The following is a 109381-nucleotide window of genomic DNA, read 5'->3' on the forward strand; positions in this document are numbered from 1 at the left end:
GGGCCGAGAAGCGCCCGCGCAACACGGCGCGCACCTTGTCCTTTCGGACGATCGTCGAACGATGGACGCGGAGGAACGCCTGCTCGTCCAGCGCCTTTTCCATCTCGCCGAGCATCGCGTTCACGAGGTGCGTATGGCCTTTCATATGCACCCGCACATAATCGCGCTCGGCCTCCAGCCACCTTATATCCGCCAGAGCGAGGCGGCGCTTTTCGCTGCCGATCTGCACCCAGAGCCCCGGATCCGATGCGGAGAGCGCGCGGCTTTCCAGTTCGGCGAGACGCGACTGGAGAAAGGCAAGCCGCTCCCCCGCCCGCCGCGCATCGAGGTCGCTTCGAGCCTGTTCAATCGCTCTGGCCAGCCGGTCGCCACTCACCGGCTTGACGACGAAGTCGGTCGCGCGCAGCTCGAACGCTTTCACCGCATGATCCTGGAAGGCGGTCACGAAGATGATCGCCGGCGCGGGGGTCGGCGGCAGCGCCTTGAGCACCTCGAACCCGTCCACGGCCGGCATTTCGATGTCGAGCAGCAGCACGTCCGGACGGAGCAGCTCGACGAGCTTCAGGGCCTCGCGGCCGCCCTCCGCCTCGCCGACAATCTCGACGTCCGGGAGCGCGGCCAACAGCTGCACCAGCCGCCGCCGCGCCAACGGCTCGTCATCCACAATCAACGCGCGCATGTCCGGCTTCCGGCTCCCAATATTTTGACGTTTATCGATCAGCGGCGGACGCCTGTCGAGTGGACTTGGCTATGCCGCCCCGGCGCGATCAGCTAGCAATCGGCTATCTTCGCACGGGGGAACGGACGCCTTGGACAACACGCCGCATCATGCCGGAGCCGCCGCTCATGCTCGCCTGAGAAGAGGGGCAGGGGTGCTGATCGCCGTCTTCTGGGCGACCCACTTCATCATCATGTGGCTGCGCGCCCATATCGACGACTTATCCGGTGGGCCGGACCTGGTCGAGGGCACGGTGCGGCGCGTCAGCTTCGCCTTGTTCGGCTTATTCGTCAGCTATGTGCTGTACCGCTGCCTGCGCTCGCTCCGGCGGCGAGAATTCGCCCGGCAGGCGATGATCGGCGCGGCACTGGCCCTTGCCGCGGCCTGCGTCCAGGCGGTGCTCAACGCCTTCATGTTCGGGGACGTGGAGCACACCCTTGTCGAAGATTTCGTTTACTTCGCCTTATACTGGTTCTGGTTCTATTTTTCCTGGACCACCGCTTATCTCGCGCTCTCCTACAGCATCACGGTGCAGGAGCAGGAGCGGCAGGCGGCCGAGCTGGTCGTGAAGGCGCAGGAGGCGCAGGTCCGAGCGCTGCGCTATCAGATCAACCCGCATTTCCTGTTCAACACATTGAACGCCATCGCCGCTCTGGTCCGCGACGCGCCCGCCAGGGCGGAGGAGATGGTGGTGCGGCTCTCCGACTTCTTCAGGCGTAGTCTCGCGGTCAACCCGATGGAGGATTTGACCCTGTCCCAGGAAGTGGAGCTCCAGCGCCTCTATCTGGAGATCGAGCGCACGCGCTTCCCCGACCGGCTGCGTTTCGACGTGGCGCTCGATGACGGAAGCGCCGAGGCGCGCGTGCCGGCGCTTCTGCTGCAGCCTCTGGTCGAGAATGCGGTGAAGCACGGCGTCGCCAAGTGCGAGGGGCCGACCTGCATCCGCATCCGCGCGCGTCTGGACGGGCCGGTGCTCGAGATCGTCGTCGAGAATGATGCCAAGGCTTCAGGCGTCGGCTCCAAGGGAGAGAAGGTGGGCCTGCGCAACGTTTACGATCGGCTGCGCTCGCGCTTCGGCGATGAGGCCGGCCTCACCACCGAAGAACTCGCGGAAGGCGGCTTCCGCAACATCCTGAGAATCCCGCTTCGCCGCTGACGCTCGTCGTTCGATACGGACGTTCGTCGATCTCCGCACCGCTCTCCCGGCCGCTTTCGCCATTTTCGCGGAAACGGAGGGACGGATGAAGAAGACATTGTTGGTAGGCACCAGCGTCGCGCTGTTGCTGGCAAATCCGGAAGCGGCCTTGGCCCAACGCACGGGCGAGAATGCCGTGGCCTCGGCCGACGACGCGTTCGGCACCAGCGTCGGCAACGAACGGGTCGGCCTCTATTCGCCGTTCGGCGCGCGCGGCTTCAGTCCCGTGCAGGCCGGCAACGTCCGCATCAACGGCATGTATTTCGACTATCAGGCGGACCTCAACCAACGCCTGATCTCCGGCAGCAACGTGCGCGTCGGCCTCACGGCGCAGGGCTATCCGTTTCCGGCGCCGACCGGCGTGGCCGACTTTTCGCTGCGCCTGCCGGGATCGGAGGCGGTCGCCAGTAATGTGCTCGGCATCGGCCCCTTCGGAGGTCCGCGCTTGGAGGTCGACGCGCAGCTTCCCGTCACCGCGACGCTGGGGGTGGCCGCCGGCGTGGGCGTGAATGGGGAGGAGCTCTATCATGGCGGCGAGCGCCGCGTGCTCAGCGCCGCGGCCATCGCGCGCTGGCGGCTGGCGGAGAATATCGAGATCATCCCCTTCTGGAGCATGCAGGACGAGAGCGGCGGGGAGGCGCAGCCGATCATCTTCACCGGCGGCGAATATCTCCCGCCCCGAATCGAGCGCCGGCGCTATTTCGGTCCGGAATGGGCGCGGAACCAGGGCCAGGACTTCAATTACGGGCTTCTCACCACCTTCGGCTTGGGCGATTGGACCCTGCGCGGCGGCGCGTTCCGCTCGATCGCGCACGACGCGCGCAACTTCACCCCCTTGTTCCTCAACACGACGCCCGAGGGCGAGGCCGACCGCGTGGTTGTCGCCGATCGGGCGCGTCGCTTCGCCTCCACTTCGGGTGAGCTGCGCCTCACCCGGCAATTCATCGAGGGCGAGCGCCTCCACCAGCTCCATCTGATGGCGCGCGGCCGCATGCAGGACCGTCGTTATGGCGGAGGACAGCGATACGATCTCGGCCGCGGCCGCCTCGACGAGCCGATCGTCGCGCCCGAGCCGAGCTTCACGCTGGGGCAGCAGACCACCGACGAGGTACGCCAGCTGACCGTCGGCCTCGGCTATGAAGGCCGCTGGCGCGACGTCGGCGAACTCAGTCTCGGCTTCCAGCGTCCTTTCTACAAAAAGGCGGTGGTTCGGCCCTCCGGTGCCTTGCCGATATCGGAATCGAGTCCCTGGCTGTTCAACGGCACGCTCTCTCTCATCGCCAGCAGCGACCTCGTCTTCTATGCCGGCTACAGCAAGGGGCTGGAGGAAAGCCCGGTCGCGCCCGACATCGCCGTCAATCGCGGCGAAGCGCCGCCCGCCATCATAACCGAGCAGATGGACGCGGGCTTCCGCTACGCCGTCACTTCGGCGCTGCGCCTGGTCGCGGGCGCGTTCGACGTGCGCAAACCCTATTTCGCGCTCGATCCCGGACGGGTGTTCCGCGAGCTCGGCGAAGTGCGCAATCGCGGGATCGAGGTGTCGCTGGCCGGGCAGATCACTCCGCGGGTCAGCGTCGTGCTGGGCGCCGTCTTCCTGGATGCGACGTTGGCCGGCGACGCGGTCGATCTGGAGCTGATCGGGCGGCGGCCGGTGGGTTCGATCGGGCGCACCGTGACCGGAGCGGTCAACTGGAACCTGCCCTGGATCGAAGGCCTCTCGCTCGATCTCGCTTATGAGAGCGCGTCCGACCGCATCGCCAATGCCGCGAACAGTTTCGTCATCCCGGCTCGGTACGTCGCCGCTTTGGGCGGCCGCTACCGCTTCGATTTGATCGACAAGCCGGCCACGTTCCGCGCGCAGCTCGCATCGGTGAACAACGTCTTCGGGTATAACAACCTGGGCGAGGGCTTCTATTACAACCCGCCCCGCCGATTCCAGATGAGCCTTACCGTCGACATGTGAGATGTCTCAATCCAGCGCATGCACCAACCAGAGGAGGGAAATAATGATCGACCGACGCAACGTGCTCCGCGGCCTCGCGGCACTCCCGCTCATCGGCGCCGCGGCCTGCGGCCGGGCCGCGGCCCCGGGCGCGGCCGGCGAAGGACCAGTGCCTGACCAGATTTCGAAACCGGTTGCCGGCCTAGGCGAACTGCACGCTCGCCTGATACCGGGCGCGAACGAGCAGGTCCCGGTGATCGGCATCGGAACAGCCCGGCGTTACGCCGACCCGGAAGGCGAAGAACAGCTCGCGACCTTGAGGCAGACCATCGCGCGGTTCGTCGAGCACGGCGGCAGGATGATCGACACCGCCCCCTCCTACGGCCGCGCCGAGGAGGTGATCGGCGGGCTTGTCGAGGAGCTTGGCGTGTGCGACCGCTTATTCCTGGCGACCAAGGTGGCGGGCGCCACCGCCGCCGAAGGCCAGGCGCAGATTGCGCAATCCTTCCGCAACCTCCGCACCGACGTGATCGACCTGATCGCGCTCCACAATCCGCAGGACGCCGCGAACAAGCTTGCCATCCTGCGCGAAATGCAGACGCAGGGCCGGGTGCGGTCGATCGGCGCATCCATCTCGTCCCAGGCGGGCTTCGGTCCGACGACAGCCGCCATCGCCTCTCAACCCGAACAATATGCCGGCTTTGAAGCTCTGCTGCGGCGTGAAAAGCTGGACGCGATTCAGGTCGATTATGCGCTGGACAATCGCGGCGCGGCCGAGCGAATCCTGCCGCTGGCGCAGGAGCTGGGGCTGGCGGTGATGGTGAATCTGCCGTTCGGCCGCGGACGGCTGTTCGAGGTGACCGAGGGCCGGTCGCTCCCGGACTGGGCGGGTGAGATCGGCGCGACGAGCTGGGCCCAAATCTTCCTGAAATATATTGTCAGCCACCCGGTGCGGCCGATTGCGATCCCGGGAATGGCTCGGCCCCAATATATCGACGACAATCTGGGGGCGGCGCGCGGGCCGCTGCCGGACGCGGCGATGCGGCGGCGGATGGAGGCCTACATTGACGCGCTCTGAAGCGGCGGTGCCGCGCTGCCTCTCCCGCCTCATCGTCGCCGAACCGCATGAAGTGCCGGCGGTGCTGGGGGGGCATGTGCTCTTCTTCCTGCTCTTCGCCAGCTATTTCATGCTGCGCCCGGTGCGCGAGACATTCGGGATCGCCGGCGGCGTCGAGAATTTGCAATGGCTCTATCTCGGCACCTTCCTCGCTTCCCTGGTGGTGGTGCCGATCTATGGAACGCTGGCAAAGAGGGTGCGGCGGCGGCGCCTGCTGCCGGCGACCTACGTTTTTTCGGCGCTGGTCATGGCTGGATTCAGCGCCAGCCTGTTCGCCGATCCGGACAATGTCTGGATCGCACGGGCTTTCTACGTCTGGCTTTCGGTCTTCAACCTGTTCGTCATCTCGATCGCATGGAGCTTGATGGCCGACGTGTTCAACGCCGACCAGGGGCACCGGCTGTTCGGCCAGATTGCCGCCGGCGCGAGCCTCGGCGGGCTCACCGGGCCGCTGCTCAGCGGGCTTCTCGTCGAGCCGCTCGGTCATGCCGGCTTGCTGCTGGTTTCGACCGTCCTGCTGCTCGCCACCTTGATCGCCGCCCGCTACCTGATCGGCTGGCGCGAGCGGCACGGGAAACCTGAGGATCCGCAAAATCCGCCCGAGGCCCGGATCGGTGGGTCGATCTGGGCGGGGATTACGCTGATCCTGCGCTCGCCCTATCTGCTCGGCATTTCGCTGTTCGTGATCCTGCTGACCTCGGTCTCGACCTTCCTCTATTTCGAGCAGGCGCGCGTGGTCGAGGCGACCTTTCCCGATCCCGCCGCGCAGACCCAGATATTCAGCGCCATCGACTTCACCGTCCAGTCGCTCACCATCTTCATCCAGATCTTCATCACCGGCCGCATCACCAAGCGGCTCGGCGTCACCGCTTTGCTCGCCGCGGTGCCGGTGACGATGATGTTCGGCTTCGGCCTGCTCGCCTTCGCCGCCACCTTCCCGGTGCTGGCCTTCGTGATGATCGTGAGGCGTGTCGGCGAATATGCTCTGGTCCGCCCCGGCCGCGAGATGCTGTTCACCGACGTCGACGCCGAGACCAAGTACAAGGCGAAGAACGCGATCGACACCGTCGTCTACCGTGGCGGGGACGCGATGGCGGCCTGGGCCAATGCCGCGATCGTGGCGCTCGGCACCGCCGCATCCGCTTCGATCCTGGGCGTCGGCATCGCCGCGATCTGGGGTGGCGTCGGCTATTATCTCGGGCGGCGCCACGACCGCCACGCCGCCGACGGGGAACCCGCGCGGGGGAGACGCCCGCGCCTGATGCGATCAGGTTGATCCGTCAATCGAGCGGCGCGAAGCAAGCCATTCTCGGTGCGAACGGCTTCAGCCGCCTTGCAGATCTTCCAGCAGGATCTTCTGCAGCTTGAATTTCTGAATTTTCGATGTCGACATCGGCCATTCAGTCACGGCGCGGACATGGCGGGGGATTTTGAATCCCGCGAGCTTGCCCTTGCAATGCTGGATGAGCTCGTCTTCCGTCGGGCTCTGGCCGTCGACCAGCTCGACGAACGCCGCCGGCACCTCGACATAACGGTCGTCGGGGATGCCGACGACCTGGGCGAGCTTCACGGCGGGATGGGTCTGCAGCATCGCCTCGATCTCGGCCGCCGCGACATTCTCGCCGCCGACCTTCAGCATGTCCTTGGTGCGGCCATGGAACATCACCTGGCCGTCGGCGTCGATCGAGCCGATATCCCCGGTATGGAACCAGCCGTCGCGGATCTGCTCGGCGGTCTTTTCCGGGGCGTTATAATAGCCTTTCAGCATATTGGGGCCACGGACGACGATCTCGCCGCGCTCGTCCACTCCGCAATCGCGGCCGGTCTCGATATCGACGATGCGCATTTCCCATTCGTCGAGCACCTCGCCGCAGCGGCCCGTGCGCTGCTCGAAGCTGTTGTCGAGGCGGCTGGTGGAAATCGTCCCAGCGCCTTCGGTGAGGCCGTAGGTGCCGACCTGGATGGTGTGCGGCATCGCCTTGGTCACCGCCTCCTTGATCCAGGCCGGCTGGACCGCGAAATTGGAGTTCATCACCCGCAGGCTGGAAAGGTCGGTGTCCTTGAAGGACGGATGGGTAATGAGGTCCTGCATGATCGTCACGAAGCTCGGATAAGCGAGCGTCGCTTTCTCGCGCCCCAGCATCTCCAGCGCCACGCCGGCCTCGAAATGCGCCACCGTCATATAGGCGCCGCCGAGATCGAGAATCATGGTCATCGGCAGGATGCCGGCGATGTGGAAGATGGGCAGCGGCGACCAGACCTTGTCGGCGGCCGTCATGCCGTAGCGTATGCCGAGGTTGCGGCTGTTGCCGACCTGGGCGCGGTGGCTGATCATCGCCCCCTTGGGCGTCGCGGTGGTGCCGGACGTGTAGAGGATCATCGCGACATCCTCGGGATCGACCGCGTCGATCCGGGCGTCGACTTCGGCATCGGGCACGTCGCGGCCGAGCGCCAGCGCGTCGGCGCCGCTGACCAGATAGGAAAGGCAAGGCGGATCGAGGCAGATGATGCTGCGCAGCAGCGGCGCTTCCTCAAGACCCAGCGCCGAGCGGTCTCCGGCCTGGGGGAGCGACGGCAAGGCGGCGACGAGCCGCTCGTTGAAATCGAGGCTGTCGGCGACGCGCCCGGTGGTCGCGAGCACCACCAGATCGGCGTCGCGGACCAGGAAGCTCAATTCCGAGGCCTGGTAGCGGGCATTGACCGGAACCGCGACCGCGCCGGCCATGACGATGCCGTAGAATATCTCGACGAAATCGGGCCGCGTCGTGAGCAGGATGCCGACATTCTGCTTTGGCTGGACACCCATGGCGATGAAGGTCTTAGCCCAGGCCCGCGCCGACGATTCGAGCTCGCGATAGGTCAGCTTGCGATGGGGAAAGATCAGCGCGTCCGATTCCGGATGCCGCGCCGCGGACGCCCGCAGCATCGCCCCCATCGTGTAAATCGGCTGCTCCACCGTCATCGCCTTCTCCCGGTCATCGCTCTCGAAACGCTGCTCTGCTCGACCGACGTCGGCGGGGCTATCATATTGGGAGCGATACCGCTCCGGTTCGACAAAGCTTAGCCGGTGGCGGAATAAAAACAATCTTTCATGTTTTTTTATTTGGCGCTTCGACTTTCGCGTTGCACTGTCGCCGCCACGGCCAAACCGCGCCGCGCATGGGAGACAGGCATGGGACAGCTCGAAAATAAGGTCGCGGTCGTGATCGGCGCGGCGGGGCGCGACAATATGGGGCAGGTGATCGCGCGGCGTCTTGCGGCCGAGGGCGCGCACCTCGTCGTGGCGGGCCGAGATGCCGGGGCGCTGGCGGCGCTCGCCGAAGAACTGGGGGGGGTGGGAGTCGCCTGCGACATCACGGACGAGGCGGATCTGGCCGCGCTCGCACATGCGGCAGTGGGCCGATTCGGGGGGCTCGACATCGCGCTCAACGCCACCGGCTGGGGGCTGCTCAAGCCGTTCCTGGAAACAAGCAAGGAGGAGATAGAGCGGATCACCGCGCTCCAGTTCACCGGCGCCATCCTGTTCTACCAGGCCATGCTGCGCGCGATGCGCGACGGCGGGTCGCTGATCCAGATTTCGTCCGCCACCGCCTCGATCATGCTGGAGGACCATGCCGCTTATATGGGGACCAAGGCCGGGACCGATCATGTCATTCGCTGCGTCGCCAATGAATTCGGGCACAGGGGCATCCGCGCCAATTCGATCGCGCCCGGTTTCACCGCGACTCCGATGACCGCGCGGGCCGCCGCCAACCAGGCCGTCATCGACACATTCGAGCGCGAATATCCACTCGGCCGGGTGGGCACGAGCGAGGATATCGCCGAGGCGGCGGTGTGGCTGGCGTCCGACACATGCTTCATGACCGGCCAGGTGCTTCAGGTGAACGGCGGGCTGACGCTCCGCCGCAATCCCACCAATGCCGAGATCGGGGCGGCAGTGAAGGCGGCCCGCGCGGCGCGGGCGGGCTGAGTCAGGCGGCCGGCAGGACGGATCGAACCGCTTCGATCGCGCGGCGGGCGCGCTCGAAGGCGTCGACTCCCGCCTTGCGGGCCGCGGCCTGTGGAATCTCCGCCTCGATCACTATGTCGCCGCCGAGCCGCGACAGGATCGCCGCCAGCGGGAATTCTCCGTCGCCGGGCAGACGGCGCTCGCGCACCGCCTCTCGCCACGCCTCCGCCGGGTCGATCGCGAGCGGGCCGTCGCAAAGCTGCGCATAGCCGACAAGATCGGCGTTTCGGCCGAGGGCGGCGAGATCGGCGCCGTTGCGCATCAGATGCAGCACGTCCAGCACCAAAGCGCCGCAGCCCGCGGCGCGCACGATGGCGGCGGCAGAGGCGATGTCCTTCACGGCAGAAAAGCCGTTGAATTCGAGCCCCGCGACGATGCCGTGGCCGGACGCGGCCGTGGAGAATGCGGCGAAACGCTCCGCCGCCGCCGCCAGATCCGCGACGTCGTGGATATGGACGGTGGCGCGAGGGGCGCCGAGCGCGGCACCGACGCGCAGTCCCTCCTCGAACCGGGCGAGGTCTCCGTCGCGGTCGAGCGGGAAAACCTCCAGGTTGCAGACCGTGACATCCGCCCCCGCGAGGGCGTCGCGGAGCGCCGGGACGTCATCGCCCGTAACGCAGGGGTAGAAGCCCCGCGCCTGGTCCGGCACATGGGTGAAGAGCGTGACATGATCGCAGCGCAGCCGGCCCGCGATCGACACCAGATCGGACGGTGAGGCATCGAGCGCAGTCAGATGATGCAGGGACAATCGCCTGTCGGTCAGCGTCCGGCCCTCGAATAAAAGTCAATCATGATTGTTTTTATGATGGCCCGTGGTACAAGATGTCAACAAGGGAGCCGGTGATGGAATTGAACGACCTCGCGGTTGCGCGCGTGAACGAGACGATGGAGTTCGAGCGGGGCCGCAAGACGCCGCCCGAGGGCTTCCCCCATCTGCCCGACATCCCGGGCTCGCGCTATGTCGACAAGGAATTCCTGGCGCTGGAGCGCGAGCGGATGTGGAAGCGCGCCTGGCTGTTCGCGGGCCACACCGATCAGCTGCCCAATCCCGGAAGCTGGTTCCTGACCCGCAACACCGGTTCGCCTATCCTCGTCGTGCGCGACCTGCAGGGCGAAGTGCGCGCCTTCTACAACACCTGCCAGCATCGCGGCGCGCCGCTGGTGAAAGAGGATGAAGGCGAATCCCGCGGCTTCGTGTGCGGCTATCATGGCTGGAGCTACACGCTCGATGGAAAGCTGACGGCGGTGCGGGACAAGCGCGATTTCGTCGATCTCGATTTCTCCTGCCGGTCCCTGGTGTCGGTCCGGTGCGAGCGGCTCGGCAGCCTCATCTTCATCAACGAGGATCCCGAGGCCGAAACGCTGATTGAGCATCTGGGGCCGATGGCGAAGGAACTCGATCAATATTCGCTCGACACGCTGCGCTGGGTCGATTCCCGCAGCTACGAGGTGCCGTGCAACGTCAAGATCCTGCTGGACGCGTTCCTGGAGGTCTATCACCTTAAGTCGATCCACCAGTCGACGGTCGACCGTTTCCTCGATCATCGCGGCATGTTCGTGACGCTCTGGCCCAACGGGCATAGCCGTATGCTCACCCCCAATCGCCGGCCCGACTGGACCGACCCCGGGACGATCGGCATGCCCAAGATCCCGACCGTCACCGAGGTGCCGGCGAAGAACAATGTGAGCTACCACATCTACCCCAATTTCGTGATGCCCGCTTCCGACAGCGGCATCCCCCTGCTCCAGTTCTGGCCGACGTCCGACACAAGCTGCCGCGTGGTGTCGAGCTGGATCGCGCCCGATCACGATCCGGAGAATCCCAGCCCGCTCTGGGAGACCCGGCTCAGCAACTGGGAGCGCATCCTCTACGAAGACCTCCAGTTCGCGCCGCAGATCCAGGAATCGCTCGAGAGCAAGGGGTTCCGCAGCATGCCGCTCAATTATCAGGAGCGCCGCATCTATCACTGGCACGAAGAGCTGGACCGCCGAATCGGCCTCAACCAAGTGCCGCCGGACTCGCGGGTCGAGCAGGTGCTGCACGAACAGGTAGTGCGCGCTTGAGCCGCCCGCGGTTCGAATCGGCTTGACGGTTCCGGAATGGCGGACAGCGAAAGGTTCACGACGAACGACGACCCCGCGATCGAGCGCCGTGCCCTCTTCGCGTTCGAGACCAAAGGTGTGGACCGGTTCAGGGCGCTCCCTTTCCCGAGCGGCCTGCTCCGCCTCTATGGCGGGCAGGCCGTGGCGCAGGCGCTGGCGGCCGTGCAGCGGACGGCCCCGCCGGGGCGACCGGTAGCGAGCTGCCATGCTTATTTCGTCCGGCCTGGCGATACCGATGCGCCGATCGACTTCACCGTCAGCCGCGACCGCGACGGGCGCAGCTTCTCGGCGCGGCGCGTGGCGGTGGAGCAGGGCGGAAAGCTGATCCTCAGCATGTCGGCGCTTCTCCACGAGGCCGAGGACGGGCCACGCCAGCAATTCCCGATGCCCGAAATTCCGCCTCCCGAAAAGCTGCGGCCGATGTCCGACTGTATCGCGGAGATCGGCGATGCGCTGCCGCAGCGGCATTGGCCGTTCTGGCGTCGAAAGTCGCTGTTCGACTGGCGGCCGGTCGAGCCGTTCCGGGTCATCAACTCGCCGGCCGAATCGTCGCGCAAGCATTTCTGGGTCCGCCTGAAAGCGCCGCTCGGCGACGATCCGGCGGAGCATCAGCGGTTCTTCGCTTACGCGTCGGACCTGCATATCCTGCACGCCGGCCTGGCGCCGATCGGGATCGGGTTCGCCGACGATCATCTCCAGACCGCCAGCCTCGACCATTCGATCTGGTTCCACGACCGCTTCCGCGTCGATGAATGGCTGCTCTATGCGCTGGACAGCCCGGCCACGATGGGAGCACGAGCCTTGGGGCGCGGCAACGTCTTCACCGCCGACGGACGGCTGGTCGCATCGGTGGCGCAGGAGGGTCTGGTCCGGATGCTCGCCACGCCGCGCGGCCACATGCTTTGAGGAAGGTAATGCCCGATCCAGCTTTCGCACCGGTCGTGCCGCATCGCACCTTCGAGGATCTGAGTGTCGGCGAATTCCGCAGGTCCAGCGAGAAGCTGGTGACGCAGGAGGAGATTCTCGCCTTCGCGCGCGCCTACGATCCGCAATGGTTCCACAGCGATCCCGAGCTGGCCAGGGAGTCGGTGTTCGGCGAAGTCGTCGCGAGCGGCATCCACGTGCTGGCGATGTGGCGCCAGCTCGATCATGAGATCAATTCCGATATCGATTACGTCTGCGGAGTCGGATGGGACGAATTGCGCCTCAAGCGCGCGATCCGGGCCGGCGATGTCATCCACGTCACCTCCGAGATCGTCGACCTGCGCCCCTCCGAAACCCGCAGCGACCGCGGCACGGCCCTGACGCGATACGCCGTGGTGGCACAGACGGGCGAGGAGGCGGTGACCTTCACCTCAATCAACCTCGTCTACACGCGCGAGGGGCGGGCGCGGCGCGGTGCAGGGTCGTCGGCACCGGCCTGAGTCCCGTCGCCTCACCCGTTCGGGCTGAGCCTGTCGAAGCCCCCTCCTTCACCTTCCGAAAGTAGAGAAGACCCTTCGACAGGCTCAGGGCGAACGCGGGTTCGGTCTCTCGGGCCGATCCTACCGCCGCTGGTCGAAGCGGCGGCCGAGCATGGCTCCGGCGATGTTGACCTTCTGGATGTCGATCGCGCCGCCGGCGATGCCCCAGCCCCAGCTGTCGCGCAGGCGCCGCTCCATCGGGAATTCCTTGGAATAGCCATAGGCGCCCATCAACTGCATCGCGTCGCCGGTAACCTCGCGCGCGATGGTGTTGGCGAAGCATTTGCCGGTCGAGCTGTTGAGGACGGAAGGCAGGCCGTCCTCGGCATTGGCCGCCGCCCGCCAGATGAGCAGCCGCGCCGCCTCGCACTTCATGTGCATTTCGGCGAGCTTCAACTGGACCGCCTGGAACTCGGCGATGGCTTTGCCGAACTGCTTTCGCTCCTGGACATATTGGGAAACGTCCTCCAGCGCGCCCGAGGCCTGGCCGAGCGCCATGGTGGCGTTGCCGCACCGCTCCAGATCGAAGGCCTCCATCAATTGCCTGAAGCCGCCGGCGGGGACGATGATATTGCCGGCCGGCACTTCGCAATCGTCGAAGTTGAGATCGGACGAAGGGATGCCGCGAAAGCCCATCAGCTGCTCGTTGGGGCCGAAGCTGAGGCCCGGCGCGTCCTTTTCCACCAGCACCGCGCCGATCGCCTTGGCGCCCGGATCGTCGGACAGGCGGCAATAGACGACATAGGCGTCGGCATGGCCGCCACCCGAGCACCAGCGCTTGGTGCCGTTGAGAATGACCTTGTCGCCCCGGATCACGCCACGCGTCTTCAGATCGGTCAGGGCGCTGCCCGCGTCCGGCTCCGACATGGAAACCGCGACGATCATATCGCCCGCGCAGACGGCCGGCACGATGCGTTTCCTCAGCGCGTCGGGCGCGAAATGCTCGATCGCCCGGACCGGGCCGACGGACGATTCGAAGATCGGGAAGGCCACCGCCGAGGAGATTTTGGCGAACTCCTCCAGCACCACCAAAGCCTCGATATTGCCGAGGCCGAGGCCGCCCAGGTCGGACGACACGTTGATGCCGAGAAATCCCATCTCCGCATAGCGGCGGATCAAATCGTGGCTCGGCGGCTTGTTGTCGCGCTCCAGCTCTGCCGCGATCGCGGGCAGCTCCGCCCGTGCGAATTCCCGCGCGGCGGAGCGCAGCTCCTCCTGGTCCGGGCTCAATGCGAAGTTCAAATGTTCCTCCCCTTCGGCGCCCTTGGCCCGTTCAAATTATGTTTCTACATTCGTCCGCTCATCCTAAGGAGCCGTTGAGCCCGGCGAAACGGCGTCTCGAAGGATTCGCAGAGGTCCTTCGAGACGGGCCTTCGCCGAGCTCAGTCCCTCCTCAGGATGAGCGGATCGGGATTGATGCGGAGCTTTGTCATGGTCCTACAGAAGCTCCGGATGCTCGATCAGGTTTGCCAGCGCCGCTAGGAACTGCCCGGCGTCGGCGCCGTCGATCGCGCGGTGATCGCACGAGAGTGAGAGATGGAAAACGGGTACGATGCGGATGGCGCCGTCCTCGTCGATCGGCTCCGGCCGCGCGGCGCCCACCGCCAGGATCGCGCCCTGCGGCGGATTGATGATCGCGTCGAACTGCTCGACGCCGAACCCGCCCAGGTTGGAAAGCGAGAAGCTGCCGCCATTGAATTCCTCGGGCTTGAGCTTGCCCGCCCTCGCCCGCTGCGCCAAAGCGCCCATCACCGCGGATATGTCGGCGACGCTGCGGTCGTCGGCATGGGTAATGATCGGCGTCACCAGCCCCTTCTCGGTCGCCACCGCCACCGCGATATCGGCCGAGCCGAAGCTGTGTATGTCGTGGCCGTGGACCTGGATGTTGAGCCTCGGCACCTCGACCAGCGCGAGGGCGCAGGCCTTGATGAGATAGTCGTTGACGCTCGGCCGCTTGCCCTGCGCCGCCGCCCGCAGCGCCAGCAGCCGATCCGCGCGCACCCGCCGCCGCACGTAGAAATGCGGGATGCTGCTCTTGGCCTCGGTTAGCCGGCGGGCGATCGTGCGGCGCATGGAGGTCATCGGCGTCACGGTCACTCCGCCGGCGGCGGCCTTCGCGGCAGGCGTGGGCTGATTCCGCTCGACCCGCGCCAGCACGTCGGCCTTGCGAATGCGGCCGCGCGGGCCGGAACCATGGATCCCGTCGAGCGGCACCTGGTGGATCGCTGACAGCCGCCGCGCCATCGGGGAGGCGAACGCGCCGGTGTCGGGCGCCAAGGCATAGGGGCCGGCCAAGGTGGGGGTCGTCTCCGGCCGTGCGGCTTGATCGACGTCCTGCGCGGTGATGCGCCCGCCGTCGCCCGAGCCGCTCAGGCCTGCGACGTCGATCCCGGCCTCGAGCGCGCGGGCGCGCGCGACCGGGCTGATCGCGACTCCATCGGGGATCGCCGCCTGAACCGGCGGTGGGGCAGCGGCAGGCGGAGGCGGCGGAACCGCCTCGTCGCCGTCGGGATCGAAGCTCGAATCGACCGGCTTGAAGCCGGCGATCACCGCCTCGATCTCCGCCGCGCTCGCTTCGGCGCCGTCGCTCAGCACCGCCAGCAGGGTACCGACCGGCAAGGTCTCGCCTGCCTTGGCTAATATCCGCACGAAGCGGCCCGGCGCCTCGGCCTCGACCTCGTTGGTGATCTTGTCCGTCTCGATGAGCGTGAGGACGGCGCCCTTCTCGAACGGCGCGTTCTCGGCGACCATCCATTCGGCGATCGTGCCCTCGCTCATCTCGATGCCCCATTTGGGCATGGTGAACGGCTTGAGCTTGGCCATGTCCCGGCTCCTCAGCGGAAGGCGAGGACTTGGCGAACCGCGTCCTCGATCTTCTGGGGTGAGGGGACCCACGCGCGCTCCAGCTCCCGCGCGAACGGGATCGGGGAATGCGGGCCGGTGACCATGGCGGGCGGGGCTTTGAGGCTGGTGAATGCCTTCGATGCGACGATGGCGGATATGTCGGCCGCCAAGCTGCACCGCGGCGGGCTCTCGTCGACCACGACCAGCCGGCCCGTCGCCTCGACCGAATCGAGGATCGCTTCCTCGTCGAGTGGGCTGGTGGTCCTGAGGTCGATAAGGTCGACGCCGATCCCGTCGGCGGCGAGCTTGTCGGCCGCCTTCTCGCCGAAGCCGACCATGCGTCCGCACGCGACGACCGTGACGTCGCCGCCTTCGCGCACCATCCGCGCCTCGCCAAAGGGCTGGCGATGGTCGCCGTCGGGAACCTCGCCCTTCACGCCGTAGAGCGCCTTGTGCTCGAAGAACATCACCGGATCGTCGCCGCGCAACGCCTCGGTCAGCAGGCCCTTGGCGTCGGCCGGCGTGGTCGGGAGGACGACCTTGAGGCCCGGCATCGCCGTCAGCATCGCATAGACCGACTGGCTGTGCTGGGCGGCGGTGTTCATGCCGGCGCCATAGATCAGCCTGACCACCGCCGGGCACTTGGTCTTGCCGCCGAACATGTATCGGAACTTGGCCATCTGGTTCCACAATTGGTCGAGCGAGACGCCGACGAAATCGGCGAACATCAGCTCCGCAACGGGCCGCTTTCCGGCCAAAGCCGCGCCCGCCGCGGCACCGATGATGGCGCTCTCCGAAATGGGCGTGTCGATCACGCGATCGGCGCCGAACTTCGCGAACAGGCCGGGAGTCGTGCCCCAAATGCCGCCGATCGCTTCCTGCCCGCCCGCCGTGCCGGCGCCGCCGACCACGTCCTCGCCGAGCACGATGATGCTGGGATCGCGCTCCATCTCGCTCATCAGCGTGCTGCTGATCGCTTCGCGGATGTTCATGACTGCCACTTTACCCGCTTCCTTCAGTAGGTGACGTAGACGTCTTCGGCGACATTGGCCGGATCGGGCGCGGGGGCGGCCCGTGCCTCGGCCACCGCTTCGTCGATCAGCTGTGCGACCTCGGCGTCAATTTCATCCAGCTGCGAGAGCTCAAGCAGCTTCGCCTCGCCGACCCGCGCGCGAAAGGATTTGAGGCAGTCGCGGGTCTCGCGGATACGGTCGAGCTCGCCGGGCCCGCGATAACGTTGCGGATCGCCTTCGAAATGGCCGTAGAAACGCTCGGTATCGAGCTCGATCGCGGCCGGGCCGTTGCCGGCCCGGACATAATCGAGGAGCTCGCGCATCGTCTCGTACGTGTCGAAATAGTCGCACCCATTGGCGCGCCACGCCTTCATGCCGAAGGCCTCGGCGCGGCTGGCGATATCCTTGCTGGTACCGACCGCATAATCGACGCCGGTATGTTCGGAATAATGGTTGTTCTCGAAGACGAATATCGCCGGAGCGTTGACAACGACGGCCATGTTCATGGCTTCGAACGTCGTCCCCTGGTTGCACGCACCGTCGCCCGAAAAGGCGATCGCCACCCGTCCCTTGCCGTCCAGCTTCGCGGCGATCGCGGCGCCGACCGCCTGCGGCGCGCCCGCGCCGACGATGCCGTTGGCGCCGAGCATGCCGACCGACAGATCGGCGATGTGCATGGAGCCGCCACGCCCCTTGCAGAGGCCGTCGCGGCGCCCGTAAATCTCCTTCATCATCCCCTTCACGTCGCAGCCCTTGGCGATGCAATGGCCGTGACCGCGATGGGTGGAGACGATCATGTCCTTGGTGGTGAGATGGTCGCACACGCCGACGGCGGCCGCCTCCTGCCCGCAATAGAGATGGGTGAAGCCGACGATCTCGCCGGTCTTGATCTCATCGTGAAGGCGCTCCTCGAACACCCGGATCGTCGCCATGCGGCGATAGGCGCCGAGTAGCTCGTCCCTGGAAAGCTGCATTAGACCTTGCCTCTCGATATGAATCGCCGCCGTCCGGGCTGCTCTCAGATGTCGTCCGGCCCCTTGCCGGCCGGCCCGTAAATGTAGTCGTCGATAACCTTGTGGAAGTGACGGATGCGAAGCTCCTGGTCCCCGATCCACAATCCCTTGAACGCGTCGGAATGCATGCCCTTCTGCACGGTCGGAAGGTTGAAAGCGTCCTGATCGAGCACCTGACCAATCGACTTGTCGCGATGCTTGAAGCGCTGGTGCTTCGGCCGCTCGGGCCATTCCTCCCCGTCCGGCACCAGCTCGAACATCCATATGTCGTAATACATCTTGTTCGGATCGGTCGCGTGCGGCCGCTGGCGGAACATCATGATGTCGTCGGAATGGACGTTCAAGGAGATGTTGGGGAAGATCATGTAATGATAATCGTCGGTGAGCTGATCGTCGTTCAGCGCCGAATAATCCTTGCCCTGCGCCGGCCCGTGCTTGCGCTTGAACAGCTGCACGTCGCGGCGGATGTCGCTGACGCGGCCCTCATATTCGGCCGGGTCCATGCCAGCCTTGACCATGATGTCGTAGATTGCAGGCGGAATCGCGGACGGCAATGCGACGCGGGGGCTGATCGCCGCGAACGGGATCAGGTAGCGATTATGGCGTTCGTAGCAGTCGATCTGGACATTGACGTCGTCGAGATACCATTGGAGCTGCGGGTGGATGCCCTGGACGTGGTAGGTCTCGTTGAACGCGTCGACGCTCGCCTTCCAGTTGCAGTCCCATTCGACGGTGATGTCGCGCGTCCACGCCATCCGCTCGGCATGGTAGGGGGCGATGTGGCGCTGCATCGGATCGAGGAAGTCCGCGAGCGGCCCGGCATCGGGATCGAGCGAGAACCAGACGAAGCTGCCCCACTCCTCACACGGGTAGTTCGGCAGGGCGGCCCCGGGAGGGCAGCCCTGCGGGAATGTGTCGAGGTCCGGGATGCGCGTGATCGCGCCGCCCAGATCGTAGGTCCAGTGATGGTACATGCACTGGAACTTCTCGACATTGCCGATCCCTTCCGGGCGCAGCTTGTTGCCGCGATGGAGGCAGACATTGGGGAAGGCGCGTACCGAGCCGTCTGCCTGGCGGACGATCAGCACCGATTCCCTGCCGATCTCGGTGCAGATATAGTCGCCGGGCTCCTTCAAATCGTCCGAACGGCCGCCGAGCAGCCAGACCTTGGTCCAGACCCGCTCCCATTCCAGCCTCATGAACGCTTCGCTGGTGTAGCGCTCGGCCGGAATGATGTCGTAGCCGAGCTCCGGATCCTCTTCCTTCTGGACAGGCGTACCGTTCGGCCAGTCCTGGGGATTCACCCGGATGATGTCGACCTTGCGCTTCACGTCCATTGGCGGTGTCCCGGCGTAGCTGCGGCTGCTCAGAAGTGGGTGCGATTGGTGAACCCGCCGTCGACGACGAGGTGCGATCCGTTGCACCAGCCGGCGGCTGGGCTGGCGAGGAACGCGATGCAGCGCGCGACCTCTTCGGGGGTGCCGAGACGCCCGGCCGGCTGCTGGCGCAGCTGAGCGTTGTAGAATTTCTCCATCGTCCCCTTGATCATGTCCCAATTGCCGCCCTCAAACTCGATCGGGCCGGGCGAGACGACGTTGACGCGGATGCCGTCCTTGCCGTGAAAGAGGGCGAGCTGCTTGCCCCAGGTGACGAGCGACGCCTTCATCGCATTATAGGCTTGCGGGCCTCCCATCGCCTCGCCGGCCGACGTGGTGGCGATGAGCACGATCGATCCCGATTGCTGTTCGGTCATGCGCGGAAGAACCGCGTCGACCGCGCGAACCGGCCCCATCACATCGACCTCGAAGGCGTTGGCCCAATATTTCTCGCTGCCCATGCCGCCGCCGGCCGAGGTGATCGGGATCAGGATGTCGCACCCGCCCAGCTCCTCGACCGCCCATTCGAGCCAGGCCTTGTAATCGTCGGCCTTCTTGACGTTGACCGGCCTTCCGATCACCCGCGTACCATAGCGGCCGAGGCTGGCGACGGCATCCTTGACCCCGTCCTCGGATCGGGCCGTGACGGCGAGGTCGCAGCCTTCGCGCGCCAGTATCTCGGCGACCGCCATGCCGATGCCGCGCGCGGCCCCGACGAGGATGGCTTTCTTTCCCTGAAGTCCAAGATCCACTGTCCGCTCCCTAGCTAGCCCTGATTTCATCGACGCGCGGCAGGCGGCAAAGATGCGCGCCGCCGCTCACCTGAACGATTTCGCCGGTGCTGTAGCAATCCGGCGCCGCGAGATAGGAGACCGCCGCCGCCACCTGGTGCGGCTGGGTGAGCTCGCCCATCGCCGATTCCCGGCGGTAGAGCGAGGCGAACCGTTCGTCGGCCAGGAAGCCGTCGGTCATCGGCGTGTGCGTGAAGCCCGGCGCGACCGCGTTGACGCGGATGCCGCGCGGCCCGAGCTCGAGCGCGGCGACGCGAACGACATGGTCGAGCGCGGCCTTGGCGGCCGAATAAGCGACGATGCCGTGGCCGGCGAGCTTCGCGACCACCGACGAGAAGAAGATGACGTTGCTCCCACGCGGCATGCGCGCGCCGAAATGCTTCAGCAGCAGGATGTTGCCGGTGACGTGCATCGCGAACTGCGCCTCGATCTCCGCGCGCGTGATTTTGAGGATCGACCGGCCCAGCGTCGTGCCGGCCGCGTTCACCAGCACGTCGATCGTGCCGGCCTCCCGCGCCAGCGCGGCGATCGAGTTTTCGTCGACGATGTCGCAGGCCAAAGCCCGCGTGCCCAACTCCTGCGCGAGCCCGTCCAGGCGCATCGGATCGCGGCCGGCGAGCAAAATGCGGAAGCCGTCGGCGGCAAGTCGGCGCGCCGTCGCCTCGCCGAGCCCGCCGGGGCTCGATGCGCCGATAATCAATGCCGTCCGTTCCGCCATGCCCGGTTCATGAACGACGGCGCTTTCCAGTTCAAGAAGAAACAAGCATGTATGTTTTTTTATTGCGCCGTTTGATCGCGGCCGAGTGCCTGCTAAAGAAGCATTCATGCGAGCAGCTTGACTTGTGATGGAAAAAACAGTCACGCTTGTTTTTTGAAAGGAAGAGTTGATGGCCCTTGCCTCCGCGCGCTCCGCTCCGATCCGCCGCGAGGCCAAGGCGCAGCCCGCCGGCGGGCCGACCCAGCAATCGCTGAAGAGCGCCCAGACGCGCGCCCGCCTGATCGACGCCACGATACGCTGCATCGTCAAGCTCGGCTATGCCAACACCACGACCCCGCAGGTCGCGGCCGAAGCCGGCCTGTCGCGGGGCGCCATGCTCCACCATTTCGAGAATGGCGCCGCCCTCATCAAGGCGGCCATCGTCGAGCTGCACGATAAGCGCCTGCGCGCATTCCGCCGCGCGGCGGAGGCCAACGAGCACGAGACCTCCACGATGGTCAACGCCTATTGGCGGCAGTTGCAGAAGCCCGCCTTCGTGGCCTTCCACGAGCTTGCTCTGGCGGCGCGCACCAACACGGACCTGGCGCGGATACTCCAGCCGCTGCAGGATGAGTTTCGCGAGAAGTTCAACGCCCAGGCGGTCCAGCTTTTCCCTGAATGGCAGAGCGATCCGGTGGGGTTCGACCTGGCGATGACGCTGTCGCAGACCTTGCTGGAGGGGATGGCGATCAACCTCCTCACCGGCGCGATGGAAGAGCGGATGGTCGAGCCGATGCTGCGGCTGGTGGAGCAGCAGATACGGACGATGAGGCCGGACATGAAGGGTCAGGCCCGGTGAGGCATGCCCCAGCTTATGCCCCGGCGCAGCAGTTCGTGGAAGACCGGGTAGTTCCACGCGCAGCGCTGGGGGTGGGGCCAGAAGTCCGCAAGCGGCTTCAGGTCGTAATGTCCCCGGCAATGACCGAGGGTCAGGTAGAGAACCGCCCCCTGCCCCACCGCGCGTTCGTAGAGGACCGGCACTTGCGGCTCGTCCCATTCGGCGTCGCGGAACTCGTCGCACCGGCCGGTGAAGCTGGTGTGGAGCAGGACGTCGAGGTCCGCCGTGCGATGGGTGAGATAGAGCTCGTCCTCGACCCGGAAATCGCGCAGCCCGCGAGTCATTTCATGGTCGTCGCGGGTGACGAAGACCTTGAACGGAGCGATCGGCGGATGCCCGGCGAACCGGGTTCCGAGCAGTTTCGTGAAATCGGGCGCCTCATCGGGCGTATCGACCACCCCGTCGGCGCCGAAGCGCAGGGTCGAATTGGTGCCGTGGAGCGCGAGCCATCGCCCGCCCTGCTCGAGCCAGCGGCTTAAGGCGGCGGTCTGGTCGGGCGTGGGCATCAGGTCGCACGTATAGGTAATCAGCAGATCGGCCGCGGCAATGCGGTCCAGATCGGCATAGTCGGACGAGACGGAGGTACGGATTTCAGGATGTTCGGCGAGCAGTCTCAGCAATTCCAGCCGCGCGAAATCGATGTCGTGATATTTGCCCGCGGCCACGAGATGCGCCTTCATTCCGGTCCCTTCCCAATGCTTATGCGCGCGAGGATAAGCGGGGGTGTTCGCATTGCAAGCCACGGGGGCGAGGCATGAGCGGACGCGGAAAGGGGCCGCTCGCAGGGGTCCGGATCCTCGATCTCACCAGCGTCCTGATGGGCCCCTACGCCACCCAGATATTCGCCGATCTCGGCGCCGACGTGATCAAGGTCGAGAGCCCGGACGGCGACACCACCCGCTATTTGCCGCCCGGCCACGATGCCGCGCGCGGCGGCATGTTCATGAACGTCAACCGCGGCAAGCGCAGCCTCGTGCTCGACCTGAAGCAGCCGGCCGGGCGCGCCGCGCTGCTGAAGCTCGCGGAAGGCGCTGACATTTTCATTCATTCGATGCGCGCGCAGGCGATCGCGCGGCTCGGCCTCGATTATGACGCGCTCCGGGCCGCGAATCCGCGCATCATCTACGCCAACCTCTACGGCTTCGGGCGCACGGGCCCCTATCGCGACTATCCCGCTTATGACGACATCGTCCAGGCCGCTTCGGGGATCGCCGACCTGCAGGCGCGGCTGTCGCAGGGCGAGCCGACCTATCTCGCGACCGTGGTGGCGGACAAGGTGGCCGGCCTCACCGGCGCCTATGCGGTGATGGCGGCGCTCTTCTCGCGCGAGCGGGATGGGCTGGGCCAGGAGATCGAGGTGCCGATGTTCGAGACGCTCGTCTCCTTCGCCACCGTCGAGCATCTGTGCGGATCGCTGTTCGTGCCGCCGCTCGGCCCGCCCGAATATCCCCGCGCAACATCGGAGGCGCGCCGGCCCTACAAGACAGGCGACGGCCACATCGCGGTGATGATCTACAACGACAAGCATTGGCGCGCCTTCTTCCACGCGATCGGAGACCCGGACTGGTCGAAGGATCCGATCTTCGCCTCGATGCGGAGCCGTACCGAGAATATCGGCGCGGTGCTGGCCAAGGTGGCGGAGGTGATGGAGCAGCGCACGACCGGCGAATGGATGGGGGTGCTGCGCGCCGCCCAGATACCGGCGATGCCGATCGCCAGCCTGACCGATCTGCTCGACGATCCCCATCTCGTCGAGACGGGTTTCTGGGAGGAATGCGAGAGCGATGCCGGCCCGTTGCGCTTTCCCGGCATCCCGACCCGCTTTTCGGGCACGCCCGGGGCGATCGGAGATCCGGGGCCGGCGCTGGGCGCGGACAGCCACGCCATTCTGGTGGAGGCGGGGCTGGCGCAAGCCGAGATCGACGCCCTGGTCGGCAGCGGCGCCGTCCGCCTCGCGGAGCGGGCGTGACCGATGCGGTCTCGACAGGCCCGGAGGCGCAATGGCGCGCCGCCCTGGCGGACGGCCGCTTTCTTCTGCAGCGGGCGGTTTCGAGCGGGACGGTCTTCTTCCCGCCCCGTCTGGCCGAGCCGGGCACAGGCGACGACGATATCGAATGGATCGAGGCGTCGGGGATGGGCTTTGTCTATTCGCTGACATTGGTGTCGCCGAAACCTCCCGCCGAGCCCTATAATGTCGTCCTGGTCGATCTGGACGAGGGCGCGCGGCTGATGAGCCGGGTCGACGGCGTCGCGCCCAACGCGCTTCGCATCGGCCAGCGCGTGCGCGCCAGGATCATCGAGGAGAACGGCGTTCCTTTGCTCGTCTTCGTGCCGGCGGGGCACTGACAATGGGCGGCGATTTCCCGCGCGGGCGCACCGCTGTCGCCGGCCTCGCGACCCATGGCATCGGCGAGTCTCCGGGCCACGGCGCGATCGAACTCGCGGCCAAAGCGGGCCTGCTCGCCGTCGCCGACGCGGGCCTCGACATCGGCGATGTCGACGGCCTGTTCATCTGCCTCCCCGATGACCTCCTCGCCGGTCTTTCCTTCGCCGAGTATCTCGGCCTCAGCCCGCGCTTCACCGACAATAACCGCACCGGCGGATCGGCCTTCATGAGCCACATGATCACCGCCGCTCTGATGCTCGATGCCGGCTATATCGACGTGGCGCTGATCGCCTACGGTTCCAACCAGCGCACGAATGGCGGCAAGCTCGCGACGCCGATCAGGAGCAATGGCTGGGAGGCGCCCTACAGGCCGCTCTTCCCGTTATCCTCCTATGCGCTCGCGGCCGCGCGGCACATGCACGAATATGGCACCACCCGCGAGCAGATGGCGGCGGTGGCGGTCGCGGCGCGCGCATGGGCCAACACCAATCCCGAAGCCTTCGCTAAAGGCCCGCTGACCATCGACGACTGCCTTGCCTCCCGGACGATCAGCACGCCGATATCCGCCCGCGACTGCTGCCTCGTCACCGACGGCGCGGCCGCGATCGTGATGACCCGCACCGACCGCGCGCGCGACCTCGCCCGGACGCCCGTTCCGCTGCTCGGCGCGGCGGCGGCGACCTGGTGGAACGCCATCTCCCAGGCGACAGACATCACCACCACCGCCGCCGCGGAATCGGGGCCGCGCGCTTACGCCGCCGCCGGAGTCGGTCCGGCCGATGTCCAGACGGTCCAGCTCTATGATGCGTTCACCATCAATACGATCCTGTTCCTGGAGGATTTGGGCTTCTGCCCGAAGGGCGAGGGCGGGCGCTTCGTGTCCGACGGCCGGATCGCGCCCGGCGGGTCGCTGCCGGTCAACACCAATGGCGGCGGCCTCTCCTGCTGCCATCCGGGCATGTATGGCCTGTTCGCGATCGTCGAAGCCGCGCGGCAGGTGAGGGGCGAGGCGGCGAACCGGATCCACGGCGTGGACGTGGCGCTGGCCCACGGCAATGGCGGCACGCTCTCCAGTCAGGCGACCGTGATCCTGGGGAGCATGGCGACGCTGTGATCGCTCCCCGGCGAAAGCCGGGGCCCAGACTTAACTCTCGGACTGGACCCCGGCTTTCGCCGGGGAACTTATCATCCGCGCTTGGGCCGTCACATCGATCTTCCCCACCGGCTCGAAGTCCCGCTGGAGCTCGAACTTCTGTACCTTGGTGGCGCTCATCGGCCATATGGTGACGAACCGGACGTATCGGGGGATCTTGTAGCCGGCGATATTCCCGACGCAGTGGAGGACGACATCCTCGGCCGTCATTGCCGCGCCGGGTTCAAGCTCGACATAGGCCGCGGCGACCTCCATCAGCCGCTCGTCGAACACGCCGATCACCTGCGCCATGCGGATCGCCGGGTGCGTCATCAGGAAATTCTCGATCTCGATCGCGGCGACATTCTCGCCGCCGACCTTCAGCATGTCCTTCAGGCGCCCCTCATAGACGAGGCGGCCGCCCGGGCCGATGCGGCCGAGGTCACCGGTGCGGAGCCAGCCGTCGGAGGTGACCGCGCGCGCCGTCGCTTCGGGATCGTCATAATAGCCGGCGAAGACGGCGAAGCCGCGCAGGCGAATCTCGCCCGTCTCGCCATCGGGAAGCGGCCCGCCTTCCTCGTCCGTTACGCATGTTTCCATGCCGTCGAACAGCGCGCCGTTGGTCTCGAACAGCCATTCCTCGGGATCGTCCAGCCTGCTGTAGCAGGGAACTCCCGTGGCCTCGGTGAGACCATAGGCGTTCACCGCGACCGCGCCGGGGAAGAAAGCGGCGTAGCGGCGCAGCAGGTCGGGCGGACCGACGACGTGGCTGACGCGCAGGCGCGACTGATCGTAATACTCGAAATCCGGGTGCGAGGTGATCGCGGAGACAATCGCGGGGAACGCGGCATAATGGATGGTGGGCCGCTCGGCGCGCAGCAAATCCATCGCGGCATCCGCATCGAAATGACCCATGCCGATGAAGCAGGCGCCGGACGCCCGGCACGCCGCCAGCGGCAACATGGTCGACATGTGGAAAAGCGGCAGCGGATCCCAGATGCAGTCGTCGGGCGTCAGCCTGAAACGCTCGGCGAAAGCGGCGCCGGTCAGGCACAGCGAGCGGTGGGTGAGCATACACGCCTTGGGCCGCGACGTCGTGCCGGAGCTGAAGATCATCAGCCCGACATCGTCGGGCGCGACTACGGCCGCTCGGGAAAGCACATCGTCTCGCGAGATGCCGGTCGCCACCCCCGTCAGCACCGTCTCGTTCGGCCATGGACCCTCGCGCGGGTCGCCAAGCTCGATCAGCGTCTCCAATGCCGGCGCCTCCGGCAGGGCGAGCGGTCCACCGCCGCGACCGTCGAGCCCCGGAAAGGCGGCACGCAGCATCGGCCGGTAATCGCAATGTTCGTGAGCATGGCCGCCGACGAACAGGAAGCGCAGGCGCGCTTTCGGGATCACATAAGCGAGGTCGTCCGATTTGTAGCGGGCGTTGAGCAAAATCGCGCGAGCGCCGACCAGGCTGATCGCGTGGTAGAGAATGACATAGTCCCAGCAGTTCGGCATCAGCACGCCGACATGATCGCCAGGGCGGACGCCCAGGCCGATCAGCGCCCGCGCGCGTTCGATCGCTTGCTCCAGCAATCCCTCGTGGGTCGCGCGCCTGCCGTCATAGACGAGCGCCTCGCGGTCGCCGAAGCGCTCGGCCGCCGCGAGGAGAGTGCCGCCCACCGTCGAACGATCGGGTGCCGCAGTCACCGCGACCCCGCCCATGCCTTGCCTTCCGCCGAGGCCACCCAGCGGATCGCGTTGCCGACTAGCCTCCGATAATGCGGGTTCGCATAGGCCTCCGCCCCGTCGCCGGGCTGGAGATAGACCAGGGGACTCGACCCGGCCGCCTTCGCCCAGGCGACCGGCACGTCGAGCGGCGGCGCCTCCGCCAGCATATCGTCCTGCGGCATCCGCCTCACCGCGTGCATCGCCGAGAGGAAGCGTTCGGCCGCGACGGGCGTCTCGCGATAAAGGAGCGGCTCTATTCCGGCGTCGTCGAACATCTCGTGCGCGTAGAGTTCGTCCCGGAGATCGAAGCGATCCGGGAGACCGTCGAGCACGGGATGGCGATTCGCTGTCTTTCGGATGGTGTAGGCGACCTCGGGTGCGTAGCGGGAGGCGGGCCTCTCCACGCCGCGAATCACGGCCGGCTTATAGAGGAACGTGCCGCCCAGCGCTTCGGCGTAAGCGGGCCATGCCGGCCAGCCGGCGATCGCGTGGTGGAGCGCGACCATGCCCTTGCCTTCGGCCATCAGCGCTTCGAAGCCCGCGCGAAAGCATGCGTCAGGCTCGATGAAGCCGGGCCGCTCTTTCACCGGCGCGCCGAAGTCCAGGCCCGGCATGTCATAGAACAGGATGGCGTCGTAATCGCGCATGGCGTCGGGATTGAGCAGAGCCGCCGCCGCGGGCTGGTCGACCATGGTCGGCTCGATCCCGCCGATGCCGCGCAACATCGCTTCAAAGGCGTCGCGCCGGAAGGCATGGCCCTTCACCGCGACGAACAATTCCAGGCGAGACCGGCCGCTGGTGTCCATCCATTCCCTCCGTTCAGCCCGAACAGGAATAAGCGCCAATCCGGATTAAAAACAATCGTGTTTGTTTTTTAAGATGCTGTGCTACGAATGGGCAAACGCAACGAAAGCGTGATCCGGAGGGGCCGACGAATGAGCAGCGAGCAGGGCGCAACCGAACCCAAGGTCTTCAGGCCCGATCGCGACAAGCCCGATCCGACGCGGCCGCGGCGGGGGCTCAGGGACGAGGATCTGGCGAGTCGCGAGACGGTTTACCGATCCGATCTCCTCGCCGGAAAGACCTTGCTCATCACCGGAGGCGGCAGCGGCATGGGCAAGGCGGCGGCGTTCCTCGCCGCGCGGCTCGGCGCGAACGTCGCGATCTGCGGCCGCAATCAGGAAAAGCTCGATCAGACGCGCGAGGCGATCCTGGCGGCAACGGGCGTCGAGATATTCACGCAAAGCGCGACCATCCGCGACCCCGAGGCGGTGGAGGCGCTGATCGGCGCCGTGCACGACCGCTTCGGGGGCATCGACACGATCGTCAACAATGCCGGCGGCCAATATCCGCAGGACGCGATCGACTTCACCCGCAAGGGCTGGCTGGCGGTGATCGACACCAATCTGAACGGCACCTGGTGGGTGATGCAGGAGGCCGCCAAACGCTGGCGCGATGACGGCAAGCCGGGCAACATCGTCAACATCGTCGCCAATGTCGAAAGGGGCATGCCGCAGGCGGCCCATACCTGCGCCGCGCGGGCGGGCGTCATCTACCTGTCGAAGACGCTGGCCACCGAATGGGCGCCGTTCGACATCCGCGTCAATTGCATCGGCCCCGGCGTGATCGAGACCGAAGGCTTCGTCATGTACCCGGAGGAGGCGCTGAAGCGCTTCCACAAAGCCAACCCGATGAAGATGCGCGGCAACGCCTGGGACGTGGCCGAAGCGATCGCCTATCTCGCTTCTCCAGCCGCCCGCTTCATCAACGGCGACCTCCTCGTCATCGACGGCGGCCAGGCGCAATGGGGCGTGATCTGGCCGGGCGGGATGCCGGATTATTTCGACGAGAGCGGCGCCGCCTGACCGGCCGAGCCGTCGAGGAACGGGAAGGGGTGATCGGGCGCGATCACCTGCAGCAATTCGACGACATTGCCATCGCAATCGCGGCCGTAAGTGGCGAGCATCGCCCCCCCGCCGCCGGGCGGACAGTGGAACTCCATCCCAAGGGCCGACAGCCGCTCATATTCGGCCCAGGCATCGTCGACATAGAAGCAGATATGGATGAGGCCCGGATCGCACATGCGGCGCTCGAAGCGCTCGCCGACCGGCTCAAGATACTGGAACACCTCGATATAGAAGCTGCCGAGCCGGATCATCGCGTAGCGCGCTGATGAGTCCGGCAGCTGCACCATCCGGTCGACGCGCTCGTTGCCGCGCTCCCAGCCGCCGTCCGCGACCCGCTCGAACCCGTACCAGCGTTCGTAATGGTCGACGAACCGGTCGAGGTCGGGCGTCGAGACGGCGACATGGTGCAGACCTCGGATCACATTTCTTCTCCTGTTCGGATATTATACAAACAAACTTGACTGTTTTTTTCAAGTCGCGTCTGTTGTCCCGATGGAACGCGCGGAATGAACCATTATGACGTGATCGTCGTCGGCGCCGGGGGCGCCGGCCTCGCGGCGGCGACGTCGGCCGCCGCCCAAGGCGCGCGCGTGCTGATCGTCGAAGCCGGCGCGCGAACCGGCGGATCGACCGCTTTGTCGGGCGGCGTCTTCTATGCCGCCGGCACGTCGCTTCAGCGCGAGGCGGGGATCGAGGGCGACGATCCAGAAGCTGTGTTCCATTACTACATGACGCTCAACCAGTATAAATTGGAAGCCGCGCTCGTCCGCCGGCTGTGCGACGAATCGCCGGCCGCCTTCGAATGGCTGCGGTCGATCGGCGTCGAGTTCCGGGCGGACGATCTCTACGCGTCGGGTGTCGACAAGATCCGGCGCGGCCACCGCGCGGCGGGCGGCGGCGCGGCCATCGCCGAAGCCCTGGAAGGGTCCTTTTCCGGCCGTTCGGTCGATGTCGCGCTGGAGACGCGCGTCGACAGGCTGCTGGTCGAGGATGGCCGAATCGCCGGCATCATCGTCGACGGGCAGCCGATCCGAAGCGCGGCCACCATACTCGCCACCGGCGGGTTCGGCGCCAATCCGGACATGCTCGCCGAACTCTATCCGGACGCCGCGCTGCACGGCGACCTCCATTGGTATATCGGCGCCGAGACCTGCCGCGGCGACGGCATCGCGCTGGCACGCTCCGCCGGCGGCGGGGTAAGCCACCCCAATCGGGGACTGCTGCTGCTGACGCCGGGCTTCGCTAGAGATTTGGAAAGCTACCTTCCCGGCTGGCTCGTGACGGTGAATCGGGACGGGCGGCGCTTCGTCGACGAGAGCATCGAATATTCAGTCCTGTCCGCTGTGCTTCGCGAGCAGCCGGGCCATGAATGTTTCGGCCTGTTCGACGAGGCGGCGCGCACCGCGGCAAAGACCAGCGCCTACCGTTCCGCGCCCAACTGGACCGCCGACCGGCTGGAGGAGTTCGCCGACCGCGGATTGCTGGAACGGGCCGACACGCTCGACGCGCTGGCCGCCCGCATCGGCGTGCCGGCCGCGACGCTGCACACCACCGCCGAGCACTACAATAGCAATTACGCGGCCGGCGCGGATCGGGATTTCTTCAAGCCGGCCGGGCTGCTGCGTTCGCTGGAGAAGCCCCCCTTCTACGCCGCCCGCATCCGCGCGGCGATCGTCTGCTGGACCGGCACCGGCGTGCGCATCGATGTCGAGGCGCGCGTCCTCGACGCCGCCGACCGGCCGATCCCCGGCCTTTATGCCGCAGGCGAGACGACCGGCGGCATGTTCGGCGAATGCTATGCCGCCGGCGGCGCCTCGATCGCCAACGCGATCGTCTTCGGCCGGATCGCCGGCCGCAACGCCGCGATCGACTCTCGCGAAGGAGAAAAATGATGGCCAGCCTGGAAGACCGGATCGCACGGCTCGAATCGGAATCGCAGATCCGCCAGCTGGTGGCGCGATACTGCTTCTATATCGACGATCGGCGGATCGACGACATCGCGTCTTTGTTCACGCACGATGCGCGGCTCAGGTCGAGCGATGGCGTGATGGACGCGACCGGAGTCGATGCGATCATCGAGCAATATCATCGCCGCTTCGACGTGCTCGGCCCCGGCCATCATTTCATGCACGATATCCAGATCGATTTCGTCGGCGACGGCAGGAGCGAGGCGACCGGGCGCGTCACCGGTCACGCCGAGCTGTGGCGGACGGGCAAGATGATGGTCACGGCGCTTCGCTACAAGGATGTGTACCGCAATACCGACGACGGCTGGAAGTTCGCGGATCGGGAGATCAGCTTCCTTTATTATGTCCCGGTCTCCGAATATCCGGACATCCTGTCGGGGCCGGATCGCAACCATGCCTATGCCGAGCCGCGCCCGGCGGACTTCCCGGAGCGGCTTCCAAGCTGGATCGCCTATGAGAAAGCGCGCGGCCGTGGGTGAAAGCCTGATCGTCGAGCGGATCGGCGCGGTCACGCTGCTCACCATCAACCGCCCGCATCGGAGCAATGCACTCGATGCCGCGACATCGGCCGCGATCGATTCGGAAATCGACGCCGCCGAGACCGACGCGGCCGTCGGCGCGGTCATTATTACCGGCAAAGGCGACCGCGCCTTCTGCTCGGGCATGGACATGAAGGAAGCGGCGGCGATCGGCATCGGCCACGGATTGGTTCCGGGCCGGGGCTTCGCCGGCATTACCGAGCGGCGGCGCGCCAAGCCGCTGATCGCCGGGGTGAACGGCGCGGCCGTGGCCGGCGGGTTCGAGATCGCGCTGGCCTGCGATATCGTCGTCGCGGCGGACCATGCTCTGTTCGGCCTCAGCGAGGTGAAGCGCGGCCTCTTCGCTTATGCGGGCGGCATCCAGCGGCTGGCGCGGCAGGTTCCGCGCGCGACGGCGCTTGCGATGATCCTGACCGGAGAGCCGGTAGCGGCGGCGCGGCTGTACGATCTCGGCGTCATCAGCGAGGTGGTGCCGGGAGGGCGGGTGCGCGACCGCGCGCTGGAGCTCGCGCAAGCCATTCTCGCGAACAATTGGGAGGCCGTTCGCAACGGCAAGCTCCTCCACGACATGGCGGCGGACATGCCGGTCGACCAGGCGCTTCGATTCGGAACCGCCTTCGGCAACGCCACATTGGCCTCGGTCGAAGGCAAAGAAGGCGTCGCCGCCTTCGCCGATCGCCGCGCCGCCCCCTGAACCAAGGACAAGCATCGATGCTGCCCACCCCATTTCGCCCCGACATCATCCAATATGCCTGGGTCGTGCCCCGGCTGGAGGACGCCGCCCGGCAATGGAACCGCCTGCTCGGCGCCGGCCCCTTCCTGATCAACCGCGACATCAAGGTGGCCGACGCCCGTTACCGCGGACGCGCCAGCGGGACCCGCTTCTCAACCGCCGTCGCGCAATCGGGTGACGTCCAGATCGAACTGATCGAACAGCATGGCGACGGCCCTTCCGCCTATCGCGACACGGTGGCGCCGGGAACGACCGGATTCCACCACATCGCCTTTATCGAGTCCGATTTCGCGGCGGCGGTCGCGGTCCTGACCGACCAGGGGCACGAAGTCGCCGCCGACGGCCTGTTCGGCGACATGCGCTACGCCTATGTCGACACGTCGGCCACGATCGGCTGCATGACCGAGATCGTCGAGGACAAGCCAACGATCCGCGCCTTCTTCGAGGCCGTGCGCAAGGCGCGCGACCGCTGGGACGGCGATCCCGCCACTCTGCTGCGCGAGCTTTCGGCGCGGCCGTCCGCCTGAGGATGGAGGGTGCTCAAGGCCGGTTCGCGTAGACCGGGTCGCCCCGCCCCCATTCACCGCGCGGGCGCATCGCGGCGAACAGCCCCTCGTCCACTATCTGGTTCGATGGATTGCTGTCGTTCCAGTCCATCACCACCTGTCGTTGGGCGATTCGCCACTCGCCGTCCCGACGCTCCAGCCTGTCGAGATAGCGGCCGGCCATGACGAATTGCTCGTGAGCGGCGTCGAGCCCGCGCCCGCCGCACATCTCGGCGTAGCGCGATCCGAAAATCTGCTCGACCATGTCCTGCCGCACCCGGCATGCCGAATAGAGATAGCTCTCCGCGCAGGCGACATCGCCGTCGACGTCGATATGGACGTTGAGCAGACAGTGCGTCCCCATCTCGAAATATTGCGTGATCTCGCCGATGATGAACTCGACGAACTCGCCCGCATTGCCGCTGTAGATGCCGTGAATATCGACGCCGTCGGGCCAGTAGACGGTGCGCATCAGCTCCAGGTCGGCGCGATCGAGCGCGCGGCAATAGCGCGTCAGGACGGCATAGATGTCGCGGCGCGCGACCAGATCCTCGAGGTCGGCCCGGCGACTCACGGGACATTCGTGAAGACCAAGTCTCCCGCTCCCCGCTCGCCCCGTGGCTGGAGCGTGGCGAACATGCCCTGGTCCAGTATCTCGCCCGAGGGACGGTTGTCGTTCCAGTCCATCACGACCTGGCGGTTGGCAATTCGCCACTCGCCCTCCCGCCGCTCGAACCGGTCGAGATAGCGGCCGCCGAAATAGAAATGATGATGATCGGGGTCGAGCCCGTGGCCTTCGAACATCGCCATGTAGCGCGATCCGAAAATCTCGTGCGCCTTGTCCGCCCGCACCTTGTGATAGGCGAAGAGGTAGGTCTCGGTGCAGGCGACGTCGCCCTCTATCTCCATGTGCACGTTCATCAGGCCGTGCATCGTCACCTCGAACCAGTTCTGGATCTCGCGGACGATGAACTCGGCGAATTCCGCGGCATTGCCGTTGAAGACGCCGTGATTGTCGGTCCCGTCGGGCCAGTAGACACTCTTCATCAGCTCGACGTCGGCGCGGTCGAGCGCGCGGGAATAGCGGGTGAGCACCGCATAGATGTCGCGGCGGGCGATCAAATCGTCGATGTCGGCGTCGGTGACGGCCATGTTCGTCTCTCTCCCTGTCAGCCGAGCGAGCGGTAGAAAGCGAGCTTCATCTCGCCGTCCAGGCAGTCCAGGATCGGCGGCACCAGCCGGTCGTGGAAGTCGATCTGCATGTGATGGTCGAAGGCGGCGTCGTCGCGGAAGGTGGCGACGACCTGGAACAGGTCCGGGTCCTCGTCGGACTGGAACAGCTCATAGACGATGAGGTCCGGCTCCTGGGCGTGCGCCAGCGCCTTGAGTTCGGCCTGAAGGCGGATCAGCTCGTCGCGCTTCTCGGGCCTGGCGCGGAGCTCCGCGATGAAGCTCTTGCCGCTCATGCCGTTCCCTCCACCAGATCGTAGAGCATCTCGCGCTCGTAGCCGCCGGCCATGCACGCGATCATCACGTCGATCAGCGGCTTGCCGTGCGCGGTCTCCATATGGGCCTTGTCGGCGGCCTCGTCGACGAACGACTCGTAGACCGCGAACATGCCGGGCTCACCCAGCCGAAAAAATTTGAAGGCGAGCGTGCCGGGCTCGCGGTCGACCAGCTCCTCCATCTCAAGGGCGGCGCGAACGAAATCCGCCTCTCGCTCGGGCTTGATTCTAAATCGCGATAAAAAGCTGTAGGCCACGTCCGCTCCTCTTTGGTCAGATGCGTTCCCAATAGGCATCGGGCAGCATTCAAAACAATCATGTCTGACTTTTCAAGACAATATCGTGGATTCCGCATGAAGGGCCGATGTTACGGGCTCCCTAGGCCGCAGTAGCATTGATCCGGACGCGGTGCTTTTGCTGCAATGCAGCAAAACGCGAGACCGTGGCGACTTTGATACAATCAAAAAAAACAATCATGCCTGATTGCAATCGCGGTCGGACAAGCTAATCTCGCCGGGAAGAGATCGAAGATATCTCAGCACGGGGAGGAGACCAGGAACATGAAGACCCATCGGCTTTGGGGATCCGCGTATGGCGTTATTGCGGCGGCTCTTATCGCGGCCCCGGCCTCCGCGCAGACCAGCGATCCGGCCGGCGATCCGCAGGCGGAAGAGGCGGTTGCAGCGGCAGTGGCGGACGGGAGCAATATAGCGGCGGACGAAGGCGCCTCCGATGTCGGATTGAGCGACATCATCGTCACGGCGACCCGCAGATCCACGAACCTGCAGGATACGCCGATCGCCGTCAGCGCCATCGATCAGGGCCTGATCGATCAGGTTAGCCCTCGCGACATCGGCGACCTGGCCGCGTTCGTCCCCAATTTCTCGGCCAGCACGATCACGAACTTCAACGCGGCCTCGTTCGCGATGCGCGGCGTGGGCCAGACATCGATCATCGTCTATTTCGAACCGCCGGTGGCGGTGCTGGTCGACGATTTCGTCGTCTCCAGCGTGCAGACCCAGCTGCTCGATACGTTCGACATCGAGCAGATCGAAGTGCTGCGCGGGCCCCAGGGAACCCTGTTTGGCAAGAATACGACGGGCGGCGCCGTCACCGTCCGCACCAAGCGTCCGATCATGAACGAAATCGGCGGCGAAGTGCGCGGCCAGGCGGGCAGCTTCGGCACCGTCAAGGCCCAGGGCTCCATCAACGTGCCGATCATCGAGGACATGCTCGCGCTTCGCCTGGTCGGCGGCTACGAATATAGCAACGGCTATTACAAGAACGGCGCCTGCTACGGCCCCGTGCAGGGCTTCGTTCCCAGCAAGTTCGACGGCGTACAAGGGTGCCTCGACGGCGAGACCAGCGGCGGCAAGGATGTCTGGCAGGCGCGGGCGAAGCTGCTCTTCGAGCCGACCAGCAACATCCAGGCGCTGCTGCAATATGAGTGGATCCGCGACAAATCGGAATCGGTCCCGTCGGTCAACGAGAATTATCTCTACACCGGCAACGGGGCCTTCGTCACCGATCTGATCGGGGCCACCTCCCCCAATCCCCTGAGTAACGACCCGCTCGACAATGCCGCCCTCACCAATCGCAACGACGCGCTGCTCGAAATGGAGCGCGGTCAGCGCATCAATGTCGACGGCGTCTATCTGAACGTCGACGTCGATTTCGACATCGGAACGCTGACCTCCGTTTCGGGATATCGCTTCCAGCGCTCACGGCTGCCGAACAGTTATGCCGGCGTCGCGCCGATTGCCCGTGATGGCCAGCCGCTTTCCTTCTTCGACGCGCGCCGCGACGATGATCGCAAGACCTGGCAGCAAGAGGTGCGCTTCGCGACCGACACGGGCGGCCCGTTCGATGTCGTCGTCGGCGGTTTCTACCAGAAGGAAAAAATCGATTTCTGCGTCTCGCAGATCCTCGGCTTCCTCGATCTGACCTCCGGTCCGTTGCCGTTCGGCAATTGGAACGACACGCCCTATTTGCTGTGCAACGCCCAGAATTCGACCTCCAAGGCGATTTTCGCCGAGGGCACCTATGAATTCACGCCGGAGCTGACGCTGACCGCGGGCGCGCGCCACACCTGGGAGGACAAGACCTGGCGCGGACGGCAACAGACCTTCATTCCGGGGCTCAACGGGGGCTTCGATCCCAGCATAACCATCGACGAGCCGCTCGACGCCAGCGTCAACAACTTCACCGCGGGCGTGGTCTCCGTGGATGCCAAAGCGAAGGAGCTGACCTACCGGGCGAGCCTCGGCTACCAGGCGACGCCGGACCTGTTCTTCTACGGCACCATGTCGCACGGCTTCAAAAGCGGTGGCTTCAACGACCAGATTGGCGGCTTCGCCGCGTTCGGCGCGGATCTCGACGCCTTCCGCGAGGCGGCGCGCGCGACCGACCCGGAGACGGCGGACAGCTATGAAGTCGGCATGAAGAGCGAGTTCTTCGATCGCCGGATCCGCTTCAACCTCACCGGCTTCCACGTGAAGTATAAGGATCTGCAGAAACAGCTGAACGTGCCGATCGTGGTCAACGGCCAGCCCAACCAAGTCACCTTGTTCGTCAACGCCGCCACGGCGACGGTCAACGGCCTCGAGCTGGAAACGTCGGCGACGCCGTTCGAGGGGCTGACGTTGCGCGGCGTACTGGGTTATCAGGATGCGAAATACGGCCGCTACGACGCGGTTGGTGCGGGCTACGACCTGTCGACCGCTCCCCTCGACCGCGCGCCCAAATGGCAGTGGACGGTGGACGCCGCCTACGAGCTGCCGGTCGGCGACGATCACAAGGTGACCTTGAACGGCAACGTCGCTTATACCGCCCGCAACCTGTCGACCCAGGCGATCGACGACCCGCTCGGCAACACCTACCTCAATGCGCGCACCCTGGTGAACGCATCGATCACCCTCGCCGAAGCCGACAACCGCTATTTCGTGCGGCTCATCGGCCGCAACCTGACTGACGAGCGCTACCGGATCGCATCGCAGAACGTCGCCGGCCTCTGGCTCAACAGCCAATATGGCCCGCCGCGCTACTTCGGCGTCGAGTTCGGCACGAAGTTCGGCCAATGACCGACGCGCGGCCTTCCCTAGGGGCCGCATGGACGGCGGGGCGGTCTTCCGCCCCGCCGTTCAGGTTTTCAGCCCGCAGGCTCGAGCATGTCGCTCATGCAGACCGTGTCGAGGCCGAGCGCATGGGTGAAGCGTCCCATCGCCATCCAGCAGCCGATCGCAAGGGTCAGTTCCGCGATCTCGGCGTAGCTATAGGCGGCCTGCATCTCCTCCCAGAAGGCGCTGTCGTAACCGAGCTCCCGGGGGCCTTCCGCCAGCCGCTCGGCATAATCGATGGCGAGACGCTCGCGCCCATCGAACAGCGGCGAATCCCGCCAGTCCGAGATCGCCGCGTAGAATGGCTCATCGGGACGCGCGCCGCCCCGCGCGACCACCGAGCGCGAGGGATCGCCCCCGACCGATTCGAGATAGGCGTCGAGATGGTCGCCGGCGCGGAAATCCTGGCAGACCAGGCATCCATTGATCTGCGCGGTGCGGTATCGCGCCGCCTCCGCGACCCGCAGCGGCAGCCGCAGCGACTGATAGACCGAGCGCACGAAGGCGCCGGCCGCCGCCCCGATCTCCGGCGCGTGATGGCCGAGCGCGTAGCCGAGTGGATCGGCGGCGTGCTGCGGCGGTATATCGATATTCGGCATCTTCATATCTCCCCAATCAATCGATGAGTGGCAGGAGAACTATACGCACTGTGAAGTAAATTTACACATCTATTCGCAAACTATCAAATACCAACAATAAGGTGGAAGCAGATTATGGCTAGCGCCTACCAATATGATCGCGTCATGACTTGGCCCGTTAATCCGGATGCTCCGGAAGGAAGCCACGAAGCCAAGGCGCCATTTGTAGACAATGGCACAGGTCCGATTTCGCCCGAACGTTATTATTCGATTGAATGGATGGAGAAGGAGCGCAACCGTCTCTGGGCCAGGGTCTGGAACTGGGCCGCCCGCGAGGAGGATATTCCAGACGCCGGCGATTATGTCGTCTTCGAGATCGGCCGGGAAAGCTTCATCGTCACGCGCGATGACGAGGGGCGTATCCGCGCCTATTTCAACGTCTGTCCGCATCGCGGCAACCGTCTCGTCTCCGACGAGGGCGGGTCTCGCCCGGGCGGCTTCACCTGTCCCTTTCACAATTGGCGTTTCGGCCTCGACGGCGCGATCGACCATGTCACCGACCGCGAGACCTTCCGGCCGGAAGCCTTGTGCCGGGATCTCGACCTGTCCGAGGTGCGCTGCGAAAGCTGGGAAGGCTTCGTCTTCATCAACATGGACAAGGACGCCAAGCCGCTGCTCGAGCATCTCGGGCCGCTCGTCGAACATGCCCGTCCGTATCGGCTGCGCGACATGCGGATCATGCGCCGCGTCCGGGCGGTGTGGGAATCGAACTGGAAGATCGGCGTCGATGGCTTCAACGAGGCCTATCACGTCCATGCCATCCACCCGCAGATCCTGCCGGTGTTCAACGACTATCACGCCCAGATCGACCTCTTCCCCAACGGCATGAGCCGCATGGTCACCAAATTCGCTTATGAAAGCCCGCGCATGGGCGGGTCGGCGGCCTCGCCGGGGCTCAATGCGGGCCTTCGCGCGACCATGGAGGAAGTGGGGATCGATCCCGACACCTTCGCCGGATCGAAGGAGGACGTGCGGCAAGCCGTCCAGGCGGCGAAGCGTGTGCGGGCCGAGCAGCTCGGGATCGATTATTCCGGCTTCATCGACAACCAGCTCACCGACGACTGGAATTACGACATCTTCCCCAACATCCAGATCGGCATGCATCCGGAAGGCGTCAGCATGCTCTATTTCCGGCCGCACGCGACCGACCCCCGCAAGTTCGTCTTCGACGTGATCGTGATGATGCACCCGCAGACGAACCCCGACATCCGGCCGCCGGCCTATATGGGCCTGCCCGAAGGCAGCGACATCAGCGGCCGAGAACCCGTCGAGGTCCAGCATATCGACTGGCGCGAGGGAGGACTTGGCGAGTTGTTCGACCAGGACAGCAGCCTGTTCGCGGAGGTGCAGCGCGGGATCGAGAGCAAAGGCTATCGCGGCGCCGTGCTTTCCGAGCAGGAACAGCGCGTCGGCCATTTCCATGCCGAGCTAGAGCGTTACCTCGCCGCCGATTGACCGATACCCTTTACTGGATTTTTGCCGATGCCCATGTCGTTGCGTCCCTTCCTCGTTTTTGCCTCGTCCGCCGCGCTCATTCTTTCGGTCGCGGCCTGCGACCAGGCCCAGCGAAACGCTGAAGCGGTCGCCGACATCGGGCCGGCCGGCTGGCTCCAGCAGCTGTTCGACGGCAGCGACGGGCGCGACTGGCCCGCCTTCGGGCGGACCTATGGCGAGCAGCATTACAGCCCGCTCGACCAGGTCAATACCGAGACCGTGGACCGGCTCGGCCTGATCTGGTCGCTCGATCTGGAGCCCGGCAACCCCGCGACCGGCCCGATCGCGGTAGACGGCATTATCTACTTCGCCTCCGGCTACAGCGTCGCCCACGCCGTCGATGCCGCGACCGGCAAGCTGCTCTGGAAATATAATCCCAAGGCGCCCGAAGCCTCGGGGCACAAGCTGCGCCAGGGCTGGGGCAGCCGCGGCATCGCTTACTGGAACGGCAAGGTCTACATCGCCACCCAGGACGGGCGCCTGATCGCCATCGACGCCAGGACCGGCAATCCGGTGTGGAGCGCGATGACGATGGAGAAGGACGCTCAACGCTTCATCAGCGGCCCGCCCCGCGTGTTCGACGGCATGGTCGTGATCGGCAATGGCGGCGCCGACGAGGCCGCGATCCGCGGCTACGCCACCGCCTATGACGCCGAAACCGGCGAACAGAAATGGCGCTTCTACACGGTTCCGGGCAATCCCGCCGACGGGTTCGAGGACAAGGCCATGGAGATGGCCGCCAAGACCTGGTCCGGCGAATATTGGAAGCATGGCGGCGGTGGCACCGTCTGGAACGCCATCACCTATGACCGGGAATTCGACACTTTGTACCTCGGCACCGGCAACGGATCGCCCTGGAACCACAAGATCCGCAGCGAAGGGAAGGGCGACAACCTCTTCCTGAGCTCGATCATCGCGCTCGACGCGAAGACCGGCGCGTACAAATGGCATTATCAGACCAATCCGGGCGAAAGCTGGGATTTCAACGCCGCCATGGACATGCAGCTGGCGGACCTCGTCATCGACGGCAAGCCGCGCAAGGTGCTGATGACGGCGCCCAAGAACGGCTTCTTCTACGTGCTCGACCGCACCGACGGAAAGCTCATCTCGGCCGAACCCTTCGTCACCACCACCTGGGCGAAAAGCATCGACCTGAAGACCGGGCGGCCGAACGAGGAGCCGAACATCCGCTACGAGAATGCTCCCTCCACCATACGACCGACGCCGGTCGGCGCACACAGCTGGACGCCCATGGCCTTCAGCCCGAAGGCGGGGCTCGTCTTCATCCCGGCGATCGATCTCGAGGCGACATTCGACGACCGCGGCATCACCGCCGAAAACTGGGAGCGGACGCCGGGCATGGCGCTCGATTACGGCGTCCGGCTCGACGTCCGCCCGCCGGCCGACGCCAAGTCGCTGAGCTATCTCATCGCCTGGGACCCGGTGACGCAGAAAGCGGCGTGGCGCGTACCGACGCCCGGCCACTTCAACGGCGGCGTGATGGCCACCGGCGGCGACCTCGTCTTTCAGGGCCACCCCGATTCGAGCTTTACCGCCTATGACGCAAAGACCGGCCGGGCGCTCTGGAACTTCGACGCCAAGGCGCCGATCGTCGCGCCACCGATCACCTACACGGTGGGCGGCCGCCAATATGTCACCGTCATTGCCGGCATGGGCACCAGCGCCGGTTTGTTCGGTCCGCTGCTGGAGCCGTTCGGGATCGACTATCGCGCGCAGAAGCGCCGCGTCCTCACCTTCGCGCTCGATGGCAAGGCGACGCTGCCGCCCAAGGTGCCCTACAAGGCCGTGGCCGTCGCGGACCCCGATTTCCGGCCCGATCCGGTCGTTGCCAAGCAGGGCGAGCACATCTTCAACATCCGTTGCTCGGTCTGCCACGGCGGCGGCGCGATCGCCGGCGGCACCGCGCCGGACCTGCGCACTTCGGGCGCGATCCTGTCGGAGGACACGATGACCGCCATCATCCACGATGGCATCCTGGTGCCCAACGGCATGCCCCGCTTCGAGGAGATGAGCGCGGAAGACCGGGAGGCCATACGCCAGTATCTGCGGATGCGGGCGGCCGACCTGAGGGAGGGCCGCCGCTGAAGTCGGCGCGGCCGAGCGTGGTCGCCCGATCTCCGTTCGCCCTGGGCCTGTCGAAGGGGCTTCTTCTTCCCATGCCTTGCTGAGCGGAAGAAGAGGGCTTCGACAGGCTCAGCCCGAACGGTGGGGGCAGGGCTCGGATTCTACATCTGCCGGATCGGGTCCTTGCCGTCCCATTCCGCGGCGGTCGCCCTGACCATTCCGAACAGCTCTTTCATCTCCGGCCCCATCTCGATCAGCTCGACCATCGTGCCCGGGAACAAAATGTCGGTGTCGAGATAGGAGAAGCGGGAGATCGGCAGCACGCCCTCCAGCGCCACGCCGATGCCGGCCGCGCGCGCCGCCGCCATCTGGGCGTCATAGTCGGTCGCCACCGTCCCCAGATGATGGACGCCGCTCCGCCCGGAATCGAGGAACTCGCGATAGACGGACGGCGCCGATCCCGGCTGGATGATCTCGATCATCGAATCGCCGCTGTACGAGATCGCCGCCGCGCCAAGCAGGTCGTAATCGGGCGCCACCCGCTCGCCGCGCACCTCGATCCATTCCGCCTGGAGCGGCACCGGGAACATGAAGAAGGGCCCGATTCCCATCACCTTGGTCATATGGGCGATCGCCGATTCGACGTCCTCGACGACATAAGCGATCTGAAAGACCGGGCCGAATGCGTGGCTCATGATTAAATTCTCCCTGCGGCCGTGAATGAGGCACGTCGCGCGGCCACATGCGCGAATCTACTTGCCAAACAATCATGCATGTTTTTAATTTGATGTCGATCCGCGCCAAGACGGATGTGTTTTCCGATATGTAAACTCACAGGAGAGAGCGATGACGTTCGGATTCCGGCTCTGGGATATCCATATCGGAGAGCCCCACCCCTTCAACGATCCGGCGCCTCCGATCGACAACGGCACCGCCCGCCCGTCGCCCGGCCGCTATCACGACGCGGCGTTCGCGAGAGACGAATGGGAGAAGGTGTTCGCACGCAGCTGGCTGCTCGCCTGCCCGGTTTCGGACGTGCGCGAACCAGGCGACTTCGCGAAATTCGATATCGGCACGGAGAGCTTCATCATCGTGCGCGGCGATGACGGGGGGGTGCATGCCCATTACAATGTCTGCCCGCATCGCGGCAGCCAGATCGTCCTTTCCGACACCGGCAGCGCGTCGCAATTCACCTGTCCCTTCCACAGCTGGAAGTTCAGCCTGGAAGGCGAGAATGTCGCCGTCACCGATCCGGAGACGTTCCGTCCGGAAGTGCTCTGCCACGACACGAGCCTGACGTCGGTCCGCTGCGAGGTCGCGGCGGGCCTGGTGTTCATTTCGATGGACCCGGACATCGAGCCGCTCAAGGACTGGCTCGCGCCGATCCTGCCGCAGCTCGAGCTTTACGACATCGACAGGATGCACGTGATCCAGCACCGCAAGTCGGACTGGGGCGCAAACTGGAAGGGCGGCGTCGACGCTTTCGCCGAAATCTACCACCTCCACGCCGTCCATCCCCAGACCCAGTGCCTGATGGACGACCGCACCCAGATCGACCTCTATCCGGGCGGGTTCAGCCGTCAGTTCGTGCCGTTCGCGCAGCCGAGCCCGCGCTTCGCGGATCAGGAAAGCGTCAATCCCGGGATCGCCATGATGCTGCGGGACGCCGGTATCGATCCCGCCACCTATCAGGGCACCGCCCGCGAGACGCGGGCCGCCGTGCAGGAGGCGAAGCGCAAGCGCGGCGCCGAATTCGGGCTCGATTACGGCAAGTTCAGCGACACCCAGCTCAGCGATTCCACCATCTACAGCGTCTTTCCCAACGCGCAGATCGGCTGCCATCCTGAAGCGGTCTTCCTGCACCGCTTCCTGCCGCACCCGACCGATCCCAACCAGTTCACGTACGACACCTGCATCCTCTACAGGCACATCGACGCGCCCGGTTACAGCGCGCCCGCATGGATGGGGCTGGGCGACGATATCGACCTCACCGGCGAGATGCGGCCCGACATCGTCCGCACGGCGCTCGGCGAGCCGCCCGGGCTGGGCGAAGTGCTCGACCAGGATTCGGAGCTTCTGCCGATCGTCCAGGCCGGCGCCCGCTCGCGCGGGTTCCGAGGCCCGCTGTGGAGCGACCAGGAAGCGCGCCTTCGGCATTTCCACGCGGAACTCGACCGCAAAATGGCACAAGGAGACGCCGCATGAACTACGATCCACGAGGCTGGGCCGTCCACAAGGATTCCAAGCATCCGTTCGACACTCCGGCGCCGGCGATCGACAATGGATCGGCTCGGCCCGATCCGGCGCGCTACACCGATCCCACAATCGCCCGAGAGGAATGGGAGAAGGTCTTCACCAAGACCTGGCTGATGGTCGGCCCGGTCAGCGACGTGCGCGAGCCGGGCGACTGGATGCGCTACGACATCGGCGTCGAAAGCTTCATCATCGTGCGCAAGGCCGACGGCGGCCTCGCCGCGCATTACAATGTCTGTCCGCATCGGGGCAGCCGGCTGGTGACGGACGATTTCGGATCGCAGAACAGCTTCGCCTGCCCGTTCCACAGCTGGAAGTTCGATCTCGACGGGACGAATATCGAGGTCACCGACCGGGACACGTTCCGCCCGGAGGTGCTGTGCCACGACACCAGCCTCAGCTCCGTGAAGGTAGACGAAGCGGCTGGCCTCGTTTTCATCTCCATGTCCGACGACGTGCCGCCGCTCAGGGAATATCTCGGCGAGATCCTGCCGATGCTCGAAACCTATGAGATCGACCAGATGTACGTGGTCCAGCATCGCCGGTCCGATTGGGCTGCGAACTGGAAGGGCGGCGTCGATGCCACCTACGAAAGCTATCACCTCCACGCCATCCACCCGCAGACGATGGGGATGCTCGACGATCGCACCCATATCGACCTTTACGAAAACGGGATGAGCCGGCAGTTCGTCCCGTTCGGGCAGCCCAATTCCCACTTCCCGGACCAGGAGGGCATCAACCCGGGCATCGCCCTGATGCTGAAGGATGCCGGGCTTGATCCCGACACCTTCGAGGGAAGCGCACGGGAGAGCCGGTCGGCGATCGCGATGGCGAAGCGGGAGCGCGCCAGGCAGCTCGGCATCGACTATGAAAGGTTCAGCGACGCGCAGCTGACCGATTCCACCATCTTCGGAATCTTCCCTAACGCGCAGGTTGGCTGCCATCCCGAAGCAGTGTTCCTCCACCGCTTCAAGCCGCATGCGGACGATCCGAACCAGTTCACCTATGATACGACCATCCTCTACCGTCACATTGACGTTCCGGGCTATGGAGCGCCTCTGTGGATGGGGCTGGGCGACGAGGTCGATCTCAGCGGCGAAACCCGGCCCGACGTGGTCCACACGGGGCTTGGCGAGCCGCCGGGCATGGGCGAGGTGCTGGACCAGGATTCGGACCTGCTTCCGATCGTTCAGGCAGGCGCCCGTTCGCGCGGCTTCCGCGGCCCGCTCTGGGGCGAGCAGGAAGCACGGCTGCGCCACTTCCACACCCATCTCGACCGCTGGATGGAGCCGAAGGAAGGGTAAGGGCGCGCGGGGCCGGCCGACGGCCGGCCCCGCCCTATATTCAGAACGGCCGGATCGTGACGCCGTTGTCGACGACCATCTCCGCTCCGTTGACGAAGCGCGATTCGTCCGAGGCGAGGAACAGGACCATCGCCGCCACATCCTCCGGCGCGCCGCTGGCGCCCGGCTTCAGCACGCCGGAGGGGACCTCCCTCTCCTCGCCAGGCCGTCCTTCCGCCTGCTGCACCATCGGCGTCTCGATCGACCCGGGATGTACGGAATTGCAGCGAATCCTGTAGCCTTTCTCCTGGCACATCACCGCGACCGATTTGGTCATCGAGCGCACCGCGCCCTTGGCTGCGGAATAAGCGAAGAAGATCGGATAACCGAGCAGGGCACCGGTCGAGGACATGTTGATGATCGAGCCGCCGTCATTCCTGTTCATCAGCGGGATGGCGTGCTTGCAGCCGAGGAAGACGCCGTCGCTCATCACCGAATTGACCCAGCGATATTGCTCCAAGGTCGTCTCCTCGACATCGGCGTTGAGCACCACGCCGGCATTGTTGACGAGGATGTCGAGCCGGCCGAACTGCTCGTCGACCGCCTTCATCGTCGCGATCCAGGCCTCCTCCGATGCGACGTCGAGTTCCATGGCTACCGCGCCCTCGCCGATTCGGGCGGCCACGCGCTGGGCCGTCTCGAGCTTCACGTCGGTCACCACCACCCGCGCGCCTTCGCGCGCCAGCGCGGCGCAGTCCGCCGCGCCCAGGCCCGATCCTCCGCCCGTCACCAAAGCAACCTTGCCCGCTACACGTCCCATTGCTCTCTCCATGATCGGGCCGCGCGCGGACCTGCCGCGCCAGCCGCCTTTGCGTTCGACAGGATGTAGACTAACCGAAGCCGGGCCGTAGTCCATATTAAAGACATTCACGATTGTTTTTATTCTAGCCTGGTTTAGGTTTAGGGGAGTGATGGCGCCGGCTTCGCCCGGCAGTCCGGGGAATGGAGAGTCGATGATTGTTGTGAGATGCCCGACCGTTTACGCTCCCGGCGAGGCCGGCTGACCATGGCGCGGCATCGCATCGCCTCGGTCGAGGACGTGCCCGAGGGCGGCAACAAGGCGTTCGACGTCTGCGGCCGCTCGGTCCTGCTCTGCCGGTCCTCCGCTGGCCTGTTCGCGATCGAGAATATGTGCAGCCACGCTTATTCGCTACTGGAGGGCGGCAAGGTGAAAGGACGCTATATCTTCTGTCCGTTGCATGGCGTCCGCTTCAATCTGCGCGACGGCACTCCGAGCGGCAATCTCACCAAGAAGCCGATCACCGTCTATCCAACCGATGTCGCGGGCGACGATGTCTATGCCGAGATTCCCGATGCCTGAGCGCGACGCGAACCGCGATGTCGTCATTCTCTCGGGCGTGCGGACCGCGATCGGCGGGTTCGGCGGCGCCCTCAAGGACATCGCCCCTGCCGAGCTGGGGCGTCTCGTGCTGGCCGAAGCCATCGCCCGCTCCGGCCTGGCGCCCGACGACATCCAGCATGTCGTCATGGGACAGGTCATCCAGAGCGAGCCCAAGGACGCCTATCTTGCCCGGGTGAGCGCCGTCGGGGCCGGTATTCCGGTCGAGACGCCCGCGCTCACCCTCAACCGCCTCTGCGGCTCGGGGTTGCAGGCGATCATATCGGCGGCCCAGATGATCCTGCTGGGCGAATGCTCGATCGCGGCCGCGGGCGGCGCCGAAAGCATGAGCCGCTCGCCGCACGTCCTTCCCTCGGCGCGCTGGGGCCAGAAGATGGGCAATGTCGCCATGCTCGACGCGATGGTCGAGGTGCTGAGCGATCCGTTCGGCGGCGGGCATATGGGAATCACCGCCGAGAATGTCGCGGAGCGGCACCAGGTCACGCGCGAGGCGCAGGACGCGCTCGCCGTTGAAAGCCACCGCCGCGCCGCCCACGCCACCGAAGCGGGATATTTCAGGGAGCAGATCCTCCCGGTCGAGGTGAGGAAGGGCAAGGGCACCATCGTCTTCGATCGCGACGAGCATGTCCGATCCGACGCCCGCGCCGAGGACATGGCGGCGCTCCGCCCGGCCTTCCGCAAGGACGGCAGCGTCACCGCCGGGAACGCATCGGGGATCAACGACGGCGCCGCGGCGCTGTTGCTGGCTTCACGCGCGGCGGCGGTGGAGCGGGGATTGAAGCCGCGCGCGCGAATCGTTGCCTGGGGCCATGCCGGGGTCGCGCCTGACGTCATGGGCCTGGGTCCTATAAAGGCGGTGCCGGTCGCGCTCGAACGCGCCGGGCTCCGGATCGCCGACATGGATGTGATCGAGAGCAACGAGGCCTTCGCCGCCCAGGCCTGCGCGGTCGCGTCCTCGCTCGAATTTCCTCCCGAAAAGGTGAACCCGAACGGCAGCGGAATCGCGCTCGGCCATCCCGTCGGCGCCACCGGGGCGATCATCACGGTGAAGGCGCTTTACGAGCTGGAGCGGATCGGCGGCCGCTACGGGCTCATCACCATGTGCATCGGCGGAGGCCAGGGCATCGCCATGGTCATCGAGCGCGAGAGCGCCGCCTCCGACGGCAACCAGGCGAACTAGAAAGATTCGAACGGAATGGCGACGATCACCATCATCACCCGCGAAGGCGAGGAAAGAGACGTTCAAGCGGAGGACGGCCTGTCTGTCATGGAGGTCATTCGCGACAACGGCTTCGACGAGCTGCTTGCCCTGTGCGGCGGCTGCTGCTCCTGCGCGACCTGCCACGTCCATGTCGATGCGGACTTCGTCGAACGGCTGCCCACCATGTCTGAGGATGAGGACGATCTGCTCGACAGCTCCGACCACCGGATCGAGCGATCGCGCCTCTCCTGCCAGCTGCGCGTGTCGGACGCGCTCGACGGACTGCGCGTCCGCATCGCACCGGAGGATTGAGAGCGCTGATGAAGCGGTTCGACGTCGTCATAGTCGGTGCCGGCCATGGCGGCGCCCAGGCCGCGATCGCGCTCCGGCAGCAGAAGTTCGGCGGCACCATCGCTTTGATCGGCGACGAGCCGGATTATCCGTACGAGCGTCCCCCGCTCTCCAAGGATTATCTGGCCGGCGAGAAGCCGTTCGAGCGGATCATGATCCGGCCGCCGGCCTTCTGGGCGGAACGCGACGTGACGATGCTGCTCGGCCACCGCGTGGAAGCGGTCGACCCGGCGGCGCGCCGGGTGAGGCTCGCGGACGGCCAATCGGTCGGCTACGGCCAACTCGTCTGGGCGACGGGCGGAACGCCGCGCCGGCTCACCTGCGCCGGCTTCGATCTGGCGAAGGTCCATTCGGTTCGCTCGCGCGCCGACGTGGACGCGATGATGGCGTCGCTGCCGGACGTGCAGCGCGTCGTCGTGATCGGCGGAGGCTATATCGGCCTGGAAGCGGCGGCGGTGCTCGCCAAGCTCGGCAAGCGGATCGTGCTGCTCGAGGCGCTGGACCGCGTGCTGGCGCGGGTGGCGGGGGAGCCGGTGTCGCAATTCTACGAGGCCGAGCATCGCGCCCATGGCCTCGATCTCCGCACCGGCGTCGCGGTCGATTGCATCGAGGGCGCCGACGGCTCCGCGACCGGCGTCCGGCTCGCCGGCGGCGAGGTGCTGCCCTCCGACATGGTGATCGTCGGCATCGGTATTATCCCCTCCGTCGAACCGCTGGTCACGGCCGGGGCCGATGCCGGAAACGGCGTCCATGTCGACGATCATTGCCGCACCAGCCTGCCCGGCATCTTCGCGATCGGCGACTGTGCGGCCCACGAGAACCGCTTCGCCGGCGGCGCCCGCATCCGGCTGGAATCGGTCCAGAACGCCAACGATCAGGCCACGATCGTGGCGAAGGCGATCACAGGCGAACCGGCGCCTTATGCGGCACTGCCATGGTTCTGGTCGAACCAATATGATCTGAAGCTCCAGACGGTCGGACTGTCGATCGGCTATGACGATCTGGTCGTGCGCGGCGATGTCGGCGCGCGGAGCTTTTCAGTCATCTATCTGAAGCAGGGCCGGGTCATCGCACTCGACTGCATCAACGCGGTCAAGGATTATGTGCAAGGCAGGGCGCTGGTGGCGGGCGGCGTGAATGCGGGCAAGGACAGGCTCTCGGATCCTGCAATTCCGCTCAAGAGCCTGGCCACCTAATCGGGCTGCGGCTACATTGAATCGTCACCCTGAACTCGTTTCAGGGTCCACCTACTCACCTGTCATGTGGCTCGGATATGGATGCTGAAACAAGTTCAGCATGACGAGATGGTGCAATCCAAACTCATCATGCTCTAATCGGGCGCGCCTGCATCAGCCTTTGGCGAAATCGGGCCTGCGCTTGTTCAAGAAGGAATCGACCCCCTCGCGCCCGTCCGGGGTCGCCATCGATGCGGTGATGGCGCGGGATTCGAGCTCCATCTGGGTCTCGATGCCGTTGCCGAAGCTGGAGAGGAGGAGCTGCCTCGCCCGCCCGATCGCTCCCGTGGCGCCGCGCGACAGTCCCTCCACCACCTTCTCCGCCTCCCCGATCAACTGGTCGTGCTCCACGGCGCGCGTTACCAGCCCCGCTTCCGCCGCCTCGTCGGCGCTGAGGCGTCGGTTCGTGAGGACCAGCTCCTGCGCCCTGCGCAGCCCGACGAGGCGCGGCAGCAGCCAGCTCGCCCCGCCGTCGGGCGTCAGGCCGATGCCGGAATAAGCGACGGTGAAGTGGGCGGAGCGCGATGCAAGGGCGATATCGCCGAGTATCGCGAGGCTGAGGCCCGCACCCGCCGCCGGGCCGTTGACCACCGTCACCAGCGGCTTGTCCATCCGCGCGAAGGTGGCGATCGCGACGTGCAGATGGGAAGTGATGGCCCTGATAAGCCGGGGCGCATCGTCTGCGGCGGTCGCGAAGCTCTGCACGTCCCCACCGCCGCAGAACAATTTGCCTTCGCCGGTCAGGACGACGCAGCTTATGCCCTCATCGGCATCGCAAGCCGCCGCCGCGCTCATCAACGCGCGCGCTGTCGCGAGGTCGATGGTATTGCCTCGGTCGGGCCGGGAAAGAATGATCCAGGCCGACCTCCCCCGACGTTCGATGCGCACCGGCTCGTGCTCGCTCATTCCTTCTCCTGTCAATGACACGCGACGATATCCCGTTGCCACGCCGAGCGGCGCGTAGGCAAATGATAGTATCGCGGACGCCCGGCTGAATGCGGCTTCGCTGCTTTCCCCGTGGCGGTTCGGCGACCGCGCCCTAGATTCTTCCCTCCCGAACGTCGAGCCAGGTCGCGGGGCCGGGAATGTTCTCGAACAGCGAGCGCTCGGTCCCGGTCATCCAGACCTGGCCGCCGGCGCCGGCGAGGCGGCCGAACAGGGCCGCGCGGCGGGAAGGATCGAGATGGGCGGTCACCTCGTCGAGGAGGAGGATAGGCCGGCGTCCCGTCCGTTCCGCGACGAGATCGGCGTGGGCGAGAACGAGGCCGAGGAGCAAAGCTTTCTGCTCCCCCGTCGAGCAGAAAGCGGCGGGCTGGTTCTTGCCGAGGTGGGTGACGGCGAGATCGCTGCGGTGGGGGCCGGCGAGGGTCCGGCCGGCGGCGGCGTCGCGGGACCGGCCGGAGGCGAGTTCACGGACGAGGTCATCTCCGCTCCAGCCTTCGAGCGCGAGGCCGGCGCGGGCGAAGGGGCCTTCAGGCGCGGCGGCGAGGCGCCCGCCGAGCGCCGCCACGGTCGCGACGCGCGCTTCCGCCAGGGCGATGCCATGCTCCGCCATCCGCGCTTCGAGCGCGCCCAGCCAGTCGCGATCGGGGCGCTCTTCGGCGAGCAATTTGTTGCGGGCGCGCATCGCCGCTTCGTAGCGCGCGGCATGGACGGCATGGCCGGGGGCAAGGGCGAGCACGAGCCGGTCGAGGAAGCGCCGGCGGCCGCTTGCGCTCTCGGTGAACAGGCGATCCATCGCGGGCGTGAGCCAGAGGATGGAGAGCCAGTCGGACAGCATATTGGCCGCGGTCGGCGCGCCATTGATGCGGACCTGGCGGCGCTCGGGAGCGGCGGACGTCGTGCCGGTGCCGATATCGACCTCCCCTTGGGCGGAGAGTCCCAGCCGCGCCGCCACCGCGAATCCGCCGGGGCCGTCGCTCCGCGCCATTTCGGCAAGGCTCGCGCCCCGCAGGCCCCGGCCGGGCGAGAGCAAGGACAGCGCCTCCAGCACGTTGGTCTTCCCAGCTCCATTCTCGCCGGTGAGGATGACGAAGCCCGGGCCGGACTCGATCAGCGCATCCGCGTAGGAACGAAAGTCGGTGAGGGCGAGGCGCGCGACGTGCATGGACCGGCGATAGGGCATTTGGGCGCGTCGGCCTATCTGTTCGCGCCGATCGACCGCCGGACAATGGCGGCGCGCGCCTTACCCGTTTCGTCGGCTGGAGGCGGCATAGAAAAAGGGCCGCCTCCCGGCGGCCCTTCCTGTCTCATACCCGGCTGAAAGTAGCACTTTCAGACGAACGGGCTTCAGCCCATCAGCTCCTGCTCGAGCTTCTTGGCCATCTCTTCGATATTCTCCGGCGGCCAGCCGGGGATGTCCATGCCGAGCCTGAGGCCCATCGACGACAGCACTTCCTTGATCTCGTTCAGCGACTTGCGGCCGAAATTAGGGGTGCGCAGCATCTCGGCTTCGGTCTTCTGGACGAGGTCGCCGATATAGATGATGTTGTCGTTCTTCAGGCAATTCGCCGAGCGCACGCTCAATTCCAGCTCGTCGACCTTCTTCAAAAGATAGCGGTTCAGCTGGTTGGCGTCGCTCTCGGCGTCTGCGGCCGAGACCGAGACGCCGCCGGCCGGGGCCGCCGCCATCGCCATGCCCTCGTCGAAATGGACGAACAGCTGGAGCTGGTCCTGGAGGATGCGCGCGGCATAGGCGATCGCGTCGTCGGGGCTGATCGTGCCGTCGGTCTCGACGGTCAAGGTCAGCTTGTCATAGTCGAGCTCCTGGCCGACGCGGGTATTCTCGACCTTGTAGCTGACCTGGCGCACCGGCGAATAGAGCGCGTCGACCGGCACCAGGCCGATCGGGGCGTCGGCCGGGCGGTTGGCGGCGGCGGGGACATAGCCCTTGCCGACTTCCGCGGTCAGTTCCATGTTCAAGGTCGCGCCTTCGTCGAGATGGCACAAGACGAGGTCGCCGTTCATCACTTCGATGTCACCACTGGTGGCGATCTGGCCGGCGGTGACTTCGCCCGGGCCGGTGGCCGAGAGCTGGAGGCGCTTGGGCGCGTCGCCTTCCATGCGCAGCGCGATCTGCTTCACGTTCAAGACGATGTCGGTCACGTCCTCGCGGACGCCGGCGAGCGACGAGAATTCGTGCAGCACGCCCTCGATCCGCATCGAGGTGACGGCGGCGCCCTGGAGCGAGGAGAGGAGGACGCGACGCAGCGAGTTGCCGAGCGTCAGGCCGAAGCCGCGCTCCAGCGGCTCGGCGACGAAGGTCGCCTTGCGGCGGCTGTCGCCCCCGGCCTTCTTCTCGAGGGCGTTGGGCTTCTTCATTTCCTGCCAGTTCTTTGCGTTGACGGCCATGATCTTCCCTTGGGCTGTGGGGGAAGCGCTTGGGCGCGCTCCCCGATCAATTGTTCGGCATCGGCGCGCGTTCCACGCGCCGACGAAAATATTAGACGCGGCGGCGCTTGGACGGCCGGACGCCGTTGTGCGGGATCGGCGTCACGTCGCGGATGGACGTGATCTGGAAGCCGACCGCCTGCAGCGCGCGGAGCGCTGATTCGCGGCCCGATCCGGGGCCCTTGACCTCGACCTCGAGGGTGCGGACGCCATGTTCCGCGGCCTTCTTGCCGGCATCTTCCGCGGCGACCTGGGCTGCATAAGGCGTCGACTTGCGGCTGCCCTTGAAGCCCATCATGCCGGCGCTCGACCAGGCGATGGCGTTGCCCTGGGCGTCGGTGATGGTGATCATCGTGTTGTTGAAGCTGGCATTGACGTGGGCGACGCCCGACGTGATGTTCTTCCGCTCGCGGCGCTTGATGCGCTGGGGTTCGCGTGCCATTTTTCCTATATCCCTACCTGATCTTGAAGGCCGCCGCGGCGGCTCGACCGATTATCCCGCGGCGGGAGAAGACATGCTTCCCCGCCCCTGCGGGAAAACTACTTCTTCTTGCCGGCGATCGGCTTGGCCTTGCCCTTGCGGGTGCGCGCATTGGTGTGCGTGCGCTGGCCGCGGACCGGCAGGCCCTTGCGGTGACGGAGACCGCGATAGCAAGCGAGGTCCATCAGGCGCTTGATGTTCATCGCCACCTGGCGGCGAAGGTCGCCCTCGACGGTGTGGTCGGCGTCGATCGCCTCGCGGATCTGGAGGACTTCCTGATCGGTCAGGTCCTGGACGCGGCGCTGCGGTTCGATGCCGAGCTTGCTCGTGATCTGCTTGGCCTTGGTGTCGCCAATGCCGTGGATATAGGTAAGCGCGATCTCCACGCGCTTGTTGGTCGGGATGTTGACCCCCGCGATACGTGCCATAAAAAACTGTCTCCTGCTCCACGGAGCGGCCGGCGAGCCGCCCCATCTCAGCGCTTTGAAACCCGCAAACGAGCATGGCCGACGCGCGCACGAAATGCGCCGCCGGGTGACCGGTTGAACGGGATGAGGCGCAGATAGGATTGGGCGGGGCCGATGTCAACCGCGATCAAGGCACGATCCGCCCCATTTCTCCCGTTTCGGCCAGGCGCGTCGCTTCAGACGACTCCGTAGGCGAGCATCGCGTCGGCGACCTTCTTGAAGCCGGCGATGTTGGCGCCGCGGACATAGTCGATATGGTCGGAGCCGGCGCGGCCGCCATGTTCGGCGCAGCGTTCGTGAATGCCCGACATGATGTCCTTCAACAGTTGCTGGAGCTCGGCCTCCTTCCAGCTGATCCGAGCCGAGTTCTGGCTCATCTCCAAGCCCGATACGGCGACGCCACCGGCATTGGCCGCCTTGCCGGGCGCGAACAGGATCTGCGCTTTCTTGAAGACGTGCGCGCCCTCCAGATCGGTCGGCATGTTGGCGCCTTCGGAGACGGCGATGCAGCCGTTCGCGACCAATGTCTCCGCCTCACGGCCGTTCAGCTCGTTCTGCGTCGCGCAGGGAATCGCGATATCGCATTCGACGCCCCAGGGCCGCTCGCCCGCATGGAAGGTCGCGCTCTTAAACTCGTCGGCATATTCGGCGATGCGGCCGCGGCGCTTGGTCTTGTGCGCCTTCACCCAATCGATCCTTTCCTGGTCGATGCCTTCGGGGTCATGGATGAAGCCTTCGGAATCCGACAGGGTCAGCACCTTTCCGCCGAGCTGGACGATCTTCTCCGCCGCATGGGTGGCGACATTGCCCGACCCCGAGATGATTGCGCGCTTGCCCTCGACCGAATTGCCGACCCGGGTCAGCATGTTCTCGAGGAAATAGACCGCGCCATAGCCGGTCGCCTCGGTGCGGATCAGGGAGCCGCCATATTCCAGCCCCTTGCCCGTGAGCACGCCTTCGAAGCTGTTGGTGATGCGCTTATACTGGCCGAACATATAGCCGATCTCGCGGCCGCCGACGCCGATATCGCCGGCGGGCACGTCGATATTCTGACCGACATGGCGGTAGAGCTCGGTCATGAAGCTCTGGCAGAAGCGCATCACCTCGTGGTCGCTCTTGCCCTTGGGGTTGAAATTGGCGCCGCCCTTGCCGCCGCCCATCGGCAGGCCGGTCAGTGCGTTCTTGAACGTCTGCTCGAAGGCGAGGAATTTGAGGACGCTCTCGGTCACCGTCGGGTGGAAACGGATGCCGCCCTTATAAGGACCGATCGCATTATTGTTCTGGACGCGGTAGCCGCGCTGGACCCGGATATTGTTGTTGTCGTCCTCCCAGACGACGCGGAACGAGATCACCCGGTCGGGTTCGGCGATGCGGCGCAATATCTGATATTTGTGATATTGCTCCTTGTCCTGGATGAAGTCGAAAATGTCCTCGGCGACCTCGGTCACGGCCTGGACGAATTCCGGCTGGCCCGGGTTGCGACGCTTCACTCCCTCGATGAAGCCATTCAGATCGACATGATCGGATAACGCCATGAAACTGCCCCCCGCCCGCTGATTATCGTTGTCCACGCACCTCTTACGACTCGCCGTTCGCTCGCGACGGCCCGTGCATAACATGTTTTGCGCTGTTTCGGGGCGCGCACCGTTCATCGCGCCAGATGGTCGCGCAGCCCGTCCAGCTGCTGCCCGAGAACCTGGTCGACGACAGGGGCGAGCCGTTCCGCGCCGCCCCGCACATAACCTCCGGCGACATAGGTCTGGGTGATCTCGGTTCCGCCCTCAACGGGCTTTAGGGACCAGGTGAGGATTCCGATCGCCGCCTCGGCCTGGAGCGGCCCGAGCCCGCCTTGGAGGCGGAGCGTCTCGCCCGGCTGCGCGTAGATCACGCGGCCATGCTCGATCCTGCCGTCGCCTTTCGGGACCGTCTCGCAGAAGCAGCCGTCGACCTTGAGTTCCAGGATCATATTGGCCGCGTCGCCGGAATAGGTGTGGCTGTCGTTCCACCAGTCGCCGATGCGGCCGAGCGCGGCGTAGGTCTCGGCCGGAGTCACGGACACCCGGACCTTGCGCTCCACCTCGAAGCCGGCGGGAGTTGCGGACTTGACCTCGCCTTGCGCCGCCGAGGCGCTCGCCAGCAGGATCAGAAAGCCGATGCGCTTCACCCACTCCTCCCCGGCCGCGAGAGAGGAGCTTGTCACGTTCCGCGCGAAAGCGAAACGGAAATTCTAGCGCGCGTCGAGGATCGCCTCGATCGCGGCGTTGACCTCGGCGATCGGCGCCATGCCGTCGACGCGGCGCACGATCCCCCTTGTCTCGTAATAAGGAAGGATCGGCGCGGTCTTGGCGCGATATTCGGTCATGCGGTTGCGGACCGTCTCCTCATTGTCGTCGGGCCGGCGCTTGAAGTTGACCGATCCGCAGACGTCGCAGACGCCTTCCACGGCCGGCTGCTTGTAGCGGTCGTGATAGCCCTCGCCGCAGCTCGAACAGGTGAACCGGCCGGTGATGCGATCGACCAGCGCGTCCTCGTCCACGACCAGCTCGATGACGAAATCGAGCTTGAACCCCCTGGCCGACAGCAAAAGGTCGAGCGCGTCGACCTGGCCGCGCGTGCGGGGATAGCCGTCGAAGATGAAGCCGGGATGGTCGGGCGAGACGTCGAGACGGAGGTCGATCAGCTCGTTGACCAGCGCGTCCGGGACGAGGTCGCCGGCCGCCATGATCGCCTTGGCCCTCTGGCCCAGCGGGCTGCCGAGCGCGACGGCTTCGCGCAGCATGTCGCCGGTCGAGAGCTGGACAAGGCCCCGCTCGACCATGAGCCGGTTCGCCTGTGTCCCCTTCCCTGCTCCCGGAGGACCAAGGAGGATCAGGATGATCACCTGGCGCGTCCCCCCTTGAGCTTCGCCTTCTTGATGAGATCGCCATATTGATGGGCGATCAGATGGCTCTGGATCTGGGTCACCGTGTCCATCGTCACGTTGACGACGATGAGCAGGCTGGTGCCGCCCAGGAGGAGCGAGATGCCCGCCCGCGCGAAGATGAATTCGGGGAGGAGGCAGATCAGCGTCAGATAGGCCGCTCCGACGACGGTGATCCGTGTCAGCACGTAATCCAGATATTCCTCGGTGCGCTTGCCCGGGCGGATGCCGGGAATGAAGCCGCCGTGGCGCTTGAGATTGTCGGCCGTCTCCTCCGGATTGAACACCACCGCCGTGTAGAAAAAGGTGAAGAAGACGATGCCGGCGCCGTAGAGGAACATGTAGAGTGGCTGGCCCTGCTGGAGCGCGTTGGTGACGGTGATCAGCGTGTTGTTCCAGAAGCTGTCGCCGGCCTGCGCCTGGCTGCCGGCGAACTGGGCGATCGTCAGCGGCATCAGCAGCAGCGACGAGGCGAAGATCGGCGGGATGACGTTGGCGGTGTTGATCTTGAGCGGCAGATGCGACCGCTCGGCCTGCATCCCCCCGCGCGCGGTCTGGCGCTTGGGATATTGGATGAGGACACGGCGCTGGGCGCGCTCGACGAAGCAGATGAAGAGGATCAGCACGCCGACGAGGGCAAGCACGCCCATGATCGCCAGCGGAGACTGGGCGCCGGTGCGGCCGCTCTCGAACATCTGGGCGATGAGCACCGGCATCTGGGCGACGATGCCGGCCATGATGATGAGCGAGACGCCGTTGCCGATGCCGCGGCTGGTGATCTGCTCGCCGAGCCACATCAGGAACATGGTGCCGCCGACCAGGCTGACCACGGTGGTGATGCGGAACATCATGCCGGGGTCGACCACGGCCGAGCCGCCCTGCCCCGAGCCCCAGCCTTCAAGGCCGACGGCGATGAAATAGCCCTGGATGGCGCAGAGGAAGACGGTGCCGTAGCGCGTATATTGGTTGATCTTCTTGCGGCCGCTCTCGCCCTCTTTCTTGAGCGCGGCGAGGGTCGGCGACATCGACGTCGCGAGCTGCACCACGATCGACGCCGTAATGTAGGGCATGACGCCGAGCGCGATGAGGCTCATCCGCTCCAGGCTGCCGCCGGAGAAGGTGTTGAAGAAATCGAGCACGCCGCCCTGGGTCTGCTCGAATAGTGCGCTGAGCGCCGTCGGGTCGATGCCCGGCAGCGGCACGAAGCTCAGCAGCCGGAAGATGATCAGCGCGCCGAGCGTGAACCACAGGCGCTTCTTGAGATCGGTCGCCTTGGCGAAATTCGCCATGCTGATGTTGGCGGCAAATTGTTCGGCTTGCGATGCCATAAGACGTTCGACCCCGGGAAAAAGGATAAGGCGGCGGAAGCTTCATCAGCCTCCCCGCCGCCTCATATAGTGTTTGGCCGCGGCTTGTCAGCCATCAAGCGCTCAGCCCTTCGCCGCCGCCTTCTTCGCTTCCTTGTCGGCGGCGCGCGCCTTCTGGACGACGCGGTGCTTCGCCTTCGCCTTGTCGGCGGCCGCAATGATCTCGATCGTCTCGACCGAACCGCCGGCCTTCTCGATGGCTTCCTTCGCGCCCTTCGACACGCCGGCGACCTTGAACGACAGCTTGGCGCTGTAATCGCCCTTGCCAAGGATGCGGACGCCGTCCTTGCCGCCGCGCGCGACACCAGCGGCCTTCAGCGCCGCATGGTCGATCACGCCTTTGGCGTCGAGCGTGCCGGCGTCGACCAGCTTCTGGATGGCGCCGAGATTGACCTCGGCATAATCCTTGGCGAACGGATTGTTGAAGCCGCGCTTCGGGATCCGCATGTGGAGCGGCATCTGGCCGCCCTCGAAGCCGAAGATCGAGACGCCCGAGCGGCTCGTCTGGCCCTTCTGGCCGCGGCCGGCGGTCTTGCCGAGGCCCGAGCCGATGCCCCGGCCCACGCGGACGCGGGACTTGCGGGCACCTTTGTTGTCGCGGATTTCATTGAGTTTCATGTCGTTGCACTCGCTTTCGCTTTTGTCGCGCTGATAAAAGTGGTCGGGATCGAGGGTTTAGCCCTCGACCGCCACCATATGCCGTACCTTGCGGATCATGCCGCGCACTTCGGGCGTATCCTCACGCTCGACCGTGCGATGCATCTTGTTGAGCCCCAGGCCGATCAGCGTCTTGCGCTGATCGGGGGTACGGCGGATCGGAGATCCGGTCTGGGTGATCTTGATGTTGGCCATGTGGGCTTACTCCGTAACCGCTTCGGCTTCGGCCGCGGCCTCGGCCCCGCCGAGACCGGCGCGGCGCGACATCAGGTCGGCGATCTTCTTGCCGCGACGTTGCGCCACCGATTTCGGGCTGGTCTGCTCGCCGAGCGCCTCGAAGGTCGCCCGGATCATGTTGTAGGGGTTGGACGTGCCGACCGACTTGGTCACCACGTCGGCGACGCCCAGGCTCTCGAACACGGCGCGCATCGGGCCGCCGGCGATGATGCCAGTACCCGCCGGAGCGGTGCGGACATAGACCTTGCCGGCGCCGAAATGGCCCATGCCGTCATGGTGAAGGGTGCGGCCCTCGCGCAGCGGCACGCGGACCATCGCCTTCTTGGCCGCCGCGGTCGCCTTGGTGATCGCTTCCGGCACTTCGCGCGCCTTGCCCTTGCCGAAGCCGGCCCGGCCCTTGCCGTCGCCGACGACGACGAGCGCGGCGAAACCGAAGCGCTTGCCGCCCTTCACCGTCTTGGAGACGCGGTTGATATGGACGAGCTTTTCGACCAGATCCTCGCCGCCGGCATCGTCGCGATTGCCGCCACGGCCGCGGTCGTCGCGCCGGCCGCGATTGCCGCCGCCGCGATTGTCGCGACCACCGCTGCCGCCGCCGCGTCCACCGCGGGGACCGCGATCGCGGCGACCCTCGGGACGCGCGTCCTGCGCCGAAGCGCCTTCGGCGCCGGTCTCGGCGGCCGGCGCGTTGCCCTCGGGGGCCTGGTTGTTTTCGTCAGCCATTTAAAACTCCAATCCGCCTTCGCGCGCGGCATCGGCGAGAGCCTTTACGCGGCCGTGGAACAGAAAACCGCCACGGTCGAAAATTACGCGGGTGACGCCCGCTTCCTTGGCGCGCTCGGCAATCCGCCGGCCCACGTCCTGAGCGGAGGCCGTCGTCGCGCCGCCCTTGCCCTTGACGTCCTTGTCGATGGTCGAGGCGGCGGCCACGGTGCGGCCCTCGCCGTCGTTGATGACCTGCGCATAGATGTGGCGGCCCGAGCGATGGACCGACAGGCGCGGGCGATCGCCGCCGCGCTTGCGGAGCGAAGTGCGGACGCGCTGACGGCGCCGGTCGAAGAGAGACATTTTTGCCATGGCTTACTTCTTCTTGCCTTCTTTGCGGAAGATATACTCGCCGCGATACTTGATGCCCTTGCCCTTGTAGGGCTCGGGCTTGCGCCAGCGGCGGATCTCGGCGGCGAGCTGACCGACCTTCTGCCGGTCGATGCCTGAAATCTCGACCGTGGTCTGGTCGGGAGTCTTGACCTCCAGGCCCTCCGGCACGGCGATGTTCACGTCGTGGCTGTAGCCGAGTTGCAGGCGCAGATTGCGGCCCTGCGCGGCGGCGCGATAGCCGACGCCGGTAATCTCGAGCACCTTCGTGAAGCCGTCGGTGACGCCGGTAACGAGGTTCTGCACCAGGGTGCGGTGCATGCCCCAGAAGGAGCGCGCGCGCTTGGTCTCGTTAGCCGGCCTGACGACGATGCGGCCGTCCTCGATGCCGTAGCTGATATCGTCCAGCATCGGCATGGTCAGCGTGCCCTTCGGCCCCTTGACCGAGAGGATCTGGCCTTCGGCGGACGCCGTGACGTTGCTCGGCAGCGCGACGGGGACTTTTCCAATACGGCTCATGATCAGAATACCTCCGCCAGCACCTCGCCGCCGACATTCTGGTCGCGCGCTTCCGCGTCGGACAGAACGCCGCGTGGCGTCGAGACGATGGTGATGCCGAGGCCGTTGCGGACCCGGGGCAGTTCCTGGCTTCCCGAATAGACACGGCGGCCCGGCTTCGAGATGCGGGACACGTGCCGGATGGCGGGCTGGCCTTCGAAATATTTCAGCTCGATGCGCAGGCCCTTGTGCTGGCCGAGCGCTTCTTCGCTGTAGCCACGGATATAGCCTTCGCGCTGGAGCACGTCGAGGACGCGGGCGCGCAGCTTGGACGCGGGGGAGACCACGCTGTCCTTGCGCGCCTGCTGGCCGTTGCGGATGCGGGTGAGCATATCACCCAGGGGATCGGTCAATGGCATATTCTATACCTTACCAGCTCGACTTCGTGAGGCCCGGAATCAGGCCCTTGTTGCCCAGTTCGCGGATCATGATCCGCGACAGGCCGAATTTGCGATAAACGGCGCGCGAACGGCCGGTGACTCCGCAGCGGTTGCGGACCCGGGTCGGGTTCGCGTTGCGCGGAATCTCCGCCATCTTCAGACGCGCGATCAGACGCTCGGTGTCGTCCTTGGACTCGTCGTCCGCGATTGCCTTCAGCTTCGCATATTGGCCGGCATATTTCTTGACCAGCTTCCTGCGACGCTCATTCTTGTTGATCGAACTCAGTTTCGCCATGACTTAAGTTCTCGCCTTCCATCTCATTTGCGTGTTTCCCGGCGAAAGCCGGGACCCAGTCTGGACCCCGGCTTTCGCCGGGGAACGGAAAAATTATGCCGCCTGCTTTTCCTCTTCCACCTTCGGGAAGGGGAAGTTGAAGAGGCGCAGCAGCTCGCGCGCCTCGTCGTCCGTCTTCGCCGTGGTGGTCACGATGACATCCATGCCGCGGACTTTGTCGATGCGGTCATAGTTGATCTCGGGGAACACGATCTGCTCCTTCAAGCCCATCGCATAATTGCCCCGGCCGTCGAACGACTTGGGGTTGAGGCCGCGAAAGTCGCGGACGCGCGGGAGCGCGATCGTGACCAGGCGGTCCAGGAACTCGTACATACGCTCGCGGCGAAGCGTGACCTTGACGCCGATCGGCATGCCTTCGCGCAGCTTGAACTGGGCGATCGACTTCTTGGCCTTGGTGACGACGGGCTTCTGGCCGGCGATGAGCTCCATCTCCTGAGCCGCCGTGTCGACCTTCTTCTTGTCCTGCGTCGCTTCGCCCACGCCCATGTTGATGACGATCTTTTCGAGCCTGGGAACCTCCATATGGTTCTTGTACCCGAACTTCTCGGTCATCGCCTTGGCGATGCGCTCGTCGAAATCCTTCTTGAGGCGCGGCGTGTAGCCGTCCTTCTTGGCTTCAGCCATTGATCGTCTCCCCGGACCGCGCCGCGACGCGGACCTTGTTGCCATCGCGCATTTCGAAGCGGACCCGGGTCGGCTTGCCGGTCTTCGGGTCTTCGAGCGCGACCTTCGATACGTGCAGCGGCGCTTCCGCCTTTTCGAGCCCGCCCTGCGGGTTCGTCTGGGTCGGCTTGCGGTGGCGGGTGATGATGTTCACGCCCGACACGACTACCTTGCCCTCCTTGGGGAGAGCCTTGGTGACTTCGCCATGCTTGCCCTTGTCCCTGCCGGACAGGACGACGACCTTGTCGCCCTTCTTGATCTTAGCGGCGGCCATCACAGCACCTCCGGCGCAAGGCTGATGATCTTCATATGCTTCCTCGCGCGCAGCTCGCGGACCACCGGCCCGAAGATGCGGGTGCCGATCGGCTCGGCATTGGCGTTGACGAGGACGGCCGCGTTCGAATCGAAGCGGATCGTCGAGCCGTCGGCGCGGTGGATATCCTTCGCCGTGCGGACGATGACCGCCTTGTGGACGTCGCCCTTCTTGACACGGCCGCGCGGCGCCGCTTCCTTGACGGAGACGACGATGATGTCACCGACCCCGGCAAAACGCCGCTTCGAACCGCCGAGCACCTTGATGCACTGGACGCGCTTGGCGCCCGAATTATCGGCCACCTCAAGGTTTGACTGCATCTGGATCATCGATCCATTCCTTTTCTACACTTCAACCGGAACCAGTCCGGCGATCAGCTAAACCGTCATTCCAGCGAAAGCTGGAATCTCTCTTTCTCTTCACCCACTTCGAGATCCCGGCTTCCGCCGGGATGACGAACTATGCGGCGTCGGCCTTGACCGGCGTGGCGTGCGTATCGACGCGCTCCAGCACCTTCCAGGTCTTCAGCTTCGAGATCGGCCGCGTCTCCTCGATGCGGACGGTCTCGCCTTCGCGAAACTCGTTGCCCTCGTCATGGGCATGGTATTTTTTCGACCGCTTGATGATCTTGCCGTAGAGCGGGTGCTTCACCCGCCGTTCGACCTTGACCACCACGGTCTTGTCGGTCTTGTCGGACACGATGGTCCCGGTCAGAATGCGCTTCGGCATGGTAACTCCTTAGCCCTTAGCCTGGACGGCGCGCACGCGCTCGCCCTGGAGGGTCTTGATGCGCGCGATGTCGCGGCGCACTTCGCGGGTCCGCGACGGCTTTTCGAGCTGGTTGGTGGCGGCCTGGAAGCGCAAGTTGAACGCCTCGCGCTTCAGCTCGCCCAGCTGCTCTTGAAGCTGGTCGTCGGTCCGGGTCTTGAGATCCTCGATCTTGGCCATCTCTTATGCTTCCTCGAGAACCGATTCGCCGAGGCGGGCGACCACCTTGGTCTTGATCGGCAGTTTTTCCATGGCGCGCTCGAACGCGACCCGGGCGAGCGGGCCAGGAACGCCGTCCAGCTCGAACAGGATGCGGCCGGGCTTGACGCGGGCGGCCCAGAATTCAGGCGCGCCCTTACCCTTGCCCATGCGGACCTCGGCGGGCTTCGACGACACCGGCACGTCCGGGAACACCCGGATCCACAAACGCCCCTGGCGCTTGATGTGACGCGTGATCGCGCGGCGGGCCGCCTCGATCTGGCGGGCGGTGATCCGATCCGGCTCCAGGGCCTTGAGGCCGAAGGCGCCGAAGTTGAGATCGGTGCCGCCCTTGGCGTTGCCCGAAATCCGGCCCTTGAAGGCCTTGCGGAACTTGGTGCGTTTTGGTTGCAGCATGTCTCTTGTTCCTTAGCGGCGCCGATTAACGACGGTCGTCGCGCGCGGGGCGGACGCCGGAGGTCTGGGCTTCCATCATCAGCCGGTCCTGGGCCATCGGGTCGTGACCCAATATCTCGCCCTTGAAGATCCAGACCTTGACGCCGCACACGCCATAAGCGGTGTGGGCGGTCGCCTCGGCATAATCGACATTGCCGCGCAAAGTGTGGAGCGGAACGCGGCCTTCGCGATACCATTCCGTGCGCGCGATCTCGGCGCCGCCCAAGCGGCCGCCGCAGGTGATCCGGATGCCCTCGGCGCCGAGGCGCAGGGCCGACTGGACCGCGCGCTTCATGGCGCGGCGGAAAGCGATCCGGCGCTCGAGCTGGTCGGCGACGCCCTGGGCGACGAGCTTGGCGTCGACTTCCGGCTTGCGGATTTCGACGATGTTGAGGCTTACGTCGCTCGACGTCATCTCGCCGAGCTGCCGGCGCAGCTTCTCGATGTCGGCGCCCTTCTTGCCGATGATGACGCCCGGGCGCGCGGCATAGACCGAGACGCGGCACAATTTCGCCGGACGCTCGATCACGACCTTCGAGATCGCGGCCTGCGGGATCGTCTTCATGATGAACTCGCGGATCTTCAGATCCTCGAGCAGCAGCCGGCCGTAATCGGCGCCTTCGGCATACCAGCGGCTGTCCCAGGTCCGGTTGATCTGCAGCCGGAGGCCGATCGGATTGGATTTCTGACCCATATTACGCTTCCTGCTGCTCGCGGACGACGATGCGCACGCGGCTGAACGGCTTGACGATGCGGCTCGAACGGCCGCGGGCGCGCGACGTCCAGCGCTTCATCGAGATGCTCTTGCCGACGCTCGCTTCGGCGACGACCAAGGCGTCGACGTCGAGATTGTGGTTGTTCTCCGCGTTGGCGATCGCCGAGGCGAGCACCTTGCGCACGTCGACGGCCATCGCCTTCTTGGAGAAGGAGAGGATGTTCAGCGCGTCCTCGGCCTTGCGACCGCGAATGAGGGCGGCAACGAGGTTCAGCTTCTGCGCCGAGCCGCGGACCTGGGTCGCGGTGGCGAGCGCCTCGTTGTCGGCGACGCGACGGGGGGACTTTTCCTTGCCCATGGCTTACCTCTTGCCCTTCTTGTCGGCGGCGTGGCCGGGGAAGAAGCGAGTCGGAGCGAACTCGCCCAGCTTCATGCCGACCATCTCCTCGTTCACCGACACGGGAACGAATTTGCGGCCGTTATAGACGTTGAACGTCAGCCCGACGAACTGCGGCAGGATGGTGGAGCGGCGCGACCAGGTCTTGATCGGCGCGCGGCCACCGGCTTCCTGCGCGGTCTCTGCCTTCTTCAGCAGCGACAGCTCGACGAACGGTCCTTTCCAGACGGAGCGGGCCATTTTTACCTCTTCTTCTTCGCGTGACGCGAACGGATGATCATCTTGTCGGTCGACTTGTTCGAGCGGGTGCGGGCACCCTTGGTCGGCTTGCCCCACGGGGTCACCGGGTGACGGCCGCCCGAGGTGCGGCCCTCGCCGCCGCCGTGCGGATGGTCGACCGGGTTCTTGGCGACGCCGCGGGTAAGCGGGCGACGGCCCTTCCAGCGGGTGCGGCCGGCCTTGGCGAAATTCTGGTTCTGATTGTCGGGGTTCGACACCGCGCCGACCGTGCCCATGCAATCGGAACGGATGTAACGCTGCTCGCCCGAATTCAGCCTGACGATGACCATGCCGCGATCGCGCCCGACGACCTGCACATAGGTGCCCGCCGAACGCGCGATCTGGCCGCCCTTGCCCGGCTTCATCTCCACATTGTGGACGATGGTGCCGACCGGCATCTGGCCCAGCTCCATCGCGTTGCCCGGCTTCACGTCGGTCTTCTTGCCGGCGACGATGCTGTCGCCCGGGGCCAGACGCTGCGGCGCGATGATGTAGGCGAGCTCGCCGTCCTCATACTTCACCAGAGCGATGAACGCGGTGCGGTTGGGATCATATTCCATCCGCTCGACGGTGGCCGGCTGATCCCACTTGCGACGCTTGAAGTCGATCGTGCGATACTTCTGCTTGTGGCCGCCGGCGATGCCGCGCGACGTGACGTGACCCTTGTTGTTGCGGCCGCCGGTCTTGCGCTTGCCTTCGGTCAGCGCCTTGACGGGCTTCCCTTTCCACAGCGCCGACTTGTCGACGAGGATCAGGCCGCGCTGCGACGGGCTGGTCGGGTTATATGTCTTGAGTGCCATCGTGCGCGCCTCAGATACCGGTGGTGACGTCGATGGACTGGCCGTCGGCCAGCGTCACGATCGCCTTCTTCATGTCGGACCGCGTATAGGGCCGGCCCTTCCAACGCTTGGTCTTGCCCTTCTGGTTGAGCGTGTTGACGCCCGTCACCTTGACGCTGAACAGCGCTTCCACCGCCGCCTTGATCTGGGGCTTGGTGGCGTCGCCGGCGACCTTGAAGACGACCGCATTATGCTCGCTGAGCAGGGTCGACTTCTCGGTGATGTGGGGAGCGAGGACGACATCATAATGGTTGATGTCGACCGCCGCCTTGGCAGGCTTCTTAGCCATTGAACCGCGCCTCCAGCTTCTCGACCGCGGCGCGGGTCAGCACCAGGGTCTCTGCTTTAAGAATGTCGTAGACGTTCGCGCCGACCGCCGGGAGGAGGTTGACCTCCCGCAGGTTCTGCGATGCCATGGCGAAGCCGACGTTGAGCGCGTCGCCGTCGATGACCAGAGCCTTGCCGAAGCCAAGCTTCGCCAGCTGCTCGCTGAGCGGCTTGGTCTTGGCTTCCTTGACGTCGAGATTGTCCATCACGACCAGCTTGCCGTCGCGAGCCTTGGACGAAAGCGCCATCTTGAGCCCGAGCGCGCGAACCTTCTTGTTCAGCGACGGGTTGAAGTCGCGAACGCGCGGGCCGTGCGCCTTGCCGCCGCCGACGAAGATCGGGGCGCGGCGATCGCCGTGGCGAGCCGTGCCGCCGCCCTTTTGGCGACCGAACTTCTTGCCGGTGCGGGCGACATCCGAGCGCTCGCGGGCGGCGCGGGCGGTGCCGCGGCGCTTCTCGAGCTGCCAGGTGACGACGCGATGGAGGATGTCGGCGCGCGGCTCGACGGCGAAAATCTCGTCGTTGAGCTCGATGTCGCCGCCCGACTTGCCGCCGGAGCCATCCAGGGTCTGAACCTTGACCTTCATTGTCAGCCTTCCTTGCCTTCGTCGGTCGCCGGCGTTGCTTCCGGCGCTTCCGCCTGGGCATCGGATTCGGCGACGGCCGCCGCTACCTCAGCATCGCTGGGCAGGGGAGCGATTTCATGTTCGGCCGCGGGTTCGACCATGCCGGCGGGAACTTCCTCGACGGCTTGCTCGAGCGCGCGCAGGCCGGCCGGATACGGCACGCCCTCGGGGCGCGGCACCTTGACGGCGTCCTTGACGAGCAGCCAGCCGCCCTTGTGGCCCGGCACCGAGCCCTTGACGAAGATCAGGCCGCGCTCGACGTCGGTGCGGACGACTTCAAGATTCTGCTGGGTGCGGTTCTTGGCGCCCATGTGGCCGGCCATCTTCTTGTTCTTGAAGACGCGGCCCGGATCCTGGCGCTGACCGGTCGACCCCAAAGCACGGTGCGAAACCGAGACGCCGTGGGTGGCGCGCATGCCGCCGAAGCCCCAGCGCTTCATGCCGCCGGCAAAGCCCTTGCCCTGCGTGCAGCCCTGGATGTCGACCATCTGGCCGGCGATATAATGGTCGGCCGTGATCTCGGCGCCGACATCGAGGAGCGCATCCTCGGCGACGACGAATTCGGCCAGCCGCGCCTTCGGCTCCACCTCGGCCTTGCCGAAATGGCCGCGCTGCGGCTTGGAAAGGTTTTTCGCCTTGGCGGTGCCGGCGCCCAGCTGGACGGCGACATAGCCGTCGCGGTCGCTTTCACGGCGGGCGACGACTTGCAGATTCTCAAGCGCCAGAACGGTGACGGGCACATGGCGTCCGTCTTCCTGGAACAGGCGGGTCATCCCCATTTTCTTCGCGATCACGCCGGTGCGCATGACCATACTCCTTACACAGAGGCCCGCGGAACCATTTCCGCGGGCGTGTTAGCCCAAATAAGATGCGTGCCCCGCTGGGCTATTCCGCTCCGAAAAGCGAATGCGGGGGACGCAGACCACGGCAGCGTGCCGTGCGGTATCCCGAATTCTTGCGCTCCCTCGCGGGAGCTGCCGTCATCCCAGCGGAAGCTGGGATCTCTCTACCTTCCTGGAAGAAGGGAGATTCCAGCTTTCGCTGGAATGACGATGGGCCGTTAGGCCAATTTGATCTCGACGTCCACACCCGCGGCGAGATCGAGCTTCATCAAAGCGTCGACCGTCTGCGGGGTGGGCTGCACGATATCGAGCAGCCTTTTGTAGGTGCGCACCTCGAACTGCTCGCGCGACTTCTTGTCGACGTGCGGCGAACGGTTGACGGTGAACTTCTCGATACGCGTCGGGAGGGGAATGGGACCGCGAATGAGAGCTCCGGTGCGACGGGCCGTGTCGGCGATGTCGCCGGTGGCCTGATCGAGCACACGATGATCGAACGCCTTCAGGCGAATCCGGATATTCTGCGTTTCCATGTCCACTACCGATGCGAAAGAGCCAACCCCATCAAGGGGCAATCAACAAAGCGTCGCCGGAGCCGCGAGGCCCCGGTTCGGCCGATACTCATACTAAAGGCATGCGGCCCGAATCATGGGATCCGGGCCGCTGGATTGCCCTATATTACTTCGTGATCGTCGCGACAACCCCCGCGCCGACCGTGCGGCCGCCTTCGCGAATGGCGAAGCGCAGGCCCTGGTCCATGGCGATGGGAGCGATCAGCTTGACGCCCAGGTTCACATTGTCGCCGGGCATGACCATCTCGGTGCCTTCCGGCAGAACCACTTCGCCCGTCACGTCGGTCGTGCGGAAGTAGAATTGCGGACGGTAGTTGGCGAAGAACGGCGTGTGACGGCCGCCTTCGTCCTTCGAGAGGACATAGACCTCGGCCGAGAAGTCGGTGTGCGGCGTGATCGAGCCGGGCTTGGACAGAACCTGCCCACGCTCGACCTCTTCACGGCCGACGCCGCGGATGAGCGCGCCGATATTGTCGCCGGCCTGGCCCTGATCGAGCAGCTTGCGGAACATCTCGACGCCGGTGACGACGGTCTTCTTGGTGTCCTTGATGCCGACGATCTCGACTTCCTCGCCGACCTTGACGATGCCGGTCTCGACGCGGCCGGTGACGACGGTGCCGCGGCCCGAGATCGAGAACACGTCCTCGATCGGCATCAGGAACGGCCTGTCGAGCGGACGCTCGGGCTGCGGGATGTAGCTGTCGACGGCCTTCATCAGCTCGAGGATGGCGTCGTGGCCGATCTTGGCATCGCCGTCTTCGAGCGCGGCCAAAGCCGAACCCTTGATGACGGGGATGTCGTCGCCCGGGAAATCATAGGACGAGAGAAGCTCGCGGATTTCGAGCTCGACGAGCTCGAGCAGCTCCTCGTCATCGACCTGGTCGACCTTGTTCATGAACACGACGAGCGCCGGAACGCCGACCTGGCGGGCCAGCAGGATGTGCTCGCGGGTCTGCGGCATCGGGCCATCGGCGGCCGACACCACCAGGATGCCGCCGTCCATCTGCGCGGCGCCGGTGATCATGTTCTTCACATAATCGGCGTGGCCCGGGCAATCGACGTGCGCATAGTGGCGGGCCTCGGTCTCATATTCGACGTGGGCCGTCGAGATGGTGATGCCGCGCTCGCGCTCCTCGGGAGCCTTGTCGATATTGGCGTAGCTGGTGAAGGTCGCGCCGCCGGTCTCGGCGAGGACCTTGGTGATCGCCGCCGTCAGCGACGTCTTGCCATGGTCGACGTGACCGATGGTGCCGATGTTGCAATGCGGTTTCGTCCGCTCAAACTTAGCTTTCGCCATTTTGCCTTACCCTCGTCTTTCTTGACCTAAAATCGCCGCCCGATCAGGCGAGCTTGGCTTTCACTTCCTCGGCGACGTTGGCCGGGACCTCTTCGTAATGCGAGAACTGCATCGAATATTGAGCGCGGCCCTGCGTGAAGGATCGCAGCTCATTAACGTACCCGAACATATTCGCAAGCGGCACCATCGCCTCGACGACCTGTGCGTTGCCGCGGCTGTCGGTGCCCTGGATCTGACCGCGCCGGCTGTTCAGATCGCCGATCACGTCGCCCAGATAGTCCTCCGGGGTGACGATCTCAACCTTCATGATCGGCTCGAGCAGCTTGATGCCGGCCTTCTGGGCCGCCTCGCGCATGCCGCCGCGGCCGGTGATCTCGAACGCCAGCGCCGACGAATCGACGTCATGATAGGCGCCATCATAGAGCGTTGCGGTGAAATCGATGATCGGGAAGCCGATCAGCGATCCGGTCGCGGCGATCTCGCGAATGCCCTTCTCGACCGAGGGAATATATTCCTTCGGAATGTTGCCACCCTTGACCTCGTCCTTGAAGATCACGCCCTGGCCGCGCTCGCCCGGCTCGACCGTGAACTTGATGCGGCCGAACTGGCCCGAGCCGCCCGACTGCTTCTTGTGGGTGTAATCGATGTCGGCCTTCTTCGCGAGCGACTCGCGATAGGCGACCTGCGGCGCGCCGACATTGGCCTCGACCTTGAACTCGCGCTTCATGCGGTCGACCAGGATCTCCAGGTGGAGCTCGCCCATCCCCTTGATGATGGTCTGGCCACTCTCGGCGTCGGAGGTCACGCGGAACGACGGATCCTCGCGGGCGAGACGGTTCAGGGCGACGCCCATCTTCTCCTGGTCGGCCTTGGTCTTGGGCTCCACAGCGACCTCGATGACCGGGTCCGGGAATTCCATCCGCTCGAGGATGATCGGAGCGTTGGCCGCGCACAATGTGTCGCCGGTCGTCGTGTCCTTGAGGCCCGCCAAAGCGACGATGTCGCCGGCATAGGCCACCTGGATGTCCTCGCGGTCGTTGGCGTGCATCAGCAACATGCGGCCGACCTTCTCCTTCTTGTCCTTGACCGAGTTGGTCACGGAGGAGGCGGTCTCCAGCTTGCCCGAATAGATGCGGGCGAAAGTCAGCGTGCCCACGAACGGATCGTTCATGATCTTGAACGCCAGCGCCGAGAAAGGCGCCTCGTCCGACGGCGGACGCGTGTCCGTCGTCTCGCCGTCGAGCTTCAAACCTTCGACGGGCGGGATGTCGAGCGGCGACGGCAGATAATCGACGACCGCGTCGAGCAGGGGCTGCACGCCCTTGTTCTTGAACGACGAGCCGCACAGGACCGGCACGAAGTCGAACGCGAGCGTACCCTTGCGGATCAGCCGCTTGAGCGTCGCCGTGTCGGGCTCGTTGCCCTCGAGATAGGCTTCCATCACCGCGTCGTCCTGCTCGACGGCGATCTCGATGAGTTCGGCGCGAGCGGCCGCGGCCTCGTCCTTCATGTCGTCGGGGATCTCGCGATATTCGAACTTCGCGCCGAGCGATTCGTCGAGCCAGACGATGGCGCGATTCTCGACGAGGTCGACGAGGCCGACAAACTGGCTTTCGATGCCGATCGGGAGGTACAGGACGGCCGGACGCGCGCCCAGCCGATCCTTGATCATGCGGACGCAGCGCTCGAAGCTCGCGCCGGTGCGGTCGAGCTTGTTGACGTAGCACATGCGCGGCACGCGATACTTGTCCGCCTGGCGCCACACCGTCTCGGACTGCGGCTCGACGCCGGCGACGCCGTCGAAGCAGGTGATCGCGCCGTCGAGGACGCGCAAGGAACGCTCGACCTCGATGGTGAAATCGACGTGGCCCGGCGTGTCGATGATGTTGATCCGGTGGTCGTCCCAGAAGCAGGTGGTGGCCGCGGACGTGATCGTGATCCCGCGCTCTTGCTCCTGCTCCATCCAGTCCATCGTCGCCGTGCCTTCATGCACTTCGCCGATCTTGTAGGACTTGCCGGTATAATAGAGAATCCGCTCGGTCGTCGTCGTCTTGCCGGCGTCGATATGCGCCATGATGCCGATATTGCGGTATTTTTCGAGCGGATGGCTGCGGGCCATGACTTGTCTCCAGGCAGGGCCGCCAACCTTCCATGGTCAGCGCCCGGCGTTGATTTCTATTACCAGCGGTAGTGCGAGAAGGCGCGGTTGGCTTCCGCCATGCGGTGCGTGTCTTCGCGCTTCTTGACCGCGTTGCCGCGATTGTTGGCGGCGTCCATCAGCTCGCCCGACAGGCGCGCCGACATCGTGTTCTCGCTGCGCGCGCGGGCGGCGGCGATCAGCCAGCGTATGGCCAGCGCCTGGGCGCGCTCGGTGCGCACCTCGACGGGAACCTGGTAGGTCGCGCCGCCGACGCGGCGGCTGCGGACCTCGATGCCCGGCTTGATGTTGTTCAGCGCGTCGTGGAACACGCCGATCGGCTCGCGCTTGGCGCGGGTCTCGACGGTCTCGAGCGCGCCGTAGACGATGCCCTCGGCGGTCGACTTCTTGCCGTCGAGCATCACCGAGTTCATGAACTTGGACAGGACCAGATCGCCATATTTGGGATCGGGCAGGATTTCGCGCTTCTCTGGGCGGCGGCGACGTGACATCAGATCAAAACCTTTTTCTCTTCAGCCTGGTCCGGAACCTGTCCGGGGCTTACTTTCTTGTTTCGTCATCCCGGACTTGATCCGGGATCCATCTAGACCCCGGCCTTCAGCTTCGCTGAAGTTTACCCTGAGCGCCTGCTTGCAGGCAGTCGATGGGCCGGGGTGACTCCGCGCGTCCCCGGATCAAGTCCGGGGCCACTGGGTCACTTCGGACGCTTGGCGCCGTATTTGGAACGCGACTGGCGACGGTCCTTGACACCCTGGGTGTCGAGCACGCCGCGCAGCACGTGGTAGCGCACGCCCGGCAGATCGCGGACGCGGCCGCCGCGGATGAGGACGACGCTATGCTCCTGGAGGTTGTGGCCCTCGCCGGGAATGTAGCTGATCACCTCGCGCTGGTTGGTGAGGCGGACCTTGGCCACCTTCCTGAGCGCCGAGTTGGGCTTCTTCGGGGTCGTCGTATAGACGCGGGTGCAGACGCCGCGCTTCTGCGGGTTCGCCTCCATCGCGGGAACTTTCGAGCGCTCTTTCTGCGGCTCGCGACCCTTGCGGATCAGCTGATTGATCGTCGGCATGAAGCCCTTCACCTTAAGTTACTTTACTGCAACGCAAAAATGCACAAACGCCCCGGCGGCCAAATTGGCCCCCCAGGCCTTCGCATACGCGCAGCAATGTTCAAGCTCTTCGCCCGTCTCAGGCAGCGTCTGGTCTGTTAGCAACCACCACCAGCCCCGGGCAGGGGCGGCCTATAGCGGCGAGTCCCCTGGGGGTCAACGGGGGAAGTGGCCAGGCGAGCCGCTGGTCACCGCCCAGGGCGCCGGCCTCTTCCACCGCCAGCCGCCGACCGCCCGTTGGGACTGGCAAACAGAAAAGCGGACGAAGCAAACGGAACGACCAGCATCGGGCGAAATCGCGACTGCGACGCGACACTGGCGCGCGAGCTGTCATATCAATTGAATATTGTGTCCCCGGAACCACCGCGAAGAAGACCGGCTGCCGCCGGTTGCCGCGCTGGGTGACGGGGTGGGGACGCCGGGGCGACGATGCGCGCGAGACGGGCCATGCGGCGAGCCTAGGCGTCGCGGAATGCCGGGAATTGAGTATCGTGTCCCCGCCCCCGTGTCCCCGCCCCCCAGTGAAAGTTCAACCGTCAAACGGCTGGGAATCACTGGGCGACGGTCGGCTGGACATATTTCTGCATCACGCCCGTTTCGACGAGGGCGGCGAGGTGTGCCGTGAAGGCTGCGTTCAACATCTGATCGAGCCCGTTCATCGCGAATTTGGCTTGCTCGCCTCGGCCTGTGGTGGTGAGGGTTTCCACTGTCTTCCCGTCCGCGCGGTCGTAGATCTGCCATTCTGCCTTGACCGAATAGTCGCATTTGTAGCCGTTGACCGAGGAGCAGAGATTCATGCTCACCGGGCGAAGGGTCACCCCTATCATATAATCGGCCTTGTTCTTGTCATCTTCGCTCGCGAACATGTTGCTGGAGGTACTGACGACGGTGAAACCGGCCGACTTCATCCGCCCGGTGAATAAGTTGTCGAAGCGCTCGTAGTCCTGCGTCTTCTTCTCCTTGGGAAGCGTGACGGTGCTCGGAAAAACACAGAGCGTGCCGCCCTTCACCCTGGCCGTCGCCTCCGACGTTTCGGTATCGAGAATGACCTTGCTGAGCTGCAAGGTTTTGGTCCCCTCAGGAATGCCCTGCGCAGCGACCGGTCCGGACAGCAGCATGCCGCAGAAAGCAGTGAAAACTCGTTTTCATGTAAATTCCCCCTTGTAGAGGGCTCAGCCTAATCGCCCCGAAAATCCAGCGCCAGAGGGTGCGATTGCTGGCTCTTCTCGTCGCGAACCATGATGCGGAGGAGGTGCGCAGTGCAGACGGACGGGAAGCTGCCATGTCGCGCTCCTCCGAGTGGGCGGGCCAGGTGGGGAAGCCGGAGCATTGATTATATACTGTCCCCAATTAAGTTTGGAGTGGGAACGCGCGGTCGCCGCGCCTATTCCGTCGTCTCGCCGTCCCAATGGTCGTTGTCCTGGTCGCGGGTCGCCTGGGCCTTGTCCTTGTGGACGACGCCGTCTTTATGCTCGGGCGGGCCGTATAGGGTGTAGAAGCGCAAGGGGGCATCGCCGGTGTTGACGACATTGTGGCGGGCGCCGGCGGGGACGATGACGGCGAAATCGTCCTTAACCTTGTTCGCGGTGCCGTCGATGCGGACCTCGCCCTGCCCCTCCTCGATGCGGAAGAACTGGTCGCGGTCGTCATGCACCTCCTCGCCAATCTCTTCGCCGGGCTTCAAGGTCATCAGCACGAGCTGGAGATGCTTCCCCGTATAGAGAACGCGCCGGAAATCGTCGTTACCGGTCGTCACCCGCTCGATATCGTCGCAATAGCCCTTCATCGCTCGCTCCCTCGTCGTCCGCACCTTCAATACCTCAACCGCGCTACACCCTTCGGGTTCCTGCCTCGAGCCGCCATGCCCGGCATTGCCCCGGCCCCTCCACTCCCCTACATGGCGAAGCCGGTGCCCCGGGGAGATATTGATGCTGCTGGCTGTCTTTGGCGTTCTCGACCTTCTGCTCTCGGTCCTGACCTGGATCATCATCATCCAGGCAATATTGAGCTGGCTGGTCGCGTTCAACGTGATCAACACCCATAGCGATTTCATGCGGTCGCTGCTGAGCGCGCTCGACCGGATCACCGAGCCGCTCTACCGGCCGGTGCGGCGCATCCTGCCCGATTTCGGCGGCATCGATTTCTCGCCTCTGGTCGTGCTGCTGCTCATCTACGTCGTGCGCATCCTGCTGAGCGGCGTGGCGCGCGACATCGCCCTCGCGGGCTGAAAGTGGCGGCCGACATCATCGACGGCAAGGCCTATGCCGAAGGCCTGCGCGCCCGCGTCGCCCAAGCGGTGCCCGGCTTCGTCGCGGCGGCGGGGCGCAAGCCGGGCCTCGCGGTCGTGCTGGTCGGCGAGGATCCGGCGAGCCAGGTCTATGTCCGCGCCAAGGGCAAGGCGACGATCGCCGCCGGCCTCGAAAGCTTCGAGCACAAATTGCCGGACACGGTCACGCAAGGCGAGCTGATCGCCCTCGTCCGGCGGCTCAACGCCGACGAGGCGGTGGACGGCATCCTCGTCCAGCTCCCATTGCCGCGCGGAATCGACGACAAGGCGGTGATCGCGGCCATCGATCCCGCCAAGGACGTCGATGGCTTCACGATCGCCAATGCGGGCAGGCTCGCGGTCGGCGAGGAAGCTTTGGTTCCGTGCACGCCGCTCGGCTGCCTGATGCTGCTGAAGGATCGGCTCGGTGATCTTTCCGGCCTAGACGCGGTCGTGCTGGGCCGCTCCAACATCGTCGGTAAGCCGATGGCCCAGCTCCTCCTCCGCGAAAATTGCACCGTCACGATCGCCCACAGCCGCACCCGCGACCTGCCGGACGTGGTCCGCCGCGCCGACATCGTCGTCGCGGCCGTCGGCCGGCCGCAAATGGTCCGCGGCGACTGGCTGAAACCCGGCGCCACGGTGATCGATGTCGGCATCAACCGCATCGAGATCGGCGAGGGCAAGACCCGTCTCGTCGGCGACGTCGAATTTGAAAGCGCAGTCGATGTCGCCGGCGCGATCACGCCGGTGCCGGGCGGGGTCGGCCCGATGACCATCGCCGTCCTGCTGCGCAACACCCTCGCCGCCGCTTTCGCCCGCGCCGGCCTGCCCGCGCCCGAGGGACTATGAGAAACCCGTTCGTGTCGAGCGAAGTCGAGACACCCCGCCCAGCGAAATCGAGGCATGATTTCTCGGCCGCGCTCGAAAACGCCCCTCGACTTCGCTCGGGACGAACGGATGTGCTGACCGGAACGATCTCAACATGATCGAGCTCCTCACCTCGGCTTTGGTGACCTTCTTCGTCATCATCGACCCGCCCGGCTGCGCGCCGATCTTCGCCAGCCTGACGCAAGGCGCGACGCCCTCGCAGCGGCGGATGATGGCGATCCGCTCGGTGCTGATCGCGTCCGGCATCCTCCTCTTCTTCGGGCTGTTCGGCGAGGATCTGCTGGGCGCGCTGGGAGTCAGCCTCGACGCCTTCCGCATCGCCGGCGGCATCATGCTGTTCCTGATCGCGCTCGAAATGGTGTTCGAGAAACGCACCGAGCGCCGCGAGAGCCGCGCCCAGGAGATCAACGCCACGCCGGAGATCGAGGATATCTCGGTCTTCCCGATGGCCATCCCGATGATCGCCGGCCCGGGCTCGATCGCCTCGCTCATGCTGCTCATGTCGCGGAGCGACGGCCTCGACGAATCGCTGATCGTCCTAGGCGCGCTGGCGGCGGTCCTGCTGCTGACCATGGTCACCTTGCTGCTAGCGGGGCCGCTGATGCGGCTGCTGGGTCACAAGGTCGAGGCGATGATCACCCGCATCCTCGGCGTCATCCTGGCGGCGCTGGCCGCGCAATTCGTGATCGACGGCATCGCCGCCAGCTTCAACGTCTGACCACGCGCCACATCTTGTAGGGCGAGTCGGAGGGCAACCGGACTCGCTCCAGCCAGCCCGGCGCCTGGTCCCGCGACAGCTGGACATAGAAGCCCTTCGGCGCCTCCGCCCGGTAGACGGTCGATTCGGACAGGCGCGGGCAGATCAGCACATAATCGATGCCGCGCCGCATGATCGTCTCGCGCGCATTCCCGGCCGAGCCCCGGAAGGCGCGCATCACGTCGAGAATGGCCGCTTCGTTGCGGTGATAGGGGCCGGCGACCGCGTCGTGATGGGTGACGGCGATCAGCCGCGGCCCGAGATCGACGAAGGTCAGCACATATCCCTGGGGCTGGAGCGCCACCGGCCGCAGCGCCGCCAGGGTCGGGCATTTCGCGTTGGCGATGTTCACCGTCTTCATGCGGTCGCTCGGCGGATGGGGGATGGCCCGCACCGCCGCCTGGACGATCGCGCCGGAGATGAGGAAGAAGGCGGCGGCGGTCGCGGCGATGCGCAACAGGCGGTTGGGTATGCCCCAGGTCCAGGCGAGCACCAGCCAGGCCAGCGCGGTCGCGCCCGGAATGGCGAGAAATTGCGCCGCCGGCGTCGCCCGGGTCTGCCACAGGAGGAGAAGGGCCGCGACCAGAGCCGGCGCCGCGATCACGGCCCAGCGGGTCAGCGCCGCCTCGTCGCGCCGCAGCCGCCACAGCATGGCGCCATACCCGAGGATTCCGGCGATTGGCAGAGCCACGCCATTGGCGATGACCTGTCCGCTATGGGTGTAGATGGGCCGCGCCTCGCGCACCCGGCTGAGCCACAGCCGCTCCAGCTCGGGCGACGCGCCCTCCAGCCGGGTCAGGCAATGCGGCCAGGCCCAGGCGAACGCGCCGGCGAGCGCCGCCCCGGCGACCGCGGCCACGGCGAGGCGGCCCGGCCAGGTTTGAACCCTCAAGCGCGACAACAGGACCGCGACCGCGCCCGCCGCGACCATGGCCGACAACCATACCGGCGACAGCGCGTCGCAGACGGGCCCGCGGTTGGCGTGGGAGGCGAACAGGAGATAGCCGAGCGCGCAGCCGCCGGCGAGGCTCGCGCCATAGGCGGAGAGGCGGCGCGCCTGCCCTTGGTCGCGGACCCACATGAGCGCGATCGAGGCTCCGGCGATGGCGAGGTAGATCAGCATTTCGAGGCCGATCGAGAGCGACAAGGCGGTCGCTACGCCGGCGACGGCGCCGCCGCGCGCCCGGCGCCGGTCGGTGATGCCGACGAGCAGCAGCCCCAGCATCGCCAGCTGCCAGCCATGATGGTCGAGCCGGAGCGGCATCCACATGCCCTTGACCGAATGGGCGGAGAGGAGGAGCAAAAGGGCAAGGAGGAAGGCGGCCGGCGAGATCAGCCGGCGGCAGACGATGGCGAGCGAGGCCATGGCGACGCCCATCGGCAGCAGCGGCGCGACGGCGACCGCGACCTTTTCGGCTCCCGCCCCGTCCATGAACAGCAGCAGCAGCAGCATGAGGCCCGCGATCGGAAGATCGACCAGGCGCGACCAGTGGATATCGGCGCCCTGGGGCGGATCGAGGCGGTACTGGCGCAGATCGTACCAGTCCTGCCCGGCGAGCAGGGCGCGAACCTGTGCCAGCCGGAGATTGTCGTCGGTATCGCCGAGCGCGAACCATTCGATATGGTTCCAGCGGCTGATGACGAACAGGGCCGCCGTCGCCAGCCAGAACAGCAACACCGACAGGCGCCAATGCTTCGCCGCCTTGTCGATGCCGCTCCATGCCATGCTTACTCGCCCCTTCCCAAGCCCTTGCCCCGGCATTAATCGCTAAGCGGGAAAGGGCAACCCGCGCCGGGGAGTGTATCCGCTTGACGAACAATGCCTCGGTCCTGCTCGGCCAGCTCGTCCGCTACGGGCTCACCGGGGGCTTCGTCACCGCGCTCGGCGCGGCGCTCTATTGGGTGACGGCGACCTTCTTCGGGGTGCACCCGCTGATCGCCAACGTCCTCGCTTATGCTCTGTGCGTCGCGATCGGCTATTTCCTCCACAGCCGCTGGAGCTTCCGCGGCCACGGCAGCCGCGACAATGCGGCGCGCCGCACCAGCCGCTTCTTCCTCGTCAGTCTCGTCAGCTTCGGCCTCAACAGCGTCTTCGTCTGGCTGCTCACCGGGCCGCTCCTCCAGGGGCCGACCTGGTGGCCGGTGGTGCCGATGCTGTTCGTCACGCCCTTCGTCACCTTCGCGCTCAACCGACGCTGGGTGTTCGCCTGATGGACAAGAGCTGATGGAACGCGTCGTCTATGACCGCATGGCGGAGCTGGACAGCCGCCACTGGTGGTATCGCGCGCGGCGCGAGATACTCGGCGACCTGATCGCGCGCGAGATCACCCTTCCCGACCAGGCCCGCATCCTGGAGATCGGCTGCGGGACGGGGCACAATCTGGCCATGCTCGGCCGGTTCGGCGCGGTCGACGCGATCGAGATAGACGGGGCCGCGCGCGCCATCGCCAGCCGGCGCCTCGGCCACGCGGTCGGCGATGCCCCTTTGCCGGGCCTGCCGGGAATTCCGAAGCATCATTACGACCTTGTCGCGCTCCTCGATGTGCTGGAACATGTCGAAGGCGACCGGGAGGCGCTCGTAAGCATCGCCGGCAAGCTCAAGCCGGGGGGACGCATCCTCATCACGGTGCCCGCTTTCCCCTGGATGTGGAGCGCCCACGACGTCGTCAACCACCATCATCGCCGCTACACCAAGGCGAGCCTGCGCAAGGTGGTCGGCGAAGCGGGCCTCCGGATCGAGCTCCTCAGCTGGTTCAACAGCCTGCTCTTCCCGCTCGCGGCGGCGGCGCGGCTGGCGGGGCGGGTGACCGGCAAGGAGGATAGCGACGACGCGCTTCCGCCGCGACCCGTCAATGCGCTCTTCGAGGCGATCTTCGGCCTGGAGCGTCACGCGATCGGCCGGCTGCCCTTCCCACCCGGAGTTTCGCTGGTCGCCATCGTCTCCGCCTCCTGAGCGACGTGGCCGAGGCTCGGCCGCCCCTGCGCCCGTCCGGCAATGTCGGAGACGATGTAGAGCGGCCGGCGCTTCGATTCGATGTAGAGCCGCCCCAGATATTCGCCGATCAGCCCCAGCACGAACATCTGCACCGCGCCGAGCACGACGACGACGAACATCAGCGACGTCCAGCCCGGAACGGTGCCGCCGCTCAGCCAGCCAAAGGCGATATAGAGCAGCAATAGCACCGAGGCGAGGACCAGCCAGAGGCCGACATGGCTCGCCATGCGGAGCGGCGCAGTCGAGAATCCGGTGACCGCGTCGAGCGCGAAGGAAACCATCTTCGCCAGCGGATATTTGGTCATGCCCGAATAACGTTCGGCGCGGTCATAGGCGATCGGCACCTGGCGGAAACCGACCCAGGCGACCATGCCCCGGATGAAGCGCGCCTGTTCGGGGAGGCTCAGCAGGGCATCGAGAGAGCGCCGGCTCATCAGCCTGAAATCGCCCGCGTCGACCGGTATCTCGACATCGGTCATCCGCGACAGCAACCGGTAGAAGAGCTTCGCCGTCGCTTTCTTGAATGCGGTTTCACCGGCCCGCGCGCGCCGCACCGCATAGACGACATCCGCGCCCTGGGCATCCATCTCCGCCATCATCGCCGGCAGCAATTCGGGCGGATCCTGGAGGTCGGCGTCGATGATCAGAATGCGCTCGCCCGAGCAGAGGTCGAGGCCGGCGGTCAGTGCGAGCTGGTGGCCGTGGTTGCGCGACAGGTTGATTGCGACCACCCGCCGGTCGCCGTGCGCGAGATCCTCCATCGCCGCCCAGCTCGCGTCGCGCGAGCCGTCATTGACCAGCACGATCTCGTAGGAATCGCCGACCGCTACGCGCGCCGCATTGCCGACCCGGCGGTGCAGCTCGGCAAGGCACGCTTCCTCATTGTAGCAAGGGATGACGATCGAGAGGGCGGGCGCGGTCATCGGATCTCCGGGGGCGCCGGTGTCGGGCGGTCGCCGATGCGATAGAGCACATTGCCGCCGTCGCGCCAGACCTCATCCCACCCGGTCGTCAGCGCGGGATCGTAAGACGGCGGCTGGATCAGCCAGACATAATCGAACGCCCCGCGCGGCATGCGCCGCAACGCGTCGCCGATGGTGAGCCATTGCTCACGCGGGCATTTGGCGGCGGTCACGATCTGAGAAGGATCGCGCACGAAGCGGCCGCCGGGCGGATAGTCGACGTCGAGCAGCTGCGCCCCAGCCATCGACCATTGGTCGTTGGAAAACGCTTCTCGGCGGACGATGGCGATGGCGGGCAGGTGTTCGAGGCGGGACGTGGCCCAGGGCTCGGGACAGGCCCGGCCGACGAAGGAGACGAGGCGCGCGCCATGGGGCACGTGATCGAGCGCCGCGAGCGCGCGGTCGTAGCTCCTGTCATAGAGCCAGAAGCTGGCGAGCGTCCCACCGGTCCGCGCGATCACGAAGGCGAGCGCCACGCCGGCGACGATCCCCGCGAAGCGAAGGGTCGCCCGCCGCCGCAGCCGGATGGCGACCACGGCCACGGCGAAGACATAAGGCACCAGCCGCATGTCGGCATAAGCCGATCCGAAGATGATCCGGGGGAGGAGCAGGAAAACCAGGGTGAGGAACAGCGCGGACGCGGCGAGGTTGCGCGAAAACTCGATCCTCGGGCTCCACAAGGCCCGCAGGAGCAGCAGCACGATCAGGACGAGCGCGCCAAGGTCGAACCACTCCCAGCGGTCGCGCAGCACCCATTTGATCCAGTAATATTTCGCGGTCCAGTTGAACCAGTCGGTCGTCTGCCCCCCCGCCGCCCCGCTCCGCCACAGCAGCATCAGGATGATCGGCGGCGCGATGGCGAGGCTGTGCAACGCCGCGCGCGTTCCCGCGCCGAAGAAATTGCGGCCCTTGTCGATCTGCCTCACCAGTTCGGCCGAAAAGGCCATGACCCCGAGCGTGCCCCACCCGAACGCGTGGGTGATCCAAACCAGGCCGGAGAGCGGGACAAAGACGGCGGCGCGCAGCTTCAGCCGGTCGAGCCGCGCGAGGTGAAGCCAGAGGCCGAACGCCAGGAAGGCGAATGCCATCGAAAGCGCGAAGTTCATGAAGCCGAACATGAACGGATAGCCATAGGCGAAAGGCAGCGCGAAGAAGGCGGTCGGCGGAATCCGCCCGTGGACCTCGCGCGCGACCAGGAGGAAGCCGGCAACAGTGAGCGGCGGGATCGCGGCGACGATCAGCTTCACCGCCAGCTCCAGCCCGAACAGCTTGGCGAGCGGGATGACGAGCAGGTCGACGCCGAGATTGCCGATCAGCGCCCATTCGAAACGGAAATAACGCTGGAGCGCCGCCGACTCCGCGAGATCGAGCTGTACCCTGTACCGGCCCATATGTCCCGGTAGGTCGGTCAGCGGCGCGATGTCGGCGATCAACACCGGCAGCGCTGACGTCAGGATCAGCGCCGCCAGCAGCCAACGATTCTGCCAGAATCCGATCGGCTGGTTGGCGTGACCGGGAGGGGGCGAATGGGTGTCGGTCAAGGCTGAGCCGTTCCTGGTCGGTTCAGCCCTGCCTTCCCGCAATCGCCGCCGATTTCAAGGAAAGTTTCCTCTCCTCAGTCCCGCTCGACCTTGTGCTTCAGCAATATCCAGGGAACCCGGTCGCGGTGGAAAAGTGCGCGCTGCCGGCGATCGAAGAAGGGCGGCGCATGATCGCCGACGATCAGCACGTCGGTCGGCGGAAGATCGGAGTCGGCGAGCATCTCCGCCAGCGACACGCTCACCCCGTTCCACAGGCTGAACAGCCGGCACGCCATCGCCTGGCTCTCGGCCAGCTCCGCGTCGAACCGGGCGCAATGCTCGGTCCCGAGCGTCGCGTCGGCGGCGACGGGAAGGTGGGAATTGACCGTGAGCCAGTAGATGAATTGCGGCTTGCCCGGCTGCTTCAGCCGCTCCGCGATGATGCGCGGCACGTCGCGGTCGCAGGCGCCGGGAAAGACGCCCGAGCAAGCCTCGGCTCCCTTGTCGAACAGGCCGTCGCGGAACAGCAGGGACTGAAAGCCGATATTGGGATACCAGTCGGTGCGGTCGAAAAAGCCGCCTTCGAAGGAGTGGATGGCTGTCGTCTCGTAGCCGTTCGCGGCCAACTTGGCGGGAAGACAGCCGGGGTCGGCGCGCGTCTTCAGCTCGGCATAATCGCCCCAGCGGCCGCAAAGCTCGCGAAGCTCTCCGCTGGTGGTCGATCCGAAGAAGGGGCTGGTGCCGCTCCGCACATCGTAACGATGTGCGATGTCGGCCCGCCGCCACGGCGCGAACAGCCTCGCCTGGAGCGACGGATCCTTTGGCATGCCCAGCGCCTCCACCATGACGATGAGCAGGTTGTTGCCGGTCCCGGCAAGCGCGCCGAACCCAGCCTGGGAGGTCGCCGAGGAGAAGGCCGCGCCGGCGGGAGCGGTGCGGGTGTAGGAACCGCGACTTCCCGCCGACATCCACAGATCGAGGCCGGCGAAGGCGAAAATGGCTGCCGCGGCGCACAGCAACTGCCAAGGCTTCACGAAATCGGTGGGTTTCCTGAGCAGCTTCCAGCCGCCGGCGAGGGTCGCGGCGAGCAGAGCCGCGAGCATGACATATTCGATCGACGCGCCGGGACGCAGCTCTATCAGGAAGCGGATCGAGTAGAACAGGGAGGCGAGGGAAAGGCTGAACAAGGTCGAGATGAAAGCGAGGACCGAATAGCCAAGCATAACGGCGAAGGTCGCCAACTTGATCGGGAAGCGCGCCTTGCGGACGATCAGCCCGATTGTGCCGGCGGCCAGGATTTCAGGATAACGCGGCGGCCCGCCGACTACCCACATCGCCATGAAGGGCAGATTGGGAAGGACGATCCAGCACAATATCCATGTGGCGAGGCGGGACGGGACGGCGAGGCCCGGGCGCCGGATAGCCATGGGAAGTGTCAGCTGCATGAAAGGCCCCCAACCGGCCGCCTTTGTGAGCCTTCAAGGTTAACGAGAGGCTAAGGCGCCGGCTTCACGCGCCAGACGCGCAACCTCCCTTCGCCGAGCGGGACCGGGTCGAGCCAGCGCGGCGCTCGCCCCTCCCTCAACCCGAGCGCAAGGCTGCCTGGCCCTTCCCGCGCGAGGTCGATCTCGGTGAAGCTCGACGGACAGATGGTGACATAGTCCACGTCCCATTCCGCCGCGATGGTCCGCGCCCGTTCGGGCGGTGCGAGGAAGAAGCGGTACATGGCGAGATTGCCCGCATTGTTCCGGTGATAAGGCGCCGCGACCACATCGTGGGGCGTCATTCCGATCAGCGAGGCGCCGGAATCGAGCGGCGCCATGAACCGCCCGCGTTCGAGCGCGGCGATGCGCGCGAAGCTGTCTCCGCCGATGCAGGCCGCGGTCCGCGCGCGCAAATCCTGCGCGGGTTCGGCCAGCAGACGATCGAGCAACGTGCCCGCGACATTGTAGGTGAACCCGGTCGCGGCCACCCACGATAAGAGCAAAGCGCCCGGGAATCGCGCGACGGGTGCACGCTCCCGCGCGGCGACGATCAGCGCGATCAGCGGCAGAGCGGCGACGGCCGCCATCACGTAGGTGACACGGATCTGGAGCATCGCCGCAACCACGCCCAGCGCGAGGAATATCATCAGCGCCTGCCATTCGGGCCGGCGAGCGCGGCCATTGAGGAGGCAAAGGAAGCCGGCGACCAGTCCCACGACGCAAAGGCCGCCATAAGCGACGGCGGTGCCGATCCTCTCCTGCGCGAACAGGCTCTCGGCCTCGCCGACCCGGTCCATCCACAATCGGGTGAGCAGCGGATCGAGCGCGCCATAAGGCCCCGTGAAGCAGACCGACGACGTCTTGAGGATCACCAGCGATCCGGCGACCGCGATCACGCCGCCAAGCGCGACCCTCCCCTTCCAGCCCTGGACGAAACGGCCACCGGCCGCGAGCACGCCCCAGCACAAGGCGGCCGTGAAGGTCGCCGCGACCGAGGCCGGTGTAAAGCCGTCGCACCATTGCTCGGGCCAGATCGCCGGCCTTGCCAACATCAGCAAAAAGGCGGTGACTCCACCGAGTCCCAACGCGAAGCCGGCCGCGCGCCCGTTCTCCTCGGACGCCCGCGCCGCCCAGAGGACGAACAAAGCCGCCATCGCGGCGACGATCTCGGGCGCGGTCTCCAGCCCGACCGCGAGGCTGAGCGCCGCCACCGCGCCGGCATAGAATCCGCTGCGCAGCGAGGCGCGGAGCGTCACCGCATCTAGCAACAGAAGCATCAGCAGAATCTGAAGCCCGTGATGGTCGATCCGCCCCGGCACGAACAGGCCGACGGACGGAAAGGCGAGCGCGCCGACGATCACGGCCACGGTTCCGGCTGACTCCCCCGCCAGCCGCCGGGCGATGCGGCCCATGACCAGCAGGTACAGGAAGAAAAGCAGCGCCGGATAGGCGACTAGCATGGCCAGTCGCGCCGCTTCGGCGCCGACGAGAGGCGTCAGCAGCACGAGCAGGGCAGCCGGCCCCAGGTCGGCGATCCGCGACCAATGCATCGATGTGCCGCCCGCCGGCCCGAGCCGATGCTGGCTGAGGTCGCTCCAGGCTTGGCCGCCCACCCAGTCCTGGACCTGGGCGAGCCGCATCATGTCGTCATTGTCGGGCAGCCGCCCCATCGAGAGCGCGGTGAAGTCGCGTGCCGTCCACGCGGCCGTCAGGATCACCGCGAACAGCAAGGCGAGCAGCAGGCTCGGCCGCGCTACTCCCGCGCCGGCCGGGCGAACGAAAGTATCGGCGGTCGGAGTGAGGCTGGCCATGCTGATCCCGCTGGAGGTCTTGGGACCCTGCATGACGCCCCCGCCTTAAAAATCGGTTTACTGGTTAACGGAAAATTTCCGTTTCGGGCCGCATCGCGGGTCCGCACCAAGCGGGAGATTTTGTCAGATGCCGGCGTCCGCGCACCGTCTCCGCAAGACCCGGCCCGACGCGACCGCGACCGAGCTGGAACTGTCGATCGTCATGCCCTGCCTCAATGAGGCTGAGACGATCGCCGTCTGCATCAAGAAGGCGCTGCGGTTCCTGGAAGATTCGGGCACCGCCGGCGAGGTCGTCATCGCCGACAACGGCTCGACCGACGGGTCACGGCAGATCGCCAACGCGCTCGGCGCCCGCATCGTCGAGGTTCGCGACCGTGGTTATGGCGCCGCCCTGATCGGCGGCATCGCCGCTGCGCGCGGCCGCTTCGTCGCCATCGGCGACGCCGACGACAGCTATGACTTTCTCGGGCTCGGGCCGTTCGTGGAGCAGCTTCGCGCCGGTGCCGATCTGGTGATGGGCAATCGCTTCACGGGCGGCATCGCCACCGGCGCAATGCCCCGGCTCCACCGCTATCTGGGCAATCCGGTTCTGAGCTTCGTCGGCCGCCTCTTCTTCGACACGCCGATCGGCGATTTTCATTGCGGCCTGCGCGCCTTCCGCCGCGACTCCGTGGCCAGGCTCGGCCTCGCCGCCGGTGGCATGGAATTCGCCAGCGAGATGGTGGTGAAGGCGGCGATCAACGGCCTCGATATCCGCGAAGTGCCGACCACGTTGCGGCCCGACGGCCGCTCCCGACCGCCCCACCTGCGCACCTGGCGCGACGGCTGGCGGCATCTGCGCTTCCTGCTCATCTACGCGCCCAAGTGGCTGTTCCTCCTGCCGGGGCTGATGCTGTGCGCTCCCGGCCTCGCCGGCGTGCTGGCGCTCGTGGGCGGAGACGTCACGGTCGGCGACACCCGCTTCGGCATCCACTCGATGCTGTTCGCCGCCATGGCCGTCATCATGGGGACGCAATTGCTGAGCTTTTCCGTCCTCGCACGCCATTATGGCATCATCGCCGGATTCTGGCCGGAAAGCGCGGCGATGACGGCGGTGCGACGCCTCTTCACCGTGGAACGCGCCTGTCTCGCCGGGGCCGCGATGATCCTCGCCGCGATCGCTCTCGCCGTCGCCGCTACCACGATCTGGGCCGGAGCGGGCTATGGCGCGATGAACCCCGAGGCGCTGATGCGGATCGCCATTCCGGCGGTCCTGCTCGGCTGCGTCGGCATGCAGACGGTCTTCACCGCCTTCTTCGCCGGCCTGCTCGATCAGCCGCGCCGGAGCTGAATAACGCGACGCTGCCCCGGCCCTTCTTCACAACCCCCGCAGCCGCGTCTCCGCCTCGGCCATATAGTCGCGGGTGATCGGCAAAGCGTGCCGGTCGCGGATGAGCTGGACCTGGAAATTGGCCATGCCGCCGTGGCGGAAGGCGGCTTCCGATCCGGCCAGGTAGAATTGCCACATGCGGAAGAATCGTTCGTCATAGAGCGCGACGATCTCTTCCTTGGCGGCCTCGGCGCGCTTGTACCAATGTTCGAGAGTCGGGACATAATGGAGGCGCAAAGTCTCGACGTCGGAGACGATCAGCCTTTGCTTCTCGGTCACCGACACGATCTCCGACAAAGCCGGGATATAGCCGCCGGGGAAGATATATTTGGACGTCCAGCGGTCGGTGACGCCCGGCTTGCCGATGCGGCCGATCGTGTGGACCAGCATCACGCCGTCGGGCGCGAGCAGGTCGCGGCATTTCCTGAAGAAGCCGGGATATTGGGGCGGGCCGACATGCTCCAGCATGCCGACCACGGTGATGCGGTCGAAGCGGCCTTCGAGGTCGCGATAGTCGATCAGCTCGAACTTGACGCGGTCGGACACCCCTTCCGCCGCCGCTCGCGCCCGCGCCACCCGGATCTGCTCCTCCGCCAGGGCGATGCCTAGCACGTCCGCTCCCGTCGTCCGGTGCAGATAAAGCGCGAACCCGCCCCAGCCGCAGCCGATGTCGAGCAGGCGCTGGCCGGGCTTGAGGTCGAGCTTGGCCGCGATATGGGCCATCTTGTGCTGCTGGGCGGTATCGAGATCGTCGGTGTCGCCGGTCCAGTAGCCCATCGTATATTGCAGGTCCCGGTCGAGGAAGAGCTCGAACAGCCGGCTGGAAATTTCGTAGCTGTGGGCGGCGTTGCGCTTCGACCGGCGTTGCCAGTTGACGCGGTCGATGCGGCCCATCGCGGACTGTGCCGCCCGACGGAGCGGGGATTTCGGTTTGATGATTCCGCTTCTCTCCCAGGGCGCGTTGCGACGCAGCAGGTCGATCAACTCCCTGATGTCGCCCTGCTCGACGACCAGCCGGCCGTCCATATAGGCCTCGCCCGCGCCGACGCGGGGATCGCGGGCGATCTTGAACGCGGCGCCGCGATCGGTCAGCCTGACGGCCAGCGCCGCGCGGCCGGGATCGGGCGCGCCGTAGCGGTAGATTTTGCCGTCATGGTCGGTGACGACCAGTTCGCCACGCCGGACGAGGCGGCGGAGCAACTTGTCGAGCAGCCACATATTCCCCCCTTTAAGCCGATCCGAACGCCGCTTCCGCCTCCCCCATATAATCGCGCGTGATCGGCAGCGCGCGCCTGTCGCGGATATATTGAATCTGGAAATTGACCATTCCGCCGTGGCGGAAGGTGACGACCGCCCCCGCCAGGTAGAATTGCCACATGCGGAAGAAGCGTTCGTCGTAAAGCGCCTCTATCTCTTTTCGCTTCGCGGTGACGCGGCGATACCATTCCTCGGTCGTATAACCGTAATGGAGCCGCAATGTCTCGACATCGGCGGCGATCAGCCTCGAACGCTCGCTCGCCGCGATGATTTCGGACAGCGCCGGATTGTAGCCGCCGGGGAAGATATATTTGGTGATCCAGCGGTCGGTGGTGCCGGGCCGGCCCATCCGCCCGATCGTGTGCAGCAGCATCACCCCGTCGTCGGCCAGCAATTCGCGGCACTTGCGGAAGAAGGCGCGGTAATGCGGCGGCCCGACATGCTCGAACATGCCCACCGACACGATCCGGTCGAACCGCCCCTCGACATGACGGTAGTCGATGAGCTCGAACTTCACGCGGTCAGCGACCCCCGCCTCCTCGGCGCGCCGCCGCGCGACCTTCAATTGCTCTTCGGAAAGTGTGACGCCGAGCACGTCGACGTCGGCGACCCGGTTGAGATAGAGCGCCATGCCGCCCCAGCCGCAGCCTATGTCGAGCACCCGCTGCCCAGGCTTCAGATAGAGCTTGGCCGCGATATGGGCTTTCTTGTCGAGCTGGGCCTGGTCGAGGCTGTTGGCCGGATCGGTATAATAGCCGCAGCTATATTGGCGGTCGGCATCGAGGAAGAGGTCGTAAAGCCGGTCCGACAGATCATAATGATGGGCGACATTCTTCTTCGAGCGCCGCTCCCAGTTGAGCCGGTCGAGTTTCCTCAAGGCGCGATTGCCGCTCTTGCCGAGCCCCCCGTCCGTCGCCTTCACCCGCTCCCAGCGCGTGTTGAAGCGGACGAGGTCGAGCAGGTCCAGGATCTCGCCCTCCACCATCTCGATCCGGCCGTCCATATAGGCTTCGCCCGCGCCGAGACGGACGTCGCGCACGATGTCGAACGGCACGCGGCGGTCGGTGAAGCGGATCGTGACGCGCGCGCGGCCGGGATCCGGCTTGCCGAACTGATATTTGCGGCCATCATGGGCGATGACCACGAGTTCGCCCTGCTTGATGAGGCGGGTGAGAAGTTTACGGATCAGCCACATCGGGCCAGCTTAGCCAAGCGCGCGGCGCGCGCAATCCCGTCCGTCTCGCTCAGCGGGCGCGGAGCCAGCCGGTGATCGAGTAACGCCGCGACGGCGCCGCCCTTGTGACCATCGAGACGCTGTGCAATTGCGGCACGGCGAAGACGTTGAGCGTGTTGAAGCGCGGCGCCAAGCCGGTAGCGACATCGCCGTCCAGCCCATGGAAGAGCAGCAGCCCGCCCCATTCGATCCGCCAGGAAGGCGTCAGCCCGAAGACATAGGCGGCGAGCCGCTTCTTTCCGCCGACCGCGTCGTCATGGCCGGTGAGGAAATCGCCGGGTGCATAAGCCGTGGCCTGCGCGTCCGCGAAGGCGATCATGTCCTCGCCCGTGACGTCGCGCAGCATATCGCGGGCATCGCCCCCCGAAAGCCAGGAGGCGAAGCTGGCGAGAATGTCGGACGAGCCCTGGCGTTCCTCTTCGCCGTCGGGGACGCGGATCGCTTCGTAACGGTGCTGGAAACCGTCGCGGGCGCCGGCGAACACCGCCTGGTCGAGCGCATCGCGCTGCTGGTCCGACATGCTCGCGCGGGTAGCCCGGTCGAGGTCGAACACCTTGCCGCCGCTATTGACGATCTGGCGCCAGTCCTGCCGTCCGCGCAGCGCGGCGTGAAGCATGGCGGCTCCCTCGTCGGCCAGCAAATCGGCGATGCGGACGCGGCGGTCGCGGGCGTAGGCGGTCTTCAGCGCGGCGCGGTCGAGCGCCGGGTTAAGCCGGAACATCCGCCAGCGCCGCCTGCTTTTCCTCGGCCAGCCGGTCGAGCTCGGCCCGGCTCTTCTTCTCCGCCGCGGACTTGAGCTGACCGCAGGCGGCCATGATGTCGCGGCCGCGCGGGCGGCGGATCGGCGCGCTGATGCCGCCTTCAAAAATGATGCTGGAGAAGCGCGACACCCGTTCCGGCGTCGAGCATTCATAGGGAGCGCCGGGCCAGGGGTTGAACGGGATGAGGTTCACCTTGGCGGGCAGATCATATTTGCGGATCAGCCGGACGAGCTCGCGTGCATCCTCGTCGCTGTCGTTCTTGTCCTTCAGCATCACATATTCGAAGGTGATGCGGCGCGCATTGTTGGCGCCGGGATAATCGGCGCAGGCCTGGAGCAGTTCCTCGATGCCGTATTTGCGGTTGAGCGGCACGATCTCGTCGCGCACTTCCTTGGTGACGGCGTGCAGCGATACGGCGAGGTTGACGTTGATCTCGGCCCCGGCGCGCGCCATCATCGGCACCACGCCCGATGTGGAAAGGGTGATCCGCCGGCGCGACAGGCCGAGGCCGTCGCCGTCCATCACGATCTTCAGCGCATCCCGGACATTGTCGAAATTGTAGAGCGGCTCGCCCATCCCCATCATCACGATGTTGCTGAGCATCCGCCCCTCTGGCTGGGACGGCCATTCGCCGAGCGTGTCGCGCGCCAGCATCACCTGGCCGACAATCTCGCCGGCGGTGAGGTTGCGCACAAGCCGCATCGTACCCGTATGGCAGAAGCGGCAATTGAGAGTGCAACCGACCTGGCTCGACACGCACAAGGTGCCCCGATCCGCGTCGGGAATGAACACCATCTCGTAATCGTTGCCGTCCGGCGTCCTCAGCAGCCACTTGCGCGTCCCGTCGGTGGAGACGAGATGCTCGATCACTTCCGGCCGCCCGATCACGAAGCGATCGGCGAGCCAGGCCCTGTGCGGCTTGGCGATGTCGCTCATCGCGTCGAACCGGATCGCGCCGCGATGATAGACCTGGTGCCAGATCTGCTTGGCGCGGAGCTTCGCCGCCTTCGCGTCCAGCCCGGCTTCCTCCAGCGCGGCCCGGATCGCGTCACGCGAAAGTCCGACGAGGTCGAGGCGCGAATCGTCGAGCGCGGGGATAGCGCGCGGCACGGGTACGGGATCGATGTGCCCGGGGATCGACATGGCCATATTCATGAGGAGCGCCATGTAGCGACGAATGTGGCATTTTTCCAGCCGCCTTCCCGAACACCTTTCGACCTTTGTATCCGGCGTGGTGCGACCGAATGGCTCGTGAATATGTTATCAGCACGAAGAGCGAAGGAGTCGCGCGATGAAGCAGCCGGACACCGCCCATCCGATAGAGATCAGCCCGTTCGGCGGCCGGGTCCGAATCCTGTTCGAAGGCGCGACGATCGCCGATTCGTCGCACGCGCTGAGGCTGGAGGAAGCGGATTATGCGGCCGTCTTCTACATACCCCGCGGCGACGTCCACATGGACGCGCTGACCCACAGCGGCAGGATCACCCATTGCCCCTATAAAGGCGACGCCAGCTATTTCACTCTCGTCGCCGGCGATGTTCGCGCCCGCGACGCCGTTTGGAGCTACGAGCACCCCTATCCGGCGGTGGCCGAGATCGCCGGATATCTGGCTTTCTATCCGGACAAGGTCGATATCGAGACGGTGCCGTTCGGCTGAAGTTCCCCCTCGACGCGATCGACCTAGCGAGCCGTCAACAAGGCCCGCGCGCCAAGCCGGGTGTCCAGGGCCGTTCGCGGTACCATTTGGTAATGATATATTTGACGCCAGCGAGCACCGGCATGCCCTGGTGCAGCGAGGCCATGTTGGGCTGCCCCGCTTCGTCGAGATTGTTCCAGACGAGGAGGTTGCCTCGGCGCGGCTCGATGCGGACCTGGGCCGATGGAAACTGCGTGTGTCCGCCCTCCTCCACCGCGTTGAGGAACATCATCGCCGTCCAGCTTCGCTGCCCGCCGCTCGCCTCCTGCGCCGGCCAGTAGGCCTCGCTGGTGAAGAAGAAATCGTGGTGCGGCTTGAACTGCTGGCCGACGGCGTAACGCTGGCCCTGAATCGTCTCCCCATAAGCGGGATCGATGCCGATGACGGCGGCGATCTTCCTTTCCACCGTGCGCACCAGCGACCTGCTTGGGTCGAGGTTGCAACTCTCGCTGGTGCGGAAATCGGGGTCGGCCTCCTCGGCGAGCAGCCGGCTCGGTTCCCGGTCAGCATCGATCAGCGCGATCAGCCCGCGGCATTCGCGCTCGTCCAGGAAGCCGCGGAGCAGGAACAGTTCTAGGCCGGGCGCCGGCACGCGGTAGATGTCCGGCCGCGCGCCGAGCCGCTCCCTCGCTGCCGTCGCCTGCTCGACCGCGCCCATCGCCGTCCTCGTCAATCGATGGTGCGGCCGCGCACCATTACCCAATCCACCGATTCCAGCGCCCTGATGTCCTCCAGCGGATTGCCGGAGACCGCGATCAGGTCCGCCGAATAGCCCGGGGCGATGCGGCCGACCTCATTCTCCATGTCGATCAGCTCGGCCGCTCCGGTGGTCGCCGACGCGAGCGCCTCGGCCGGGCTCATGCCGACCCGATCGACCAATTGGGCGAACTCCTCGGCGTTGCGGCCGTGGGGATAGACCGCGGAATCGGTGCCGAAGATGACGGGGACGCCGGCGGCGCGCGCGGCGCGGGCGGCCTTGCCGACCTGGTCGAGAGTCATCCGCACCTTCTCCGCCACCGGCGGTGTGAACACGCCCTTGGCGAGCCCTTCGCGGATGCCGGTATAGGCCATCAGGGTCGGAACCAGCACGGAGCCATTGGCCTTCATCGCGGCAATGGCGTCGGCGTCGGCGAAGGTGCCATGCTCGATCGAATCGACGCCCGCGCGCGCCGCCGCCTCGATGCCGCGCGCGCCATGGGCGTGGGCGGCGACCTTGAGGCCGAGGCTGTGTGCGGTATCGACGATCGATTTCATCTCGGCGTCGGTGAAATGCTGGCCAAGGCCGCGCGCCTGCTGCGAGAGGACGCCGCCGGTGGCGGGAATCTTGATGAGGTCGGCGCCGGCGCGCGAGGCTTCGCGCACGCGGGCGGCGCATTCGACCGCGCCGGTGCAGGTGTTGCCGATCTCCAGCGCCTCGATCACTTCGGGGCGGAAGCCGGTGATGTCGCCATGGCCGCCGATGATCGAGATGCCGGCGCCGGCCGAGAGGATGCGGGGGCCGGGGATGATTCCTTCGGCGGTGGCGCGGCGCAGCGCGAAGGCGACCTGCGGAAGGGCGCCGACGTCGCGAACGGTGGTGAAGCCGGCTTTGGCGGTCAGCAGCGCGTTCTTGACGCCGATCAGCGCCGACCATTCGTTGGATTCGACCGCCTCGTCGCGGAAATCGCCGCCCGGGTCGCCGGAGAGATGGACATGGGTGTCGATCAGGCCGGGAAGCACCGTCTTGGAGGAAAGATCGATCAACGTCGCACCGGCCGGCGCTGGCACATGGCCCTCGGCGATGCCGCCGATCCGGCCATCGACGATGGTGATCGTCGCCGGACCGGTCGCCGGGCGCGAGGCGTCGGCGATCAGCTGCCCGGCATGGACGACGACAGTTTCCGCCATGGCGGGCGCGGCAACAAGACAAGCGGAAAGGATGAACGGCACGGCGAAACGCATGAAAAGCCCCCTGACAGACCGGAAGCCCGCAATGCTGCGTCAGGTAGCCTGCCGTTTACAAGCAAAAAGCCCGGAGCGTCGCTGGGACGCCCCGGGCCTTGCTTTCGGCGGATGCCGGCCTTCCGGGTTACCAGAAGAAGTCGTGGATCACGTCGACCACTTCGCCGGTGTAGACATCCACCAGCAGCACATCGTCATAATAACGGACCCACCGCGTGCCCTGATAAGCCGGGGGCAGGCGATACTGCCACGGATCGTTGATCCAGTAGCGGTCGGCGAGGAACGCCGAGCCCAGGAACAGGCCGATCGAGAAGCGGTTGTAGCTGTGGTTCCGGTAGGGCGCATAATAATTCCCGCGCCGGTACAGGTTGCGGTTGGTGTAGCGATAACGCTGCCAATCGTAGCGATTATCGTTGCGCCAGCCGCGGTTCCACAAGCGGTTCCACTGGCGCCGGTCCTGACGAACCTCGCGACGGTCCTGACGGAAATCGCGCCGATCCTCGCGGCGGTCCTGCCTCACCTCGCGGCGATCCTCGCGCCGGTCCTGGCGCACGTCGCGGCGACGGTCCTGACGGTTGTCGATCCGCGCATCCCGTCGCACCTCGCGCCGATCCTGGCGATTCTCGACCCGGGCGTCGCGACGCACCTCGCGTCGATCCTGGCGATTCTCGACCCGGGCGTCGCGACGGACGTCGCGGCGCTCTTCGCGATTCTCGGTCCGTGCTTCCTGGCGGACCTGACGGCGACCCTGCCGGTTCTCGGTCCGCGCTTCCTGGCGGACCTGGCGTCGATCCTGGCGCTGGGCCTTCTGCGCCCGCTCCTGGCGCTGCTCGGCGCGGGAATCGCGGTTGTCGCGGCTTTGGGCCGAGGCGGATGCGAGCGGCGTCACTGCCGTCGCGGTTATCAATAGTCCAATCAATGCCCTTCGCATCTTCAGTCTCCATCCAGACGGCAAGGCGTAAGTCGCCACCGGTTGCAATGACTTGTGCACCATTCAAGGTGAGCCGTTGCTGAACTTCGCTGCAAGCATAATGAAAGGATTCACTCGTCTTGGCCAGCAGGCCTGTCGGCGGGGATATGGAACGCCGGAACTTGCCGGGCCGCGTCGGAGGGATCGATTCCCGGCGGCGGGGCGGCGGCGATCCTTTCCCGTCCCGCCTTGACCCTTCCCGCTCTGCGAATCGCGGCCTTGACGCGGGGATAGGTGCCGCAGCGGCAAATGTTGGTGATGGCGGCGTCGATATCGGCGTCGGTCGGGCTCGGATTCTTCGCGATCAGCGCCGCCGCCGCCATGATCATTCCCGGCTGGCAATAGCCGCATTGCGGCACCGAGTCGGCCACCCATGCCTGCTGGACCGGATGCGACCGGTCGCGCGACAGCGATTCGATGGTCGTGACGAAACTCCCCTCGACCGCGGCGATGGTCACGGTGCAGCTCCTGACCGCTTCGCCGTCGATATGGACGGTGCAGGCCCCGCAATGGCCGGTGCCGCAGCCATATTTGGTGCCGGTGAGGTTGGAGGCGTCCCTCAGCGCCCAAAGCAAGGGCGTGTCCGGATCCATACGATAATGGACGGGTTGGCCGTTCACGGTGAATCGGGTCATGGCCGGACCTTAGGGGCAGAGGGGCTTCCAAGGGAAGGGCGACCGCGAGGCATTGGCGCTTGAAAACGGCCCCTCCCGCTGGTAACGGGCACGGCAACGGCGCGGGAACTGTTTCGCGACGAACCTATTCTATTGGTATTGACGGCCTTTATGCGAGACGGTCCGCGGACCGCAAAGGCTCATGAATCGGAGAGTGACGACCGCTTATGCAAATCATCGTTCGCGACAATAATGTCGACCAGGCGCTGCGAGCGCTCAAGAAGAAGCTCCAGCGTGAAGGCGTCTACCGCGAGATGAAGCTGCGCCGCCACTACGAAAAGCCCTCGGAAAAGCGCGCCCGCGAGCGCGCCGCCGCGGTTCGCCGCGCCCGCAAGCTCGAACGCAAGCGCCTGGAGCGCGACGGCATTCGCTGACGCATTCATCCCTGTGCGAGACACGGGGATGAACTTCTAACTCTGGAGCCCGCAATGTCCGTCACAGCCGTTCCGATTCGCCCGATCAGGAAGGGTTCCGTGACCAAGCTGTGGGTCGGGCTTGGCGCGCTCGGCCTCGCCGCCGGCGCGCTCGCCTGGGCCGGCACGGCGGGCCAGCATTTCATCACCACCGAATCGGGCCTGCAATATCGGGTGATCGAGCCCGGCGAAGGACCCAGCCCCGGGCCTGACGACGTCGCCCTGATCGACTATACGGGCCGGCTCGAGGACGGGACGGTGTTCGACACCAGCGAGGGCAAGCAGCCGATCCCGCTGCCGGTCGGCCCCGGAGGATCGATCCCCGGTTTCTCCGAAGGCATGCAGCTGATGAGCAAGGGCGCGACCTACCGGCTCCGCATCCCCTACGAGCTCGCTTACGGCGCCGAGGGACGGCCTCCGGTGATTCCGCCCAAGGCCGACCTCGAATTCGACGTGACCCTGATCGACTTCGTGCCGATGTCGGCTCTCCAGGGCATGGGCGCGCCGCCGCCGGGCATGTGACCGGTCAGGGCTCGGGCGCGCCGCCCGCCAGCCCGCTTTCCTCTTTGGATTTCTGCTCCAGCGCCGCCTTTATCATGGCGACGATCGGATCGGCCAAAGCGAGGCCCATGAGCCCAAAAAGGGCGCCGAACAGCAATTGCGCGCCGAGCACCAGCGCCGGCGCCAGGTCCACCGTCTTCCTCGCGACGTAGGGGACGATAAGATAGCCGTCGACGAACTGGACGGCGAGATAGACGCCGATCGCCCAGATACCGGTCTCCACGCCCGCGCTGAAGCCGACCAGCACGATCAGCACGCCCGAAATGATCGCGCCGATGTTGGGAATGAAGGCGAGCAGGCCGGTGAGAATGCCGAGCAAAGCCGCCATCGGCACGCCTCCGGCCCACAGCAGCAGCCAGGTGCCGACGCCTTCCACCGCCATGCCGAGCAATCGCCCGGCCATCAGCCTGCGCAAGGTGTAGCCCATATGCGCGGCGGTGCGGTAGAAGGTGTCGCGGCTCCGCAAGGGCAGCATCCAGGCGACGCCGCGCTCGTACAGACGCGGCTCGATCGCGATGAAGATGCCGATGACGAGGATCATTACCATCGAGGTGACCGCGCCCAGAGCGCTGCCGACGGCGGTGGTCAGCCGGCCGAGCGAGCCCATCAATTGCTGGCTCAGCTGATTGACCTCCGCCCCGCCCTGAACGAGACCGAGCGTGTTGCCCCAGGCGAGGATGCGGTTGATCTGGACCGTGACCACCTGGCGCAAGTTCTCGGCCTGAGCGGCGAGCTCGAAGCCGGCGAAGACGATCGTCCAGACGACGAAGGCGATCGCGGCGAGCGTGACCAGCGCCAGCCTGAGCCCGCGGGCGATCGGCAGCACCCGCCCCAGAAGGCGCGCGCCGCCGTCGAGCATCGCCGCCAGCACGATGCCGGCGAAGATGAGCAGAAGCGGCTGGGCGAGGAACGCGATCAGCGCGATGGCCACCGCCAGGCCGAGCCAGACCGCCGCTTTCTTCAGTTCGTCGCGAATCATCGGATCGCGAAATTCGGTCGGCCCCCGTTTCTCGACGTGCGTTGGGGGCGTGTCGCTCATTCGGAAGGAATTGTGTCTTCGGGATGCAGGGAATCGCCGGCCCGGCCGCCGCGCAGCGCGGTGAACCAGCTGATCGGATTCAGATATTCCGAGGTTCCGTCGAGCGAGAAGGTGATGAACTCGGCGCGGCCGCCGATATTCTCATAAGGAACCGGCCCGCCCAGCCCCTGCTGCTCGAGCGGCACACGGCTGTCCGCCGATTTGTCGCGATTGTCGCCCATCAGGAAGACATGGTCCTCGGGAACCCGCAGCTTGGCGAAGTCGTCGACCGGGAAATATCCCATGTCGATCGTGTCGTAGGCGCGTCCGTTGGGCAGCGTCTCACGGAAGACGGGAAGGCGGCAAAAGGCGTCGCCATTCGCGGCCGGCACCCGCGCGCCGGGGAATTCGCCGGGGAAGCAGGGCACATTCTCGTCGATCGGGATCATCGTCGCCGGCCGTTCCTCGCGCTTCACCGGCACGCCGTTGATGAACAGTTGGCCGCCGATCATCTCGAGCTCGTCGCCGGGCAGGCCGATGACCCGCTTGATATAGTCGGCGCTCTGCCCCGGAGGCGTCACGATGACGATGTCGCCGCGCTCGGGGAGCGAGCCGAATAGGCGCCCCTCCATGCGCGGCAATATGTGGAAGCTGGGGGACACCCACGACCAGCCATAAGGAAATTTGCTGACCACCAGCCGGTCGCCCTTCAAGAGCACCGGCATCATCGATTCGGACGGGATATAGAATGGCTTGGCGATGAAGCTGTGAAAGGCGAGCACGGCCAGGATCAGCCAGAAGATCGCCTTCAGCTCGCCCCACCAGTCGGTGCCGCCGCTCTTGCTCGCGGCCTTCTTGCTCTTCGTCGGGTCTGTGTCAGTCATCGCGATGACGGGATCGCTGTCGCTCACCCTGTTGCTCCTTGTACCGGGCTGGCGGTGATGACGACGACGGCCAGAGCGAACGGATGATCGTCGGTCATCGTCAGATGGATGGATGCGGCGTGGCCTTGTGGAATCATGTCGTCAAGTCTCTGCTTCGCTCCGCCGCTGAGCGCAAGCGTGGGCTCGCCCGACGCTTTATTGACGACGCCTATATCCTTCATGAACACGCCGCGTTTGAAGCCGGTGCCGACCGCCTTGGAAAAAGCCTCCTTGGCGGCGAAGCGCTTGGCGTAGGTGCCGGCGCGGGTGAACGGCCGGCTCGCCGCCTTGGCGCGCTCGACGTCGGTGAAGACGCGGGCCTCGAACTTCTCGCCGAAGCGATCGAGGGAGCGCTGGATGCGCTCGATGTTGCACAGGTCGGATCCGATGCCGATGATCACCAGAAGACCCACCGCCAATAAATGGCAGACAATAACAGGCCCATTACCACTACCGGACCGGTAAGTAGGACGAAAGCGATTACGTATTTGCTTCTGTGCGCTGCCAAGAGCGATTTCCCGACCAGCACTAGGCTCACGATCGATGGTAAGAGACAGAGGAGAAGAATGTTTAGCCAATTCCGCCACCAGGGGTTGGCAGGCCAGCCAAAACTAACCACGCTCAACCACGAAGAAACCCAAAAAAGGGTGGCCGCAGAGACTGATACCGCTAACCCATACAGGAGAAACCGTATCGTGGCGGCGCGCGTCATCAGCGCGCCTCGTCCATCAGCGCGCGCATCTTGGCAACGCTCGCCTCGAACCCGGTGAATATGGCTTCGCCGACTAGGAAGTGGCCGATGTTGAGCTCCATGAGCTGGGGGATGGCGGCGACGGGGGCGACATTGTCGAAGGTGAGTCCGTGGCCGGCGTGTGGTTCGATGCCGTTCTTGACGGCGAGGGCGGCGGCATCGGCGATGCGTCGAAGCTCGGCGCCGCGCCCGGCACCGTCCAGGTGCGCGTAGCGGCCAGTGTGGAATTCGACGACCGGCGCTTTCAGGTGAATCGCCGCCTCGATCTGGCGCGGGTCGGGCTCGATGAACAGGCTGACGCGGATATTCGCCTCGGCCAAGCGGGCCACGAACGGCGCCAAGTGGTTGTGCTGGCCGGCGGCGTCGAGCCCGCCCTCCGTGGTTCGCTCCTCGCGCTTCTCGGGGACGATGCAGGCGGCGTGCGGGCGGTGCCTGAGCGCGATCTCCAGCATTTCCTCCGTCGCCGCCATTTCCAGGTTGAGCGGGATTGTAAGCCGCTCCATCAGCCGGTGAATGTCGTCGTCGGTGATATGCCGCCGGTCCTCGCGCAGATGCGCGGTGATGCCGTCGGCGCCGGCGTCGGCGGCGTCGAAGGCGGCGCGCACCGGATCGGGATGGTCGCCGCCGCGCGCGTTGCGGATCGTGGCGACGTGGTCGACATTGACGCCCAGGCGGAGGCGCCGCGCGGACAAGCGGGCGGTCACGCCGCCTTCCGGCTCCCCGGCTTCTCGGCGGGAATGGCGGCGAGATCCTGTGGCAAGGCGTCGGCCTCATAGGTCGGCACCGCCAGACTTACGAGCGGGAAGAAGGGCACGCCCAGATCCGCTTCGCCGTTCGACCGGTCGACCAGGGCGGCGGCGGCGATAACCTCGCCGCCCGCTTCCTCGACGGCCGCGATCGCCTCGCGCGAGCTGAGCCCCGTGGTCACGACATCTTCCATCAGCAACACTTTCTGGCCGGGCTTCAGCCGGAAGCCGCGGCGCAGTTCGAAAATGCCGGTCGGCCGCTCGACGAAGACCGCCTCGACTCCGAGCGCGCGGCCCATTTCGTGGCCGGCGATGATCCCGCCCATCGCGGGAGAGACGACGATCTCGATCGCCCCCCGGACATCGCGCGGCATCGTCGCCGCCAGCGCCGAAGCCAGCCGCGCCGCGCGCATCGGATCGGCCAATACCCGCGCGCATTGCAGATAGCGCGAGCTGTGAAGCCCCGAGGAGAGGATGAAATGCCCCTCCAGCAACGCGTCGGCGGCGCGGAATTCCGCCAAAATCTCGTCTTCGCTCATTTCCGGTCCCCGGTGCGTGCCTGCTCGCCGCCAGATAGGGCCGAGCGCCTCTGTCATCAAGCTTTCGCCAAAAAGTTCGACGGGCTTGAGGCGCGGCCGTCCGCTGCTATAAGGCGCCCAATTCTACCGATCCTCGACCGAATCCATCCCGCTCCCTGTCAGGACCGGGTCCAAGGGGTTTAGATGAAAGCTCTGATAAAGATAATCGCCGTCGCCGCCGCGCTCGGCCTGTCACCCGCCACGGCCCTGGCCCAGGACGCCTTGCCGGCCCAGCCGGCGCAGGAACTGGTCGCCGAATCGCAGGCCGACCCGGCGCAGCCCGAAGAGGCGTCGCCCGACCAGGCCGAGGTCAATCCGGAAGAGCCGAGCGACGCGACCGTCGCCCAGAGCACCTATGCCAGCCAGGTCTCGCCGCGGGTCGGCGTCGGGCAGCCCGACGGGCGCATGGGCCTGCAGGAGCAGTTCACGCCGATCGGCGAGGAAGCCGCCTGGTTCCACGATGTGCTGCTGATGCCGGTGATCACGGTGATCTCGATCTTCGTGCTGGCGCTGATGCTGTGGGTCGTGATCCGCTACCGCCGCGCCGCCAACCCGACGCCGTCGCGCACCACTCACAACACGCTGGTCGAGGTGATCTGGACTTTGGTGCCGGTGATCATCCTGGTCGTCATCGCGGTGCCGTCGATCCGGCTGCTCGCCAACCAATATTCGCCGCCCGAGGCCGACCTGACCGTCAAGGTTGTCGGCAACCAATGGTATTGGACCTATCAATATCCCGACCATGGCGATTTCGAGCTGGTCTCGAACATGCTCTCGGATGAGGACGCCGCCGCGCGCGGCGAGCCTCGCCTGCTCGCCGTCGACGAGCGGATGGTGGTGCCGGTGGGCGCGACGGTGAAGCTGATCGTCACCTCGAACGACGTCATCCACGCCTTCGCCGTGCCCGCTTTCTGGAGCAAGATCGACGCCGTCCCCGGCCGCCTCAACGAAACCTGGTTCCAGGTCAAGGAGCCCGGCATCTATTACGGCCAATGCTCGGAGCTGTGCGGCGCCCGCCACGCTTATATGCCGATCGCCGTCGAGGTTGTCCCGCCCGCGCAGTTCGCCGCCTGGGTCGCCTCCAAGGGCGGCACCATGCCCGGCGCCGCGCCCGCCGCGTCCGCGGAAGCGAGCGCGGCCCCCTCGACCGACACAGACGGCATTCTCGAGCCCACATTGGTGAATGCCACGCAAGCCGCCGTTCCCGTCGAACAGGCCGCCACGTCCAATCCAGGAATCGCAGAATGACCGACACGACCGCAAACCCTGGCGCACACGCCGCCCATTTCGAGGCGTCGCATGCCCATGACGCGCACGCGGACCACAAGCCCGCTTTCTTCGCGCGCTGGTTCATGTCGACCAATCACAAGGACATCGGCACCCTCTACCTGATCTTCGCGATCATGGCCGGCATCATCGGCGGCGCGATCTCGGGGCTGATGCGCTGGGAGCTCGCCGAGCCCGGCATCCAGTATCTGGAAGCCTGGTCGGGCGCTGCCTCGTTCGACGAGGCGCTGCACCTGTGGAACGTGCTGATCACCGCGCACGGCCTCATCATGGTCTTCTTCATGGTCATGCCGGCGATGATCGGCGGCTTCGGCAACTGGTTCGTGCCGCTGATGATCGGCGCGCCCGACATGGCCTTTCCACGCATGAACAATATCAGCTTCTGGCTGCTCGTCCCGGCCTTCATGCTGCTTTTGGGCTCGGTCTTCGTCTCCGGCGGCACCGGCATGGGAGCCGGCACCGGCTGGACGCTTTATGCGCCGCTTTCGACCAGCGGCTCTTCCGGTCCGTCGGTCGACCTGGTGATCTTCTCGCTCCATCTCGCGGGCGCCAGCTCCATTCTCGGCGCGATCAACTTCATCACCACCATCTTCAACATGCGCGCGCCGGGCATGACGCTCCACAAAATGCCTTTGTTCGTCTGGTCGGTGCTGATCACCGCCTTCCTGCTGCTGCTCGCGCTCCCGGTGCTCGCCGGCGGGATCACGATGCTGCTGACCGACCGCAATTTCGGCACCGCCTTCTTCGACGCCTCGGGCGGCGGAGATCCCGTGCTCTACCAGCATCTATTCTGGTTCTTCGGCCACCCCGAGGTCTACATCATGATCCTGCCGGGCTTCGGTATGGTCAGCCAGATCGTCGCGACCTTCAGCCGCAAGCCCGTCTTCGGCTATCTCGGCATGGCCTATGCCATGGTCGCGATCGGCGTCGTCGGCTTCATCGTCTGGGCGCACCACATGTTCACCGTCGGCATGGACGTGAACACCAAGATGTACTTCACCGCGGCGACGATGGTGATCGCGGTGCCGACCGGCATCAAGATCTTCTCGTGGATCGCGACCATGTGGGGCGGCAGCCTCACCTTCCAGACACCGATGATGTGGGCTTTGGGCTTCATCTTCATGTTCACGGTCGGCGGCGTCACCGGCGTCGTCCTCGCCAATGGCGGCATCGATAATTACATGCACGACACTTATTATGTCGTCGCCCATTTCCACTATGTGCTCTCGCTGGGCGCCGTGTTCGGCCTGTTCGCCGGCTGGTATTACTGGTTCGGCAAGATGTGGGGGAAGCAGTATAACGAGCTGCTCGGCCAGCTCCACTTCTGGGTGTTCTTCATCGGCGTGAACATCCTGTTCTTCCCAATGCATTTCCTGGGGCTGGACGGCATGCCGCGCCGCTATCCGGATTATCCGGACGCCTATGCGGGATGGAACGAGTTCGCCAGCTACGGCTATGTGATCATGGCCGTCGGCATGATCTTCTTCTTCGTCAACCTCGTCTGGTCGCTGGCCGCGGGCAAGAAGGCTCCGGCCAATCCCTGGGGCGAAGGCGCGACGACGCTCGAATGGACCTTGTCGAGCCCGCCGCCCTTCCACCAGTTCGAGACGCTGCCGAAGATCGACTGAAGCAAGACACGATAACACCCGTCATTCCAGCGAAAGCTGGAATCTCTCTTCCTTTCGAAAGAGAAGTGAGACCCCAGCTTTCGCTGGGGTGACGGCGGAGTGAATGCTATGACGACAACCGTGTTGGAGCAAAGCCCGGCCATCACCGCCGACTGGCGGGATTTCGTCGCCTTGACGAAGCCGCGCGTGATGACGCTCGTCGTCTTCACGGGGCTCTGCGGCCTGTTGGTGGCGCCGGCGCCGATCCATCCTGTGCTCGCCTTCACCGCGATCCTGTGCATCGCGCTTGGCGCGGGCGCGGCGGCGGCGCTTAACCAATGGTATGAGGCCGATCTCGACGCCTTGATGAAGCGCACCCGCAACCGCCCGCTTCCGGCCGGCCGCATGGAGCGCCAGAGCGCGCTGCATTTCGGAGTGGGCCTGGGCGTCTTTTCGGTGCTGCTGATGGGGCTCGCGACCAACTGGCTGGCCGCCGCGGTGCTCGCCGTCTCGATCCTCTTCTACGTGCTCGTATACACCGTCTGGCTGAAGCGCCGGACGCCGCAGAACATCGTCATTGGCGGCGCGGCGGGCGCCTTCCCGCCGATGATCGGCTGGGCGGCGGTGACCGGCGACGTCACCCTGCTGCCATTCCTTCTCTTCACCCTGATCTTCCTGTGGACGCCGCCGCATTTCTGGGCGCTGTCGCTGTTCGTCCGCTCCGATTACGCCAATGCCGGGGTGCCGATGCTTCCGGTCGTCTCCGGCCCGACGGTGACCCGCCAGCAGATCGCGCTCTACACCCTGCCCATGGCGGCTGCGGCCACCGCCCCCTGGCCGCTCGGTCTCGCCGGCGCCTTCTACGGCATCTCGGCGAGCGCGCTCAGCCTGCTCTTCCTGATCCTCTCGCTCCGCGTGCTGGCCAACCGCGCGACCGATCCGGCCGCGATGAAGCCCGAGAAAAGGCTGTTCGCTTTCTCGATCGTCTATCTGTTCGCCATCTTCGGCGCGCTGGTTCTCGACCGGTGGCTGCTGGCATGACCGCGCCCGATCCCGATCAGGACAAGATCCGCGCCCGCCAGCGCAGCCGCGCGATCATGCTCGGCATCGCGCTCGCCGCCTTCGTCATCCTCCTTTATGCGATCACCATCGCCAAGATGAGTATCAACCAGTGACCACCCTCGCCCAGAAGAACGGCCGCACCGCCGCCATCGGCGCCCTGATAGCCATAGCCATGGTCGGCCTCGCCTTCGCCAGCGTGCCGCTCTATCGCCTGTTCTGCCAGGTCACCGGTTTCGCCGGCACGACCCAGCGCGCCGATGCCGCCGACCTTCCGACCGCGCCCGTCGGCAAGATCATCTCGGTTCGCTTCGACGCCAATACCAATTCCGCTTTGCCCTGGTCGTTCGAGCCCGAGGAACATGTCCAGCGCGTCGCGATCGGCGCCCGCGACATGGCCTTCTACAATGCGAAGAACCTGTCCGACAAACCCGTCACCGGCACCGCGACCTTCAACGTCACGCCCGCCCAGGCCGGGCAGTATTTCAGCAAGATCCAGTGCTTCTGCTTCACCGAGCAGACGCTGAAGCCCGGCGAGGAAATGCGGATGCCGGTGGTGTTCTTCGTCGATCCGAGGATTCTCGACGATCCGGACGCCAGCGATATCAGCGAGATCACCTTGAGCTACACATTTTATCCCGTGGACGAGCCGGGGAGCCAGGGTTAGAGAAACCACCGTCATGCCGGCGCAGGCCGGCATCTCAGGACGTTGAGGCACTGCATCACGAGACCCCGGCCTTCGCCGGCGTGACGATTAAACGAGGACGAGACGCGACATGGCCGGAGCCAAGACCCACGATTTCCACATCCTACCGCCGAGCATCTGGCCGTTCGTCGGCAGCTTCTCGGCGCTCGCCATGGCGGTGGGCGGGGTCATGTGGATGCACGATTATGCGGGCGGCGGCTACGTCTTCTTCGCCGGCCTGATCGCCGTCCTGTTCACGATGTTCAGCTGGTGGGCCGACGTCGTCCGGGAATCGCATGCCGGCGATCACACCCCGGTCGTCCAGCTTCACCTGCGCTACGGCATGATCCTGTTCATCGCTTCGGAGGTGATGTTTTTCGTCGCCTGGTTCTGGGCCTATTTCAACGCGGCTCTGTTCCCGCCGGCGGTGGAATCGGTCGGCGGCGTCTGGCCGCCCGAAGGCATGGCGGTGCTCAACCCCTTCGGCTATCCCTTGCTCAACACCTTGATCCTGCTCTGCTCGGGGACGACGGTCACCTGGGCGCACCACGCCCTCATCAACGGCGATCGGGACGGCCTTAAGAAGGGCCTGTGGGCGACGATCGGGCTCGGCCTGCTGTTCACCGCCATTCAGGCCTATGAATATGCCCATGCCCCCTTCTTTTTCTCGGGGCCGGAATCGAATATCTACGGCACGACCTTCATGATGGCGACGGGCTTCCACGGCTTCCACGTCATCGTCGGCACGATCTTCCTGATCGTCTGTCTGATCCGTTCCTATCGCGGCGATTTCACGCCGCGCCAGCATTTCGGTTTCGAAGCGGCGGCCTGGTACTGGCATTTCGTCGACGTCGTCTGGCTGTTCCTGTTCCTCGCCATCTATGTCTGGGGCGGCTGGGGCGCGGTATATCATTGACGGTCCTTCGAGACGGGTCTTCGCCAGGCTCAGCCCCTCCTCAGGATGAGCGGACTGCCAAGCCTCTCGCTCATCCTGAGGAGCCGTTGAGCGAAGTCGAAACGGCGTCTCGAAGGACCGCGATGTTCAAGCCGCCAGGCCTCGCCGAAGCCGCTCTCAAGGGCGTCTGTCCCCGCTGCGGGGCGAAATCGCTGTTCCACGGCCCCGTAGCCTTCGCGCCCGAATGCCCCGCCTGCGGGCTCGATTTCTCCGCGTTCAACGTCGGCGACGGCCCGGCTGCCTTCCTGATCCTGATAGTCGGCGCGCTGATCACCGGCTTGGCAATTGCTCTGGAACTCGCCGCCGAACCGGCTTTCTGGGTTCACCTCCTGCTATGGCCCGTAGTCACCCTGGCGGCCGTGCTCGGTTCGCTGCGCCTCGCCAAGGCGGCCCTCCTCGCGATCGAATACAGGAACGGCGCACGCGAGGGCCGGATCGGGGACGCATGATGCGGCTGCCCTTCTTCCCCACCCTGATCGTCGCCGCCGCCGTCGTTACGATGATCGTCCTCGGCGTCTGGCAGCTGCAGCGGGCCGAGTGGAAGGAGGGGCTGATCGCCGACCTGAAGCGCTCGCAGGGCGACAGGGCCACCTCCCTCACCTGTACGATGAACGGCAGGCCGGAGGTTCGCGCCGGCCGCAACCTCGCCGGAGAGGTGGGCTACCGCTATCTCATTCCCTGCCGCTCCGGCGAAGAGACAGCCGGCGGGGCCGCCGCAAGCGAAACGACGATCGACATCGGCTGGTCGAAGCGGCCCCACGCCGTTCCCAGCGTTGCTCTCACGCGCGCCTTTACCGGCACCTGGTCCGGCGGCGGGCAGAGCGCGAACCGGACTTTTGTCCTCGACGCGCCGGTCCCGCCACTCGAGCAAAGCGGCGTGCCGTCACCCGCGGATCTTCCGAACAACCACTTGCTCTACGCCATCCAATGGTTCTTCTTCGCCGCGGCGGCGGCGGTGATCTACCTGCTCGCGCTCAGGCGGCGGCGGGGGCGCCCCGATTAAATCATTTTCCTACCGGCCCCGCGATCACTACATTCGGAAAGCAGGCCCCGCCCCAGCCATGAAACGATTTGAAACGGCCCGATGTTTGTAGCCGTGACCGAGAACTTTAGGACCTTTCGCCTGCCACGATGATGCAGCTCACCACCCTCGCCAACGGCCTCAAGGTCGCCAGCCGCGAAATGCCGGGCGTCGAGACGGCCGCGGTCGGCCTCTATGCCGACACCGGCTCTCGCGACGAGCCCGGGCGCCTCAACGGGCTCGCCCATCTGTTCGAACATATGGTGTTCAAGGGCGCGGGCGGCCGCTCCGGGCGCGACCTCAATGAAGCGATCGAGGATGTCGGCGGCGACCTCAACGCCGCCACCGACCGCGATTCGACCAGCTTCATGGCTTCGGTCATGGCCGAGCATGTGCCGCTGGGCGTCGAATTGATCGCCGACATGATCCTCCGCCCGCATTTCGATGGGAAAGAGCTGGAGCGCGAGAAGGACGTCGTCCTCCAGGAACTGGGCGAGGCGCGCGACACGCCCAGCGACATCATCTTCGACGATCTCCAGACCGCGGCCTTTCCGGACCAGCCGCTCGGCCGTTCGGTGCTTGGCGAGGAAGCCAGCATCGCCGCGATCGGCGTCGATGATCTCCATCACTGGCGGGAGACGCACTATCGCGCCGGCGGCCTGGCTTTGGTCGCGGCCGGTAAGGTCGACCATGGCGCCTTGGTCGCGCTCGCCCAGCGCCACTTCGAGGATCTGCCGTCGGGCACGGCAGAGGCGCCCGCCCCCGCAACCTTCGCCGGCGGCGATCGGGTAGGCCGCGCGGCCGGCGACCAGGCGCATCTCGCCTTGGGCTTCGCCGGCCCCGCCCAGCTCGATGAGGATTACTACGCCGCCCGTTTGTTCGCCGATGCGGTCGGCGGCGGCGCCTCTTCGCGCCTCTTCCAGCAATTGCGCGAGGAGCGCGGCCTCGCTTATTCCATCTATGCGAGCCTCGCTTCCTATCGCGACGCCGGGCTCTTCTCGATCTACGCCGCCACCGCCCGCCGCCAGTCGGTGGCGGCGGCGCGGCTGATCGAGGAGATAGTCGCCGATGCCGCCGGCACGGTCAGCGAGCGCGAGGTCAACCGGGTCCGCACCCAGGCCAAGGCCGGCCTGCTCATGTCGCTGGAGACGAGCTGGGGCCAGGCCAGTTACGTGGCGCGGATGCTCTCGCTCTACGGCCGCCTGGTCGAGCCGTCGGAAGTGATCGCCGAACTCGACGCGGTGACGACCGACCAGGTCCGCTCCGCGGGTACGAGGATGCTGGCCGGCCCCCGCGCCCGCGCCACCATCGGCTTCCCCGCCGCGAGGGCGGCATGAGGCCGAACCGTCACCCCGGCGAAGGCCGGGGCCTCGGCGCGGAAGAGGCGCTGGCGTCTTCTTGTCCCGGGATCCCGGCTTTCGCCGGGATGACGTGCTGAATTGCCGCTTTCTACCCTCATCGCCGAGCCGTGGAGCCATTACGGTCTCATGGATTCGGGGCACGGCCGCAAGCTGGAGCGCTACGGCCCCTACAGCTTCATCCGGCCCGAGCCGCAGGCGATGTGGGCGCCGGCGCTGGAGACCTGGGACGCGGACGGCGAGTTCGTTCCCGGCTCCGACGAGGAAGGCGGCGGCCGCTGGCAGTTCCACCGCCCGGTCCCGAAGGAAGGCTGGGACATGGCATGGGAGGAGATCCGCTTCCGCGCCCAATGCACCCCCTTCCGCCACCTCGCTTTCTTCCCCGACATGGCGCCGCAATGGGCCTGGATGCGCGAGCGGCTCGATAAGGGGAATGAAGCGCTGAATCTGTTCGGCTATACCGGCGTCGGCACCCTGGCGATGAGCGCGGCGGGCGCGAACTTGGTCCATGTCGATGCGTCGAAGAAGTCGGTCGAGGCCGGCAAGGAGAATGCCGCTCTGTCGGGCATGGCCGACCGCCCGATCCGCTGGATGGTCGACGACGCCGCCAAATTCACCGCCCGCGAGGTCCGCCGCGGCCGCCGCTATGACGGCATCATCCTCGATCCGCCCAAATATGGCCGCGGCCCCACCGGCGAGGTGTGGAAGCTGGAGGACGGCCTGCCCGGCCTGATCGCCGATTGCGCGAAGCTGCTCGACGACAAGAGCCGCTTCCTAATCCTCACCGTCTATGCGGTGCGGATGTCGGCGCTGGCCATCGGCGAGCTCCTGAAACAGGCGACCGCGAACCTCGGCGGCACGGTCGAAATGGGCGACATGGCCGTCCGCGAGGAAGCGCGCGGCCTGCTCCTGCCGACGGCAATCTTCGCGCGGTGGTCGCGTTAGTCTCGCCCCGCCCGGATCGCCGCTCCCGCGACGAATGGCGCGGCCGCCACCAGCAGCAGCGACACCGCGGCGAGCAGCTTCCATGCTCCCGTGTCTCCCCCCTGGTCGATCAGCCCCGCTCCGAAGATCAGGATCGGCACGGCCAGCGGCAGCATCAGCAGTCCCGCCAGCGCGCCGGTCCCGCGCAGACCGGCCGTCAGCGCGCTCACCATCAGGGTCAACGCGGCGAGTCCCGGCGTGCCGGCCAGCAGGCCCAGTTCGAGCCGCAACAGCACGTCCTGCGGCAGCTTCATCAGCGCCGCCGCCGGAATCGCGGCCAGCATCAAAAGCGGACCGAAGCTCAGCCAGTGGCCGGCGAGCTTGGCGAGCGCGACCGCTTCCTCGCTCACCCCCCGCACCGCCAGCTGGTCGAGGACGCCCGAGGCGCGGTCGGGCTCGACCAGGCGCTCGGCCGGCAACAACGCCGCCAGCAGCGCCGCCATCCACAAGGCGCCGCCACCCGTCCGCGCCAGCAGCGGCCCGTCCGGCCCAACCGCGAACGGGAACAGGGTGGCGACCAGCAGGAAGAAGACCAGGGGGAGCACGGCGTTGCCCCCCGTCGCCGCCAGCCGCAGCTCGCGCAGGGTCAGCCAGCTCATCCCAGCGTGATCCGGAGCGCGTCATCCAGGCCCAGCGGCTGGTGCGACGCGGCGAGGATCGCCCCGCCCCCGGCGCGATGCGCGGCCATCGCCGCCGCCAG

General features: G+C 65.9%; 121 protein-coding genes and 1 pseudogene (2 of these 122 only partly in view). 45 read left to right on the forward strand and 77 right to left on the reverse strand.

What is annotated here, in order from left to right; translation table 11 throughout:
• A protein-coding gene (locus tag ACFQRC_RS12490) for a LytR/AlgR family response regulator transcription factor (RefSeq protein WP_379961704.1) crosses the window boundary here: on the reverse strand, positions 1-679 show its 5' portion. Its footprint begins 89 nt before the window's first position; the window shows 679 of its 768 coding nt (coding positions 1-679); the start codon lies at positions 677-679; its stop codon lies off the left edge, out of view.
• Between the two features lie 193 nt (positions 680-872).
• Between ACFQRC_RS12490 and ACFQRC_RS12495 the strand changes: the two genes are divergently transcribed.
• From ACFQRC_RS12495 to ACFQRC_RS12510, 4 genes are all read left to right on the forward strand, one after another.
• The gene (locus ACFQRC_RS12495) at positions 873-1874 is read left to right on the forward strand and encodes a sensor histidine kinase (RefSeq protein WP_379961706.1); all 1002 of its coding nucleotides are present in this window, start codon (positions 873-875) and stop codon (positions 1872-1874) included.
• Positions 1875-1959: 85 nt separating this feature from the next.
• Entirely contained in the window at positions 1960-3876 is a 1917-nt protein-coding gene (locus ACFQRC_RS12500; RefSeq protein WP_379961708.1) for a TonB-dependent receptor domain-containing protein, read from the forward strand.
• A gap of 43 nt (positions 3877-3919) precedes the next feature.
• Entirely contained in the window at positions 3920-4933 is a 1014-nt protein-coding gene (locus ACFQRC_RS12505) for an aldo/keto reductase (protein ID WP_379961710.1), read from the forward strand.
• Positions 4920-6248: an NTP/NDP exchange transporter gene (locus ACFQRC_RS12510; protein WP_379961712.1), complete on the forward strand. Its 1329-nt coding sequence runs from the start codon at positions 4920-4922 to the stop codon at positions 6246-6248. Before ACFQRC_RS12505 ends, ACFQRC_RS12510 begins: the two co-directional genes overlap by 14 nt.
• A gap of 48 nt (positions 6249-6296) precedes the next feature.
• Here the strand turns inward: ACFQRC_RS12510 and ACFQRC_RS12515 are convergent, their stop codons facing one another.
• Positions 6297-7928, reverse strand: coding sequence for a class I adenylate-forming enzyme family protein (locus tag ACFQRC_RS12515; RefSeq protein WP_379961714.1), 1632 nt, complete (start codon positions 7926-7928; stop codon positions 6297-6299).
• A gap of 216 nt (positions 7929-8144) precedes the next feature.
• Between ACFQRC_RS12515 and ACFQRC_RS12520 the strand changes: the two genes are divergently transcribed.
• On the forward strand, positions 8145-8942 hold the full coding sequence (locus ACFQRC_RS12520) for an SDR family oxidoreductase (protein ID WP_379961716.1): 798 nt from the start codon (positions 8145-8147) through the stop codon (positions 8940-8942).
• A 1-nt stretch (position 8943) separates the two neighbouring features.
• Here the strand turns inward: ACFQRC_RS12520 and ACFQRC_RS12525 are convergent, their stop codons facing one another.
• Positions 8944-9729, reverse strand: a complete 786-nt coding sequence (locus ACFQRC_RS12525; RefSeq protein ID WP_379961718.1) for a sugar phosphate isomerase/epimerase family protein — start codon at positions 9727-9729, stop codon at positions 8944-8946.
• Positions 9730-9824: 95 nt separating this feature from the next.
• Here ACFQRC_RS12525 and ACFQRC_RS12530 point away from each other — a divergent pair, with 95 nt between their 5' ends.
• Genes ACFQRC_RS12530 through ACFQRC_RS12540 form a run of 3 tightly spaced genes read left to right on the forward strand, consistent with a single transcriptional unit; the run spans position 9825 to position 12508 of the window.
• Positions 9825-11045, forward strand: a complete 1221-nt coding sequence (locus tag ACFQRC_RS12530; protein ID WP_379961720.1) for an aromatic ring-hydroxylating dioxygenase subunit alpha — start codon at positions 9825-9827, stop codon at positions 11043-11045.
• A gap of 36 nt (positions 11046-11081) precedes the next feature.
• Positions 11082-11990, forward strand: a complete 909-nt coding sequence (locus ACFQRC_RS12535) for an acyl-CoA thioesterase (RefSeq protein ID WP_379961722.1) — start codon at positions 11082-11084, stop codon at positions 11988-11990.
• Between the two features lie 8 nt (positions 11991-11998).
• Entirely contained in the window at positions 11999-12508 is a 510-nt protein-coding gene (locus ACFQRC_RS12540) for a MaoC/PaaZ C-terminal domain-containing protein (protein ID WP_379961724.1), read from the forward strand.
• A 120-nt stretch (positions 12509-12628) separates the two neighbouring features.
• On the opposite strand, the gene ACFQRC_RS12545 is transcribed toward ACFQRC_RS12540, so the two are convergent.
• The 7 genes from ACFQRC_RS12545 to ACFQRC_RS12575 all read right to left on the reverse strand — a co-directional run bounded on the left by ACFQRC_RS12545 (position 12629) and on the right by ACFQRC_RS12575 (position 20302).
• Positions 12629-13789, reverse strand: a complete 1161-nt coding sequence (locus ACFQRC_RS12545; protein WP_379961726.1) for an acyl-CoA dehydrogenase family protein — start codon at positions 13787-13789, stop codon at positions 12629-12631.
• 195 nt (positions 13790-13984) lie between these two features.
• Complete coding sequence (locus tag ACFQRC_RS12550) at positions 13985-15370, reverse strand: 2-oxo acid dehydrogenase subunit E2 (protein WP_379961728.1); 1386 nt, start codon at positions 15368-15370, stop codon at positions 13985-13987.
• Between the two features lie 11 nt (positions 15371-15381).
• Positions 15382-16392 carry an alpha-ketoacid dehydrogenase subunit beta gene (locus ACFQRC_RS12555; RefSeq protein ID WP_379961730.1) on the reverse strand — a complete coding sequence of 337 codons (1011 nt, stop codon included), beginning with the start codon at positions 16390-16392 and terminating at the stop codon, positions 15382-15384.
• A 14-nt stretch (positions 16393-16406) separates the two neighbouring features.
• Positions 16407-17378 carry a thiamine pyrophosphate-dependent dehydrogenase E1 component subunit alpha gene (locus ACFQRC_RS12560; protein WP_379961732.1) on the reverse strand — a complete coding sequence of 324 codons (972 nt, stop codon included), beginning with the start codon at positions 17376-17378 and terminating at the stop codon, positions 16407-16409.
• Between the two features lie 44 nt (positions 17379-17422).
• Positions 17423-18754 (reverse strand): SRPBCC family protein, encoded by a 1332-nt coding sequence (locus ACFQRC_RS12565; protein WP_379961734.1) that lies wholly within the window; start codon positions 18752-18754, stop codon positions 17423-17425.
• Positions 18755-18783: 29 nt separating this feature from the next.
• Entirely contained in the window at positions 18784-19545 is a 762-nt protein-coding gene (locus ACFQRC_RS12570; protein ID WP_379961736.1) for an SDR family NAD(P)-dependent oxidoreductase, read from the reverse strand.
• A 10-nt stretch (positions 19546-19555) separates the two neighbouring features.
• Positions 19556-20302 carry an SDR family NAD(P)-dependent oxidoreductase gene (locus tag ACFQRC_RS12575; RefSeq protein WP_379961738.1) on the reverse strand — a complete coding sequence of 249 codons (747 nt, stop codon included), beginning with the start codon at positions 20300-20302 and terminating at the stop codon, positions 19556-19558.
• A gap of 169 nt (positions 20303-20471) precedes the next feature.
• Between ACFQRC_RS12575 and ACFQRC_RS12580 the strand changes: the two genes are divergently transcribed.
• Positions 20472-21140 carry a TetR/AcrR family transcriptional regulator gene (locus tag ACFQRC_RS12580; protein WP_379961740.1) on the forward strand — a complete coding sequence of 223 codons (669 nt, stop codon included), beginning with the start codon at positions 20472-20474 and terminating at the stop codon, positions 21138-21140.
• On the opposite strand, the gene ACFQRC_RS12585 is transcribed toward ACFQRC_RS12580, so the two are convergent.
• Entirely contained in the window at positions 21128-21859 is a 732-nt protein-coding gene (locus tag ACFQRC_RS12585) for a ThuA domain-containing protein (RefSeq protein WP_379961742.1), read from the reverse strand. The genes ACFQRC_RS12580 and ACFQRC_RS12585 overlap by 13 nt on opposite strands.
• Before the next feature lie 74 nt (positions 21860-21933).
• Between ACFQRC_RS12585 and ACFQRC_RS12590 the strand changes: the two genes are divergently transcribed.
• The 3 genes from ACFQRC_RS12590 to ACFQRC_RS12600 are packed head-to-tail and all read left to right on the forward strand — an operon-like array spanning position 21934 to position 24679.
• On the forward strand, positions 21934-23148 hold the full coding sequence (locus ACFQRC_RS12590) for a CaiB/BaiF CoA transferase family protein (protein WP_379961744.1): 1215 nt from the start codon (positions 21934-21936) through the stop codon (positions 23146-23148).
• Positions 23145-23525: a Zn-ribbon domain-containing OB-fold protein gene (locus ACFQRC_RS12595; protein WP_379961746.1), complete on the forward strand. Its 381-nt coding sequence runs from the start codon at positions 23145-23147 to the stop codon at positions 23523-23525. The genes ACFQRC_RS12590 and ACFQRC_RS12595 overlap by 4 nt, the downstream gene beginning before the upstream one ends.
• Before the next feature lie 2 nt (positions 23526-23527).
• A complete protein-coding gene (locus tag ACFQRC_RS12600; protein WP_379961748.1) occupies positions 23528-24679 on the forward strand; it encodes an acetyl-CoA acetyltransferase in 1152 nt (383 codons plus the stop codon).
• A 30-nt stretch (positions 24680-24709) separates the two neighbouring features.
• Here ACFQRC_RS12600 and ACFQRC_RS12605 read toward each other — a convergent pair whose 3' ends face one another.
• On the reverse strand, positions 24710-26395 hold the full coding sequence (locus ACFQRC_RS12605; RefSeq protein WP_379961750.1) for a class I adenylate-forming enzyme family protein: 1686 nt from the start codon (positions 26393-26395) through the stop codon (positions 24710-24712).
• Positions 26392-27222 (reverse strand): ThuA domain-containing protein, encoded by an 831-nt coding sequence (locus tag ACFQRC_RS12610; RefSeq protein ID WP_379961752.1) that lies wholly within the window; start codon positions 27220-27222, stop codon positions 26392-26394. Before ACFQRC_RS12610 ends, ACFQRC_RS12605 begins: the two co-directional genes overlap by 4 nt.
• 129 nt (positions 27223-27351) lie before the next feature.
• Here ACFQRC_RS12610 and ACFQRC_RS12615 point away from each other — a divergent pair, with 129 nt between their 5' ends.
• Positions 27352-28281: an SDR family oxidoreductase gene (locus ACFQRC_RS12615; protein WP_379961754.1), complete on the forward strand. Its 930-nt coding sequence runs from the start codon at positions 27352-27354 to the stop codon at positions 28279-28281.
• On the opposite strand, the gene ACFQRC_RS12620 is transcribed toward ACFQRC_RS12615, so the two are convergent.
• Positions 28254-28745 (reverse strand): VOC family protein, encoded by a 492-nt coding sequence (locus tag ACFQRC_RS12620; RefSeq protein ID WP_379961756.1) that lies wholly within the window; start codon positions 28743-28745, stop codon positions 28254-28256. The two genes, ACFQRC_RS12615 and ACFQRC_RS12620, sit on opposite strands and share 28 nt — an antisense overlap.
• 84 nt (positions 28746-28829) lie before the next feature.
• Here ACFQRC_RS12620 and ACFQRC_RS12625 point away from each other — a divergent pair, with 84 nt between their 5' ends.
• From ACFQRC_RS12625 to ACFQRC_RS12640, 4 genes are read left to right on the forward strand one after another with little or no spacing between them, the layout of a single operon-like run.
• The gene (locus ACFQRC_RS12625; RefSeq protein WP_379961758.1) at positions 28830-30215 is read left to right on the forward strand and encodes an FAD-dependent oxidoreductase; all 1386 of its coding nucleotides are present in this window, start codon (positions 28830-28832) and stop codon (positions 30213-30215) included.
• Positions 30215-30769 carry a nuclear transport factor 2 family protein gene (locus ACFQRC_RS12630; RefSeq protein WP_379961760.1) on the forward strand — a complete coding sequence of 185 codons (555 nt, stop codon included), beginning with the start codon at positions 30215-30217 and terminating at the stop codon, positions 30767-30769. Before ACFQRC_RS12625 ends, ACFQRC_RS12630 begins: the two co-directional genes overlap by 1 nt.
• A complete protein-coding gene (locus ACFQRC_RS12635; protein ID WP_379961762.1) occupies positions 30744-31523 on the forward strand; it encodes an enoyl-CoA hydratase-related protein in 780 nt (259 codons plus the stop codon). The genes ACFQRC_RS12630 and ACFQRC_RS12635 overlap by 26 nt, the downstream gene beginning before the upstream one ends.
• A gap of 17 nt (positions 31524-31540) precedes the next feature.
• On the forward strand, positions 31541-32089 hold the full coding sequence (locus tag ACFQRC_RS12640) for a VOC family protein (protein WP_379961764.1): 549 nt from the start codon (positions 31541-31543) through the stop codon (positions 32087-32089).
• A gap of 13 nt (positions 32090-32102) precedes the next feature.
• Here the strand turns inward: ACFQRC_RS12640 and ACFQRC_RS12645 are convergent, their stop codons facing one another.
• The 4 genes from ACFQRC_RS12645 to ACFQRC_RS12660 are packed head-to-tail and all read right to left on the reverse strand — an operon-like array spanning position 32103 to position 33869.
• Positions 32103-32681: a nuclear transport factor 2 family protein gene (locus ACFQRC_RS12645; RefSeq protein ID WP_379961766.1), complete on the reverse strand. Its 579-nt coding sequence runs from the start codon at positions 32679-32681 to the stop codon at positions 32103-32105.
• A complete protein-coding gene (locus tag ACFQRC_RS12650; protein ID WP_379961768.1) occupies positions 32678-33259 on the reverse strand; it encodes a nuclear transport factor 2 family protein in 582 nt (193 codons plus the stop codon). The genes ACFQRC_RS12645 and ACFQRC_RS12650 overlap by 4 nt, the downstream gene beginning before the upstream one ends.
• 17 nt (positions 33260-33276) lie before the next feature.
• Positions 33277-33573 carry a putative quinol monooxygenase gene (locus tag ACFQRC_RS12655; RefSeq protein ID WP_379961770.1) on the reverse strand — a complete coding sequence of 99 codons (297 nt, stop codon included), beginning with the start codon at positions 33571-33573 and terminating at the stop codon, positions 33277-33279.
• Complete coding sequence (locus tag ACFQRC_RS12660) at positions 33570-33869, reverse strand: putative quinol monooxygenase (protein WP_379961772.1); 300 nt, start codon at positions 33867-33869, stop codon at positions 33570-33572. Before ACFQRC_RS12660 ends, ACFQRC_RS12655 begins: the two co-directional genes overlap by 4 nt.
• A gap of 303 nt (positions 33870-34172) precedes the next feature.
• Here ACFQRC_RS12660 and ACFQRC_RS12665 point away from each other — a divergent pair, with 303 nt between their 5' ends.
• A complete protein-coding gene (locus tag ACFQRC_RS12665; protein ID WP_379961774.1) occupies positions 34173-36692 on the forward strand; it encodes a TonB-dependent receptor in 2520 nt (839 codons plus the stop codon).
• Positions 36693-36760: 68 nt separating this feature from the next.
• Here ACFQRC_RS12665 and ACFQRC_RS12670 read toward each other — a convergent pair whose 3' ends face one another.
• Complete coding sequence (locus ACFQRC_RS12670; protein ID WP_379961776.1) at positions 36761-37327, reverse strand: carboxymuconolactone decarboxylase family protein; 567 nt, start codon at positions 37325-37327, stop codon at positions 36761-36763.
• A 144-nt stretch (positions 37328-37471) separates the two neighbouring features.
• Here ACFQRC_RS12670 and ACFQRC_RS12675 point away from each other — a divergent pair, with 144 nt between their 5' ends.
• Together ACFQRC_RS12675 and ACFQRC_RS12680 are read left to right on the forward strand one after the other, a co-directional pair.
• Positions 37472-38821: an SRPBCC family protein gene (locus ACFQRC_RS12675; RefSeq protein WP_379961778.1), complete on the forward strand. Its 1350-nt coding sequence runs from the start codon at positions 37472-37474 to the stop codon at positions 38819-38821.
• Positions 38822-38848: 27 nt separating this feature from the next.
• A complete protein-coding gene (locus ACFQRC_RS12680; RefSeq protein WP_379961780.1) occupies positions 38849-40966 on the forward strand; it encodes a PQQ-dependent dehydrogenase, methanol/ethanol family in 2118 nt (705 codons plus the stop codon).
• 140 nt (positions 40967-41106) lie between these two features.
• Here the strand turns inward: ACFQRC_RS12680 and ACFQRC_RS12685 are convergent, their stop codons facing one another.
• Positions 41107-41640: a VOC family protein gene (locus tag ACFQRC_RS12685; RefSeq protein ID WP_379961782.1), complete on the reverse strand. Its 534-nt coding sequence runs from the start codon at positions 41638-41640 to the stop codon at positions 41107-41109.
• A 151-nt stretch (positions 41641-41791) separates the two neighbouring features.
• Between ACFQRC_RS12685 and ACFQRC_RS12690 the strand changes: the two genes are divergently transcribed.
• Both ACFQRC_RS12690 and ACFQRC_RS12695 read left to right on the forward strand, forming a co-directional pair.
• A complete protein-coding gene (locus tag ACFQRC_RS12690; RefSeq protein ID WP_379961784.1) occupies positions 41792-43150 on the forward strand; it encodes an SRPBCC family protein in 1359 nt (452 codons plus the stop codon).
• Complete coding sequence (locus tag ACFQRC_RS12695) at positions 43147-44502, forward strand: SRPBCC family protein (protein WP_379961786.1); 1356 nt, start codon at positions 43147-43149, stop codon at positions 44500-44502. Before ACFQRC_RS12690 ends, ACFQRC_RS12695 begins: the two co-directional genes overlap by 4 nt.
• Before the next feature lie 40 nt (positions 44503-44542).
• Here ACFQRC_RS12695 and ACFQRC_RS12700 read toward each other — a convergent pair whose 3' ends face one another.
• Complete coding sequence (locus tag ACFQRC_RS12700; RefSeq protein ID WP_379961788.1) at positions 44543-45301, reverse strand: SDR family oxidoreductase; 759 nt, start codon at positions 45299-45301, stop codon at positions 44543-44545.
• A gap of 246 nt (positions 45302-45547) precedes the next feature.
• On the opposite strand from ACFQRC_RS12700, the gene ACFQRC_RS12705 reads away from it, so the two are divergent.
• From ACFQRC_RS12705 to ACFQRC_RS12720, 4 genes are read left to right on the forward strand one after another with little or no spacing between them, the layout of a single operon-like run.
• Entirely contained in the window at positions 45548-45862 is a 315-nt protein-coding gene (locus tag ACFQRC_RS12705) for a Rieske (2Fe-2S) protein (RefSeq protein ID WP_379961790.1), read from the forward strand.
• The gene (gene bktB, locus ACFQRC_RS12710) at positions 45855-47081 is read left to right on the forward strand and encodes a beta-ketothiolase BktB (RefSeq protein WP_379961792.1); all 1227 of its coding nucleotides are present in this window, start codon (positions 45855-45857) and stop codon (positions 47079-47081) included. The genes ACFQRC_RS12705 and bktB overlap by 8 nt, the downstream gene beginning before the upstream one ends.
• A gap of 15 nt (positions 47082-47096) precedes the next feature.
• Positions 47097-47414, forward strand: coding sequence for a 2Fe-2S iron-sulfur cluster-binding protein (locus tag ACFQRC_RS12715; RefSeq protein WP_379961794.1), 318 nt, complete (start codon positions 47097-47099; stop codon positions 47412-47414).
• A gap of 8 nt (positions 47415-47422) precedes the next feature.
• Positions 47423-48649 carry an NAD(P)/FAD-dependent oxidoreductase gene (locus ACFQRC_RS12720; protein ID WP_379961796.1) on the forward strand — a complete coding sequence of 409 codons (1227 nt, stop codon included), beginning with the start codon at positions 47423-47425 and terminating at the stop codon, positions 48647-48649.
• 153 nt (positions 48650-48802) lie between these two features.
• On the opposite strand, the gene ACFQRC_RS12725 is transcribed toward ACFQRC_RS12720, so the two are convergent.
• The 36 genes from ACFQRC_RS12725 to ACFQRC_RS12900 form a co-directional block, all read right to left on the reverse strand.
• On the reverse strand, positions 48803-49594 hold the full coding sequence (locus ACFQRC_RS12725) for an enoyl-CoA hydratase/isomerase family protein (RefSeq protein WP_379961798.1): 792 nt from the start codon (positions 49592-49594) through the stop codon (positions 48803-48805).
• A gap of 133 nt (positions 49595-49727) precedes the next feature.
• Entirely contained in the window at positions 49728-50813 is a 1086-nt protein-coding gene (gene recF / locus ACFQRC_RS12730) for a DNA replication/repair protein RecF (RefSeq protein WP_379961800.1), read from the reverse strand.
• Positions 50814-50977: 164 nt separating this feature from the next.
• On the reverse strand, positions 50978-52039 hold the full coding sequence (locus ACFQRC_RS12735; RefSeq protein ID WP_379961802.1) for a DNA-directed RNA polymerase subunit alpha: 1062 nt from the start codon (positions 52037-52039) through the stop codon (positions 50978-50980).
• A gap of 91 nt (positions 52040-52130) precedes the next feature.
• Complete coding sequence (gene rpsK, locus ACFQRC_RS12740) at positions 52131-52520, reverse strand: 30S ribosomal protein S11 (protein ID WP_379961804.1); 390 nt, start codon at positions 52518-52520, stop codon at positions 52131-52133.
• Positions 52521-52618: 98 nt separating this feature from the next.
• Positions 52619-52987 (reverse strand): 30S ribosomal protein S13, encoded by a 369-nt coding sequence (gene rpsM, locus ACFQRC_RS12745; protein ID WP_379961806.1) that lies wholly within the window; start codon positions 52985-52987, stop codon positions 52619-52621.
• Positions 52988-53202: 215 nt separating this feature from the next.
• Complete coding sequence (gene gdhA / locus ACFQRC_RS12750) at positions 53203-54561, reverse strand: NADP-specific glutamate dehydrogenase (protein WP_379961808.1); 1359 nt, start codon at positions 54559-54561, stop codon at positions 53203-53205.
• A gap of 113 nt (positions 54562-54674) precedes the next feature.
• The gene (locus tag ACFQRC_RS12755) at positions 54675-55190 is read right to left on the reverse strand and encodes a hypothetical protein (protein WP_379961810.1); all 516 of its coding nucleotides are present in this window, start codon (positions 55188-55190) and stop codon (positions 54675-54677) included.
• 63 nt (positions 55191-55253) lie between these two features.
• The gene (locus tag ACFQRC_RS12760; RefSeq protein WP_379962428.1) at positions 55254-55904 is read right to left on the reverse strand and encodes an adenylate kinase; all 651 of its coding nucleotides are present in this window, start codon (positions 55902-55904) and stop codon (positions 55254-55256) included.
• Positions 55904-57274, reverse strand: a complete 1371-nt coding sequence (gene secY, locus ACFQRC_RS12765; protein WP_379961812.1) for a preprotein translocase subunit SecY — start codon at positions 57272-57274, stop codon at positions 55904-55906. The genes ACFQRC_RS12760 and secY overlap by 1 nt, the downstream gene beginning before the upstream one ends.
• A gap of 102 nt (positions 57275-57376) precedes the next feature.
• Complete coding sequence (gene rplO, locus ACFQRC_RS12770; RefSeq protein ID WP_379961814.1) at positions 57377-57931, reverse strand: 50S ribosomal protein L15; 555 nt, start codon at positions 57929-57931, stop codon at positions 57377-57379.
• A gap of 57 nt (positions 57932-57988) precedes the next feature.
• On the reverse strand, positions 57989-58165 hold the full coding sequence (gene rpmD / locus ACFQRC_RS12775; RefSeq protein ID WP_379961816.1) for a 50S ribosomal protein L30: 177 nt from the start codon (positions 58163-58165) through the stop codon (positions 57989-57991).
• 6 nt (positions 58166-58171) lie between these two features.
• The gene (rpsE, locus tag ACFQRC_RS12780) at positions 58172-58702 is read right to left on the reverse strand and encodes a 30S ribosomal protein S5 (RefSeq protein WP_379962429.1); all 531 of its coding nucleotides are present in this window, start codon (positions 58700-58702) and stop codon (positions 58172-58174) included.
• 228 nt (positions 58703-58930) lie between these two features.
• A complete protein-coding gene (gene rplR, locus ACFQRC_RS12785) occupies positions 58931-59284 on the reverse strand; it encodes a 50S ribosomal protein L18 (protein ID WP_379961818.1) in 354 nt (117 codons plus the stop codon).
• A gap of 3 nt (positions 59285-59287) precedes the next feature.
• The gene (gene rplF, locus ACFQRC_RS12790; protein ID WP_379961820.1) at positions 59288-59821 is read right to left on the reverse strand and encodes a 50S ribosomal protein L6; all 534 of its coding nucleotides are present in this window, start codon (positions 59819-59821) and stop codon (positions 59288-59290) included.
• 2 nt (positions 59822-59823) lie between these two features.
• Positions 59824-60219, reverse strand: a complete 396-nt coding sequence (gene rpsH / locus ACFQRC_RS12795) for a 30S ribosomal protein S8 (RefSeq protein WP_379961822.1) — start codon at positions 60217-60219, stop codon at positions 59824-59826.
• Positions 60220-60229: 10 nt separating this feature from the next.
• Positions 60230-60535, reverse strand: a complete 306-nt coding sequence (gene rpsN, locus ACFQRC_RS12800; RefSeq protein ID WP_379961824.1) for a 30S ribosomal protein S14 — start codon at positions 60533-60535, stop codon at positions 60230-60232.
• A 93-nt stretch (positions 60536-60628) separates the two neighbouring features.
• Positions 60629-61219: a 50S ribosomal protein L5 gene (gene rplE, locus ACFQRC_RS12805; RefSeq protein WP_379961826.1), complete on the reverse strand. Its 591-nt coding sequence runs from the start codon at positions 61217-61219 to the stop codon at positions 60629-60631.
• Positions 61212-61532, reverse strand: coding sequence for a 50S ribosomal protein L24 (gene rplX / locus ACFQRC_RS12810; RefSeq protein WP_379961828.1), 321 nt, complete (start codon positions 61530-61532; stop codon positions 61212-61214). The genes rplE and rplX overlap by 8 nt, the downstream gene beginning before the upstream one ends.
• Positions 61532-61900, reverse strand: a complete 369-nt coding sequence (rplN, locus tag ACFQRC_RS12815) for a 50S ribosomal protein L14 (RefSeq protein WP_379961830.1) — start codon at positions 61898-61900, stop codon at positions 61532-61534. Before rplN ends, rplX begins: the two co-directional genes overlap by 1 nt.
• A gap of 130 nt (positions 61901-62030) precedes the next feature.
• Positions 62031-62300: a 30S ribosomal protein S17 gene (rpsQ, locus tag ACFQRC_RS12820; protein WP_379961832.1), complete on the reverse strand. Its 270-nt coding sequence runs from the start codon at positions 62298-62300 to the stop codon at positions 62031-62033.
• A gap of 9 nt (positions 62301-62309) precedes the next feature.
• Positions 62310-62519: a 50S ribosomal protein L29 gene (gene rpmC / locus ACFQRC_RS12825; RefSeq protein ID WP_379961834.1), complete on the reverse strand. Its 210-nt coding sequence runs from the start codon at positions 62517-62519 to the stop codon at positions 62310-62312.
• A 3-nt stretch (positions 62520-62522) separates the two neighbouring features.
• Entirely contained in the window at positions 62523-62954 is a 432-nt protein-coding gene (rplP, locus tag ACFQRC_RS12830; protein ID WP_379961836.1) for a 50S ribosomal protein L16, read from the reverse strand.
• A gap of 25 nt (positions 62955-62979) precedes the next feature.
• Positions 62980-63687 carry a 30S ribosomal protein S3 gene (gene rpsC / locus ACFQRC_RS12835; protein WP_379961838.1) on the reverse strand — a complete coding sequence of 236 codons (708 nt, stop codon included), beginning with the start codon at positions 63685-63687 and terminating at the stop codon, positions 62980-62982.
• A gap of 1 nt (position 63688) precedes the next feature.
• On the reverse strand, positions 63689-64066 hold the full coding sequence (gene rplV, locus ACFQRC_RS12840) for a 50S ribosomal protein L22 (RefSeq protein ID WP_379961840.1): 378 nt from the start codon (positions 64064-64066) through the stop codon (positions 63689-63691).
• 3 nt (positions 64067-64069) lie between these two features.
• Entirely contained in the window at positions 64070-64345 is a 276-nt protein-coding gene (gene rpsS / locus ACFQRC_RS12845) for a 30S ribosomal protein S19 (protein WP_379961842.1), read from the reverse strand.
• A gap of 2 nt (positions 64346-64347) precedes the next feature.
• Complete coding sequence (gene rplB / locus ACFQRC_RS12850) at positions 64348-65184, reverse strand: 50S ribosomal protein L2 (protein ID WP_379961844.1); 837 nt, start codon at positions 65182-65184, stop codon at positions 64348-64350.
• A 10-nt stretch (positions 65185-65194) separates the two neighbouring features.
• A complete protein-coding gene (locus ACFQRC_RS12855; RefSeq protein WP_379961846.1) occupies positions 65195-65512 on the reverse strand; it encodes a 50S ribosomal protein L23 in 318 nt (105 codons plus the stop codon).
• Positions 65505-66137 (reverse strand): 50S ribosomal protein L4, encoded by a 633-nt coding sequence (gene rplD, locus ACFQRC_RS12860; RefSeq protein ID WP_379961849.1) that lies wholly within the window; start codon positions 66135-66137, stop codon positions 65505-65507. The genes ACFQRC_RS12855 and rplD overlap by 8 nt, the downstream gene beginning before the upstream one ends.
• A 2-nt stretch (positions 66138-66139) precedes the next feature.
• Positions 66140-66982 (reverse strand): 50S ribosomal protein L3, encoded by an 843-nt coding sequence (rplC, locus tag ACFQRC_RS12865; RefSeq protein ID WP_379961851.1) that lies wholly within the window; start codon positions 66980-66982, stop codon positions 66140-66142.
• Positions 66983-67236: 254 nt separating this feature from the next.
• The gene (gene rpsJ / locus ACFQRC_RS12870; protein WP_028969184.1) at positions 67237-67548 is read right to left on the reverse strand and encodes a 30S ribosomal protein S10; all 312 of its coding nucleotides are present in this window, start codon (positions 67546-67548) and stop codon (positions 67237-67239) included.
• A gap of 145 nt (positions 67549-67693) precedes the next feature.
• Positions 67694-68884 (reverse strand): elongation factor Tu, encoded by a 1191-nt coding sequence (gene tuf / locus ACFQRC_RS12875; RefSeq protein WP_379961855.1) that lies wholly within the window; start codon positions 68882-68884, stop codon positions 67694-67696.
• Between the two features lie 43 nt (positions 68885-68927).
• Positions 68928-71003 (reverse strand): elongation factor G, encoded by a 2076-nt coding sequence (fusA, locus tag ACFQRC_RS12880; protein ID WP_379961857.1) that lies wholly within the window; start codon positions 71001-71003, stop codon positions 68928-68930.
• Between the two features lie 59 nt (positions 71004-71062).
• Entirely contained in the window at positions 71063-71533 is a 471-nt protein-coding gene (gene rpsG / locus ACFQRC_RS12885; RefSeq protein ID WP_379961859.1) for a 30S ribosomal protein S7, read from the reverse strand.
• A 203-nt stretch (positions 71534-71736) separates the two neighbouring features.
• Entirely contained in the window at positions 71737-72108 is a 372-nt protein-coding gene (rpsL, locus tag ACFQRC_RS12890) for a 30S ribosomal protein S12 (protein WP_315724580.1), read from the reverse strand.
• A 590-nt stretch (positions 72109-72698) separates the two neighbouring features.
• Positions 72699-73265 carry a hypothetical protein gene (locus tag ACFQRC_RS12895; RefSeq protein ID WP_379961862.1) on the reverse strand — a complete coding sequence of 189 codons (567 nt, stop codon included), beginning with the start codon at positions 73263-73265 and terminating at the stop codon, positions 72699-72701.
• Positions 73266-73531: 266 nt separating this feature from the next.
• Positions 73532-73933, reverse strand: a complete 402-nt coding sequence (locus tag ACFQRC_RS12900; protein ID WP_379961864.1) for a cupin domain-containing protein — start codon at positions 73931-73933, stop codon at positions 73532-73534.
• Between the two features lie 142 nt (positions 73934-74075).
• Here ACFQRC_RS12900 and ACFQRC_RS12905 point away from each other — a divergent pair, with 142 nt between their 5' ends.
• The 3 genes from ACFQRC_RS12905 (at position 74076) to ACFQRC_RS12915 (ending at position 76022) form a co-directional block, all read left to right on the forward strand.
• A complete protein-coding gene (locus tag ACFQRC_RS12905) occupies positions 74076-74375 on the forward strand; it encodes a YggT family protein (RefSeq protein ID WP_379961866.1) in 300 nt (99 codons plus the stop codon).
• 2 nt (positions 74376-74377) lie between these two features.
• Complete coding sequence (gene folD / locus ACFQRC_RS12910; protein WP_379961868.1) at positions 74378-75265, forward strand: bifunctional methylenetetrahydrofolate dehydrogenase/methenyltetrahydrofolate cyclohydrolase FolD; 888 nt, start codon at positions 74378-74380, stop codon at positions 75263-75265.
• Between the two features lie 133 nt (positions 75266-75398).
• A complete protein-coding gene (locus ACFQRC_RS12915) occupies positions 75399-76022 on the forward strand; it encodes a MarC family protein (protein ID WP_379961870.1) in 624 nt (207 codons plus the stop codon).
• Here ACFQRC_RS12915 and ACFQRC_RS12920 read toward each other — a convergent pair.
• The gene (locus ACFQRC_RS12920; RefSeq protein WP_379961872.1) at positions 76012-77787 is read right to left on the reverse strand and encodes a hypothetical protein; all 1776 of its coding nucleotides are present in this window, start codon (positions 77785-77787) and stop codon (positions 76012-76014) included. The genes ACFQRC_RS12915 and ACFQRC_RS12920 overlap by 11 nt on opposite strands.
• A gap of 83 nt (positions 77788-77870) precedes the next feature.
• Here ACFQRC_RS12920 and ACFQRC_RS12925 point away from each other — a divergent pair, with 83 nt between their 5' ends.
• Together ACFQRC_RS12925 and ACFQRC_RS12930 are read left to right on the forward strand one after the other, a co-directional pair.
• Positions 77871-78272: a GtrA family protein gene (locus tag ACFQRC_RS12925; RefSeq protein ID WP_379961874.1), complete on the forward strand. Its 402-nt coding sequence runs from the start codon at positions 77871-77873 to the stop codon at positions 78270-78272.
• Between the two features lie 13 nt (positions 78273-78285).
• The gene (locus tag ACFQRC_RS12930) at positions 78286-79014 is read left to right on the forward strand and encodes a class I SAM-dependent methyltransferase (protein WP_379961876.1); all 729 of its coding nucleotides are present in this window, start codon (positions 78286-78288) and stop codon (positions 79012-79014) included.
• On the opposite strand, the gene ACFQRC_RS12935 is transcribed toward ACFQRC_RS12930, so the two are convergent.
• From ACFQRC_RS12935 to ACFQRC_RS12950, 4 genes are all read right to left on the reverse strand, one after another.
• Positions 78948-79979, reverse strand: coding sequence for a glycosyltransferase family 2 protein (locus ACFQRC_RS12935; RefSeq protein WP_379961878.1), 1032 nt, complete (start codon positions 79977-79979; stop codon positions 78948-78950). The two genes, ACFQRC_RS12930 and ACFQRC_RS12935, sit on opposite strands and share 67 nt — an antisense overlap.
• On the reverse strand, positions 79976-81559 hold the full coding sequence (locus ACFQRC_RS12940; protein WP_379961880.1) for a hypothetical protein: 1584 nt from the start codon (positions 81557-81559) through the stop codon (positions 79976-79978). The genes ACFQRC_RS12935 and ACFQRC_RS12940 overlap by 4 nt, the downstream gene beginning before the upstream one ends.
• 74 nt (positions 81560-81633) lie before the next feature.
• Positions 81634-82965: a sulfatase-like hydrolase/transferase gene (locus ACFQRC_RS12945; RefSeq protein WP_379961882.1), complete on the reverse strand. Its 1332-nt coding sequence runs from the start codon at positions 82963-82965 to the stop codon at positions 81634-81636.
• A gap of 68 nt (positions 82966-83033) precedes the next feature.
• Entirely contained in the window at positions 83034-84866 is a 1833-nt protein-coding gene (locus tag ACFQRC_RS12950) for a hypothetical protein (RefSeq protein WP_379961884.1), read from the reverse strand.
• Positions 84867-84960: 94 nt separating this feature from the next.
• Here ACFQRC_RS12950 and ACFQRC_RS12955 point away from each other — a divergent pair, with 94 nt between their 5' ends.
• Positions 84961-86163, forward strand: coding sequence for a glycosyltransferase family 2 protein (locus ACFQRC_RS12955; RefSeq protein ID WP_379961886.1), 1203 nt, complete (start codon positions 84961-84963; stop codon positions 86161-86163).
• A 27-nt stretch (positions 86164-86190) separates the two neighbouring features.
• Here ACFQRC_RS12955 and ACFQRC_RS12960 read toward each other — a convergent pair whose 3' ends face one another.
• Genes ACFQRC_RS12960 through rlmN form a run of 4 tightly spaced genes read right to left on the reverse strand, consistent with a single transcriptional unit; the run spans position 86191 to position 90609 of the window.
• A complete protein-coding gene (locus ACFQRC_RS12960) occupies positions 86191-87420 on the reverse strand; it encodes a class I SAM-dependent methyltransferase (protein WP_379961888.1) in 1230 nt (409 codons plus the stop codon).
• 10 nt (positions 87421-87430) lie between these two features.
• Positions 87431-88654 carry a class I SAM-dependent methyltransferase gene (locus ACFQRC_RS12965; protein ID WP_379961890.1) on the reverse strand — a complete coding sequence of 408 codons (1224 nt, stop codon included), beginning with the start codon at positions 88652-88654 and terminating at the stop codon, positions 87431-87433.
• Positions 88655-88703: 49 nt separating this feature from the next.
• The gene (locus ACFQRC_RS12970; RefSeq protein WP_379961892.1) at positions 88704-89414 is read right to left on the reverse strand and encodes a 2OG-Fe(II) oxygenase; all 711 of its coding nucleotides are present in this window, start codon (positions 89412-89414) and stop codon (positions 88704-88706) included.
• Entirely contained in the window at positions 89401-90609 is a 1209-nt protein-coding gene (gene rlmN, locus ACFQRC_RS12975) for a 23S rRNA (adenine(2503)-C(2))-methyltransferase RlmN (RefSeq protein WP_379961895.1), read from the reverse strand. The genes ACFQRC_RS12970 and rlmN overlap by 14 nt, the downstream gene beginning before the upstream one ends.
• Before the next feature lie 136 nt (positions 90610-90745).
• Between rlmN and ACFQRC_RS12980 the strand changes: the two genes are divergently transcribed.
• On the forward strand, positions 90746-91111 hold the full coding sequence (locus ACFQRC_RS12980; RefSeq protein ID WP_379961897.1) for a DUF427 domain-containing protein: 366 nt from the start codon (positions 90746-90748) through the stop codon (positions 91109-91111).
• A gap of 34 nt (positions 91112-91145) precedes the next feature.
• On the opposite strand, the gene ACFQRC_RS12985 is transcribed toward ACFQRC_RS12980, so the two are convergent.
• From ACFQRC_RS12985 to ACFQRC_RS13000, 4 genes and pseudogenes are all read right to left on the reverse strand, one after another.
• Positions 91146-91808 (reverse strand): prolyl hydroxylase family protein, encoded by a 663-nt coding sequence (locus ACFQRC_RS12985; RefSeq protein ID WP_379961899.1) that lies wholly within the window; start codon positions 91806-91808, stop codon positions 91146-91148.
• Positions 91809-91819: 11 nt separating this feature from the next.
• Positions 91820-93091, reverse strand: a complete 1272-nt coding sequence (locus ACFQRC_RS12990; RefSeq protein WP_379961901.1) for an amidohydrolase family protein — start codon at positions 93089-93091, stop codon at positions 91820-91822.
• Between the two features lie 127 nt (positions 93092-93218).
• Positions 93219-93980, reverse strand: coding sequence for an RcnB family protein (locus tag ACFQRC_RS12995; RefSeq protein WP_379961903.1), 762 nt, complete (start codon positions 93978-93980; stop codon positions 93219-93221).
• Positions 93981-94270: 290 nt separating this feature from the next.
• Positions 94271-94696 (reverse strand): annotated as a pseudogene (locus ACFQRC_RS13000) ((2Fe-2S)-binding protein); the annotation flags it as partial.
• 206 nt (positions 94697-94902) lie between these two features.
• On the opposite strand from ACFQRC_RS13000, the gene rpsU reads away from it, so the two are divergent.
• Together rpsU and ACFQRC_RS13010 are read left to right on the forward strand one after the other, a co-directional pair.
• Positions 94903-95109, forward strand: a complete 207-nt coding sequence (gene rpsU, locus ACFQRC_RS13005) for a 30S ribosomal protein S21 (protein WP_379961905.1) — start codon at positions 94903-94905, stop codon at positions 95107-95109.
• 99 nt (positions 95110-95208) lie between these two features.
• Positions 95209-95670: an FKBP-type peptidyl-prolyl cis-trans isomerase gene (locus ACFQRC_RS13010; RefSeq protein WP_379961907.1), complete on the forward strand. Its 462-nt coding sequence runs from the start codon at positions 95209-95211 to the stop codon at positions 95668-95670.
• 4 nt (positions 95671-95674) lie between these two features.
• Here ACFQRC_RS13010 and ACFQRC_RS13015 read toward each other — a convergent pair whose 3' ends face one another.
• The 5 genes from ACFQRC_RS13015 to pyrE all read right to left on the reverse strand — a co-directional run bounded on the left by ACFQRC_RS13015 (position 95675) and on the right by pyrE (position 99686).
• On the reverse strand, positions 95675-96748 hold the full coding sequence (locus ACFQRC_RS13015; RefSeq protein ID WP_379961909.1) for an AI-2E family transporter: 1074 nt from the start codon (positions 96746-96748) through the stop codon (positions 95675-95677).
• On the reverse strand, positions 96745-97638 hold the full coding sequence (gene lepB / locus ACFQRC_RS13020) for a signal peptidase I (RefSeq protein WP_379961911.1): 894 nt from the start codon (positions 97636-97638) through the stop codon (positions 96745-96747). The genes ACFQRC_RS13015 and lepB overlap by 4 nt, the downstream gene beginning before the upstream one ends.
• Complete coding sequence (acpS, locus tag ACFQRC_RS13025) at positions 97635-98051, reverse strand: holo-ACP synthase (protein WP_379962430.1); 417 nt, start codon at positions 98049-98051, stop codon at positions 97635-97637. Before acpS ends, lepB begins: the two co-directional genes overlap by 4 nt.
• 310 nt (positions 98052-98361) lie before the next feature.
• A complete protein-coding gene (locus ACFQRC_RS13030) occupies positions 98362-99105 on the reverse strand; it encodes a pyridoxine 5'-phosphate synthase (RefSeq protein WP_379961913.1) in 744 nt (247 codons plus the stop codon).
• Positions 99102-99686, reverse strand: coding sequence for an orotate phosphoribosyltransferase (pyrE, locus tag ACFQRC_RS13035; protein WP_379961915.1), 585 nt, complete (start codon positions 99684-99686; stop codon positions 99102-99104). Before pyrE ends, ACFQRC_RS13030 begins: the two co-directional genes overlap by 4 nt.
• Before the next feature lie 183 nt (positions 99687-99869).
• Between pyrE and coxB the strand changes: the two genes are divergently transcribed.
• From coxB to ACFQRC_RS13085, 10 genes are all read left to right on the forward strand, one after another.
• Positions 99870-100973, forward strand: coding sequence for a cytochrome c oxidase subunit II (gene coxB / locus ACFQRC_RS13040; protein ID WP_379961917.1), 1104 nt, complete (start codon positions 99870-99872; stop codon positions 100971-100973).
• The gene (ctaD, locus tag ACFQRC_RS13045) at positions 100970-102640 is read left to right on the forward strand and encodes a cytochrome c oxidase subunit I (RefSeq protein WP_379961919.1); all 1671 of its coding nucleotides are present in this window, start codon (positions 100970-100972) and stop codon (positions 102638-102640) included. The genes coxB and ctaD overlap by 4 nt, the downstream gene beginning before the upstream one ends.
• Before the next feature lie 108 nt (positions 102641-102748).
• Entirely contained in the window at positions 102749-103660 is a 912-nt protein-coding gene (locus ACFQRC_RS13050) for a heme o synthase (RefSeq protein ID WP_379961921.1), read from the forward strand.
• Positions 103657-103794, forward strand: coding sequence for a hypothetical protein (locus ACFQRC_RS13055; RefSeq protein WP_379961923.1), 138 nt, complete (start codon positions 103657-103659; stop codon positions 103792-103794). Before ACFQRC_RS13050 ends, ACFQRC_RS13055 begins: the two co-directional genes overlap by 4 nt.
• Positions 103791-104345 carry a cytochrome c oxidase assembly protein gene (locus ACFQRC_RS13060; protein WP_379961925.1) on the forward strand — a complete coding sequence of 185 codons (555 nt, stop codon included), beginning with the start codon at positions 103791-103793 and terminating at the stop codon, positions 104343-104345. Before ACFQRC_RS13055 ends, ACFQRC_RS13060 begins: the two co-directional genes overlap by 4 nt.
• Before the next feature lie 109 nt (positions 104346-104454).
• On the forward strand, positions 104455-105279 hold the full coding sequence (locus tag ACFQRC_RS13065; RefSeq protein ID WP_379961927.1) for a cytochrome c oxidase subunit 3: 825 nt from the start codon (positions 104455-104457) through the stop codon (positions 105277-105279).
• Positions 105280-105401: 122 nt separating this feature from the next.
• The gene (locus ACFQRC_RS13070; protein ID WP_379961929.1) at positions 105402-105767 is read left to right on the forward strand and encodes a DUF983 domain-containing protein; all 366 of its coding nucleotides are present in this window, start codon (positions 105402-105404) and stop codon (positions 105765-105767) included.
• A complete protein-coding gene (locus ACFQRC_RS13075) occupies positions 105764-106321 on the forward strand; it encodes an SURF1 family cytochrome oxidase biogenesis protein (protein WP_379961931.1) in 558 nt (185 codons plus the stop codon). Before ACFQRC_RS13070 ends, ACFQRC_RS13075 begins: the two co-directional genes overlap by 4 nt.
• Positions 106322-106449: 128 nt before the next feature.
• A complete protein-coding gene (locus tag ACFQRC_RS13080; RefSeq protein ID WP_379961941.1) occupies positions 106450-107676 on the forward strand; it encodes a M16 family metallopeptidase in 1227 nt (408 codons plus the stop codon).
• 102 nt (positions 107677-107778) lie between these two features.
• A complete protein-coding gene (locus tag ACFQRC_RS13085; protein ID WP_379961943.1) occupies positions 107779-108642 on the forward strand; it encodes a class I SAM-dependent methyltransferase in 864 nt (287 codons plus the stop codon).
• On the opposite strand, the gene ACFQRC_RS13090 is transcribed toward ACFQRC_RS13085, so the two are convergent.
• Both ACFQRC_RS13090 and ccmA read right to left on the reverse strand, forming a co-directional pair.
• Positions 108639-109280 (reverse strand): heme exporter protein CcmB, encoded by a 642-nt coding sequence (locus ACFQRC_RS13090; RefSeq protein WP_379961949.1) that lies wholly within the window; start codon positions 109278-109280, stop codon positions 108639-108641. The genes ACFQRC_RS13085 and ACFQRC_RS13090 overlap by 4 nt on opposite strands.
• A protein-coding gene (gene ccmA, locus ACFQRC_RS13095) for a heme ABC exporter ATP-binding protein CcmA (RefSeq protein ID WP_379961951.1) crosses the window boundary here: on the reverse strand, positions 109277-109381 show its 3' end. It continues 471 nt past the right edge of the window; only the last 105 of its 576 coding nucleotides appear in the window; the start codon falls outside the window, past its right edge; the stop codon is at positions 109277-109279. The genes ACFQRC_RS13090 and ccmA overlap by 4 nt, the downstream gene beginning before the upstream one ends.

It is taken from the genome of Enterovirga sp. GCM10030262 (genome assembly GCF_042666435.1).
GTDB lineage: Bacteria > Pseudomonadota > Alphaproteobacteria > Sphingomonadales > Sphingomonadaceae > Allosphingosinicella.

Bases quoted from the DNA above. Each gene is read 5' to 3' on its own strand.
- ACFQRC_RS12550 (WP_379961728.1), bottom strand. From the start codon at position 15,370: ATGGCCAAGCTCAAGCCGTTCACCATGCCCAAATGGGGCATCGAGATG.
- ACFQRC_RS12945 (WP_379961882.1), bottom strand. From the start codon at position 82,965: ATGGCTATCCGGCGCCCGGGCCTCGCCGTCCCGTCCCGCCTCGCCACA.
- ACFQRC_RS12530 (WP_379961720.1), top strand. From the start codon at position 9,825: ATGGAATTGAACGACCTCGCGGTTGCGCGCGTGAACGAGACGATGGAG.
- rpmD (WP_379961816.1), bottom strand. From the start codon at position 58,165: ATGGCCAACATCAAGATCACCCAGACCGGATCTCCGATCCGCCGTACC.
- ACFQRC_RS12520 (WP_379961716.1), top strand. From the start codon at position 8,145: ATGGGACAGCTCGAAAATAAGGTCGCGGTCGTGATCGGCGCGGCGGGG.
- ACFQRC_RS12625 (WP_379961758.1), top strand. From the start codon at position 28,830: ATGAACCATTATGACGTGATCGTCGTCGGCGCCGGGGGCGCCGGCCTC.
- ACFQRC_RS13055 (WP_379961923.1), top strand. From the start codon at position 103,657: ATGACCGCGCCCGATCCCGATCAGGACAAGATCCGCGCCCGCCAGCGC.
- rplV (WP_379961840.1), bottom strand. From the start codon at position 64,066: ATGGGCAAGGAAAAGTCCCCCCGTCGCGTCGCCGACAACGAGGCGCTC.
- ACFQRC_RS12935 (WP_379961878.1), bottom strand. From the start codon at position 79,979: ATGACCGCGCCCGCCCTCTCGATCGTCATCCCTTGCTACAATGAGGAA.
- ACFQRC_RS12540 (WP_379961724.1), top strand. From the start codon at position 11,999: ATGCCCGATCCAGCTTTCGCACCGGTCGTGCCGCATCGCACCTTCGAG.
- ACFQRC_RS12675 (WP_379961778.1), top strand. From the start codon at position 37,472: ATGACTTGGCCCGTTAATCCGGATGCTCCGGAAGGAAGCCACGAAGCC.
- rpsQ (WP_379961832.1), bottom strand. From the start codon at position 62,300: ATGCCGAAGCGCATTCTGACCGGGACCATCGTGTCCGACAAGACCGAC.
- coxB (WP_379961917.1), top strand. From the start codon at position 99,870: ATGAAAGCTCTGATAAAGATAATCGCCGTCGCCGCCGCGCTCGGCCTG.
- rpsS (WP_379961842.1), bottom strand. From the start codon at position 64,345: ATGGCCCGCTCCGTCTGGAAAGGACCGTTCGTCGAGCTGTCGCTGCTG.
- rplO (WP_379961814.1), bottom strand. From the start codon at position 57,931: ATGAAACTCAATGAAATCCGCGACAACAAAGGTGCCCGCAAGTCCCGC.
- ACFQRC_RS12900 (WP_379961864.1), bottom strand. From the start codon at position 73,933: ATGAAGGGCTATTGCGACGATATCGAGCGGGTGACGACCGGTAACGAC.
- ACFQRC_RS12670 (WP_379961776.1), bottom strand. From the start codon at position 37,327: ATGCCGAATATCGATATACCGCCGCAGCACGCCGCCGATCCACTCGGC.
- ACFQRC_RS12585 (WP_379961742.1), bottom strand. From the start codon at position 21,859: ATGAAGGCGCATCTCGTGGCCGCGGGCAAATATCACGACATCGATTTC.
- recF (WP_379961800.1), bottom strand. From the start codon at position 50,813: ATGCCCTATCGCCGGTCCATGCACGTCGCGCGCCTCGCCCTCACCGAC.
- ACFQRC_RS12630 (WP_379961760.1), top strand. From the start codon at position 30,215: ATGGCCAGCCTGGAAGACCGGATCGCACGGCTCGAATCGGAATCGCAG.
- ACFQRC_RS12500 (WP_379961708.1), top strand. From the start codon at position 1,960: ATGAAGAAGACATTGTTGGTAGGCACCAGCGTCGCGCTGTTGCTGGCA.
- ACFQRC_RS12565 (WP_379961734.1), bottom strand. From the start codon at position 18,754: ATGGACGTGAAGCGCAAGGTCGACATCATCCGGGTGAATCCCCAGGAC.
- rplX (WP_379961828.1), bottom strand. From the start codon at position 61,532: ATGGCCGCCGCTAAGATCAAGAAGGGCGACAAGGTCGTCGTCCTGTCC.
- ACFQRC_RS12855 (WP_379961846.1), bottom strand. From the start codon at position 65,512: ATGGCTAAGAAGCCTGCCAAGGCGGCGGTCGACATCAACCATTATGAT.
- ACFQRC_RS12610 (WP_379961752.1), bottom strand. From the start codon at position 27,222: ATGGACACCAGCGGCCGGTCTCGCCTGGAATTGTTCGTCGCGGTGAAG.
- secY (WP_379961812.1), bottom strand. From the start codon at position 57,274: ATGGCATCGCAAGCCGAACAATTTGCCGCCAACATCAGCATGGCGAAT.
- rlmN (WP_379961895.1), bottom strand. From the start codon at position 90,609: ATGAATATGGCCATGTCGATCCCCGGGCACATCGATCCCGTACCCGTG.
- ACFQRC_RS12930 (WP_379961876.1), top strand. From the start codon at position 78,286: ATGGAACGCGTCGTCTATGACCGCATGGCGGAGCTGGACAGCCGCCAC.
- ACFQRC_RS13050 (WP_379961921.1), top strand. From the start codon at position 102,749: ATGACGACAACCGTGTTGGAGCAAAGCCCGGCCATCACCGCCGACTGG.
- ACFQRC_RS12535 (WP_379961722.1), top strand. From the start codon at position 11,082: ATGGCGGACAGCGAAAGGTTCACGACGAACGACGACCCCGCGATCGAG.
- ACFQRC_RS12715 (WP_379961794.1), top strand. From the start codon at position 47,097: ATGGCGACGATCACCATCATCACCCGCGAAGGCGAGGAAAGAGACGTT.
- rplB (WP_379961844.1), bottom strand. From the start codon at position 65,184: ATGGCACTCAAGACATATAACCCGACCAGCCCGTCGCAGCGCGGCCTG.
- rpsM (WP_379961806.1), bottom strand. From the start codon at position 52,987: ATGGCACGTATCGCGGGGGTCAACATCCCGACCAACAAGCGCGTGGAG.
- ACFQRC_RS12695 (WP_379961786.1), top strand. From the start codon at position 43,147: ATGAACTACGATCCACGAGGCTGGGCCGTCCACAAGGATTCCAAGCAT.
- ACFQRC_RS12580 (WP_379961740.1), top strand. From the start codon at position 20,472: ATGGCCCTTGCCTCCGCGCGCTCCGCTCCGATCCGCCGCGAGGCCAAG.
- rplN (WP_379961830.1), bottom strand. From the start codon at position 61,900: ATGATCCAGATGCAGTCAAACCTTGAGGTGGCCGATAATTCGGGCGCC.
- rplP (WP_379961836.1), bottom strand. From the start codon at position 62,954: ATGCTGCAACCAAAACGCACCAAGTTCCGCAAGGCCTTCAAGGGCCGG.
- ACFQRC_RS12560 (WP_379961732.1), bottom strand. From the start codon at position 17,378: ATGCAGCTTTCCAGGGACGAGCTACTCGGCGCCTATCGCCGCATGGCG.
- ACFQRC_RS12680 (WP_379961780.1), top strand. From the start codon at position 38,849: ATGCCCATGTCGTTGCGTCCCTTCCTCGTTTTTGCCTCGTCCGCCGCG.
- rpsK (WP_379961804.1), bottom strand. From the start codon at position 52,520: ATGGCACGCGAACCCCAGCGCATCAAGCGCCGCGAGCGGAAGAACATC.
- ACFQRC_RS12655 (WP_379961770.1), bottom strand. From the start codon at position 33,573: ATGAGCGGCAAGAGCTTCATCGCGGAGCTCCGCGCCAGGCCCGAGAAG.
- rpsN (WP_379961824.1), bottom strand. From the start codon at position 60,535: ATGGCGAAACTGAGTTCGATCAACAAGAATGAGCGTCGCAGGAAGCTG.
- rpsG (WP_379961859.1), bottom strand. From the start codon at position 71,533: ATGTCACGTCGCCGCCGCCCAGAGAAGCGCGAAATCCTGCCCGATCCC.
- ACFQRC_RS12960 (WP_379961888.1), bottom strand. From the start codon at position 87,420: ATGTGGCTGCTCGACAAGTTGCTCCGCCGCCTCGTCCGGCGTGGCGAA.
- ACFQRC_RS12735 (WP_379961802.1), bottom strand. From the start codon at position 52,039: ATGGCCGTCAACGCAAAGAACTGGCAGGAAATGAAGAAGCCCAACGCC.
- gdhA (WP_379961808.1), bottom strand. From the start codon at position 54,561: ATGGCGTTATCCGATCATGTCGATCTGAATGGCTTCATCGAGGGAGTG.
- ctaD (WP_379961919.1), top strand. From the start codon at position 100,970: ATGACCGACACGACCGCAAACCCTGGCGCACACGCCGCCCATTTCGAG.
- ACFQRC_RS12705 (WP_379961790.1), top strand. From the start codon at position 45,548: ATGGCGCGGCATCGCATCGCCTCGGTCGAGGACGTGCCCGAGGGCGGC.
- ACFQRC_RS12640 (WP_379961764.1), top strand. From the start codon at position 31,541: ATGCTGCCCACCCCATTTCGCCCCGACATCATCCAATATGCCTGGGTC.
- ACFQRC_RS12700 (WP_379961788.1), bottom strand. From the start codon at position 45,301: ATGGGACGTGTAGCGGGCAAGGTTGCTTTGGTGACGGGCGGAGGATCG.
- rplF (WP_379961820.1), bottom strand. From the start codon at position 59,821: ATGAGCCGTATTGGAAAAGTCCCCGTCGCGCTGCCGAGCAACGTCACG.
- rplR (WP_379961818.1), bottom strand. From the start codon at position 59,284: ATGGCAAAAATGTCTCTCTTCGACCGGCGCCGTCAGCGCGTCCGCACT.
- rplC (WP_379961851.1), bottom strand. From the start codon at position 66,982: ATGCGCACCGGCGTGATCGCGAAGAAAATGGGGATGACCCGCCTGTTC.
- ACFQRC_RS12965 (WP_379961890.1), bottom strand. From the start codon at position 88,654: ATGTGGCTGATCCGTAAACTTCTCACCCGCCTCATCAAGCAGGGCGAA.
- ACFQRC_RS12950 (WP_379961884.1), bottom strand. From the start codon at position 84,866: ATGCAGGGTCCCAAGACCTCCAGCGGGATCAGCATGGCCAGCCTCACT.
- ACFQRC_RS12690 (WP_379961784.1), top strand. From the start codon at position 41,792: ATGACGTTCGGATTCCGGCTCTGGGATATCCATATCGGAGAGCCCCAC.
- fusA (WP_379961857.1), bottom strand. From the start codon at position 71,003: ATGGCCCGCAGCCATCCGCTCGAAAAATACCGCAATATCGGCATCATG.
- pyrE (WP_379961915.1), bottom strand. From the start codon at position 99,686: ATGAGCGAAGACGAGATTTTGGCGGAATTCCGCGCCGCCGACGCGTTG.
- rpsH (WP_379961822.1), bottom strand. From the start codon at position 60,219: ATGCCATTGACCGATCCCCTGGGTGATATGCTCACCCGCATCCGCAAC.
- ACFQRC_RS12990 (WP_379961901.1), bottom strand. From the start codon at position 93,091: ATGCGTTTCGCCGTGCCGTTCATCCTTTCCGCTTGTCTTGTTGCCGCG.
- ACFQRC_RS13015 (WP_379961909.1), bottom strand. From the start codon at position 96,748: ATGAGCGACACGCCCCCAACGCACGTCGAGAAACGGGGGCCGACCGAA.
- ACFQRC_RS12895 (WP_379961862.1), bottom strand. From the start codon at position 73,265: ATGCTGCTGTCCGGACCGGTCGCTGCGCAGGGCATTCCTGAGGGGACC.
- ACFQRC_RS12665 (WP_379961774.1), top strand. From the start codon at position 34,173: ATGAAGACCCATCGGCTTTGGGGATCCGCGTATGGCGTTATTGCGGCG.
- ACFQRC_RS12685 (WP_379961782.1), bottom strand. From the start codon at position 41,640: ATGAGCCACGCATTCGGCCCGGTCTTTCAGATCGCTTATGTCGTCGAG.
- ACFQRC_RS12600 (WP_379961748.1), top strand. From the start codon at position 23,528: ATGGGCGGCGATTTCCCGCGCGGGCGCACCGCTGTCGCCGGCCTCGCG.
- rpsJ (WP_028969184.1), bottom strand. From the start codon at position 67,548: ATGGAAACGCAGAATATCCGGATTCGCCTGAAGGCGTTCGATCATCGT.
- ACFQRC_RS12725 (WP_379961798.1), bottom strand. From the start codon at position 49,594: ATGAGCGAGCACGAGCCGGTGCGCATCGAACGTCGGGGGAGGTCGGCC.
- ACFQRC_RS12905 (WP_379961866.1), top strand. From the start codon at position 74,076: ATGCTGCTGGCTGTCTTTGGCGTTCTCGACCTTCTGCTCTCGGTCCTG.
- rplE (WP_379961826.1), bottom strand. From the start codon at position 61,219: ATGGCTGAAGCCAAGAAGGACGGCTACACGCCGCGCCTCAAGAAGGAT.
- ACFQRC_RS13070 (WP_379961929.1), top strand. From the start codon at position 105,402: ATGTTCAAGCCGCCAGGCCTCGCCGAAGCCGCTCTCAAGGGCGTCTGT.
- ACFQRC_RS12920 (WP_379961872.1), bottom strand. From the start codon at position 77,787: ATGGCATGGAGCGGCATCGACAAGGCGGCGAAGCATTGGCGCCTGTCG.
- bktB (WP_379961792.1), top strand. From the start codon at position 45,855: ATGCCTGAGCGCGACGCGAACCGCGATGTCGTCATTCTCTCGGGCGTG.
- ACFQRC_RS13065 (WP_379961927.1), top strand. From the start codon at position 104,455: ATGGCCGGAGCCAAGACCCACGATTTCCACATCCTACCGCCGAGCATC.
- ACFQRC_RS12650 (WP_379961768.1), bottom strand. From the start codon at position 33,259: ATGGCCGTCACCGACGCCGACATCGACGATTTGATCGCCCGCCGCGAC.
- ACFQRC_RS12635 (WP_379961762.1), top strand. From the start codon at position 30,744: ATGAGAAAGCGCGCGGCCGTGGGTGAAAGCCTGATCGTCGAGCGGATC.
- ACFQRC_RS12980 (WP_379961897.1), top strand. From the start codon at position 90,746: ATGAAGCAGCCGGACACCGCCCATCCGATAGAGATCAGCCCGTTCGGC.
- ACFQRC_RS13080 (WP_379961941.1), top strand. From the start codon at position 106,450: ATGATGCAGCTCACCACCCTCGCCAACGGCCTCAAGGTCGCCAGCCGC.
- rplD (WP_379961849.1), bottom strand. From the start codon at position 66,137: ATGAAGGTCAAGGTTCAGACCCTGGATGGCTCCGGCGGCAAGTCGGGC.
- ACFQRC_RS13075 (WP_379961931.1), top strand. From the start codon at position 105,764: ATGATGCGGCTGCCCTTCTTCCCCACCCTGATCGTCGCCGCCGCCGTC.
- ACFQRC_RS12915 (WP_379961870.1), top strand. From the start codon at position 75,399: ATGATCGAGCTCCTCACCTCGGCTTTGGTGACCTTCTTCGTCATCATC.
- ACFQRC_RS12955 (WP_379961886.1), top strand. From the start codon at position 84,961: ATGCCGGCGTCCGCGCACCGTCTCCGCAAGACCCGGCCCGACGCGACC.
- ACFQRC_RS12970 (WP_379961892.1), bottom strand. From the start codon at position 89,414: ATGTTCCGGCTTAACCCGGCGCTCGACCGCGCCGCGCTGAAGACCGCC.
- ACFQRC_RS12590 (WP_379961744.1), top strand. From the start codon at position 21,934: ATGAGCGGACGCGGAAAGGGGCCGCTCGCAGGGGTCCGGATCCTCGAT.
- ACFQRC_RS12720 (WP_379961796.1), top strand. From the start codon at position 47,423: ATGAAGCGGTTCGACGTCGTCATAGTCGGTGCCGGCCATGGCGGCGCC.
- ACFQRC_RS12985 (WP_379961899.1), bottom strand. From the start codon at position 91,808: ATGGGCGCGGTCGAGCAGGCGACGGCAGCGAGGGAGCGGCTCGGCGCG.
- rpmC (WP_379961834.1), bottom strand. From the start codon at position 62,519: ATGGCCAAGATCGAGGATCTCAAGACCCGGACCGACGACCAGCTTCAA.
- rpsC (WP_379961838.1), bottom strand. From the start codon at position 63,687: ATGGGTCAGAAATCCAATCCGATCGGCCTCCGGCTGCAGATCAACCGG.
- tuf (WP_379961855.1), bottom strand. From the start codon at position 68,884: ATGGCGAAAGCTAAGTTTGAGCGGACGAAACCGCATTGCAACATCGGC.
- ACFQRC_RS12505 (WP_379961710.1), top strand. From the start codon at position 3,920: ATGATCGACCGACGCAACGTGCTCCGCGGCCTCGCGGCACTCCCGCTC.
- ACFQRC_RS13090 (WP_379961949.1), bottom strand. From the start codon at position 109,280: ATGAGCTGGCTGACCCTGCGCGAGCTGCGGCTGGCGGCGACGGGGGGC.
- ACFQRC_RS12575 (WP_379961738.1), bottom strand. From the start codon at position 20,302: ATGGCGGAACGGACGGCATTGATTATCGGCGCATCGAGCCCCGGCGGG.
- ACFQRC_RS12615 (WP_379961754.1), top strand. From the start codon at position 27,352: ATGAGCAGCGAGCAGGGCGCAACCGAACCCAAGGTCTTCAGGCCCGAT.
- rpsU (WP_379961905.1), top strand. From the start codon at position 94,903: ATGCAAATCATCGTTCGCGACAATAATGTCGACCAGGCGCTGCGAGCG.
- rpsL (WP_315724580.1), bottom strand. From the start codon at position 72,108: ATGCCGACGATCAATCAGCTGATCCGCAAGGGTCGCGAGCCGCAGAAA.